The following is a 115,343-nucleotide window of genomic DNA, read 5'->3' as shown; positions in this document are numbered from 1 at the left end:
GGGTTCGCGAGTCAGGCTATCTTCAACCCGAATAATACGAATGGCTTGTCCGAACACAGAAATGACCTTCAGTAGGAGCAACCCAATAAAAAAGAGTTTTTTCATCACTTGTAAAATTTGACTACAAGTTTCGGAAAGAATTATGAAGAGAATTTGAAGAAGAATCTAAATGCTTGATTTGTATAAATTTAGAGCTGGAATAGCAAGAGATTTACGCTTTTTGCTGTACTAACCTTACCCGAAATTCATGTACGCTCTTATCAGTATCATAAGAATACGTTAGTGATAAGCCGTAGCGGTCACAGATTTGTTTCACCAATGCCAGACCTAACCCTGTCGAATCGGAGCGGGCGGGGTCTTTTACGAAGCGGTTGAATAACTGATTAGTAGCAAAAGGAAGCGGTGCGCCGGGGTTCCGAATAGCCAGTGAATCTGTTGTCAATTCGATACGGACACACGCAGTACCCTGTCCATGCTGGACACTTCCATGCTGGACACTTCCATGCAGAGCATTTCTATGCCGGGCAACTCCATGCCGGACCGCATTTTTTAGCAAATTGGTTAACAACGCACCCGCTAATTGCCGGTTCATACTCAACTGGATATTTGGGGAAATTGCCCGTTCAACAGGCATATTCTTATGCTGAAAAAACGGCTCGTATTCATCCGTATACTGATTTAGCAACTCACTTAAATTCAAAACTTCATCGTTGGTGAATTGGTTGTTTTCTACTTGCGTGAGCAACAGGAGCGAACGATTCAACTGACTCAGCCGGCTAAGCGCATCGGTAGCCCGTTGCAAATGCGCATAGTCGCTTTCGGTTAGATGTTCCGACTGCAGCAGGAAATCTAACTCTACCGACGCAACGGCCAGGGGCGTTTGTAATTCGTGTGATGCATTTTCGGTAAACTGTTTTTGTAATGAAAACTGGCGTCGTAATTTTTGGGTCAATTCACCCAATGACCGACTAAGCAAACCGAATTCCCGAATGCGGCTTTCCGGAAAAATCGGTTCTGTTCCCGTATCGATTCGGACGCTTCCAAGCTGGTCGATGGTTGCGTAGAATGGTCGCCATAATTGGCGGGCTAATCCAAGTCCGACCGTCACCGACAAGCCCATCAGGATTAGAAAGCCGATAATGACACCAGCTGACATTTCGCGGGCCAATTCATTAAATTCATAATACGGCTGCTGAACCGTGACCAGATATAGCTGCCCATTGGCCGACACTGTTTCCTGCAACTGCCGTATGGGTATTGGTTTGTTGCCATCCAGCGAATCCAGGATGGTTATATCTGCAAATGTGGGTTGTACTGTTGTTGTTACGCGGTCAATGCGTGGGTTGTTGTCCCAATCATATATTTTAACAAATGGTTGTTGACGAAGTTTTACTCCAGTCTGTTTCACCTGACTCGTCAGAATTTCATCAACCTCATGCCTGATTTTCCGGTGAATGAGCGTGTAAAACCCCACGGCTCCTACCAGCGCAATAGCTAAGGCCGTGAGTAGTAGGTAGCGGGCTGTTTGACTAAGCAGGCTCATGGCAGACGGGTCGAAAAAATATAGCCTGCGCCGTAACGAGTCTGGATGTAGTCGGGACAACCCGCCAGAATAAGTTTACGACGTAGATTTTTGACGTGGGTGTACAAAAACTCGTGCGAGTCTGCCGCATCCATCGCATCGCCCCAAACGTGTTCGGCAATGGCCGATTTTGAGAGTAGACGGTCGGCGTTCGTGATTAAGAATAGGAGCAATTCATATTCTTTACCCGTCAATTTAATGTCAGTGTCGCGGACGCTCACGCGTTGTTGGTCAGGCCAGAGAGTAAGGTCGCCCGCCTTGATTTGTGCCTGCCCACCAAACAGCCGCCGACGTAAAACCGACCGCAGTCGGGCGTTGAGTTCGGGCAGGTGAAAGGGTTTGGTTAGGTAGTCATCGGCTCCGGCATCGAGCCCAGTCAGTTTGTCGATCAAAGCATCTTTTGCCGTCACGACAATAATACCGACCGTTGACTGGCGGCTTTTCAGCGCACGTACCAAATCGAGACCATTGCCATCGGGCAGCATCAGGTCTATAACCAAACAATCATAATCATAATCGTGTGCTTTTTCGGCTCCCTGACGATAGGTGTTGGCCGTTGTAACCGCGTAGCCTTCCCCCTCCAGGTACTGCTTTACTGCTGTTTGTAGCGCTGGCTCGTCTTCAATTAAGAGGATTTTCATACCAAGTAGACTATACCGTTCAGGTAAATGCAGAAAAAAAAGGCCAGTTGAAAAACTGGCCTAACACTATACCTACTGACTCCACTCGGTTGGTGTCCGATCCCAACGATGACCTGTCAATTCGCGCAGCAACTCTGGCGATAGTTCGCCTTTGTCGCTAACGGCGGTGTTGGCTTCCACATTACGAATCTGGCGCATACCCGGAATAGTCGTATGAACATCGGGATTGCTGAGAATAAATCGTAACGCCATTTCAGGCATGGTCATACCCGCCGGAATAAGGGGCCGGAGCGCATCGGCATGATCTACGCTGCTATTAAGATTTTCGGGAACAAAATACGTTGACCGCCAGTCGCTGGCCGGAAAAGTCGTCTCTTTCGTAAAGGTACCGGTGAGAGTGCCCTCGTCGAACGGCACGCGGGCAATAACACCGAGGTTTAGTTCACGGCAGAGCGGAAACAGGTTGTCTTCGGGATTCTGGTCGAAGATGTTATAAATGACCTGTACCGCATCGATCAGGCCCGTGCGAAGTGTATTTAAGCTATTGTCCGGTTCCCAACGGTTGACCGAAAGCCCCCACGCCCGAACCTTGCCTTGTTGCGTTAGTTTGGTAACGGCCTCCTGCCATTCGTCCTGGTCCGCCCAGGCATCTTCCCAGACGTGAAACTGTTGTAAGTCAATAGTTTCGACACCAAGATTTTTCAGGCTTTTTTCAGTGTATTCAATAATGTAATCGGCTGGAAACACATCTGCCAGTTTGGATTCCGGCTTTGAAGGCCACTGACGATTTTTTGGCGGAATCTTGGTAGCCGCATACAATTGCTTATCGGTGTTATTTTTTAGCAACTGATTCAGGATTTCTTCACTAACGCCATCGGCATATGCCCAGGCCGTATCAAAAAAATTGCAGCCTAATTCAACGGAGCGTTGGAGGGCGCGTAAGACTTCCTGTTTATCGGAGCCAGTCCAGCCAGCGAGGCCCCACATGCCATAGCCAACTTCAGAAACTTGCCAGCCCGTACGGCCGAATGTGCGGTAATTCATGAGATAGGGTTTATTATTTGTAGCTTGACAAAGTAAACGGTTGTATAAACATCAAACAACGAACCGCCTTGTCGACCCGGTATAAACCACAAACTAAGTTTTAGATATGCTTGTTCGTATTGTCCGTATGACGTTTCTGGAAGATAAACTTTCTGACTTTCATGCCATTTTTAATGACTCAAAACACCATATCCGTGCCTTTTCCGGAAATAATCATCTTGAACTCCTGAGCGATCCCGACCAACCCAATGTGCGTATGACTTATAGTTTGTGGGATTCTGCAAACGCGCTAGAAGCGTACCGGCAAAGCGACTTATTTCGGACAACTTGGGCCGCTACAAAAAGCCTATTTGCCGAGCGGGCCGTGGCCTTCTCAGGAGAAAAACTGGAGGAGGTTGACCCGGATAAACTATGAGTAAAATCACCTAGATTTTGCCTTCTTCACGGTGGAAAACTACTTGCGGCACAACCACCATGAAGAGTCTGCTTTCTATTATTTGGTTGACTACCTGTCTGCTACTATGGCTGACTACGGGAATGTTTGCCCAAACCACCATTACACTTACTGGTTATGTAACCGATGCCGCAACAGGTAAGCCGATGCCGTTTGCCAATGTGTATCTGAACGGTAGCACACGCGGCACGGTCACAAATGAGCAGGGCCATTATTCACTGGCGGGTGTTCCGCTCGGTACGATTGATGTAGTAGCTTCATTTGTTGGCTACCAACCCCAACGGCATACACTGCGGGTCGATAATAGCCAGGGTAGTCGGGCTAATTTTCGGCTGAAACCGAGCGATCAAACACTGGCCGCCGTGATAGTTCGGGGAAACCCCAAAAAGTGGCAGCAACACCTCAAGCAATTTAAACGGCAATTACTTGGTGAACCGTTTGGTGGACAATGCCAGATTATGAATCCCGATGTCCTCAGCTTTCATGAGGAAAATGGCCATCTGAATGCTACGGCTAGCGAGCCGCTAGTTATAGAAAATCAGGCATTAGGCTACCGACTCTGGTATGATATGCTGTATTTTGATGGGACCTTTCAAAAAGTGTATTACGCTGGTTCGACTCGTTTCGAGGAACTGAAAGTAGCTGATGAGCGACAGGCCAGCCGCTTCCGGCGCAATCGGATGACAGCCTACAAAGGGTCGACCCGGCATTTGATGGCGAGCTTAGTTGATAGCACCTATGAACAGGAAGGGTTTCTGGTGTATCAGGAAAATATGGCCGTGCCGATTGCCCGAACAAGAGAAAATCGGACAACTTTATCTGGCTCGATTAAGGGGCATTTGCAGCCATTATCAATAAAGCAGTTAATTCAGCCGGGGCGTTTAGCGTTTGAACGAAAGTTGGTATCAGACCGCCAATTAGTGGTTTTCTATACGAATGCCACATCGTCATACTCTCCGTATCTCGATGCCCGCTATGCCTATTCGCAAATTAAGCTGCCTACCGGACATCTGCAACTAACGGTGGATGGGATAATTACCCTGCCGGAAGGTATGGAAATCCAGGGGTCGCTGGCTGACGACCGCTTGTCAACCATGCTGCCCGACGACTGGCAACCCAATGGAGACAAGGGTGATTCTGTCAGCACCAGCGCACCCGTAATAGTCCAGGGAAAACTGATGCCGCCTGATGCCCGAATGGGACGAATCGCAACAGCGTTCAACGAGCGGTTTCAGGCACTGGCACCCGTTCTGTTTGTGCATACCGACAAACCTTTATACGCCACTGGCGACCGGATGTGGTTAAGTGCGTATCTGCTCGATGCGGCTACTAACCGCCGACCGCTGGGTGAAACAGCCATTCATGTAGACTTGCTAACGACCTCGGGGCGACTTGTGCAACACCAGTGGCTGCGTGTAATGGATGGGCGTGCCACCGGAAACTTTCGCCTTTCAGACACTCTTGTGTCGGGAACGTATCGGTTGAGGGCTTATACGGATGAAGACGATGGGCAGCGCCGACCGGCTTTTGATAGATCGATTGCTATTTACAACATACTTCAGGGTACTACGCCAAAAACATCGGATACGACCCAGAAAGTAATGGATATACAACTGTTGCCCGAAGGTGGGCGTTGGTTAGTGGGATTGCCAGCGCGGTTGGGAATTAAAATTGTTGGGCCTGATGCACATGGTGTGTTAGTGGCGGGCCAAATTGTGAATGATGAGGGGACGAAGATTAGTGAGTTTACTACGAATGCGATGGGCATTGGCAGCGTTGTTATGACACCTCTGGCTGGTCGGAAATACTACGCCGAAACACTTCACGACAACCAACGTCAATTGGTGCCGTTACCTCCCGCCGACCCGGAAGGATTTAGGCTGGCGGTTGATGCGGTTAGTGATAGCAGCCGACTGACGCTCATAATTGCCGGCACAAATCGGCCAGCAAAAGATTCTGCTTATGTACTGATTCAGCAGCAGGGTCGATTGGTCGATCAGCGAAAAATACTGTTAGAAAATGGGGGCGCTCGCATAAGTCTGCCAATTACTGCTCTGCCAGCGGGTTTAAATCAAATCACTCTTTATGACGCTACAGCGCACCCTCAGGCTGAACGATTGGTGTTTTTGCCGGAGCAAGTGCCACCTATACGGGTAATACTGGGTCTTAATAAATCACGCTATCAACCCCGCGAAAAAGCAATTCTTAGTATCAACCTGAATGATGACGGGCAGCCGGTTGTCGCAGCGTTGTCGGCTTCCATCACCGATATTGGGCAGGTGCCTGACGATACGGCTGCCGCTACAATTCGTGCGCATCTGCTGCTAACCGGTGAGTTGCGCGGGCGGGTGGAGCGGCCTAATTTTTATGTTCAAAATAACTCCCTCGTAACACGCCGGGCAGTAGATGATTTATTGTTAACGCAGGGTTGGCGACGGGTGAGTGGCACCGCGGCTACCGAACTACTTGGGGGCGTATCACTGATGGGTCGGGTACTGAACGCAAAGAATCAGCCGATGGCCGGGGCACAAGTCGTGGTAGCCTCTACAGTGCCCGAACAGTCGTTCGTACGGTCGGCGGGGACCGATGAACGAGGGCGGTTTCGGTTGGCGGGTTTCGCCATTGCTGATACCCTGAAATTAATGACGCAAATTACGGATCGTCAAATGAAAAACATCCCGGCCAAAGAGGCTCATTTGGTACTGGAAGGGCCGGAAACCGCGTGGGAGACGGATACACTACACGTACTTCCAAATTGGGAATCACTGCGAGTGCAACTGGAAGCCGCCCGAACGCGCCAGGAAGGTGACGCAGATTTATACCGTGATAAAACAGCTAAGCTGTTGAAGGAGGTAACCGTTCGGGCGCGAAAACTGGAAGAACGACCTGACGATATTCGGCGATCGAGTTTGCACAGTGGAGCCGATGCTACGCTTGTATTCGATGATAAATCTCCCCGATTTGCTAATCTCTACGAAATGATTCGGGGTAAAGTGGCGGGGGTAAGTGTCACTCAGTCGGTGTCTGGTGGGTATCAAGTTGTTATTCGTGGTATAGGTAGCTTACTTATTAATCCACAACCGTTGTTTTTGATGGATGGTATGTCGATTCAGGATAATGATGGAATGGCATTGCTGAACTTTAATCCCGGCGATATTGATCGGATTGAAGTTCTGAAAAATTCCTCAACGGCTGGTATTTATGGTATGCGCGCAGGAAATGGGGTTATTGCTTTTTATTCCAAACGCTTCCGTCCGGAGCAGCTTTCAACTGGCGAAAAAGTGGGTATGACCTCTATGCAGGTTATTGGATACCCATCTATACAGCGCGAATTTTATGTGCCGCGCTATGAAAGTGCTTCGGCAGAACGACCCAGTGAAGCGCAGCCGGATTCATCGGGCCGTGTTGATCGGCGGGATGTATTATACTGGAAACCTCTTGTTCAAACAGACAGCCAGGGTCATAGCCAATTAGTCTTCCCATTGTCGGACGTTGTCAGAACGTTGCGCGTAATAGTGCAGGGCGTTTCTGCTGATGGTCGGCCTGTAGTTGGTGTAGAATTTATTCGCGTGCAGTAGTAGTACGCATTTATTTGCCCCAGTCAGGAGTAGGCGTACTGGCAACAAAAAGCTCGTCGATATAATAATCCCGGCGAGTGCGTTTATCACAAACATCCCCGCCAATCGGGTAGCGGCAAGTCGCATATACAGATACATTGTCTGGGTTCATCAGACTGACAAACGCTCCGTTTGGAAACTTATCTGTTTTATGCGTACGACCCAAAAGGCAATGGCCTAGTTCATGAAAAACCAAACATTCGCGCTCGTATTGACTAGCCTGCTGCCAGCAGAATGAATCGGTACTTAATGTAATATGGGGCGTTTTTCCACTTTGCAGTAGACATTGCCCACAAACATCCTCGCTTTGTGTAGCCCCGTAGGTAACGACCAGATTCGCCGTCGAAACGGTACTATTGTGTTTCTTAGCCTCATCCCGAAATGACTGGACGTAAGGTTCTGCTTCTGCTGGTACGCTATACTGGATCGGTTCAGGTTGCGAACTGGACTGGCAGCCTGTCAATCCGGTTAAAATCAACAACGTCAATAGCGAAAACGGGCGCATGAAGATCGGCTTAAGGATACCTTAAAGCTAATACGTCGGGCGGGTGTTTGCAAGCCTTAAACGGATTGCGTATTTGGTTCGGTTCGCTGACCCCATGCCAACCACGCCACTACGGCCAGGCAAGCCCCAAACCACCCAAATGGTAACCGTAAATCAACTAATGACAGGATGCCAAAGACTAGCGTGGTAACAAAACTGGCCAGTCCCTGCAAAGCCTGATTGATGCCAAATACTTCGCCCCGGTCTTCATCTGTTGTTCGTTGGGCTATCAAACCTTCGATGAGCCCCTGAATGAGCGAAAAAGTCAGGCAATCAATTGTGATCAGGATATACAACCACATCATCGACGATCCTACCAACCCGTAGCCGCCCAAAATCGGGACACCTAGTAACGCAAACCAGAAAATAGCCCGGCGCTGGTTGATTCGGTCAGCAATATAGGTGTAGAACACGTAGCTGATAACGACGCTTAACGCCCCAAAATACATGAAGAAATATGAAATAGCTTTCGCGTCCATTTGCAACGCACCGAAGCTGACGAATGTGACGAAGTAGAAATAATAGCCAGTACTTAGCGTCAGAGCCAACTGCATTAGTACCAACTCTTTCAGCCCCCGGTACTGCTGATTTTTGGCTAACAAGCGCGTCCAAAGTGTGTGCACATTGAGCGATTGTGCCAGTTCAGTTCCCAACACAGCGACATCCACCGACGCATTAGCCAGGGCGGGTGGGCTTGGGTGTGTCTCGCGCAGTGTCCAACTCAAGATCATGTTCAGACCCGATAGCGTAACGGCCATCATTGCCACTACTTTTGCCTGATTGCCCTGCACTATGTCGAATGTAGTCAGCAGTAAACCCGACGCAGCCGGCCCGATCACGAACCCGAGCGAAATGATTGCACCTTCAATACCGAGGTTTTTAAATAGCTGCTCTTTGGGCGAAATATCGGTGATGGCTGACCGGACGGTTGCATACATGCCGTTCGTTGTTCCGTCGCTGATTCGGTTAGCAAAGTAATAGCCGACACGCACGGGCAGTAGCAGGCAATCAGCTAGAAACGTACCGATTGCTGAGACGATGAAAATTGGTCGGCGTCCGTAACTGTCGGAGAGTTTGCCTAGCAGCGGAGCAGAAAAAAGTTGCACACCTAAAAAAAGAGCTGTGCCAACGGCGAGCCATAGTTGAGGACGCTGTAGCCCTTTAACAAATTCCGGCAGAATTGGCCCGACCGCTGAACCAACAATAACGTCGATGAAAATGATGGCATAAATCTGAGTCAGACGATAATCGCGAACGCGTTTTGGCATGTGTGACGTGGTTCTGGCACTAAGCTGGAGTTCTGCGCCATTCCCATAGACAGAATGTGTAAAAGTCTTGGTTTATTTCGCCAAAATCATTTTTAGTTGAGAGAGAATAAATTGGGAAACGCTCTTAAACAAATGAACAGTACACAGGCTTGTAAGTTCAATAAAGTATCTGTTTACTGAACGTTATGAAGAGCACGAATCACGTAATTTTGATTACAGGTGGCGCTACGGGTATCGGCCTGGCCCTTGCTGAAGCATTTCTCCGGGAGAACAATACAGTAATTATTTGTGGTCGTCGCGAAGACAGACTGGCCGAGGCAAAAGCCAAATTTCCCAATTTACATACACGCGTTTGTGACGTTAGTCAGGCGCAGGACCGGGAGGAATTAAGTAGTTGGCTCAACGAAGAATTTCCCAATCTGAACATTCTGATAAATAATGCTGGTATTCAGCAAATGCTGTCATTTGCGGGCGAGCCGATTGCTCTGGCCGACATCGAACGTGAACTGACTACGAACGTAACCGCACCAATTCACCTGACAACGTTGTTGTTACCTCTTCTTCGGCAGCAATCCGAAGCGGCTATTCTGAATGTTTCTTCCGGGTTGGCGTTTACTCCGCTGGCGGCTGTACCGGTTTATTGCGCGACCAAAGCTGCGTTGCATTCGTTTACTTTATCGTTGCGGTATCAGCTACGCGATACGTCCGTAAACGTATTTGAGATTGTACCACCAATTGTCAACACCGAACTGGGTGGCAGCGGACGCGATGAACGTGGCCAGCAGGATCGTGGCATTCCGCCAGTTGATGTAGCCGATGCTACGCTGGCAGGTCTGCAAGCCGACCAATTCGAAATTCTAATCGGTATGGCGCAGAATCTGTATAACCAGCGGGAGAAGTTATTTCCAATGTTGAACCGCTAGAGAGCCAGTACGTAAAACTGACAAAGAAAGGTGTCCCCAAATTCCTGAATTTCGTGTTGATATGTTGGCTGAAAATTGTGTCGTTCATAAAACTGCATAAGCTTGGGCTTGGTAGCGTCGGTTTCGAGCTGCAATAAGTTAATACCCCGTTTCAAACACTTGTTTCGGCAGAAATCAACGATGGACGCGAATAAGTTCTGCCCGTTGAACGGTCGTCGGATGGCCAGTTTATGAATAAACCCTGATGTATTAGCCGGAACGTCGGGCCAGTAAAGCGGGTCTTCCCATTGAAGAATGAAAACCGCAGCCGGTTCAGGTGCCGTTCCATCGCCACGGTTGGCATACATCACGTAGAGATTATTAGTCGTAAACTCATTCAGCAGATTTTCGAGCGTGAGCGAATCTACTTTCCAGAGTTCACGGTCGTTATCCACGAGCCATTGGCCCACCTCGTGTAGTATGTCAAGGGCTACGTCTGGCTGGTCGTTTCGGAAAGAAAAAGTCATAGGGTAGGTTGTTTCCCGTAAGCTATGCATATAGTTAACTCCTTCGGGGTTTTAGGTGAATAAATAGTTCGAGTTAACTACCATGTCTGCCTAATAAATCTTTGTATTTATCATTGAACGTTACTTTTCGATGGTGTTTTTTTTGTCTTTAAATGGCGCTCTTAAGAGAACTCAACTTATGGCTTACCCAAACCAGACCCGTCATTTACCACCTTGCTCAACGCTGAAACGCCATTTTCATCGAACGCTTCAATGGCAAAATAGTATGGTACACCAACGTTTAATGCCCGGAGTTCAAAGGTATTAGGCTCATCGTTCCAGAACTGATACGTTTGATAAAGTTTATCCGGTGCAATGCCCCATCGTATATTATAGCCTACGGCACCCGGCACTTTACTCCACGAGAGATCGGCATTACGCTGATCTTTTTGTCGTTTTGCCGTCAGCATTGCGGGGGTGACCGGAACGTTGCCCAGCCCATTACCAAACACCCGAAAGGCGTTGATTGCCAGATGTGAACCGGCTACATAAACGTGTTCATATCGTACATAACGTGCGCGAATAGGCTTGCCGTCTTTCCGAGAATTCAACTCTACATAAGCGCAGGCCCGGTCGCGCTTGGGTTCTTTTCGGTCTGACGTTTCGGTTAAATCAGATACAATCTCCCACTTTTTACGATCAGTCGAGGTTAAGATTTTGAACTGGGTGTAAACAGTCGAATCAGAGTCGTAAATGGTTTGCTTATAGTCGATGTAATCTATTTGCACCGCGCGGATTTCGCGTTCGGCTCCCAGATCCAGGGTCAATGTTTCGCCGGGTTTGTTTTGCTTGGCCACCCAAAATGTGCGCGGGTTTTCGTCGGTTGTTTTATCCGCCGACAGCGAATCGACTCCAGAAGCTCTGAACGTAGATGATGCCACGACGGGTTTGCGGTAGGAGAGAAGCATCCAGCCAGTAAATAACGCATCGCGATTTTGCCCGGATGGGGTAGTCCATGACTTTGTTGGCAAGTAGTGCGGAAAATCGCCGAATCGGGTATTGACAAACATCTGGTTGTCTTTATCGAAACCCGCCGGGTTCATCACAATCCGACGTTCCATACCCCAGTTGTGGCCAATCCAGGTCGTGCCGGTGTTCCAGTAGTTACCAAAATTGTCCTGAAATGTATTGCCGTGACCACAGCCCGTTGCAAACCCGCCCGGCTTGTAGGCTATGGGGTTGTAAGGCGCATATTCGAAGGGTCCCAATGGGTCTTTGCCGACGTAGGTGCCGTTGCCATAAACATTGTATTCGGTGCCGGGTGCGCCGTATTGCAGGTAATAGTTGCCGTTGTATTTGGTCATCCACGCACCCTCAGTAAACGGTTTGAACGGGTCTGAGTGGTTCGGGCCAAAACGTTCCCAACCGTGTTTGTATGGGTCGAGCCAAAGCATGGCTTTGTAAGCTTCGGCAGGCTTTTGGCCTGCGTACGTCAAATTACGGCCCTTATCCAGTTCCGCCCCGAAAATTGGGTATACGTTCGACGAACCCCAATACATGTACCACTTGTCGGTATCATCGTCATGGAACAGAGCCGGGTCCCACGGGCCAATATCTTTGGGTAAGCGAGGCAGCCAACGGTTGAGAAATTTCAACTTTCCTTTGTCTGGTTCCGTCGAATAAAAAATAGGCCGTTGCTCAAACGTGGACTGGAACAGATACAGGGTGTCTCGTACAGACAGAGCTGCCGGAGCGCACATATCTTCCATCGGCCACTTATCAGGCACAATGTATTTCCAGTTAACCATGTCTTTTGAGTGCCACCATCCACCCTGAATTGTGACGAATAAATAGTACTCTCCTTTGTGGTTGATTATAACCGGATCAGCCCCGGAACGGTACGAGATTTTTTCATTCAGTTGCTCGAAATTATACCGATAACTGATATCCATCGGATTGCAGTACGTTCTTTGTTGAGCTTGAGCTATAGCCCCAACCGAACAGATTGTCAGAAGAAATAGAGTGAGAAACTGCACAGAACGTCAAGGTTTAGGTAGGGTAATTAACATTTGGACTCAGTCACAAGTTAAGCACCTATGACTGATATAAACAAGACGATTCTGCAATCATTGGGTAGTGGTTTAGTTGGTGCGTGTGCGCTGACAGTTCTTCACGAAACGGCCCGCCAGTTTATCCCCGATGCACCCCGTGCTGACATTCTGGGTATGAGGGCCATTAAGAAAGTCATGGAAAGTGCCGACCAGGAACCACCCGCCGACGACGAACTGCACGGATGGGCGTTAGGGGGTGATGTGGTGTCGAATGCGCTCTATTATAGCCTGATTGGTCTTGCCAAGCCCGAAAATGCCGTACTAACTGGTGCTGCATTAGGGCTTGCTGCGGGCGTTGGCGCGGTAGCGTTGCCTGGGCCAATGGGTTTAGGAACGGCCCCCAGTAGTCGCACAACAGCCACGGCAGCTATGACTATCGGTTGGTATCTGGTTGGTGGATTGGCCACGGCTGGCGTCTACGCGTTGCTCAAGCGCCGGTGACAGACACAATCCAGCAACTTAGTCTATTTTTACAGGCTCACGGTCACTCCTCCGCTCGCAACATTCAGCCTTTGGGAGCAGGTATGTTCTCGCAAGCATATCGATTTAAGACTGATAACGGACTATTCGTATTGCGAATTGGCGTCACACGCGAAGCGTTCGAAAAAGATCAACTAGCTTATGAGCGTTTGGGCCATGTTGTACCCATTCCGAAGGTATTGGCAATTGGATTGTACGACGACACATATTTTTATTGTATATCAGCCTGGCTCCCAGGACACATATTGACGGATTTTGACAAGGGTGGGACTGAAAAATTCCTGCCTTCTTTGTTTAACAATCTTCTGACCATAAGCCGTGTTCCTGTACCTTCCGAAACGGGTTTCGGGATACTAAACAGCAAAGGAAAAGCGCGGAGCCGGTACGATACGTGGGCTAATTTTATTGGGGCTATCGACGATTTCCCGTTAACGTTTACCCCTCGCGGTGATGAAGTCTATAAATCGTGGGATGAGTTAGTTGCTACCACGTTTTTAGATGCCGCTGTCGTGCGGGATGCCCGCCAGCACCTGACTGATTTGCTGCCGTTGTTACCGACTGATCGGCACTACGTACACGGGGATTTTGGCTTTGAGAACGCTCTCGCCGATGGGAATCATTTAACGGCCATTTTAGATTGGGCTGAACTCCGCTGTGGCGATTGGCTGTACGACCTCACCTACATTGTTTATCATAACAATCTGGGCGTCGACTACGTTGGAGCCTTCCGTCAGTGGGCAGCTGAAAACGATTTATTTATTGCGAATCTGACTGAGCGAATACACGCTTATTACCTACACATTTTTCTGGGGAATATTTTTCTGGAAGCCAACAGGAATCAGCGCGGCTGGTATGACGAAGATATTGATCGGTATAAACAGTTAAGTCAATAGGCTGGCTGGTAAGAAACGAACGGCTAAATCGTCGGTAACTAATTCCCCATTTAGCCTAGCACCCGCTTTCCCTCCGTTCGCCACCGCAATTGATACCTGCCGAAATAAAAGGCTGTTGTCTCCCGCAGCATACACGCCCGGCACATTGGTTTGCCCAAATTCGGTGGCAGTAATCAATCCTGTTTCAGCCATATCGCAGCCTAATTGCATGGCTAAATCTGAGTGTTGCCGAAAGGCAACGCGGCTATAAAGCGCATCTAATTCGTGGGCTGAACTATCCGTAAATCGCAGGGTTTTCAACTGGCCTTGCTCATGCTCAATGGCCGTCAATTCAGTTTCGATAATCGGTACGCTGAGCTGGTCGATGAGTTGCCGCTGGTCTGGGGTGAGTGTTGCGAATCCATTTGTAAACAGCGTCAGGTTAGTACTCCAATGCTGAATAAGGCGTACCATTTCGTAAGCCACTTCGCCATTAGCCAGAATGCCAAGCCGCTGACCATGAACTTCGTAGCCGTGACAGTATGGACAATGCAATACCGACTGTCCCCAACATTCGGCAAAACCGCTGATTGGCGGCATCAGGTCTTCAACTCCCGTTGCTAACAACAACTTTCGTGAATTAAACTGTTGGCAAGAGGCTGTTTCAACTGCGAACCCAAAAGGCTCGGAATGTACTTTTGTGGCAAAATCAGTCAGGAATGAAACAGTTGGGTACCGAAGTACCTGCTCTTGTGCGATGGCGGCAATCTGCACTGGTGTTTCGCCATCGCGGGTCAGAAAATTGTGTGAATGGGGTGTCTGACGATTGCAGGGTTTACCGCTGTCAATGATGAGCACATTTCGCAAGGAGCGACCCAAAGCCATAGCTGCACTTAATCCGGCATAACTACCGCCTACAATGATTACATCGAATAAATTGTCCTTCTCCATACTAGCTCGTTATTTTGGACAAAGGTAAATCTTTCGCCCATATATGCAACAATGTTGCATATATGGGCGAAAGAAAGTAATGTTTTATCTGGTCTACATGATTGCTACAACTCCCTCACCACCATATTACGCTGTCATTTTTACCTCTGTCCGCACCGATATTGATGATGGCTACGGCGATATGGCCTTGCGTATGGTCGAACTGGCCCACGAACAACCGGGTTTTCTTGGTGTCGAATCAGCCCGAAATGAACAGACCGATGGCGCGCTTGGCATTACTGTATCTTATTGGGAAAGTTTAGAATCGATTCGGGCGTGGAGACAACAGGCCGAACACCAAATTGCTCAGCAAACTGGACGTGAACGCTGGTATGAAACCTACAAAACCCGTATCTGCAAAGTAGAACGAGATTATGGATTTGAGCAATAGCTCAGCTCTTTACCCGATCCAAGACATGCCTCAATGTGAGGCTATTTTCTCTTCCAGAAAACCAATAAGCGCGTCTTCAAAGGGCGCTATAGCTTTGTAATCAAGCATTTCTCGGGGTGTTGTGCGTAGTGTGCCGAGCATTCGTTGAGCTTTGCTAGTATTGGTTGCTTCGCTAGCCAGCGTATTTTGATAGGTATGAATTCCGAACAGAATAGCTCCCGATCGTGGTAGTCGCGTAAACGTTTGGCGTTCGATTCGGATAAAAATCTGATCGCCGATCGTAGCAGGGGTGAGCGTGGGAGCCAGTTGGGCCAAGTCGTCGTTGTAGCCCGCTGAGTATTGAGTAGATAAGTCTAACTGATTGGTAATCTTAAAGTTCCAACTTGCCCGCCAGATCGGTCGGTGCGCCGGAATACGTTCCAGAAGTTTGTGAGCTGCCTGCATGGTGGGCTGAACCATTGCCGGTGCTGGCCGGTGAATGCCCATAAACGTCTTACCGAACTTATCATCCAAACACCAGCCGTTGGGAAAGCAAAGTTGACCTGCTACGAGCGTGGCCGTTCCGTCGGCACTCAGAATGACCAAATCTTCCTGCACTTGTCGCCCAACCCAATCAAGCGGAGCGAGTGGAAGCGTAACTGCGTCGCCAAATGTGAACTGTTGTTCTTCTGCCAACTGATGGTTTTGCCAGTGCCATTTGTCGCCAGATTTGGTGAGCGAAAAATAGTTTGGGTAGCGTTCGGCGGCTTCCGTCAGCAAGCGTCCCAGTACATCCCACTGGGCCAGTTCAGTATCCGGCTGGGCCTGAAAATAATAACGATGATCGCGTGATAACAACTCTCGTTTGTGAGCAATTTCATGGCCATAGTCTCCGTCTACCTCAACCAGCGATTCGTGCGCCTGGAGCGGGGCCGTACCCATACGATGGTCAAATTCGTTGCCGAAAGGGAAGTAAGGAAGCATAACGTCAGCAGGTTGTCGATGACTACTAAAATAGCCACTTCCTTCCCTTTTTCATCATGTGGAATGGATTATGGTGGTATTGTGCAGTTTATTATCTAAAAATCACTAAAGTCGGTAGTGAAAACAGATCAACCCATTTGCATATTATCGTGTCGGTTCGAAAACTCGACTCCAGTATAATGTGCGAATGGGTTGACAGAGAGTTTGATTAATTAATTGGCTGCTTTGTCAGCCAGATTACCAATGCTTTATCGATAACAGGGGCCACCGCATCTAAATGCCTTTCATACTGTAGAGAACCCGCGACATTACTTTGCCCCTTTGTCAACAGATTTCTGCTCCGCAATCATCTTCCGATCCAACTTCGGTTTCTAGCGTGGCATGACTGATTTTACGGTGTTCGAGTCGGTGGCGTGCGTCGGCCTTGAGCGTGCTGACGGCGGCAGGAGAAAGGTTTGGGGACAGTACAAGGTGGGCAGTAAGTGCGTTTTCTGATGTGCTCATGGCCCACACGTGTACATGATGTACATCCTGCACGCCAGTTACAGCCTTCAGGTCAGTTAGCACGCTGTTGAGGTCGATACCCGCCGGAACGCCATCCATGGAAAGTCGCAGACTGTCATTTAGCAATTGCCACGTTGAACCCAGAATTACTGCTGCTACAACCAACCCGATAACTGGATCGAGCCAGACCCAGCCGGTATAACTAATAACGATACCGGCTATCACCACGCCGAGCGATACCAGCGCATCGGCGGCAAGGTGCAGGTAGGCCCCTTTGATATTAAGATCGTGGTCTTTATCCCGGAAAAACAGCAGGGCCGATGCCGCATTGATTAGTATACCTAAGCCAGCAACCCACGCTACCGGGAGACCTGCAACGGGTTCGGGATGTCGAAATCGCTGGATACTTTCCCATAAAATAGCCCCAATCGTCACTAACAAAATGACGGCATTGGTGAGTGATGCCAGCACAGTACTTTTCCGATAACCATACGTAAAACTTGGCGTTTGGCGAACCCGGGCCAGCCGGAATGCCAGTAGCGAAAGTAGCAAACCGGCTACGTCGCTGAGGTTGTGGCCAGCATCGGCAATGAGAGCCAGGGAGTTATAATAAAATCCCATGCCAAACTCTACGGCAACGTAAGCTGCATTCAGGATTGCCCCTATAATTAATGCCCGATTGACAGATGTCAGGACGGTAGGCCCGTGGTGATGCCCATGTTCTTCACTATGTTCGTGATGGTCGTGCGCCATTCTTATAATGTCAGTTTAATTCCTCCGTTGATGATTCGGCCATCGGTGGGGGCATAAATGTCTGTAACGAATGTGGGCTGGGCACTAGTCCCCCTTACTAATGGCTCGAAACGAGACTGCCGGACATCAAGAAAATTCTCGAAGTTAATGAAAATACAGCCTTTCATACGGTTCCCCGCCAGCCACCGGCCAAAACTCTATTTTCGTTCAATCATGTAGCTCATTGTCCAGTAAGCAGGTGTCGTGGTGCCATTCGTGCGTTGTTGCAATCCCGGATAAAATGCGTCAAAATCAGTTTTCAATTTATCGGTTTTGTAGAGAGTTGTAAAGTAAAGCCGATGTTTAGCCATAAGGGAATCACGACCGTTAGGTTGTCGTATTGCCGCTTGGTATCAATGAACGAATAGCCCAGAAACGTATGGAAGTCGTGATATACTAACCGATTATTCGTTTCAAAACCTCGCGTAAATAGGTGACCATTAGCCGTTCGGAAATTGTAGCCGTCCGATTGGTTTGTAAGCACTGTCAGTTGGTTTAGTTGCGTATAGAAAAACAACTGATTCACGGCCAGCGTTGTTGCGTTTCCTAACTGAGTTCTGTAATTAATGTCTACGTTAAGGCCAATCGACGATTCAGTTTGGTCATTGCGTGTCGAGCATAAATTTACCCCCGAAACGATAATCGCTTGGCATCCTCGGTGAAGATCGTCGGGGTAGAGAATGCAACAGGTAGTCAAAAATGTAAACGGAAGCCCATCTGGGCTTTTATTCATTTATTCCTTGTTTTTACCGGTTTAACCCAGTTAGTTTGTCCCAACGTTCTTTGTTTTCCGTCAAACAAGCTACTGGTTTTCCTGAGAGGTTCAGGAAATGAAAAAGGAATCGTGTGAAAATCACGAGCAGACGTTGCTACTGTAAGTGACCATTTAAAAAGGGTTTGCCCTCGATGTCCATTGTTCCATAATCGGTTTACCGATGGGATGAGAAGGACGGCAAATACCGTCACAAGCCAGGAGACTTACCTTTAGCTTTGCTGATTACGCCCACACGCGATTGGGTTTCATCAAGATTGACCTCCTCTTCTTTAATTTTCTGCTTCTCTCCGAGGCCGGGAGTGGTGTGTCGTGTTGGTTAAACTCCTGATAATAGGGTGGGCGTATGGAGTTCGGCATCGAACGCGATCAATCATTTTTATTAATTAATCAACATGATCGCACACAATCTCGGCTATCCACGAATCGGTAGCCACCGCGAACTCAAACGGGCCTCTGAACAGTTCTGGGCCAACAAAATTACCCGTCAGCAACTTCAGGAAGTTGGTCGGCGTATCCGGCAGGACAACTGGCTGACGCAGCAGCAGGCTGGCATTTCGCTTGTTCCCTGCAACGACTTTTCGCTCTACGATCAGGTGCTGGACATGTCCCTGACCGTTGGCGCGATTCCGAAACGGTTTTTGCCATTGCTCGGTCAACCAAACGTGGACCATCCAGACCACTTGACGCTGTATTTCGCCATGGCGCGGGGTTACCAGCAGGATGGACTGGACCTGACCGCGATGGAGATGACCAAATGGTTTGACACGAATTATCACTACATCGTTCCTGAATTTTCGGCAGATCAATCGTTTACGCTTCTCTCCGAAAAAGTTTTCACCGAATTTGACGAAGCGAAGCAAACACTCAATACGATCCCGAAACCCGTATTATTGGGGCCGGTATCGTATTTATTGCTGGGTAAGGAGAAGGAAACTGGCTTCGACCGCCTGGATTTGCTCGACCGCTTACTGCCGATTTATGAACAAGTGCTAACCCGCCTGCAAGCGCAGGGAGCCGAATGGATTCAACTCGATGAACCATGCCTGTCGCTGGATCTGACCGACCAACAACGGGAAGCTTTTGCCACGACTTACACGCGACTTCGCCACCAGTTTCCAACGCTTAAATTACTACTGGCTTCGTACTTTGAGTGTTATGGAGCCAACCTGAATCTGGCTATTCAGTTACCGGTCGATGCGCTTCATCTCGATCTGGTACGTTGTCCCAGTCAGTTAGACGATATCCTGCAAACTGATTTTGTTAATCAGAAAACGCACCTATCGCTGGGCGTAGTTGATGGACGGAATATATGGATTAATGACCTGGAAAAGTCACGGGCTACGATTCGGCGGGCGATACAAGCAATAGGGCAGGAGCGCATTCTTATTGCTCCATCCTGCTCATTGATGCACGTTCCCTGTGATCTGAACTCCGAAACCAATGAACAGAATCTAACGCCTGAAATTAAACAATGGCTGGTATTTGCCCGTCAAAAGCTGGACGAAGTAGCCGCATTGGTAGCGCTGATTCACCAACCAGACAACCCTCGTGTGGCTGAAGTGTTAGCCGCTAATCAGGCTGCATTGATCGCTCGTCAACAATCGACGCTTATTAACCGACCAACTGTGAAGGAACGTCTGAGTCGATTGACTGAGCAGGATGCCCAACGTCAGGGGTCATTTGTCCAACGTCAATCGTTGCAGCATGAGCGATTGCAATTACCTTTGTTTCCCACCACAACGATTGGCTCGTTTCCGCAGACGGATGCTGTGCGGTCTAATCGGGCTAAATTTAAAAAAGGCGAGCAAACACTTGACCAGTACGAAGCGTTCATTCGGTTGGAAACCGAACAAGCCATTCGCTGGCAGGAGGAAGTTGGGCTGGATGTATTAGTTCATGGCGAGTTTGAACGAAACGATATGGTGGAATATTTCGGTGAATTACTCGACGGGTTTGCTTTCAGTGAAAATGGCTGGGTGCAGAGTTATGGCTCACGTTGTGTAAAACCTCCGATTATTTATGGGGATGTTCATAGACCCAAACCAATGACCGTGCGCTGGTCCAAGTTCGCTCAGTCGCTGACCAAAAAGCCTGTTAAAGGGATGCTTACCGGACCCGTTACAATTTTGCAATGGTCATTCGTGCGCGACGATCAGCCGCGCCGGAATACCTGTTTGCAAATTGCGCTGGCCATCCACGATGAAGTAATTGATCTGGAAACGGCTGGCATCGGTGTTATTCAGATTGATGAACCGGCTTTGCGGGAGGGTCTGCCGCTGCGTCGGGAAAATTGGAGCGATTATTTGAAGTGGGCTGTTATGGCATTTCGGGTGGCGGCTTCGGGGGCGCAGGACCATACCCAGATACACACGCATATGTGCTACGCGGAGTTTAATGATATTATTGGGGCCATTACCGATCTGGACGCTGATGTGATTACTATTGAAACGTCCCGGTCGCAGATGGAATTGCTGGATGCATTTGCACGTTTCGATTATCCAAACGAAATCGGACCGGGTGTCTATGATATACACAGCCCGCGCGTGCCAACGGTAGAGGAGATGGTTGAGCTACTTCAAAAGGCTGCAAATGTTTTGCCCACCCGTAATTTGTGGGTAAACCCAGACTGCGGATTGAAGACACGCCGGTGGCCGGAAACGACCGAAGCCCTAAAAAATATGGTGAAGGCTGCCCAAACCGCGCGCGAATTAGTTATTGAATCTGTATAAGTAACAACAACCTTCTGCTCTATAGGGCAGAAGGTACTACCTTCGTCATTATGAACTTCAGCGGACCTTACGACAAACAAATTGCTGCTCAATATCGGGGGGGGCTACTTACTCCATTATTGGCAGGATGGGAATTCAGACAAAAGCCAGCCCTGTTGGCAGGGCAAGCAGGGTGGCTTTCGTTGGCGAAAAACCAGGATTGGATATTAACAGCGCCAATCCGTCACGATTTGATGAGCGACAAATGGGTGATTGTCGTAACGGATTCTGATCAAGTTATTCAGTATGTTAACCCCCGATTCGAAGAAATGACGGGCTACACCCATCAGGAAGTGATAGGCCGTCGGCCAACTTTTTTACAAGGTGAGAGAACGTCTCTACTATCCCGTCAGCGTATTAAACAGGCCATTCAACAGCGCCGATCAGTGAGTGAGCGGCTATTGAATTATCGAAAAGATCAAACGCCCTATTGGTGTCAGATTGTGATTCGACCGATCGTTAACCGGCAGAAACAGGTAGTGAATTTTATCGCCTTCGAACAGGAGGTTCCATCGGATGAGTCTTACGTTGACCGCTAAACATGAGCACATTGCCTGTCCGCGTTGCCAGCGTTCTTTCGAGTGTCGGGTGGGGAGCATTAATCTGTGCCAGTGTCAGGCTGTTCAGTTGACCGAAAATCAGCAGAACTATGTCGGCTCTTTATACCAGGATTGCCTGTGCGCCAACTGTCTGCTGGAGCTACGAACGGAATTTAATCAGCTGACCCATCAGGAAATATAAATTAGATTAGTGCATGGCCATTGATGAAGACCTTTCTATAAACGACCGGATTGCTGCTGCTGAAACGCGAATTTTTAAAGCTGTATTTCCCAATACAACCAATCATTACGATACTCTTTTTGGGGGAACTGCCCTGCAACTGATGGACGAAGTCGCCTTCATTACTGCAACACGGTTCTCTCGTAAGCGGATGGTTACGGTATCTTCCGATAAGATCAACTTTACCAAGTCAATTCCGGCAGGAACCATCATTGAACTGGTCGGGCATGTGGAACACGTTGGGAATACCAGCATTCGAATCGCCGTCGAAATTTATGTAGAAGAGATGTATTCGATGGAGCGGCACCAGGCCATTCATGGTACGTTTACCTTCGTGGCTCTTGATGAAAACAAGAAACCAATTCGTATTTTATGAAATAAGTGATTCCGTCGAGCGGAAATGATGAATTATAAAGCCACTACTACTTTAAAAAAAGCAGATACCGACGGGCGAGTGCCCGAACATACGTTGGATCAGTATGTCCGCAGTGAGTTATCTCAACAATTAATTAACGCGCTTAAATCAACGCTATCAATCAATCGAAGCGATCGAATTAGCGAGTCAGACCATTTAATGAATCAGACGACGGTCGATTTCACAACCGAACTGGTTATTCTGAAACCTCTCCAGTGGCAGCAGCTTAAAGATTCATTGAGTGGATCGATTCAGTCGCTGGCTATCGACCGGCAGATGGCCATTCGGCAACTTATTGCAGACGTTGACACAACGCATTAAGTCTCTGGTTTGCCACCTTACAATTTCACTTGCACCGTTAGGTAAATACCCCGCCCATCAGAAGGTAGAATGCCCGGTCCCGGATAGCCTGTTGCCCGTCGCGTAAAGTAGGCTGTATTCGCTAGATTATTCAGACTGCCTTCCAGACGAAACCGGCTGAACTGATAGGACAAACTGGCATCCATGATGGCGTAGGCTGGAATTAGACCGATAACCGCCGAAACGCCCCCTTCGCGCGAATTGGTCGCGTCAGAAAACTGGTTGGATAGATACGTGTATTGAAACGAGGCTTTCAAATTTTTATAGCCCAATCGGACACCACTTTTTAGGTTTACATTTGGGACAAACTCAACCTGATTGCCCGTCACTCCGGCAATTTCGCTGGCTTTGTACGTAGAGTGAATTAGCGCTACATTGACAAATATAACCCCACTCAGATTGGGATTCAGCGGATTTGCTAACCGTAGAAAGTCGCCCTCAGCGTAGGACTCTAACCCCATAATAACGGCTTGACCAATGTTGCCGCGTCGCCGAAGAACCCGGTCGTTTGCGTCGTAGAATTGCACTTCGCCAATGCGGTTATTATAGTTCAGATAGAAAGCACTAACGTCGAAGTTGTAGAGCGTCGTTTGTGTACTGCGAACACCCAGATCAATGGAATACCCTTTTTCATCTTGCAGATTCGGATCAATTACCGATGATGGATTGGCAATTCGCATATCGCTAAATGTGATCGAACGGTAGTTCTGCGAAATGTTGCCATATACATCCAACTGCGCGGTTGGTTTGTAACTTATTCCCAATCCACCCAGCACAAATTGCCGTCCATTCGTGCGCAATTCATTCGTTCGGGTAGCATTGATGATATTCCCTGCTAAATCGCGTGTGATGGTGCCATAAAAACCGTTGGCCGTTGTGTGAATATACTCGAAGCGGACGCCGGGCGTAATTGATAATTTATCACCTACGTACAAAATATTTTCGGCAAAGAGGGACACATTTCGATTCGGAAACTGGTAGTCGGAGGCAATTGCCTGGTCGGTATCGACGAAGTTAAAATTGGCATCTTTACCCGTGCTCCCCAAACCTTGTATGCTATGGTTATAGCCGTGATAATAGCGGCCACCCACCAGCAAAACGGCCTGCTGCTTACCTACAGAATACCGTTTTAAATAACGAGCTTCTGCCCCGTAATTCTGAAAATCGCCTTTGATCAAATCTCGCTCGCTATTATCGTCAATGCTGGCCACACGGTTGGGGCGGAAACCAAGCGAATACCGATACGCATACAAGCCGAAAACCCGAAGATTAAACTCGTTATTGGCGTTGAATTTATGGTCGAAATGCAGGGCGGGCATGGTCCAGTTCACCTTAAACCAGTTCCGCTCCCGGTTGCTTTGTCGGGGATTTTCGGCAAACATGGCGTCGGTCAGGCCGCCCGGTTGCTGGGCCAGATAACTCATTTGGGTCATGTCGAAACCCAGCGTTGTATTCTCCGAAAAATGGTAATCAATATCGACGAAAGCGGTGTAATTGGTGAAGTGCGAATTAGGCCGCCAGCCATCGCCCTTTTTGTATTGAAAAAATGTGTAATAACTCAACTTGCCAACTGTACCACTAGCACTAACGAACGCATTGTAAAAGCCAAATGACCCGATGCTTTGCCGAGCGATCAGTTCAAACTTGCGGTTGGCTACTGGCTTTTTCATGACAAAATTGAGCAACCCGCCAAACTGCGTACCATACTGAAGTGAAGCCGCTCCTCGCACAATCTGAATCCGGCCAACAGCTTCTATCGGTGGCGTGTAATAACTCTCCGGGTAGCCTAACGCGTCGGCACTGATGTCGTAACCGTTCTGGCGCACGTTGAAATTAGAGCTTCGATTGGGGTCAAGGCCTCGCCCGCCAATGCTTAGTTGTAGACCTCCGCCTTCATTTTCCCATATGTTTAAGCCAGCAACACGCGCGTAAATCTGCCGGGCGTTATTAGTCGATAAGTTTGCTACCAGCTGATCGGGGATAATAACTTCTGATTTCTTGCCTTCATAAATTCCCATGCTTTCAACACCCCGCATACGGGTAAAGCCAAAGTCAGATTGCTTGTCGGTGACGGTTACTTCATCCAGCGTTTCGAGTCGGCTAACCAGTCGAATTAGTACGAATTGATCACGTCCGGCAATAGTTGTTGTTTGCTTTGCTGTTTTGAAATCGGGGCAACTGGTATGCAAAACGTATTGACCATTGGGCAGGTTCGTAAACATGAATTTACCTGCACTATCGGTGGTCGTACTACGTTTGCCATCGTTCAGATAGATTGTGCAGCCAAAAACCGCCGAACTGTCGTGGCGAGTCTGTACCGTTCCCGAAAGCTGGTGTTGGGCAGAAACAGCCGTTGCGAAAAAGAGAAGAAAACTAAAAACCGTAAATTTTGTCATTGAAGGAGGTGATCCACTCTTTATTTTTAAATGAGTCCTGCTCGTTAGCCAGATTTGTCTCGGGGTTAATCATTGGTTTTCCCAGGCGACCATTGAGGGCTACGTACGAGTCAACATATACCTCCGGTTTTTGGAAACCGTGTTGAGCGTAATAATCGCGTAGTAAATGCGCGTATTGCAGCAGCATATCTGGCTGGGTAGCCATCATTTTTTCCTGTAGGGGCGTCAGAAATTCGGTGTTGTTAACAATGGTTCGATGACCTGAATTGTCTTTAACTGTAAACTGAGCGTATCCCGCTTTCTCCATCAGCATTACCCGCCACGAAAACCGGTAGCCCTGTTCCGTCCAGAATAATTCGCCTGGATATAGCAGGTAACGGAGCGGGAACATCAACTGAATAGCGAAGAAAAACACAAGCAAGCCCCGTATGCTTTTCGCTATCACAGGGGTATAGATGTATGTTCTGTGGGCTAAAAGAAAAGAAGTTGGTAAGAAGCAAAGCTTGCCTAATCTCCGGATGAGGGTTAGATGAAAGTGAGCTGAGAAAAAAATCAGCGCGGTCACAATCATAATGTACGGAAACATGCCGATTGGAAACAGAAAGGCCGTTAACCCATGAAACACGACCACAGCGGCATACGCCCAGGGACGCGTTTGGCGATTCCAGAGTAGAAAGGGAATACTCAGATCATATAAACAGCCAAACCAACTAAAGGCGATCGGTATCCAGGGATAGTTGAATAAAAAACCAACCACAGGAAGGTCGTTATGCGCTGGTAGCCAGATGCGTAGGGGTAGAGCATTCAGTAGCCAGTCACTGTTCAGCTTGGCTAAACCCGCGAAAAAGTACAGTAAGCCCACAAACAACTTCATCGAATCGATACACCAGGCCGGAATCTGGTCGGCTAATAACCTCCGATTTCGGTACGCATCTACCGAAAAATAGACATGGGCAGGTAGGAAAACCAGCAGGAAACAAACCATACTCGTGAAATAGTAGTGGTTGAGATACGTGCTTTTGTCAATCAGTTCGATGTACGTGAAACTCAGAAATAAGCTCACAATGGCGGCCCGGTAAAACAATCCCACCGCCACGAATAGCGCCGATAGACCACAAACGGCGAACAGGACGTAGGTGTAAATGCCTAACGGCTTCACAAATTCGAAGCCGTAGAACGGAAAAAAATAGCGCGGTTTAATATACAAGTCCGCAATCCAGCCCTTACTCCAAAAACGGACAATGCTCCCGAAGAGCATTAGTCCAAACAGAAGTCTGAAAACGGCCAGCGGAGCCGCAGAAGTAGTTTCGCGAAAATAATTCCGCATAGAATCAAGGTCCGGCTAGTCGCCGTCGTTGTCGGTATAGGTGATCGTGATGCTCATAGCCGTAGTCATGTCAACCTTGAGCATCCTCACGGCTTTCTGCATTTGAGTGTACACCAGCACAACAGCCGCATCGTTGGTTTTTATTTCGTCAGACAGATTGGGCTTTAGTGTAGTAAGTTGCTGATTGACTGCATCAAACTGCTTATTGATAATATCGACCAGCGACGTTCCCGTACTGCTATCTTTGGCACCAAGCGAATTGAGGTACGTTTTCAGGCTCGGTCCTTCCAGGCCGGTTTTTACGCTCTTTCCGTTAAAGAGATCAATTGACGCCTGATGCGCTGTTTTGGCCAACGTCAACGATATGTCCTTTTTGTAATACCCTTCAATTTTGTCGGGGGCGACTGTGCCGTTACTCATGGCTCCCGACGGAATACCGAATTTCCCCGACCGGATGTAGCGTTCATAATTGAGTACGTAACCATTTACCAGTTTCGACGTTGAACAGCCTGCATTTAACGCTGTGCAATTGACGAATGTGTCTCTGTAACCACCTGTAGTCCACGCCGTATACACCGTCGTAAACTGCGTATTCATTTGGGTAGTCAGCCGTTTCAGGTAAGCAATGCGTTTGGGGGCATCAGCCGCCGTTGTGTAGCGGGCTACAATAGCGTCGTCGGTTGCATCAAGGCCATTAATGAGATAATCCAACGCCGGGAAACCCTGTTTAGGATACGAGGCTGGCAAGTCAAATGCTCCCGAACCAGCCGTAATGTAATCCTCAATTCCAGTAGTGTTGGTTGGGTATATATTGAAAAAGTTGCGGAGTGTATACTGCTCCGCAGGGCCCACATCGAACAGTTCGACTTTCTGCCATTCTGTATAAGCGTCAACCCAGGCTTGCCGAAAATCAGTTAATGATGCTTTATCAGGTTTAGCTGTAAACGCATCCGATTTGGTTAGCATCAGGTCAAGTTTTGTCTTGAAATTCGCGTAGCTGGGCAGGATGATATTGTCCGCGATATTTGTCAGCATTGCTTTACGATCACTGCTCGCCTGATCGACTGGGTTGGTTGGCGTCGTTGGCGTTGGTGTGTCAGAACTACTTCCCGAGCATGCCCATAGTGCGCTCATAAACGCACACATAAACCCGATTTGTTTCCACCTATTTTTTATCATGACGTAAAAAAGGGACAGAGCGATACTCGTTGTACCGCTCTGTAATGAGTAAATAATGAGGCATTAAGCCAGCTTAAAGCACATTGAATTTCGTTTTGATGGCCGCCGAAGCTGCATCAATTTTGGCATTGGTCAGGCCCCAGAAACCATTTGGCGCTCCAATCAGGCCAGTAAGAATAGCATCCGAAAACGCAGCATCTGCTTTGTTCAGCGTAGCATAACGCAGGCTATATATAAAGCCCAGCCCTTCGCCCATTGCATGGGCGCGAGCCGCATCTGTAGTGCCGGTTTTCCATTTGCTCAGGTACCCTAATGCAGCACCAGAAATAGCTTTTTCCATGGCCAAATGAATGAAAGCGGCCTGTTCTTTCAGAACCTTCGTGTCGTTATTAACGATAGCCGCTCGACCTTTTAGCAATGCCGAGTGAATCTTCGGGAAATCAGTGATATTGTATTCCCAAAGGTAGGAACCGATAAAACTTTCACCTGATGAGGTAGCTGTAGCTTTACTACCGTAAATCGTGTTTGCCGTAAGGATACCGTAGATTTCATCCCAATTTTGTTCTAACTGCGTGTATTTTTTGCCAGCAACCAGTGTCGTGTTGTCCAGCGAAAAATTCTTGTCACTTAGCAGAACGTTGCCGATATAATCGACTTGAAAAGCGCCGATCAATCCTTTTTGAATGATTTGTCCCCACTCAATTCCTTGTGCATCAACGAGGTAAGTTCCTAGTTTGCCCGCTTTTCCTTCCGAAGCCGTAGCCGTTACCGATTGGCTGGCCGTCGCAATTTTAGGAAAACCTTCCTCAACTCGTAGCCGTTCTTTCTCGGCATCAGCCGCTGGTAACGACGATGCTGTTACATTACGCAACTGCACCCCCGAGGTATTTAAGGCTGTATTAGCCGTACCCGAAAATGGGCTACCTGTATTCGAAAACATGTTTTTCAACACGGTGGCATCCAGCGTAGCGCCAGTGCCAACTGCTGTGCCATTGTACGTGTTGATGGCTCGGAATATCAAAAGGCGGTTAGCACCGGTGGTCAGGTCCACAGTTTTAGCCCCGGTCTCATCTACGAAAAAATTCGCGTACGTAGTGGTGTCAGTTAGTTTTGTATACTCAACGGACTTGCGAAGTTGCGGGGTAACCGTAGTCGGATTTTCGTCGTCTTTACAAGCTGACAAACTAGCAACAAGCAGTACAACAGGGATAAATCGATAGAGTGAAGTAGGTCTTAGCATTATGTATTTTTCTACTATGGAATGTTTCGACAAAAGTAGAAGGTATTTAGACTAATTATAAGTAGGTATTAAAAATAAATTTAAAAATTTATGTAAGTACATACTGTTAAACGAGTTGTCCTTATTGAGTCTATCAATAAACTTGTCATGAATAGTAGGAAAAACAGTTAAATTTTGATTAATTAAATAATAAGTAAGTAAATTATGCTCAGTAAGAGAATATATTTGGCTCAATCTTAACCGAGTTTATACTAGTGATTCAATTTCTTTTAGTCGTATAGATACAAAGCTGCCGAACGGAGAAAAACGTTACTTAAATAGTAAGGTTGGCTTTGCTCATCGGCTCATTATAATACGCCGTAGTCAGTCGGCGAGTCAATTAAATTCTTTAGTGCACTTCACCTCTAACGTTTATTCGTCATGGCTTTTCACTCGCCTGCGGACTTTGGGCATTCGGATGCCCCAACTGTTTGGGTCGTTGACGACGACGAAGACGACCGGCTTTTTATTTGTTCTGCTTTTGAGCATACACAACGGCCCATCAACGTACTGACGCTTACCGATGGTGACCAGCTTTTACCGAAGCTAGCGACCTGTACGCACTTGCCCCAATTGATTTTGCTCGATATTAATATGACTCGCCAAAACGGGTTCGAGACACTTCGGCAACTCCGTAACACACCTACGTTTGCCCATTTGCCCGTTGTAATGCTGACTACTTCGTCGGATACATTCGATATCCAGCGTAGTTTAGCACTGGGGGCTAATCAGTTTATGACGAAGCCTGCCAGCTACAATCAGCTGTTGACCCTGGTTGACGATTTAACCAAACAATGGGAACTGGCCTAAACAGCCTAAGGATAGTATTCTATTCCTACTTAGCTAACTTTCCTGGCATATTCTGAACCAACTCCCCCTGGTATCCGATTCTAAATGTATGTCTTCATCACTACGTTTAGAATTGAGTACGCACATCAATGATGATCGTCCGGTATTTGTGTCGGGCAATTTTTGTGACTGGCTTCCCGATTTAGATTTTTTTCGAATGCAGTCCATTGGGCCGGGCCAGTTTGTGTATGAGTTCCCTGATGATATAGACCTACCCACTACACTAGAGTATAAATACACGCGAGGTGGGTGGGATCATGTCGAGTTGGATGCATCGGGCGCGAGCGTTACCAATCGGACTATATCGCGTTCTGTGAATTCAAAACAGGAATATGTACCCCACTGGCGGTGGTTTGGTATGCCGTTCAACCCTGAGTTTCTGCCCAAAATAGAACTACTTGGCGATACATTTACGGCACCGAAACTCGGCCAGACACGCCGGGTTCATGTGCTGCTTCCCCACGATTATGCTGATTCGGGGAAACACTATCCTGTTCTGTATTTACACGACGGTCAGAATCTGTTTGGTGGGGGCGCTGGGTACGGAAGTTGGGAAGTCGATCAGAAAATGGCTTTGCTGGCTGCCCGAAATCATCACGAAGTAATTTTGGTTTCAATTGACCATGGCCACGACGACAGAATTCAGGAATTTACGTTTCACCGCACGCGGGCTGGCGCTGGAAAAGGACAGTACTATTTAGACTTTATTCGGCGCACAGTAAAGCCCCTCGTTGACCAAACGTTTCGAACGCTATCCGATGCCGCTCATACGGGCATTGGCGGGAGTTCATTGGGCGGCCTGATTAGTATTTATGCCGGACTCATGCACCCTGATGTGTTCGGGCGACTGATGGTATTTTCTCCCTCGCTCTGGATTTCGCCTAAAATTTATTTTGATGCCATTCGATTTCGGGCCCCGGTGCCCATAAAAATATATGCTTACGGTGGCGAACAGGAATCGAAGTATATGGTGCCTAATATCCAACGCTTTAATGAAGCATTAGTCCGCCAGCAGTACGGGGGAAATGCAATCGATATTCACCTGTCGGTTGACCCAACGGGTACGCATCAGGAAGCTCACTGGAGTCGCGAATTTCCAAAAGCAGTAGAATGGTTATTTTATTAATAAAGCAACATGACTATTACCCTAAATACCCAATCACCCGTTATCGGCGATCTAGTTATTCCAATAGTGCAAACGGTTACGCTGGCCGATCAATTGACCAGCCTAACCCAGCAATTGGGTTTATCCGACGAAGTGCTGCAACGCGATTTTAAAGCTGAGGCTAAAGAAGTGCTTGCTGTCTATGGCCCGAACGGACAAAAAACGTACTTACTGGGTTTGGGGACTGATCCGCAGGAAATGGACTGGCTGCGGTCTTTCCGAAAATTCTTCTTTGACCATAAGACTAAATTGCCAGCGCAACTCGGTATTGAGTTGTCTGCGTTTAACGGGGCTATAATCGAAGGGGTTGTGCTGGGTGTTCGCGGAGGTGGCTACGACCTGAAACTCTATCAGACGGATAAGGCCGATGGTCCGGTTTTCTTTTCTGATGCCGGAGAGCTAACCCTCTACGTAACGGCTGAGCAACAGACAACCGCGCAGGAAGCGTTGACGCGTGCTGAAGCCATTGCCCAAACCCAACGGCAAATGCTGGATTTGATGAACGCGCCCGCCAACTATAAAAATCCACAAACCCTGGCCGACTGGACCATGGCATCAGGAAGTCAGTATAGGTATGCGGTAACAGTACTAGACAAAGCTGAATTGGAACGCCAAAAGTTGGGTGCCTTACTAAGTGTTAGCCAGGGTAGCGATGTGCCGCCTGTACTGATTATTGCCGAGTATAAACCCGAAGGTGTTCCCAACCCCCGGAAAGTAGGCTTGGTAGGAAAAGGCGTCACGTTCGATACGGGTGGCGTTTCCATTAAGACGTCGGCCAGTATGCACCTTATGAAAAGTGACATGGGCGGGGCAGCAGCCGTACTCGGAACCGTAGAAGTGGCGGCTAAACTGAAACTGCCGATTCATGTGATTGGTATTGTTCCGGCAACAGAAAACTCGACTGATGGCCGCTCGACAAAGCCCGGCGATGTCGTTACAGCCTACTCTGGCAAAACCATCGAAGTCATTGATACTGACGCCGAAGGACGTGTAATTCTGGCCGACGGTCTGGGCTATATGATGCGCAATTTCCAACCCGATGTGTTGATTGACCTGGCCACCCTGACAGGAAACGTTATTGCGGCTTTAGGGTATCATGCGGCTGGAATGTTCACCCAAAATGATACATTAGCTGCTCAACTTACCGAAGCCGCCAACCAGACAGGCGAGCAACTGTGGCGACTACCGCTTTGGGACGTTTACCAGGAAGACATAAAATCGGATGTGGCCGACCTGAAAAATTACAGTGGTAAACCCATTGCCGGAGCTATCAGTGCGGCTAAGTTTCTGGAGGTGTTTTCTGAAAAACACCCCGCCTGGGCGCACCTGGATATTGCAGGGATGGCGTTTGCCGATACAGAATTTGGTTCGCAAAAAAACGCAACCGGATTTGGGATTCGCTTGTTGATAGCCTACTTACAGTTGCTTCTTGCAGAAAATAAGTAAGAAAAATTCGTTGTTTGGTCATTTGGCCGTATCTTTTTTGGCAAAATATTATCGCAGCTTATGAGCCAATTGTCTTTTCTGTGCATTGCCACCTTCTTAAAGGGGCAGGATTTCATGCGGACCTGCAAAGAGTTGGGTAACACAGTTTATCTATTGACCGATCAGAAACTTGCCAACGAAGCATGGCCCCGAGAGTCGATCGACGAGATGTTTTTTCTGCCCTCGCCCAGCAACGCCCCCGACGATCTGGCGCAAATGGTGCTGGGGCTGGCTCATGCCATGCGCTCCCGCCAAATTGACCGGGTGGTAGCTTTAGATGACTTCGATGTTGAGAAAGGAGCCTTAATTCGGGAGACGTTCCGCATTGATGGAATGGGCCAAACGACCTCCCGCTATTTCCGCGATAAACTGGCCATGCGAACGCGGGCTTTTGCCGCTGGCATTCGTGTTCCGGCATTTTGTTCGCTTTTTCACGATCAAACCGTCACGGCATTTTTGCAAACTACGGAGGCTCCCTGGCTTATCAAACCACGTTCGGAGGCATCGGCGACTGGCATCCGCAAAGTGCATACTTTAGACGAAGCGTGGTCGGCTGTTCATTTGCTGGGCAACAACCGGCACAACTACCTCATCGAAGAATTTAAGCCGGGGAAGGTCTATCATGTCGATTCCCTATCAGTTGACGGCAAAGCCGTTTTCACGCGGGTAAGTCAATATCTGGCTACCCCGATGGAAGTAGCCCATGGGGGCGGGGTATTTCGCACAGGAACGCTCCCCCTCCATACACCCGAAACCGATGCCCTCTGCCAGATTAACGATCAGGTGATGGCCGCTTTCGGAATGCGATACAGTGCGTCGCATTCCGAATACATTCGGGGTGATCACGATGGTGAACTGTATTTTCTGGAAACAGCCTCACGCGTGGGCGGTGCACATATTGCTGAGATGGTTGAAGCTGCGTCGGGTGTGAATCTTTGGAGTGAGTGGGCCAAACTTGAAACCGCCGTTGCCCGTAAAGAACATTACGTGCCGCCTGTTGACGGAGGTAGTCATGCCGGACTTATTGTATCGCTGGCCCGGCAACAATGGCCCGACCTATCCGTATTTACCGAACCGGAAATTTTCTGGCGTATGAACCGTGAATACCACGTCGGGCTAATTATTCAGTCCAACGACCGAGTCCGTATCAGAACCCTGCTGGATGACTACATGCACCGGATTTATGAAGAGTTCCACGCATCGGCCCCACTACCCGACAAACCAACAAGTTGACGCCTGGTCAATCTCTCAACGTATCTTTCTTCGTTTTACCAACGGGTATACCCACACCAAATGCCCTTGGGTCGCTGGGGGGTGACGTTTTTCGCTTTTTGTTGCTCTGAGCAGGCGGCATAGGATTCGTTGGCATCTGTGCCGTCATTCCAGGACCGGAAGTGGGGGTATCGACCCCCGGAATAGAAACCTGTTTTTGAACGGGTTCCTGAGTTGTCTTTGACGAATCGGCCTGACTCTGACCGAAACACGTTGAACTAAATAAACTAATAGCGAAACACACGAAGAGAGGACGCATAGGAAAAGATAGTTTGTTGAGTACTATATCAACCCGCATTCATGCGTAAGGTTTCAAGTTAGTTTTACAACTCATCAACGCGCACAAGTTGGTAGGCTTTTTGGTGGAGTTCGGTTAGTAGCTCGTCCAGGTGGTTGTAAAGTTTATCCGTACGGCTAGATGCTGTACCGATGTGCATCAGCAAAATAAATCCGTTTAGTCCAGCCTGTTTCCGCTGTTCATATGTGCGGATGGATTGCAGAATAGTGGCACTGCTGCGGTAGTTCCTCTCTTGAGGAGTGGTATAGTCGGCATGACTCAACAGGCCGGGGGTATAATTGATAAGTTGTATTCCTTCGGCCTTTGTCCAAACGGCAATGCTGTCATTGTACCATTCGTAAGGTGGCAAAAATACTTTTTTCGTATTTTTAAGCGTACTGAATCTAGCTAAAGCTGCGTAGTTAGCGCGTAAATCGTCTACAAATTGTTTGTGACTAACGAGTAAACTGTCGCGGTTGGTCCAGTCGCAATACAACAAATGCTGATCGGAGTGTGGGCCGAGGAAATGCCCATCCTGATTTAGTTGTTTGACCAGCAAGGCAACTGTTGGGTTTCGTAAAAAACGCCCGGTCAGAAAAAACGAAGCCCGGACATTATGCTTTCGCAACGTTCGGGTGATAGTTGAGCCACCATCGGCAAACTCATCGCCGGTAAATACCAGCGCCAGTCGTCGAACAGTGGTGTCTCCCCTAATTTTTGCTCCACTAAAATAAGTTGATTTAGGGTCGATGGATGTTACCCGGGTTAATTTCTTGACTGGCTGTTTACCCTTCTGCTGCCCACCAGTACGTCGGACAGGTGTAAGTTTCTCCGTATGTTTAGCCGCCAGTAAATAAATGAGAGATGCCGTCCCATCCATTGTTGGTTCGTTGGTGCTAAAGTCCCCATAATCATCATGATATACGGCTACTTTGCTTTGGAAAGGCGCATATTCATCAGCCTCGTGGAGAGTTATACCAAGCAGATTTCCATAAATACTACCCCGCACTGGCCCATCGACTAGCCCGCCATCAATCGGATAGTTGTTCAGGATCGTAAACGACGAGTGTGGATCAATGGGTGTATCGGCATTGGCGGGGAGGCCATAGACAAAACTCGTTCCCCAGGGATTACAGCCAAATAACCAGTCAAAGTTAGCCTGTTCGAGCGCCGTAAATTGTTTGTCGCCAGTGAGTTGCCGGTACCAGAAGCACTGTGTGGCAAAGGAAGTGGTGAGATTATTGCTGCACCAGATAAAGGGTACACCTCGATAAAACGCATTTTGTCGCGCCCGTTTCCAAATAATGTCAATTCCCGATTTATAAAAATCAGTGACGGTTTTTCTGTTGCGGGTAAGTAAGCGTTTTGCCAGTTCAACATGACCGACATTCACAAATGGATACCATTGATAATGCCGCGCTGTATCGTTCAGAATCCAAGGCGTTATCGGTTCCCGACGGGCAAATTCCAACGCTGTATTCTGCCACTTAGTCGCTTGTACACCGGTTGCTCCTGTGGCGTTGAGTTGCTCAATAGTGGCCAATTCCATGTCATCGGTGTAATTGTCTTCTTCGTAGAAATAAGGCGCCCGGCCTGGCGCCGTCTGACTATTGCCGGGTTTTTCCAGCCCAAGTTTATACGCCGATTGCGACCGTTGCCAAAGCTTGTTTGCATACGTAGGTTGACTTTTACGGATCATTTGGTAACCCAGCGCCAACGCACTGCTAACTTTACCGGCTGTGGAGGCCACACCCGTTGCCCGATTTTTGTATTTAAACAGGCCCTGTGGCTTTCCGGTAGCAAAGTAAACGGGCCGCTCAAACCCTTTCCCGTAAAAGGCATCCTCCTTCGGCAAACGGAAACCAACATGGTCGCGGTCATCGGCGAGCTGATTGAATAGCCAATCGTCAGTAGGGTGCATTTTTAATAGCCAGTCAAGACCCCAGTGGGCTTCGTCAAGCACGTCGGGTTGACCATTGGCACCATCCAGTCCATTGGCTTGATGAGTATCACCAAAGGCCGTTGGGAAATCGCGCAGGGCAGCCAGCAGATGATAAGTGGCATTGGCAGAGGTGGTTACATATTGTAAATAGTCGGTGGCATCGTGCCAGCCGCCCGATACGTTTATATGCGTACTGTCGGGCATAGGGCCATACATAGTGTAGCCGTCATGAGTATGGCAGGAGTCTTTTAAAAACGGATTATAGCCGCTGCGCTGCTGGCGCATATAACGCAGACAAAAGTCAGCCTTACCGCTATAAACGTCTTCGCCAATGCGAAAACTGGGCGAACGGGTTCCATCATCGGTCTGCAAATGATAATGACCTGATTTTCGAAAGACCGAGAAATCGAGCCGGTACGTTTGCTTGAACGGACCATATTCGCCAAATGCCAGGCCAACCGATAGGTTCTGAATTTCCTGATTTGTCTGCTCATCGATGAGTTGAAACCTGGTCACTGGTTGGTCACTCATACTTCCCCAAACGGCTATCTTGGGGCTATCTGGCCGGTAGCCAAGCAGGTTAATCCGTATGACGGCGGGTTCCTCTTTGTGAACGACAAGAGCCACTAAACTGAATGCTACTACCAGCACCAAGCTCAAGAACACTGTATTAAAGCGTTTTTTGTCGGACATAACTCGCTATATTTTTTTCAATAATCCCATCATCATTTCCTCAAAATAAGCCCCATTATACGGCCCGAACCAGTTCATATCACGGGTTTCGGCAGTCGATCGGTTATAATATTTGTCGGGTGTTACATAACCAATGTACCCGCCATCGAAGCTGGTAATGATTACGTTAACGCCTTTTTGAGCGGCTAGCGGTTTGAAATCGGCAACTAACTCGCCGGAGAAGTCGCAGGGTGTGCCAAGCAGCACTGTTTTACCCACTCGCAGGGCTTTCAAATCTGAAGGGTAATCACCATAAACGGCGTAAAAGAACCAGGGCCGCACGCGCCAGTTGCCAATAACACGGGGGTGGGGTTCGCGCAGGTCAAGTGGCAGCGTGAGTATAGAAAGAGTGCTGTCGGGCTTCGTCTGTATTTGTGGAACAGTGCGTTCGATGCGCAGGGCTAAATCACCCGCGTAATTTCGAACTTCCTGAAAATCTGTTTTACCCCGCGCCTGCGGCCCTGTGCTACCAACGGCACCTGCCATAAACACGGCAAAGTCAGCCGATTTTTTTTCCAGCCGGTCTACCAGCGAACCCGGATAATCGCGGCTGAGATAATTCCATTTGTCGTCGTCAAAAAGTGTCGGATGACCCGCAAAGGTGCAAAGTAGGGCTGATTCGCCGGTTGATTTTTTCAACTTTAATAGCCGAATCATGCCGTCGAGTGGGCCTGTTGGACCAGAGGAACTGATACGATTATAGATGAGGTCACTGGCGTCGATCTGGCCAAAACCAACCTGCACAGGAGCCATGTTGCCCTGAGCAGCCCGAATCGCATTGAGCACACCGTCGGTAATGCGGGTTATAATTTTCTCATCATAGCCGCCCGCAATCAGTTGGCCCACTATGCCCGGTGCCCAACCGCCTACGCTATTGTGCGAGTGAATGGCACCCATATAGACATTCTCCCACCGTAATCCGACTTCGGGCAACCGTTTTTTGAGAGCTTCTACAACAGTTGGGGGTGTAATAAGCACGTCAAGTCCCACCATAGCGACTTTTGTGCCGCCATTATCAAGTACGATAGCCCTAGCAAAAATCGAATCGCTGATAATATGCCAGTGCTTGCCGCGCCGGGCACCATAGCCACCCGTTGGTGTAGAGTAAGGGGGCGTAATAGTTGCTTTTGCCCAACCCGCCCGAATCGGAAACTTTGCCGCCGGAGAGGAAGTGAGTTGTGCCAATCGCTGCCTGGTGTGGGCATAATAAGGCATTTGCTGGTACGGCGTATCATCGACCGGAGCTAAACTAATTGCCAGAAATAGAAGAATAAAAACAATAAATCCCAGTAGGACTTTCAGGAAAATACGGAGGAATTTCATACGGCTTGCAGCCAGTGTTAACGAATTTGTCTGCAAGCAACGAAAAAACAAACGGATGGGAAAGCAATACGAAAACAAAAAAAGGCACCGGAGAAAATCCCCGATGCCTTCCGTCACCCTACCGGTTTCCCGGCCTCCCTATATATGATTTTTTGTTATAAGAACGGGGCTGCAGCGGCCAAAACCTGAGCTTTGGTCAATGGTTCGTCAAAGGCTCCCCGGAAATTATCATCTGTTATGCCTGTCACGTTTGGCAGCGTTTTTAGATTAACGCCCCCCTGGGTAAATGTAGTCTGTGTTGGATCAGAAACCCATCCTTTCATACCCAGCATCCGACGAACTTCCGATGCGTGTCGGGCTTCGACAGAGTGAATTTGCAGGGCGACCTGCAAAATACCTTTGTCGTTAATTAAGTTACCCGCCTGACCTTTGTATGCTTGAACCCCTGTATCTTCTAAAGCACGGGCTGTAGCCAGAAATGCTGCATAACTCGTAAATGTCCCGGCTGGGTATTTGAATGTTGGTTTGGCTATTGCAGCCGCGCCTAATGCTCCTTTTAAAAGGGCAACGTGTGCCGTTTCGTGTTTGCTGATTTGATTGATAACCGCCAAGTCAGAAGCTGGTACTAATCCTGCTGTGCCAAGACCTGTGCGGTAAAATTCGTCCTCAAGGTATTCGAGCGTGAGAGCAAAGTTTGCCACATCAATAGCCGCCTGCGATGGTGCGGTGGTCGTTTGGGCAAGTGCTTTGTTAAGGCTGGCTGCAACAAGGGTTGGAATGCCTGCTGCTATCAGCTTTGAACTAAATTTGAGGAGATTCCGACGTGAATAGAAGCTGAAACGCTCACTAATTTCGGGATCAGCCTGTTCAATTTCAGATATTAATTTAAATAGATTCATGGCGTTGTATCAGGTTTACATGGGGAGGTTAGTGGCCGTAATCTGCGTTTTCACGTACTTCTGCGCGATAGGCAGCACAACTGCTGGTTTATTGGCAGCATCGAGTCCAGTTGTAGGTGCAACCACATCGTCACCGGCGAAGTCCGCCGATTTTGGATTCAGCAAGTCGCGGATAGCGGCTGCATGGCGGGCTTCCACCGACACAATCTTACCAGCCAGTGCCAAATAATTAACATCCGTAATAAGTGGTCCTGCTCCGTTGTAAGCCGATACGCCCAGATCTTCAAAGGCTTTAGCTGTTCCTAATACGCTACCCCGATCGCTGAATGTAATACCACTAAAATTTGGTGTTAGTGCGCCAATGGCGTTTGTTCCTAAAGCTGCTTTGAAAAACTCGCGGTGAATAATTTCGTGATCGCGGATATCGGTCAGCAGTGTTTTTTCTGCATCCGTCATGCCGTTGTATGGTGTGGCAATTACCTGCGTATAAAAAGCTGCTTCTAACTGTTCCAACGCATAGGCATAGTTAAGAATGCCGAAATCGCCCGTGCCTAAGTCGACAGGGGCCATCACTGTTGTTGGGTTTTCTTCTCCTTCTTTGCAGGATGCCAAAAGGGCGCCACCTGCGGCAAAAGCGCCTGCGTAGCGCAGAAACAACCGGCGGCCTACCATCACCGGCTCCAATTGGCCTGGCAACATGGTCAGGCCCGATTCATTCTGTTGCTTGCTCATAACGAGTTTAATTAAGTGTGTCAATATAACCGCAATTTTGCCAGACGGTTTAACACACTTACGGCAACTTTTCGGACTTGGATTTATTTTCCCCCCAGAAATAGGTAAACGGGTTACTGAAAGAAGGTGATTACGGCTATAAATTCAGCCCCAAATAAGTTCGTTACCCTTTCGTATGGTAGATAGATATACTACCTGTCCTTCTAATGGCATAACTGTATAAAGATGAAGCAGCTGGAGCAAAATAAGCAGAATGCTACTGATTTTTTATGACAGTCAATCAATGCAAACCGGCTGAAGCTATTACACACTATGTCGGCGACGAATACATTTAGCACAATCCGGCGGTAGGTGATAGCAAGGAAGGGTGTATCGCCTATTTTGACCGTATGACGAAGACGTATTCCGGTAAACGCGTGGAGGTGAAACGAGCAGTTGCGGAAGGAAATCTGGTTGTTCTCCACTGCTTTCAGCAATGGTCTATGGTAGATGGGTTGGGCCTTGAAGACTGGGCCGGTATCGATACTTTTCGTTTCGACGATACGGCCAAAATCGTTGAACACTGGAATGTCTTGCAGCTTATTCCGCTAATATCGACTAATGTCAATTCTATATTTTAATGAAAACTAGTCAATTAAGTATCCTACTGTTTTTCGTGTCCATAGCGTCAGCTCTAGCTCAGAAAGAGCTGCATGTTGCATCGCCCAACGGACGAATTATTTTCTCGTTTAACCTGACTAAAAATGCCCCAACCTACCGTGTCACGTTCGACAAAAAGACGCTCATTGATAAGTCGGAATTAAGTTTAGTGTTTCAGGGAACAGGGGTATTTGGGCCAAATCTTTTCCAGAATACGCCAACGATTCGGCTAATTGATGAAACCTACGAACTGGTGGTTGGCAAGGTTAAGACGGCCAGAAATTATTGCCGTGAGGCAGTTATTCCATTGAGCGAGAAGGTTGCCAGTAAGCGGCAGATTAACTTGATTGTCCACGTATTTGATGACGGCGTAGCGTTTCGCTACGAATTTCCGAAGCAGCAAAATTGGGCGTCCTACACACTGACGGACGAAAATACAACCTTCCGGCTGATGCAGAACCCCACCGTTCGTGCGTTGTTTCTGCCCAACTATACGAGTTCGCACGAAGGTTTATACACGACTATCCCACTTGGCAGTATTAAGAATGATACGTTAATGGACATGCCAGCGCTGTTTGAATTTCCTGATAAAACCTATCTGGCCATCACCGAAGCGGCTTTAAACGATTATGCCGGGATGTATTTGACAAAGAGAAATGGACGTTCCGGTACGCCCGGCGTTTCAGTTTTAACCAGTCAGCTTTCGCCCCTGCCGAACCAACCCAGCCGAGCCGCCGGGTCGGAAAAAGTAAAAGCCGTTTTGCCGCACAAAACGCCCTGGCGGGTAATGCTCATTGGAGACCGGGTTGGCACATTGATTGAATCGAACATGCTCACAAGCCTGAATGAACCCTGCAAAATCCCGGACGTATCGTGGTTGAAACCGGGCAAAACCACCTTCCCCTGGTGGAACGGCAATATAACACCAGACACGACATTTGCACCGGGCAATAATTTTGAGACGCAGAAGTACTACATTGATTTCTGTGCTGCCAACCACATAGAGTATCATTCGGTCGTTGAGTATGGCTTGCATGAATGGTATGTGAATGATGGAGCCGGATTTGTGCCGGGGCCGAATGTCAATGCGGCTAAGGCAGTGCCCGGTCTGGATATGCAGCAGGTTTGCGACTATGCCAAACAACGGGGTGTAGGCATCCGGGTTTGGGTGTTTTGGTCTGCGCTCTATCCGAAGTTGGAAGAAGTTTTTACGCAGTATGAAAAGTGGGGGCTCAGTGGCTTGATGGTGGATTTTATGGATCGCGACGATCAGGAAATGGTCAATATTCAAACTGAAATTCTGCGCTCGGCAGCTCGCCACAAGTTGCATATTCAGTTTCACGGTGCCTACAAACCAACAGGAATGCACCGCACTTATCCAAATGAGTTGACCCGCGAGGCAACCCTCAATTATGAAACAGCCAAATGGAGTGGCTTAGCCACGCCCGACCACGACCTTTCGTTCCCGTTTACGCGGTTGCTTGCCGGGCCGATGGATATGCATCTTGGCGGTTTCCGGGCGGTGCCCAATAGCCAGTATAAAATTCAGTACACCCGGCCACTCATGCACGGCACCCGCTGTCACCACATGGCTATGTATGTGGTGCTCGAAAGTTATTTGGGTATGATTGCCGATTATCCTGATGCGTACAAAGGCCAGCCGGGTTTCGATTTTCTGGCGCAGGTACCAACAATCTGGGATGAGGTTCGCGTCCTGAACGCCGACGTTAATCAATACATTACGCTTGCCCGAAGAAAAGGCACCGATTGGTTTATTGGCAGTATCACGAACTCGACAGCGCGGGACATACCGGTTAAGTTTGATTTTCTGCCGGATGGTAAATACTCTGCCGAACTCTATTCTGATGCGCCCGACGTTGCCCAGAATCCTAACCATCTGACGCAGCAAACCCGCACGATTAGCCGTACCGACGTGCTGACGATAAAACTGGCCTCGGGTGGAGGTCAGGTGATGCGGCTGCGAAAACTATGAATCGTCAAACATTTATTTTCTTAGTTGAAACAAACATTGTCACGTTCTGTGAGGCAATGGTTCCGGCATTTTGGAGAGAGTTGTAACAATAGCGGCTCGCGTATAATTATTCAAACAGGATCAGTCTATTCAATAATATTCCCTCCTTTTTAGACTTTTAGGACAATCACTTTGACGCTTATCTACTTAATGTAAGATGCTTAATCAAGTTTCGATATTTTGTAGACTAACGTTATGTTTAAAGACCGCCGGTTGCTGTTGATTTTTGCTATTGCCGTGATTGATGTTGTTGTTGCCGGTGCTCTGGGTGCTTTACTGATTAAATTCGTGGCAGATTTGCCCGCTAAAGCTATATGGCTTACTGGTGGAACTGCCCTGATGTTAGCTGTTCAATTAGCCTTTTCGCCCGCTGTTGGTCTTCTATCCGACAAAGTTGGCCGCCGGCCAGTCGCTATTGCCGCTACCATTGTTTCGCTGTTGTCGTCATTCCTTTTGCTGCCGGTGCAAGCTTGGGGCTACGTGGCTAACCGAGTTTCTAAAGGGGGGACAAATGGCCTCTACGCCGTTTTGCGTTCGTCTATGGCCGATATAACGCAGGGGGAAGATCTCGTTAAATATTCAGGCATGCTAAGCTTCATCGTCGGGGGCGGAGCCTTTATTGGTCCCATGTTCGGTGCTCTATTGTTGCTAAGCCTGAACGAAGCCCGCCATGATGCCCTTCCACTGATTATTATGATTCTTAGTTTGGGCGGTCTGAATATCGTGCTGGCTCTTTTTTTTAAGGAAACGAATGATAAGCCGAGAGAAAAAGTCGAGTTTAAGGAGCTGCGAGATAAAGCCCTTAGCTCGTTGAAAATCAAAACAATATGGGATCAGTTGTCCGAGTCTGATAAAAAGGTTCCGGGTATCAAACCGATCTTTATCCTGAACATGCTGGCGACGCTTGGATTCGGTTACTATGCTTTTTTTGTAGCATTTCTAACTCAGAGCGATCTGGGAATGGAACCGTTAGATACGGCCTACTTCTTCCTCTATTTTGGTGGGTTAGCCTTCCTCGCCAACATTGTGTTTTTCCGGTATATCGTTAGTCATGTTAATAAACGAAAAACCATTATTGGCATCATCCTTCTCAGCATTGTCTTGCAGACAGGTTACTGTTTTTCGGAGTCATCGGTAACGCTGCTGTATGTGGTGGCGGGTATTGACGCACTTACCGTCTCGCTGATTGGCGGGCTAATCGGGGGTATTCTGTCTGAGGTGACGCAGGATGGGGGTGGCCAGGGCGAAGTGTTCGGTAATATTCAGGCGCTGGGTGGGCTGGCTAGTTTCGTGACGGCCCTAGTCAACAGTCTGCTGTCGGGCGTGAGTATGAAAGCGCCTTTTATTTTTTGTGCCCTGTCGTCAGTTGTCGTTGTATGGTGGACACTGCGCCTGCCGGAAGAAGCCAGGAAATATACCGATAAAACTGTGATGCAACGAAAGGAGGAAGAACAACCGGAAGCCAAACCTGCCAGCGCCTGACGACACGATGATGTTGTTGGCGTGGGCATCCCGGTAACTAGCCAAACAAACCTCGTTGTTGGCCGGTTACTAACTAACTCAACATAAAATAACATGAATCGAACATACTTAAATGCCTTCCAGATAGGTATCGTTGCGGGCATGCGTGCCATGTCGGCACCCGCATTTGTTAGCCACAAATTGTCGCACATGACGCCCGGTCCCCTATCGGATTCACCTCTTCATTTCTTGACCTCTACCAAAACTGCAACTACGCTGGCTGTATTGGCTGGTGGAGAACTGGTTGGTGATAAGTTACCCAGTAGCCCGGATCGTACTAAATTTCCACAAATGTTGGGCCGCATTGTATCGGGTGCATTATCTGGAGCCGCCTTAACCGAAGCCGATGATGAGCCGGTTGCTTCGGGGGCTGTTTTAGGCGCATTGGGTGCCGTTGTCGGCACATTTGCCTTTTTTCACCTGCGCCACTGGCTGACCCACGAAAAAGGCTTGCCCGATCCGCTGGTAGCCGTTGCCGAAGATGCGCTGACGATGGGTGCGGGATGGCTTACCGTCAACGAAAGTGCATCGCTTCGTAACGCATTCTAACATATTTTAGTGAAATAGGTAACAGAAAAGGCGCACTTCAGAGTGCGCCTTTTCTGTTGAAATTGCTCAGAAGTGGGCTTCCTCTAGTATCTTTGCCGTCCCGGAATTACTTTCATCAACTGCTTCCTGATTAACTTGCGCGAATAGAGTAATCACCTTACTGATGGGACACTCTTTTGCTGGTACGCCAGCGCGCGCATTCACCTTTTCGATTTGTAGTAATGCAGGTTCTTAAATTTGGCGGCACCTCGGTTGGGTCCGTAGAAAGTATAAAGCAGGTTATCCAAATCATTGAAAACCATCGCCAAAAGGGCGATCAGATAGCAGTTGTATTTTCGGCGATGGGTGGCATTACCAACCAACTCATCGAAATCGGACGCATGGCTACAAGCGGGGAAACCGATTATATGGAACTGGTTCGACGGATTGAAGATCGACACTTCAACGTCGTGAAGGCACTAATTCCGGTGAAAGAACAGAGCAAAGTGTTTGCAAATGTGCGGGGAATTATCAATGAGCTGGAAGACCTGTTGCGTGGTGTGTCACTTATTCGGGAGCTGACGCTCCGCACCCACGATCTTATTACTAGTTTCGGCGAACGCCTTTCCACAACGATTCTTACCGAATGCGTAAAAAGCCGGGGTATTCCCGCGCAGTTCTGCGATGCTCGTAAGATCATCAAAACCGATACACAATTCGGCCAAGCCGAGGTAAACTATACGCTAACAAATCAACTAATTCAGGATTATTTCGCCAAGACAACAGATCTCCAGATGGTTACGGGCTTTATTGGCTCAACTGAGAAAAACGAAACGACAACCCTTGGCCGGGGCGGTTCAGATTATACCGCGTCGATTTTGGGTGCGGCTCTGAATGCTGAAATCATTGATATCTGGACTGACGTTGATGGCATGATGACCGCCGATCCGCGCAAGGTGCCCAATGCGTTCAATATCCCGACAATTACCTACGCCGAAGCGATGGAATTGTCACATTTTGGGGCGAAAGTGATTTACCCACCGAGTCTGCAACCGGCTTTTGCCCGCAACATTCCCGTTCGCGTGCTGAATACGTTTAATCCAACGCACGAGGGCACGGTGGTGAGCCGAACCGCCGAACGGCGACAGTACACCATTACGGGTATTTCGAGCATCGACGACATCGCGCTTGTGAACGTGCAGGGCTCCGGCATGATTGGCGTGGCCGGGGTATCTGCCAAATTATTTGGCGTGCTGGCGGCTCACAAAATCAGCGTGATTCTGATTTCGCAGGCATCGTCGGAGCACTCGATTTGCTTTGCCATCGACCCGCGCGGAGCCGAAAATGTCAAGACAATCCTGGATGCCGAATTTGCCATCGAAATCTCGCACGGTCACATTGACAACATTGCCATTGAGCGCGATTTGTCGGTCATTGCCACGGTGGGCGAGGGGATGAAGAAAAGCTCTGGTATTGCCGGGAAACTGTTTTCGGTACTGGGTAAAAACGGGGTCAATATTGTAGCGGTGGCGCAGGGGTCGTCGGAAATTAATATCTCGGTGGTTATTAACAAAAATAATCTCTCAAAAGCCCTTAACTCGCTGCATAACATCTTCTTTCAGTCCGAAGCGAGGGTGTTGAATTTGTATCTGGTCGGCACGGGATTGATCGGAAAAACGCTTCTAAAACAGATTTTCGACCAATCGGAATATTTACGGTTAGAAAAGTTATTGAAGGTTTGCGTAGTGGGAATGACGAATACCAAGAAGATGCTGCTCGATTCAAAAGGTGTCTCGCTGGACGATTGGCGGGAGCGGCTTCTGACCGAAGGCGTCACGACGTCGTTGCCAGCGTTTGTTGAAAAAATTAAGGATTACAACCTGCCTAACTCGGTATTCATCGACTGCACATCAGACAAAGATATTGTACAGTTTTACGAGTCGTTGTTAGATGCTAATATCTCGGTTGTAACGCCCAATAAAGTAGCCAATTCCGGTCCGTATGCCGAATACCGACGGTTGCAGCGCACCGCCCTAAACCGGGGTGTCAAGTTCCTGTATGAAACCAACGTGGGAGCCGGTCTGCCGATTATCAACACGGTGCAGGGACTAATGACCTCCGGCGATCGCTTCCTGAAAATCGAAGCGATTTTATCGGGTACGTTGTCGTTCATTTTCAATACGTTTCGCCCTGGCACTTCCTTCGCCGATGTGGTGCGGGAAGCCAAAGAAAAAGGGTATACTGAACCCGATCCCCGCGACGATTTGAGCGGTCAGGACGTAGCTCGGAAAATATTGATTCTAGCGCGCGAAGCTGGTTTTCCGCTCGAACCAGAAGACGTAACAATCAATAATCTTCTGCCACAATCGTGCCTGGATGCACCCACAATTCCGGCCTTTTTCGAGGAATTGGAAAACAATAATGCCTACTTCGAAAACCTACTTAGTACAGCCGAAGCGAATGGCGAAAAACTACGGTTTGTGGCCAGTTTTGAGAATAACAAAGCCACAATCGGCTTGCGTCCGGTGAGTGCGGAGCATCCTTTCTATCAGCTAACCGGAGCCGATAATATCGTCTCATTTACGACAGAACGGTATAAGGATCGGCCACTAGTTATCAAAGGACCCGGTGCGGGTGCTGAAGTGACGGCATCGGGTGTGTTTGCCGACGTGGTTAGCATCGGGAGTTATTTAGCGTAGCCCATAAATTGGACATAGCTATCCTACTAAATCAACCATAAAACACCAAAAAATCGTAAATTCGTAAACGATAATTTGCCATTTCCTGTGCTACCTGATTCCCAACAACAACCCCTTATTGACTGTATTCGCGACATCGGTCACCCCGAAGCAGTTCGGCGATTCTTTGGGTTATTGAAGGAGCTAATCGACATTGTTAACCTGCCTAATGGGGATGCTCGGCTGGCGTTTACGGTACGACAGGAGAAAGTTACTATCATCGCAAATATTAATTTCTTTCAGGCTCTTCGTATCCAGAAACCGCGTCGGGGCGAAGTCGAATATCACCTGACTGTCAAGAAATCCTGCCACGACCGGCTGAAAATTAATGAAGAATTAGCGTTTGAGCCATTGACTGAAAAGTCCGATTATCTGGCGGTCATCATTGGGCAGTCGAACGTTCATTTGATGTATCAACCCACCTTACGAACCTGTTGGGAAGATTGCCTACTTGAGCTTGTTGAGAGTAACAAACGAGGTCCACACTCTGCCAAGCATAATGCTGATGTGTACCGGGCCGCTGAAGATGAAGCCTTTCAGAGTGACATTATTCGGCTCGCCGACGATCCAACCCTAGCGGATCGTGTTTTGAACGGGTATAGTGTCGAGGAGCCGGAAGCTGAGTATGAAGTTGAACCGGAACAGCCCAATCAACCGCATAACTTGGTCTTATTCGGCCCACCGGGTACGGGCAAAACATTTGCCTTACAGCCATATTTAGCTAACAAAAATTCAAGCCTGATTACGTTTCATCCGTCGTACAGTTACGAAGAGTTTGTGGAGGGTATTCGGCCAGAAATTAGCAACGGGCAGATTAGTTACAAAATTCGCAAGGGTATTTTCCATAAAGCCTGCTCGTCGGCCATTCAGCAAGCGGGTTATGGCACGCTGGCCGATTGCCTGAACGACACACCCGAAAACCGTAGCCGGAAGTTGAAAAAGGCACCCGCCTGTTATCTGCTGATCGACGAAATTAACCGGGCCAATGTCGCCAGCGTATTCGGCGATCTGATTACACTGCTTGAACCCGATAAACGGCTTGGTGCGGAGAATGAACTCTGGCTGACGTTGCCCTATTCGCAGGAACGGTTTGGGGTTCCGTTAAATCTGTTTGTGGTCGCTACGATGAACACCACCGACCGGTCGATTGCGCTGTTGGACATTGCATTGCGACGCCGGTTTTCGTTTCGCGAGATGTTGCCCGATCCAACAATCTTAGGTGTAGTTGACGGTGTAGAGTTGGGGTCGTTGCTGCGAACAATGAACGAACGCATTGAATATCTGCTCGACCGCGACCACCAGATTGGTCACGCTTATCTGACCAATGTCGATACTCACGCTAAGCTTTGTGCTGCTTTCCGCGACCGGATTATACCCTTATTGCAAGAGTATTTTTTTAATGATTGGGCTAAAATCCAGCTAATTTTAGGCGACAATTCAGCTTGGGGAAAAGACCCTGATCTGCGCTTAGTTCGGATTAAAAAGAAATATACATCCGCAGCCGCCAGTAAATTATTTGGCGAAATGCCTGACTCGATAGATGAGGTCGTGACTTATGAAATTAATCCGAGTCTACAACAAAGCGACTATGAGCAGATACCTGCCGACGCATTTGTGAAGATTTATCAGAAGTAGTAAGTAATGCGGATGGAAATCCGCTTTTCGTCAAGAACTCTTGATGGTGTCCGGTTCTCAAGCCTGGCATACTCATATCATTAATAGTGTCGCGTTTGAGAACTCGACACCACTATAAGAAGCAATGAAAGCGCTCGTTCTCACTGAATACAATCATTTCGACCTGCAAGACGTGCCCAAGCCGACGATTCGGCCTAACGAGGTATTAGTGCGGGTGCAAGCTGTAGGCATTTGCGGCTCCGACGTTCACGGTATGGATGGCAGTAGCGGTCGGCGTATTCCGCCCATCGTGATGGGCCATGAAGCCAGCGGGATTATCGCCGAAGTGGGAAGCGACGTGCGCGGCTGGGCGACCGGCGACCGCGTTACCTTCGACTCAACGGTTTATATACTAGACGATTGGTACAGCCGCCGGGGACAATATAACCTCAGTGACGGTCGGGAAGTCGTTGGTGTATCCACCCCCGATTTCAAGCGTCAGGGAGCGTTTGCGGAGTTCGTAGCTGTGCCACAACATATTCTTTATGCTATTCCCGCCAATGTAAGTTTTACGCAGGCGGCTCTGGTCGAACCGGTAGCTGTGGCTCTTCATGCGGTTAGTCTGACGCCTATTCAAGTCAATGATTCGGCGGTGGTCGTCGGTTCAGGGATGATTGGCCTTTTCGTCATTCAGGTGTTGAAACTGGCTGGCTGCGGGACGATCATTGCCATTGATCTGGACGACGATCGGCTTGCCCTGGCCAAAAAACTTGGCGCAACACACACAATTAATGCCGGAGTGCCGGACAATCAACAGATCGACCTGGCAAAGCAAGTGCAGGACCTTACCCACGGACGTGGAGCCGATGTTTCGTTTGAGGTAGTGGGCGCTGGCCCAACCGTCAAAATGGCTATCGACTGCGTTCGGAAAGGGGCAACTGTGACGTTGGTAGGCAACCTCGCTCAAACGGTTGAGATACCGTTGCAGGCGGTTGTAACGCGGCAATTACGGTTACAGGGTTCCTGTGCCATCAACGGAGAATACGAAGCCGCATTAGCCCTGATTTCGTCAGGCCGCATGAACGTCGAAGCTATTCTAAGCGCCGAGGTGCCGCTCGCAGAAGGGGCTGACTGGTTTAAGCGGTTGTATGATAAAGAAAAGGGGTTAATTAAGGTGGTGTTGAAACCATAATTATTGCTTAGCCGACCAGTCTATTATAGCCGGGTACAAATCAGCAACGGTTTGGCCCGGTTTTCTATTTTTATACAACTGTAACAATTCCTGATCGAACTCTTTAAATCGGCGAAACCCTCGATTGTCAACCATCCCCTTTTCAATATTGGCCCTAAGTATTTCAGCGATTTTCTTCTCGAACAGGTCATAATAAAGCAGTGTCACGAGCGCATAGTTCATGTATTCTTCAAAACAGGAAAGATCATTACTGTAATTAGCCGCCGGTTTATTGGGAATTGTCCAATTCGCCAAGTTTTTGAAGGCTATTGCAATTCCTTGAGTATGTTTTTCTGCTTCAGGATTAAGGTAGCTATGATTTAATTCGGTGAACGCGATTGTCATACGTTGGCCTTTTGTTATGTCAAGAGGTTGCTTTTTAGAGGTCGTATTAATGAATGGGAAGTTGATATGCATTTGAGCTTCCGTGAAGCCATTGTCCTCGAATTGATTAGCCGATTGATTCCAGCCGACCAATGGCGAAAACAAGACTTTTACAGCCGAGTAATGAGTTGTTGGAAACTGTTTCTCCAACCATGCTTTCATCGTTGCTACGTCCACATTTCGGCGAAAATCCTCAACCAGACTTTTATAATACGGTGTATTCTTTTTGTAGAAAGATCGGAAGTTAGACTGTTTGGTAAATTGTTCCAGCAGTGGAATATAGGGCGTTAATTGATTCGTTTCGCCCCAACTAACCCGGTCATAAATCCCGCCGTTCACAATTTTATCACCCTCAAACGTGTAAGCATAACTGTCCATTTTCAGATTTGGATAGTTGTCTTCTGACTTACTTAGTAGCGAGTCAATAGTACGAACCGCCAGGTGTTTTTTGTAGGGAAGAAAATGACTCATAACCGCTGGGTAATAATCCGTTTCTTTATAAATAGCGGGTGTTTTTCCGTAGTTGGTCAGCGCAAAAATGACGTTGACCAATTCATACACTTCCGGCACTTCGATACTGGTTTTACCTTTGTTTGCTTTCTTGTAGGCATCGTTGAAAATAGCTGCCTTAACTAGCTTACGGCTGGTAAAAAAACAGGTTACGGTATCACTTTGGGCTTCGCGAATGATCTGGCATATTGTCGTAGTACCATACTGGAGCGTCATCGAAATGGAATCTTTTTCTGATACAAGCGTGAACGGTAATACTTCCTGTTCCAGGCCGAAGCTATAAGAAAAAGAAGTAGGTAAACTGTTCACACCATTGAAATTGCCACGTTCGTTGCCGATATACATCACTAGTCGATTACTCGTTGTCCGGATAGTTGGAATCGGGTTAGACTGCGCTAATGCATTACTAATTGACGAGAAAATCAGTAGAAGAGTGAGAGTTATCTTCATTTAAATAAGAACGTTGGAATGCCCTGCATTTTAATAAATAAAGCTCGTATTGCCGAAAAAACTTATGTCTATTCCCTCACGCATCGCCAGAGTATGAAGCCGCGCTAGCCCTGATTTCGTCGGGCTGCATGAACGTTGAAGCCATTTTAAGCGCCGAGGTGCCGCTCGCAGAAGGGCTAATATATGATAAAGAAAAGGGGTTAATTAAGGTCGTGTTGAAGCCATAATTATTGCTACTGAGCTGGGGTGTATTGAGTAATCCGATCTCCAGCTTGTAACTCCAATAAATTGTCTTTCAGGAAAGTAATCGTAGTCTTTGTAACAGAAGCACATAACACTAACGGGCAAGGTATAAATTCACTATACTGAATTAGTACTCCGTTTCGCTCAAATTGGCTGCCAGAGCAGCAGGGTGTTGACGTAACGAGGCCATTTCTGCGGTAAATGAGAGTTCCGTCTGGTTGATATTCTGTATCGTAGTAAGCATCTGTATCATACATGGACCAGACTGGATTATTCACATTACGGCTTTGCAATATTTGCCACCGTTTGTAGAGCAAGTCAGATGGGCCAATAGAATCGTCGCTCTTGCAGGCGCTGGATAGGACAGCAAGTAAGCCCGAAAGAATAAGCAGATTTTTCATATTAAGGATAAGGCTGATAGACGGTTATTGCGTAGACTTGATCGATAACCAATTTGTTCGTCGTTAACTCGTCAATTCGCCAGACACTCTCCGGGGTAATGCAGCTGACCTGGGCACATATGCCATTTGGCGTCCGTTCTGGAAAAGGAATAGAGTCTACATCCGCAAGATCTAATGTATTGCCTTTACGCTTAAACCGGGCAGGAGAACAACAAGGGTCATATTTTCCATCGTCGCCGTATAAGATTGTGCCGTTTAATTGAAACGTTACAATAGTCCATTCGTTGGTCGGCGAAACCGACACCGTCTGACCATTTTTATAGCGTACCTCAGTCATACCCCATTTCCGGTACAACAGATCGCTGGAAATGGGAGTCGCGTTGTCTCGTTGACAGCCTACTACAACCACACTCAGCGTTAGTAACCCGTATAGTAAGCCTTTCATAATTTCGTCAGGTTTTGAGTAGAAGAGCCTGTTCTAACGCATTTCGTTGGAATACATGTAACATTATGCCCAATCCCCTTCGTATTGCCATTATTGGTCCTGGCAAAGTGGCCCACTTGCACGCCCAAGCCGTTCTACAAACGCCAGATACCAAATTAGTTGCCGTTTATGGCCGGACGAGTCAGAAAGCTGAAGATTTCGCCAATAAGTATGGCATCCGGGCATATACTGATGTGAACGAAATGGTAGGTAGTGAAAACGTCGATCTCTGCCTTGTCTGTACCTCGCACCCGGCTCACCGCGAGCCGACGGTAGCGGCCCTCAATGCGGGTTCACACGTGTTGGTTGAAAAACCACTGGCTTCATCCCTCGACGATTGTGATGCCATGATCGAAGCGGCCAAACAGAATAACCGCTATCTCGGTGTAATCAGCCAACGGCGGTTTTACGAACCTAGCCAGCGTATCCGGCAGGCCATCGATTCGGGGAAGATCGGGAAACCTGTGCTTGGCACCATTCAGATGCTGGGATGGCGCAACGAAGCGTACTACCAAAGTGATTCCTGGCGTGGAACCTGGGCCGACGAAGGCGGGGGTGTATTAGTCAATCAGTCACCCCATCAGTTGGATTTACTGCTCTGGTATATGGGTGAAATTGACGAAGTATTTGGGGTTTGGCGCAATTTGAACCACCCGTATATTGAAGTGGATGACACCGCGCTGGCCATCGTAAAATTCAAAAACGGCGGCTTGGGAAACATCATCGTGAGCAATTCGCAGAAGCCGGGAATCTTTGGGAAGGTTCACGTTCACGGTCAGAATGGGGCATCGGTAGGTGTTCAGACCGATGGCGGGGCGTTGTTCATTGCGGGGATGTCAACGATCACAGACCCACCCGTCAATGATCTCTGGACGGTGCCCGGTGAAGAAAATCTTCTGGCTCAGTTCATTACTGAAGACACTGCTTTCTTTAATACAATCGACGCGACGGTCTATTATTTTGGGCTGCAAATCGCCGAATTTCGCGATGCTGTTCGGGAAGGCCGCCCACCTATTGTAACCGGCGAAGACGGTCGTAAAGTCGTGGCTTTGTTTCAGGCCATTTACGAATCGACCCGCACTGGTTTGCCGGTGAAGATGTAAAAAAGTAAAGAGGGTAAGTACGTACTTACCCTCTCTATTAAGTTGTTAATCAGCAAGGAATTAGTTTGTTGGATCGGCTGGCGTACTGGTATTGTTATTACGTTCGGTCAGGGGATACGGGAAAAAATTCCGGTTCCGTTCTGCGTTGGCTGCTCCCGGACCGGGCCGATTAAATCGGCGGCTGTCTTCAAGCCGGAAACCCTGATACGCCAGTTCAATTTGACGATTCCGATAAATCTCTGTCAGAATGGCGTCGGCTGTTTGTGGCCCGGTATAAGCAGGAAGCCCTGCGCCAAAACCGAACGCATCCGTAGCGGTTGTTTTGGTCAGCACCTTATTTAACGCCGTTACAGCACCCGCCAGATCTCCTTTGCGAGCAGATGCTTCGGCCTGAATCAGCATGATTTCACCCGGTAGGTAAACTGGTACAGCCGCGTTGTTGGCCGTGTAGAAAGCCGTTGCAATTACAGGAGCTACGGCTGTATTAGAACTAACTTTCGTTAAAAAGGCGATCCGTTTGTCAGTGGCATCGGGAGTCAGCGTACCCGTCAAGCCGAGGCTTGCATTGGTTGGCTGAAACACGTTCAGGTTGCCAAAGGTGTATTCAAATAGCGGATTACGCGTATTATCGTCAAAGTTATAGACCGATTTTTTCGTCAGATCGACTTTGGCAGCAGCGGCAAGCGCCTTATCGTAATCACCCGAAAACAGTGCGTAACGGGCAATCAGGGCCTGAATAGTATTCGCAAGATCAATTCCCGTTACAACCTTACCCGTAAAGTCGGCTGATGCGGGCGTTGTGGCTACCTGTGTGGCGGCTGCTTCAAGCGTAGTAATAGCTTCCTTGAACACTTGTACTCGTGGTACAAACGGTACATTATTTCCCGTCGTAATAGGCGACTGCTCAAAAAACAGACCCAATGTACCCAGTGATAATGCCCGGAATATAGACGCGTAAGCGACAATCCCGCTTTTCGTACCGGCATCGCTCACTACGCCCGTATTGGCTAAAATCAGTTCGGCGTTTGACCGGACTAAGTGGCTCTGTGTCCAGAGGTTGCGCACAACGCTGTTGATATTGCTAACGTTACTTGCACCCAGGGCAAGGTTGGCTTCGTCTGCATTGCCTACGTTCAATACAAACTCTTCGCGTGTTGTCAGGCCCCCGCCCGCCGTGCTGGCATAAAGCACGCTTAATGCACCACCAGTCGTGTAGCGGTATTGCAGCCCGTTGCAGAGCGTCATCAACCCATCGGGCGAACTAACCGCCTGCGACTGACTGATGGTACTTGGATTCAGATATTCCTTGGTGCTGCAAGCCAACTGCGTCAGGAGCATGCCTGCCAGAAGGATAGATATATAAAGTTTTTTCATGATTAAAATGTCGCCGATAGTTTAAGTTGATACGTACGTGGAATGGGGACGTTTCCGAAATCGACAGCCCGTAACAGGTCGTTGTTGCCACCTGCATTTGTTTCGGGATCGAAGCCCGTGTACTTATCCCATGAATACAGATTGCGACCCACTATCGCCACGTTTAAACGGCTGATGCTTTTGACCAGCGTAGGCAGCGTATAGCTGATCGATACTTCACGCAGCTTGGTGTACGAACCCTTATCAACGCGGAATTCCTGGGTGTTGTAAATGCCGAAAATGTAGCCGCGCGGTAGTTCACCTCTCAGTTCTTTTTCTGCGTAGTCACCTAAACCTACGCCTTGGCGCGTCCGTTTGTCAGCGTTGAAGACATCAACTCCCTGCACGGCATCTAGCAGGATATGTAGATTTAGTTTTTTGTACGACAGATTGGTACTAAATGAACCGGTCCATTTTGGGTTTGGATTGCCGATAATAACGTTGGCCGTCGGCTTGCTAACGTCTAACGTGCCGTCAGAATTACGGGATGGCACGTAATCAATAGCGCCATTCGCTTGTCCTGTAGCCCGCTCCGATTGAGGGAAGCCTGACGGTGAAAGTAGCAGCGAACCATCCGTATTGCGAGCATACGCACTACCGTAGAAAACTCCAACTGGCTGACCAACAATTAGGTTGGCCGGAGCACCCGACGCCGACGCTGCATCGGGGTTAATGATTGGCTGGCCGCCCAAGTCCAATATTTTGTTCCGGTTGTTGTTGTAGATGAGCGTAACATCCCAGTTCAGGTTTTTGGTTTTGATCGGCGTTACGTCCAGAACAACTTCAAATCCTTTGTTTTCCATCGACCCTACGTTATTCACGATACTCGTGCCGCCCGTGGTTGGAGCCAACGTCCGGTTTACAACCAGGTTGTTGATCTTCTGGTGATAAGCGGTTATGCCTAACCCAATCCGGCCATTGAAGAACGATAGATCGGCACCACCTTCGAGTTCGGCCATGCGTTCAGGGCGCACGTCGGGGTTAGCCAATTGCGTACCGGGTGTCACGGTATTTTTGCCAAGAAAACCCACCGGACTAAACTGGTAGAAACGCGCGTACGAACCAATACCCGACAGGTTACCCGCTTCGCCGTAACTAGCTCGTAGTTTCAGGCTGTTGAAAACGTTGCCAGACGACATGTTTTTCCAGAAATCAAGATCCGACACGATAAACGAACCGCTTACTTTGGGGTAATACTGGTTGGTCTGACTTGGCGAAAACTTCGACGACTGATCGCGCCGGACGGCCCCGGTAATGAACGCCAGATTCCGGTAGCCCAGCGTAGCCTGCGCAAATAGGCCGCTCAAACTGTATCGATCCAAATCGTAACGTACCTGATACGTCGTATTGCTGGCTCCGCTAACGGTTTCGATAAATGGCGACAGGTTTTGTCCACTATTAACCGAGTAATCGGATTGGAAATACTGATAGCTGTATCCAACAGCCGCATTCAATTTGAACTTGTCGTTGAACTGCCGCTCGTATTGCGCGTTCAGATCGTTATTGAATTGCAGCACCTGATTGGTGGCGGTGGCAGCAAACCCACCCGGATAACGAGCGGCTGGCAGACCGGCAATGGCTTGGTACGGGTACGGTCGAATGTAGTTTTTGCCGAACTGCGAATAAGCATCTATTCCCGCTATATAATCAACCGTTAGTCCTTTGAACGGCGTTATATTCAATTGGAAGCTGCTGATGGTGCGGCTCACCGACTGCGAAAACTTCATGTCTTCAATTGTAGACAGTGGGTTCACACGCGTTGGTTCAACGGCTTGCAGATTCCCGGCGGCATCGCGCTTCGTAATGTCGTAAATGTTGTTAGTGATGTTAACGGAGTTGATGGGGCTGTAGAATACATTACCGTTCGCTTTCTCATTAGAAAAGCTGTTGGCGTAACTCAATCCTATCGATACTTTGGCCCAGTTAGTTAACCGCTGATCGACGCGGGCGCGAAGGTTATACCGCGTAAAGTCAGTTCCTTTAATAATACCCTCATTTTTCAGATACCCGAACGAGACGTAGTACTGCGTGTTGTCGCGTCCACCCGAAACAGACAAATTATTATCGGTGCCGTAGCCCGTCCGAAAAATTTGATCGAAGTAGTTGTACCGCTGAACATCGACCAAATTGGTGGCTAACAGTGTATTCGCGCCATCGCGGTAAATACTCGTTGTTGTTGTACCAGGATTAGCCGCAATCTGAGCCGCCGAAATGCCCCCAATGGGATAAAGTCGCAGGGCCGCAAAGCCGAATTGCTTGCCGTAGGTATTGATGGGCACGCTTTTTCGCAGTTCATTGATATTGAAAGAGGTCGAGAACGTCACCTGCGCTTTACCACTCTGTCCACGCTTTGTTGTGATGATTACAACGCCGTTGGCCGCCCGCGAACCGTATTGAGCAGCCGCAGCCGCGCCATTTATTACGTTTAGTGTGGCAATATCGTCGGGGTTAATATCTGATAGACGATTCTGGCCGACGTTGGCATTCCCCACATCATTCGACAAGGCAATCTGCGAAACGTTGGTACTGGCATTGCTCACAATCACGCCATCAACTACATAAAGCGGGTCTGAAGAGCCAACCAATGACTTTATGCCGCGTAGCCGAATGCTGATGCCCCCTGCCGGATCGCCGGAGTTCTGGGTAATTTGTGCACCAGGTACCTTGCCCTGCAACGAATTGATAAGATTCGCTGAGCCCGTTTGTTGCAAATCGGAGGATTTAATGGTGCTGATGGCATTGCCCAATTCACGCTTGGGAGCCGACAATGTTGATCCAGTTACAACGACTTCGTCGAGGTTTGTCGTCGCGGCCACTAGTTCAGCATTTACCGTAATTTGGTCGGCATTGCCCAGCGTAGTATTTTGACGGACTGTTTCGTAACCGATAGCCGTAAACGCTAGCGTTATAGGTCCCGGCTTAATCGTTACGGGAAACGTGTAGTCGCCGTTCGCATCAGTTGTTGTGCCAAGCGTTGTGCCAACAATAACCACTGTAGTGCCGGGGAGGGCTAATTTATCCGCGTCTGTAACGTGGCCCTTGATCGTGAAGCGAGCACTCTGCGCAAACACGTTTGTGCAAAGTAATAAAGGTAGCCAAAGCATCCAGATGAGGTGAATACGTCGGCTAACAAGTATGTACCTGTTGTCCATAGGTTAGTAGTAAAAGGGGTAGATGATTAGAAAATAACGATAATTTAATGTGAAATATAAGTATAAAAGCGTGTCTAGTCCATCTGGTAGACCTTATTAAGGTATAAAAAACAAAATGCCATTTTTTAGTAAATTTGAATCTTCGATAAGTCCCATATACTTCATGATCAATCGCAACTTATTTGGATGGCTGTTTATTACTGCCCTCCTGTTTGCTCAGGTGGCAACTGCACAACCGGCCAATTCACAAGCTAAACAACGGTATGCTACCCTCCAGCAAGCCTTGTCTTCTGGCGGTCAACTGGCGGGTGCGCCGGGGCCACGCAGTGTTAACTGGACAGAGGGCGGCACTAAGTTTTCATTTACAGATGGTCAGGGTATCATCAAGACGTTGTCGCCGAAAGACCAGAAAGAGGAAGTCGTTTTCGACGGTAGCCAACTAAAGTTTCCCGGTACAGACAAACCTTTTGCTTACGGCTCGTTTCAATGGTCGAAAGATTCAAAGAATATCCTGTTTCAAGCTAACTTTCGACCCGTGTACCGGCGGTCGGGCGTGTCCGATTATTACGTTTATGCCGTGGCCGATAAGAGTCTGAAACTGGTAGCCAAAGATGCGCAGACGGCTGAACTGGCACCCGACGGAAGCAAAGTCGGCTATGAGCGGGGTGGTAATCTCTTCGTGTTCGACTTTTCGACACAAAAAGAAGCGCAACTTACCAATGATGCTAAAGTAGCTTTCGTGAACGGTCGTTTCGGGTGGGTGTATGAAGAAGAATTTGGTCTGGCACAAGCGTGGGAATGGTCGCCTGATAGTAAATTCATTGCCTTCTGGCAGTCCGACGAGCGCCAGGTACCGATCTACAAACTGACGGATTATAAGGGCTTCGACGAAAAATTTGATTCGCTGCCTTACCCGCGTGTGGGCGACCAGAATCCAACGGTGCGCATTGGTGTCATTGAATTGGCTAACAAAGCCAATCCAGCCCAGGCAACGAAGTGGATGAACGTTGAACTTGGTGATGGCTACATTCCGCGCATCTACTGGACATCGCAGGAAGGCCAACTCGCATTGATGCATCTGAACCGCAAACAAAATCACCTGCGTCTCTTTATGGCGAATGTGCGTACTGGTGATGCCCGTCAGATTATGGAAGAGAAATCGAACACCTGGGTTGATATCTTCGATTTCTTCGCGGGAATTAATCACCTGATTTACTTCCCGGCAGGTGTTCAGGAGTTTTATTGGGTGTCCGACCGCGACGGTTTTGCGCATCTGTATCGCTACGATTATTCGGGGAAACTGCTCAGTGCGGTTACAAGCGGCAAGTGGGAGGTAACGTACGTTCATCATATTGATCCGAAGGCGAAGAAGGTCTACTTTACATCGACCGAGGCATCGCCATTGGAACGGCAGTTGTTCGTGGCCGACGTAGATGGGAAAAACAAACGCCGGTTAACATCCGTACCGGGTCGGCACGCGGTCAATTTCTCGCCCAATGGGCAGTATTTTATTGACAAATATTCGAATGTTTCAACCCCTACGCAGGTAGAGCTGCGTGATACCAAAGGTCAGCTTATCAAGGCGTTGGAAACGAATAAGAACGTGGCGACCTATATGGCCAGTCATACGTATTCGCCCAAAGAACTTGTCAACTTTACAACCTCCGACGGTCAGCAAATAGACATTTCAATTATAAAACCGATTGACTTTGATCCTACGAAAAAATATCCTGTTATGCTGGATGTTTATGGCGGACCGGGTGCGCAATCGGTTTATAATGAGTTCGCTACCACGGGTTGGCATCAGTGGCTGGCGCAAACGGGCTACATTGTGGTTGGGGTAAACAACCGGGGTAGCGGGGGATATGGCCGCGATTTTGAGAAAGTCGTTTACGAAAAGCTGGGTAAGTATGAGAGTCTGGATTTTGCCGAAAGTGCAGCTTATCTGGCGAAACAACCGTGGGTAGACGGCACCCGAATGGCTATTCGGGGCCACAGTTATGGTGGTTATACCAGTAGCTTCACCATGCTGACGCACCCCGGCGTGTTTAAAGTGTCTCTTGTGGGAGCACCCGTAACCGACTGGCGGCTTTACGACTCTATTTACACCGAACGATACATGGGTTTACTGCCCGAAAACGAAGAAAAGTATAAGATCAGCGCCGTTTCGCCCTATGCCAAAAACCTGGTTGGCAAGATGTTCATCGCTCACTCGACAATGGACGAAAATGTACATGTGCGTAACACGTTCCAACTTATGAACGCGCTGGAAGATGCGGGTAAAGATGCCGACCTGCGTATTTATCCGCCCGGTGCGCATGGCGTGGCTTATAGTTCAGGCACGCAATTATTGCTATATCAGCAGTACACGACCTACCTGGAAACGTACCTGAAAGGTGGAACGATAGCAAACTAAGAAGAGGTATTAAAAAATGTGCGGTCAGGTTCTCAAACCTGACCGCACATTTTTTACCGTAGTGCCCGTCGAATAACGTCTTCAACGCTTAACGTTGGATCTGCTTTCAGGGCATCATCTACACTTTTCTCCGCCGTTGGTTTTGGTAATCCCAGCGCAATCAGTGCCGCCATCGATTCCTCCCGAATCGGATTAGCAGCTGGTTGCTGGCGGTAACTTGGGCCGTCGGGTACAACGCCCGACCGTTTCATTTTGTCCCGCAATTCGAGAATGATACGCTGTGCTGTTTTGGCACCAATACCTTTAATGGCTTGCACCGCCCGGACATTTTCTCCCAGAATCGCCAGCCGTAAGTCGCCCGGCTGCATCGCCGACAGCATGCCCAAAGCCGTGTTCGGGCCAACACCTGATACACCAATCAAGTCTAAAAATAAACTCTTCTCATCTGCGTTGGCAAACCCATAAAGGGCTTGTAAATCTTCACGGAAAAGGTGGTGAATAAACAGTTTAATCCGGTCGCCCCCGCCGGGCAGCACCGTATAAGTATGAAGAGAGATATGAATGGAATAGCCCACTCCATGTACGTCAATAATGACATAAGCGGGTTCTTTATAGGACAGAATTCCGTCTAAATAAGCAATCATTCGTTGGTTGGAAAGGCTTGTTTTTTAGGTAGTTATGATAATGTAAAGATACGAAAAACCCACGACTTTTTGGGTAAAACGTCGTGGGTTGAATGGACTAGATATAAACCTAGCCAACTATTAGTTTCTGACCGGCCCGCAGCGAATTGCTTCGGATATGGTTCAATTTCTTGAGTCGGTCAATGGTTAAACCGTCATAGCGTTGAGCGATGTTCCAGAGCGTATCACCATCCTGTACGCGGTGATAACGCGGCTTGTAACGGGTTGCTTTTGCGACCACTTCTGCTTTCTTGCGACCTTTAGCTGTGCCTTGATCAGCCAGTCGCTCGGCGCGTGTTTCAGCAACTTCTTTGAGAATGACTAACTTCTGCCCACGTTGGATAGTCGTTGACCGAAGGTGATTCCATCGTTTCAGGTCGTACAGGTCAACATTATACCGCTCGGCAATGTCGCCTAGATTATCACCCTTTTTAACTACATAAGTCTGTTTCCGGGGCTTGCGCAATACGACCGTTTCAATATCTTCTTCTGGTGTATCGGCTGATTCAGCTACGGCGAGTTGAGCCGCTAGTTTCGCTGGTTTCTCTCCATTTTTACCCATCGCAGCAACCACTTCTCCAACGGGTGTGTCGTCGAGGCTCATACGAGCCAACGGATTACGGCCCAATGCGGTCCAGGCTCCCATCGAGTCGTTACCGTAACGGACATTTTCGGCAGTAGCCAGCAGGATATGCTCCATAACACCCGGTCTTTGGCTTGCTGAATCCAGAATAGCCCGCCGACGACTTGCGAAATAAGCGTATTGCTGCCGAGGTACCCTTAGCGGATAGCGATTTGTATAGTCAGGCAGAATGGTGGTTGTAATGGCCGGGTTCATCTTCTGCAAATCGACCAATGCCATGGTACTGTGCCTGGCAAATGTCTCAAGATTTAAATAGCCGCTAATCTGAATGGTGTCATGCGGAATGGGATACTCATAATTTTCGGCAACGATACCATGCTCGTTAGCATAGTGCATCAGATACGTGAACGCTACAAACTGAGGCACGTAACCCCGAGTTTCTTTGGGTAAAGCATCGTAAATTGTGTAGAATGAATCACCCCCCGACCGGCGCATAGCCCGTTTAACGGCACCCGGTCCGCAATTATAAGCGGCCAGTGTTAGCTCCCAATCACCAAAGATTGCATACAGATCGCGGAGATATTTGCAAGCGGCTTCGGTCGCTTTAACCGGGTCCATCCGCTCATCAATGTAATCGTCCTGATATAATTTCAGATCTCGGCCAGTGCCCGGCATAATTTGCCAGAGGCCCCCTGCTCCAGCATGGGAGACGGCTCTTGGAGTCAACGAAGATTCAACAATGGAGAGAAATTTTAACTCATCGGGTAAGCCATATTCCGCTAGCATTCGCTCGTAAAGCGGGAAAAAGAGCGGCATACGCTCCAACATAGTCTTTGTCGTGCTGGCCTTGCGGAAGGTGAAGTAGTCCACATAGGCTTGCACCGCTTTATGATAATTCAGTGGAATGGATTTCTGCAACTTTGCCAATCGCTCTCGCAACAAACTGTCAGGCACCGTTGGCACAATCGCAATAGTGTCTTTCCTGACGATTGTACTGTCTAAGTGAAACGTAGTCTCGGCATGGGCTATAGTCATTAGTCCCAGTGCCATACTCAACAGCCCTACTTTTATCAGGCTACGGTTCAGGTAGTTCATATAGGTTTCGTTACATTTTATAGTACGGCTGAAAAGCCGCTTTCGTCAACTAAAGATTGGCGACTTTCCAGCCGCATTACAAACTTTTTGCCAGTGCTACCAACGCACCCTCCGCAAAGGGTGGGCCCATCAATTGTAACCCAATAGGCAATCCCGTATCATCGGTGCCATTGGGAACAGATATAGCTGGATAACCAACCACATTAGCCTGCACCGTAAAAATGTCGGCCAGATACATCTGCAATGGATTATCCTCCGCACTCCGGCCAGTTTTTTCGCCTAAACGAAACGCTGATGTTGGCGTAGTAGGCGACAATAAAAAGTCATACTGCTCAAACAGACGTTCGGTTTCCTGACGAATCAACCGCCGAACCTGCTGGGCTTTTGTATAATAAGCATCGTAATAACTGGCACTCAAGACAAACGTACCGAGTAAAATACGCTTACGTACTTCCGCGCCAAATCCTTCTGTACGGCTTTTTTTGTACAACGACAAAAGATCCATCACTGATGCGTCCGTTGAAACACTTCTATACCCGTAGCGTACGCCGTCAAAGCGCGACAGGTTCGATGATGCTTCGGCAGTAGTTAAGATATAATAGGTGGGAAGCAGGTATTTAAGAAGCGATATATCGACGGGGTCTACTGTATGACCGGCATTTTTCAACGCGTCGATCTTAGTCTGGGTCGCTTCGCGAACGCTCTGGTCTACGCCCGCACTCTCAACGCCATCGCGCAAATAGGCAATGCGGAGTGGACGATTGGGTAGGGTTGTTTGTGTATAAGAAGAAACGGGCTGGCTTGATACGGTGCTGTCGAACTCGTCGGGACCAGCCATAATCTCAAGAAGCAGGGCCGCATCGTGAACAGTATTGGCAATTGGTCCGATACAATCGAAGGAAGAGGCATAGGCAATTAAACCCCAACGGCTAATGCGTCCGTAGGTTGGTTTTAGACCCACAATGCCACAGAAAGCGGCTGGCTGCCGAACAGAGCCACCCGTATCAGAACCGATGCTGGCTAAACAAAGACCCGCCTGAACAGCCACAGCCGACCCACCACTCGACCCGCCCGGTACGCGACTTGTGTCGTCGGCATTAAGAACAGGGCCAAATGCCGAATTTTCATTCGACGAGCCCATGGCAAACTCATCACAGTTTTGCCGGCCAATAATAATAACGTCTTCGTCGAGCAACCGTTGGACCGCCGTTGCTGTAAACTGTGCTGTAAAGTTGCCCAGAATCTTACTGCCCGCCCGAACCCCATGTCCGGCATAGCTTAGCACATCTTTTATGCCAATAACCATGCCCGCTAAGCGGCCAGCCGTACCGGAGGCTATCTTTTGGTCGATAATGTCAGCCTGCTGCCGGGCTTCGCTGGCATAAACCTCCGTAAAAGCGTTGAGGTGATTGTACTCATCAATGCGAGTAAGGTATTGCTCCACCAGCTTTCGGCAGGTGAGCGAACCGGTTTTGAGATCGGCCTGAACGGAGAGAAAGCTACGGTATAATGTCAAAACAAAGGACAGTTTTTGTTATTTCGGTAGTCCGGCTGGCCGGAGCCATGACAAAATGAGAAACAGACCATTAAGCGGCTCCAGATCGAAGCAGCTTAATGGTCTGTCTATAAAAAAAACTGGATTATTTCTCTGACTCTTTCAGACCATCTTCGATATTTTCGCGAACGTCTTTAGTGGCATCTTTAAATTCTTTGATACCTTTTCCTAAGCCTTTTGCCAGCTCTGGGATTTTCTTGGCGCCGAACAGAAGGAGCAGCGCCAGAAAAATGAATATCATTTCCTGACCGCCCAAACCCATAAATGCTAAAATGCTTGCCGAAATCATGTTTCCTGGGATTTGAATGTATGCAAAATTAACAAAACTCTTTCGTACAATCTATTAAAACTCGGTGAAACTTACGCAACAACGGGTAGTTTGGTTTCAAGTGTCAGGCTTAATGTTTTAGGCTTACTGGGTAAAAAGATGAATTTGGCCTTAAAACTAACCTCAACGACTATACTATATCCATCAAATCTTAATAGTCTTAACCGATTTGGATGCCGTTGCGCCCAAACCGGCTGTCGTTTGTTCCCACTGACGGAACTTCTCAATGTCATCGCTAATGGCGCTAAACAGCCAAAACATCAGCGCAATGTCATCCGTTAAACCCACAATTGGCAGAAAATCAGGTAAGATGTCAATTGGGGAGACAAAATAAATCAGCACCGCAATAACCCGAATTAGGGTTTTCCACGGCAGCTGGCGGTATTCGCCCGATGCATAGGCTTTTAATAGACGGGTAACAACGCCTAACTGTTCCCGAAAGGCCGCAATGTTATTACCAGATAAGCCACCACTTTTTGCTAATGCTTCCCGAATTAACTCAAAGAGACTGCGGGAGTTACGCGCATATCGAACAGCCCCTATATTCGCTCGTTTAAAGAAAATGGAGGCTAAAATCCGTGAAATAAGACTTTTGTTTGCCATTGTTTTTACTGTCATTCTTACCGGTAGCCAAGTAACAAAGCAACTAATGCCGATTGTCTACCAAAAAAATCATTGATTAATTTATAAACGGCGTAACCGACTATAAGTTTTATTCTGAACGTTTTGGTTTGTCTTGAACCTGAAACGTACTTTTGCGCTCACTTGTTAACCCTTTAATTTCGAATACCGTATGAAAGTTACCGTAGTAGGTGCGGGGGCTGTTGGAGCCACCTGCGCTGATAACATCGTCCGCCGGGAACTCGCCCATGAAGTCGTACTATTGGACATCAAAGAAGGCATCAGCGAAGGAAAATCTCTTGATATGCTTCAGGCGTCAACATTGCTTGACTGCGACATAAAGCTGATAGGTTCTACAAATGATTACGAAAAAACGGCTGGTTCGGATGTGGTTGTAATCACATCGGGTTTGCCGCGCAAGCCGGGCATGACCCGCGAAGACCTCATTGGTATCAATGCGGGTATTGTGAAGGGTGTAACCGAAAATATATTGAAATACTCGCCCGATGCGATTTTCATTATTATCTCGAACCCGATGGATACCATGACTTACCTCGCGCTCAAGGCGTCGGGCTTGCCAAAAAATCGGGTCATTGGATTAGGTGGTGCACTGGACTCTGCCCGCTTCAAAACGTATTTGTCGTTAGCCATGAATTGCTCGCCTAACGATATTCAGGCTTCAGTAATTGGCGGTCACGGCGATACCACCATGATTCCGCTGACGCGTTTGGCTACTAAAGCCGGTGTTCCGGTAAGCCACTTTTTAGATGACGAAACCCTGAAAAAAGTAGCCGCTGACACAATGGTGGGTGGTGCTACGCTGACGGGCCTGATTGGTACATCGGCCTGGTATGCGCCGGGTGCAGCTGGTGCCTATATGGTTGAGAGTATCTTGCGCGATCAAAAACGCGTGATTCCATCCTGTGTGTTGCTGGAAGGTGAATACGGTCAGTCAGATATTTGTCTCGGTGTGCCGGTCGTTTTAGGACGTAACGGCTGGGAGGAAATCATCGACTATAAACTGACCGACGAAGAACAGGCTGCTTTCAGTAAATCGGCTGACGCGGTTCGGAATATGAATGGCGTACTGAGCACCCTTAATATTGGTGTGTAGATAATAGACTTTCAGTAAAACAAAAAACCGGTCGTTCTGACCGGTTTTTTGTTTTACTGAAAGTCAGAAAGACATTAATGCCTTTATATAATAACTTACTGGCTTGCTAATACTCTTCCTTGTAAAGTGAGTTGGATGACGCTGAAAAAAGCTCTCGGGCAAAAAAAAGTCCGGTTTGTCTTTCCTCAATGATCAGATTTGCTTTGGCGAAAGTATAGTAACAAAAAATAAATCCTTACGTTACCTCTGAAAACACTAACTGCCATGAAAAACATACTATTGCTTGTCGGTATATCGGTACTGTTTTTACTAGTTAACTCATGCCAGCAAGTATCAGCACCGACGCCTGTAATAGACCCCGATCCAGTTCTAAACGTCCCTTTTTTCAATCAGTATAAAACAGAGTTTCGTGGATATCAAACCAGTAAACTTCTTGACTTTTGGTACAAGGGTAGAAGTAAAGAGTCAGTAGAATTTGCGGCTATTAATGACCAGAAAACATACCAGACCTTTTTTGACCAAACATCCGATAGTGGTCTAGTCGTTATTGATTTTAACCGGTATACATTACTTGTTGGCAATCGTGGAAACTACGGTACATTTATGAGTGATGGACCTGCCAATATAAAAAGTGTTGAGCAAGATTTGCAGCCAAACACCAACGGCGAATGGCAATATATTGTAACAGTTAGTGCTAAAAATAAAGGGAGTGAATGGTTTGGCTTTAGTGCGCTCGTACCCCGTATTGAAAAACCTGAAACGGTTAAATTAACGATGAAATATAAGTACGATTAAGAGGATAAAATTTGTGAGAAAATGCAGACCTGTTTATGTATTTTTCTCCTCAAAATACCAGATTATCAATTAGCCTGACTTTTCCTAAGTGGGCCGCCACACAAATAGCCGTTTGGCCTGGAGCCAGCACTTCGTTCGCCAGTTGTAGAGTGTCTGCATTAACAACGTCGACGTACTCTAACCGAAAATAGGGATTGCTACTGAAAAAACCCGTTATAGCCGCTTTTGCCTGGCTCGTACTGTGCCCTTCACTTATCAATTCGTGAGCGAGTGTCAACGATCGAAACAATGCTGGAGCCTGCCCACGCTCGGTAGGAGTTAGATTACGATTTCGCGACGACATGGCCAGCCCATCGCTCTCGCGAACGGTTGGGCAACGAATGAGTTCGACTGAAAAACTTAAGTCGCGTATGAGCCGCCGGATTACTGCTACTTGCTGCAAATCCTTCTGACCGAAGTAGGCCCGGTCAGCTTGTACGATGTTAAATAATTTGGCTACCACAATACCAACACCATTGAAATGTCCGGGCCGGAAGGCACCTTCCATCATGGTTTCCAACTCGCCAAAATTCAGCCGTAATGTGGGTGCTTCAGGATATATTTCTGACACTGAGGGAGTAAAAACCACATCGCAGCCAGCTTCTTCGAGCTTCTGACAATCTTCTTCCAGCGTGCGCGGATACCGGGCCAGGTCGTCGGAATTAGTAAACTGGGTTGGGTTGACGAAAATACTGCTCACGACCACGTCATTTTCGCGACGGGCCGTTTCGATAAGTGTTATATGGCCCTCGTGCAACGCACCCATTGTTGGCACAAAGCCAATGGTTTGTTGAGAACGAATTGAATTCAGGTATTGGTGAAGTGCAGAAATGGTGTCGAAACGATGCATAGCAGGAAAATCCTTTTTGGGCTGCAATAATACGGGAACCATATCTTTTTTGGACAAAATGTATTGAAATATGGGAAAAATTTGTATAATTTTGCAAGTTTTTTTGTTCACAGACAACACACGCTTCCCTTACTTATGAGCAAACTTCGCATCCTTTACGTTGCCAGCGAAATTAATCCTTTCCTGAAAACGTCTGACGTCGCTGATTTCGTCCGCAAATTGCCGCAGGCCATGCAGGAGCGTGGGATGGAAATCAGAATTCTGGTGCCTCGCTTTGGACTTATCAACGAGCGCAAGAACCGGTTGCACGAAGTGGTACGGTTGTCAGGTATTAATATTGCTGTAGGTGATGATGAAAAGCCACTGATTATTAAAGTTGCTTCGATTCCAACGGCTAAATTGCAGGTGTACTTTATTGATAATGAAGACTACTTTCAGCGTAAATATGTTTTCCACGACAAAGAAAACCGATTCTACGACGATAATGACGAGCGAGCTATTTTCTTCTGCAAAGGTGTTTTGGAAACGGTTAAGAAACTAGGCTGGGCACCCGACATCGTCCATTGCAATGACTGGATGACGGCTCTGATTCCCTTGTATCTCAAAACCACCTATAAAAACGACCCAATGTTCAAGGACACTAAGTCTGTTTTTACCGTCTATAATAACTCATTCGAACACCGCTTTGAAGGTGACATCATCGAAAAAGCTCGTATGATGGACATTGACGATGAGATGCTGGCTGAGTTGAAAACGGCTGATTTTGAAGGGTTTATTCGTATTGGTTCTACCTATGCCGACGCTGTTGTTCGGGCAGAAGAAGAGTCGAGCGAAAGTCTCAACGCCATCTTAACGGACTTTCCTGAACATAAATTTGAAACTGTCGAAGACGAAGACGTAACTGACCGATACTTTAACCTTTACACGCAACTGGCAGGATAGTTCATGTACATTGCCGGTCTATGCGTATGAAACGTATAACGAAGGCGTTAAATTTTCAAGTGGGTCAAACAAATGACTCGACAAAAAGCCGGACACCTCCGGCTTTTTGTCTTTATTGTACGCTGGAATTAGTTTGTATTCTTATCCTTCCCAACCAATAAACGCGCCGGTGGCCCGGTGTTGACTGATTATGTGCGGTATTGTAGCTTATGTGGGGCACCGTGAAGCGTGTCCATTGGTATTAAAAGGGTTGAAGCGTCTCGAATACCGAGGCTACGATAGCGCAGGTGTGGCCCTAATGAACGGTAATCATCTGGAGGTTTACAAGAAAAAGGGCAAAGTTGTAGCCCTGGAGCAGGAACTGGCTGGTAAAGAACTTCATTCCACCATCGGCATGGGTCATACCCGTTGGGCTACCCATGGCGAACCTAACGATATAAATGCCCACCCGCACTACTCTTTCCATCGGAAGTTAGCCATCATTCATAACGGTATTATCGAGAACTACGCGGCCATCAAGCAGGCATTACTCAAAAAAGGCCACACCTTCACCAGTGAAACCGATACCGAAGTATTAGGCCAATTTATTGAAGACATCTGGGAAAATAACGGTGGTTCGCTCGAAGAAGCCGTGCGGCTGGCCCTGCAAGAGGTTGTGGGTGCTTACGCCATCGTAATTATGAACGAAACGGACCCCACTCAACTCATAGCCGCCCGTAAAGGCTCACCGTTAGCCATTGGGGTTGGGGAGAACGAGTTTTTTCTGGCGTCGGATGCCACGCCAATTGTGGAATACACCAAAGACGTCATTTACCTCAACGACTACGAAGTCGCTGTTATAAAAAACGGCGTATTGACCGTTGTAACGCTCGACAATGCCACCACAACGCCTTACGTCCATAAAGTGGAGCTAGAGTTGGAAGCCATCGAAAAAGGCGGCTTCGATCATTTTATGCTCAAGGAAATTTTTGAGCAACCCCGATCAATTGGCGACTCTATGCGGGGCCGCGTCAAGGCTGACGAGGGTACATTGCAACTTGGCGGTTTAAGTGATTACATGGATAAATTGGCAAAATCGAAGCGGATCGTCATTATTGGTTGTGGTACATCCTGGCACGCGGGTTTGGTGGCTGAGTATATTTTTGAAGAATTGGCTCGGATTCCCGTCGAAGTTGAATACGCATCCGAATTTAGGTACCGCAACCCAATCATAAAGGAAGGTGATATTGTCATTGCCATTTCTCAATCGGGCGAAACCGCCGATACGCTGGCCGCTATCGAACTGGCCAAGTCGAAAGGAGCCTTGATTTTTGGTGTCTGCAATGTCGTTGGTTCATCGATCGCACGGGCAACCCACGCGGGTGCCTTTACCCACGCTGGACCCGAGATTGGAGTAGCCAGTACGAAAGCCTTCACCGCTCAGGTGACAGTGCTAACGTTGATAGCCTTGGCTGCTGCCAAACGCAAAGGCACTATTTCGGACTCGCTGTTCCGGCAACTACTGGTCGAACTGGAGAGTATTCCGGCCAAAGTTGAAAAGGTCCTTCAAGCCGCCGATAAGATCAAAGAAATCGCTTACATCTTTACCTACGCCCGTAACTTCATTTACCTTGGCCGGGGGCTAAACTTTCCTGTAGCGCTGGAAGGTGCCTTAAAGTTGAAGGAAATTAGCTATATCCACGCTGAAGGTTATCCAGCCGCCGAGATGAAACACGGTCCCATTGCTCTGATTGATGAAGATATGCCGGTAGTGGTCATTGCAACGAAAGATAACTCCTACGAAAAAGTTGTCTCGAATATCCAGGAAGTAAAGGCCCGCAAAGGCCGCGTTATTGCCATCACGACTGAGGGAGATACGTATCTACCCGGCATAGTAGATTTCACAATCGAAATTCCGAAGGTCCACGATATTCTCATGCCGCTGGTATCGGTGGTGCCACTGCAACTTTTGGCCTATGATATTGCTGTAATGCGCGGCCGCAACGTTGACCAGCCCCGCAATTTAGCCAAATCGGTGACGGTGGAGTAGGGGATAAGTGATTACCGGGTAAGTAAACTAAGAATGTGAAACTGTAAGCAAAGCGCACGTTCAAGTATTGTATTGTGGCAGGCTTATCTGGACCAGGGTATGCAAACAAAACAGCCACTTATAGTTTTTGCGCTATAAGTGGCTGATTGTCAAGTGACCCCGGACAGGTTCGAACTGTCGACCCATTGATTAAGAGTCAATTGCTCTACCAGCTGAGCTACGGAGTCGATCAAAGGTTACTGGTAAACTACCAAATCTTAAAATAGGTGCCTTTATTAACGGTCAATTAGACTTTTTTTATTGTTCGCTTAAAACCTACGTGAATGCCAACAATGCATCAATCCTAATCGCCGGCTGAATTGTGGCTCCAACCTAGACAATTGCAGGGCTAATTCAGCGGTCAACAACTACGCTTTATTTGTTATTGCCTTAGTAGAGGCAAGCTTTTTTTTCTTCGTAGACGTTGGGGCTGTTGCGTTAGTCTGCGTCATTGTGATAGGGTCCCAATGCACCACCTTTTGTTCGAAGTAGCTTTCATTGCAGGCTAACACCGGAGCCGCAGCCCGGAAACCAAATACCGGATCTTCAAGAGTTCCCTGACTTCCTTTGCGAACGTTGTCGAAAAAATCGGCAAAGTGTTGAGCAGATGGATCATCATTCTTAGGTGCTTCAAATCTTACCTCTTTCACAGGTTCGGATGTGCGGGTATCGGCTGGATATTGCGCGTCATACTTCTTCACAAACTCCTGCTGCACAGGTTCTGTAAACGTAAAGAAGCTGTCATAACCCCCATAACCGGGCGCAACCGGAAGTTTCTTTTTGGTCATGATGAGGTTGTTTTCCGAAAACTCAATTTGCCCTTCATTGCCAATGATTCGTGTTACGTCATTGATCTTCCCTGCGTTGGCAAAGTTGACACGAAGAACCATCTGGAAGGCCTCGTGCTGATCGGTTTTGGGATAGTCCATGATGCACGCCATGAGATCAGGAACGTCGCGGCCATCTTTCCAATAGGCCAGATTTCCCGAAGAAAAGATGCGTGTTGGCCCCAACGTGTTGGTTACGAAGTGAACACCCGTGATAAGGTGGATAAATAAATCGCCTGCTACGCCCGTACCGTAGTCTTTATAATTACGCCACCGGAAAAACCGTTTTTCATCGAATGGTCGCTTAGGCGCATCGCCTAAGAAACGATCCCAATCTACTGTTTGGGTTGACGCATCAGTTGGAATCGAATAATTCCAGGCCCCAATAGCGTTGAAACGGTCGTTGTTAGATTCGATGTAATTGATTTGCCCAATGTCACCAGCTTCGATAAGACGCTTAGCCTCTTTAAACGCTGCACTGCTGATGCGCTGACTTCCGACCTGCATGGTCTTTCCCGATTTTTTCCAGGCATCAATCACGGCTTTACCTTCGTTCAGGTGCTGAACCATTGGCTTCTCACAATAGACGTTTTTGCCGGCTTTCAATGCAGCAATCGTGATGTGGTCATGCCAATGGTCGGGTGTGACTACAAGAACTGCATCAACGTCGGGGCGGGCCAGAATTTCGCGATAATCCCGGGTGGTAAACAAATCTTTGTCTTTGCCATAGGCTGATTTGGCATGTTCGAGCCGCCCGCTGTATAAATCGGCACAGCCAACCAGCTCTACATCGGGGTTACGCAAAGCAGACTGCGTGTCGAAATTGCCCTGAATTCCCATACCGATGGTAGCAAACCGAATTTTATCGTTCGGACTGATCTTCATCAAGTTTGGGATGTAGGCAGGCGCACCGAATGGCTTGGCAATACCCTCGGTAGCGACTAACGCTGAAGCCGCCGATAAGCTTTTTATGAATGTTCGTCTATTGGATTGCATAAAGAATGAGTGTTGCTAATATATCTGGTAAAGCGAGTTTAGCCTAAGATTTACCCGACTACAGGGCCGTATTATACACCTCTCTTATTTACTTACTCTGGTCTATTGATGAATACGAGTAGTTCCCGGCAGTGATAAAACAAAATACTGAAACATGTTGATACGATACTGACACAAACTACCAGAAACGTAAATCATGGCAGAGAAATCACTTAAGGAAGTTGCCGCTAAAATGAAGCAACTAGACATCGCAATGCTTACTACCCAGACAGGGAAAGGCCAATTGACCAGCCGACCTATGAGTAATAATGGGGATGTAGAATACAACGGGAATTCTTATTATTTTACCTTCGAAGGCGCACGGACAGTGAAGGATATTGATGAGAATGCACACGTTAATTTGAGTTTTGAAGGACCCAAAAAACTGTATATTTCTATTAATGGAAAAGCAGCATTGATTCGGGATAAAGCCAAAATGAAAGAACACTGGGTTAAAGATTTAGAGGTGTGGTTTGAAAATGGGTTGGATACGCCCGGAGTCGTTATGATTCACGTTAAGGCGGAGCGGATTAAATATTGGCAGGGAGAAGATGAAGGCGAAGTGAAAATTTAATGAACAGGCTGTATACGCCCTAAAGCCGTGAACGTTGTGAAGCTACAAGGCCTGACACAACGTTCACGGCTTATTCATGGTGGGTATGTTTATGACGGTTGGTAGTTAGAATTCTAAGATTTGACAGACGACTTAACCGTGTTTTTTAGTCTACTAAAGGTGTAATTACCAAAAACAAACATAGTAAACTGCCGATATTCCGGCTTTTACAGGCATATACTCTGTTCGTTACGATAAGCCAAATGAAATCAGTCTCCCGTCGCAGTTTTTTGCAGTCGTCTACTATGTTGGCAAGTAGTGCCGTATTAACACCGTACCTATCGATACCGAAAGTAACTCAAAAATCATTGCGGCTGGGCGGGCCCATTTTTCTGAAGAGTGATGACTCTGAAGTATTGGCGCGTGAGCATCGACGGTTGCGATATAGTGCCGCCTATGTTCCCACCGTTGACCTAAATGATACGGGTAAAATTGAGGCCATTCAAAAAGCGTTTGCGGCTCAGAATGTGATTATTGCCGAAGTCGGTGCGTGGGTTAATATGCTGGATCAGGATGCCGAAAAGCGTCGAAAAAATTTGGCGTATGTAACAGAGCGACTGGCTTTAGCGGAGGCCGTTGGCGCGCGGGTTTGTGTGAATATTGGGGGTTCGTACAATCCCATCCATTGGGATGGTCCCGATGCGCGAGACATAAGCAAAGAGTACTTCGACGCGACTGTCGAAAACTGCCGTAACGTGATTGATGCGGTAAAACCTAAACGGACTAAATTCGCCCTCGAAATGATGGGCTGGAGTTTACCCGACGGGCCTGATTCATACCTAAAATTTATAAAAGCAATCGACCGCCCCGCCTTTGGTGCCCATGTGGACGTTGCCAACATTATTAACAGCCCGGCGCGTTACTATACGAATACGGCTTTGATCAATGAGACTTTTCGAAAATTAGGCCGTTGGATTTTGTCGGCTCATGCCAAAGATATTGCGCCAAAAGATGGGCATTTTATGGAGACAATGCCGGGTCGGGGTAATCTCGACTACGCTACCTACCTTCGTAATGTTACATCATTGCCGCAGGAAGTCCCGTTGATGCTTGAGCATTTACGCACCTCGGAAGAATATGATGAGGCTCGGCAGTTTGTTATTAAAAAAGCGACAGAAATTCAGATTTCATTGGCGTAAAATCCTGATTTTATGGGAAAGCATGCAACGTTTTTGACGAATATCCATCGGTATAAGTAACAAATAACAAATCCCAACGACTCATGACACTCAAAACCTTATTTTTATCGATTGCCGTCATTACGGCCTTTGTATCAGTAGCTAAAGCGCAAACCTCGTCGAGCGATTCACTGACAACTATTGTAGGAAAATGGTCGGGTACGTTTGAGGGCGCATCGTCCGGAAAATTCGAACTTGTTGTTAATCAGGATAGCAACCATAAACTCATAGGGCAGATTATTATGCTGCCGGGTGATGGTAGTCGGTTACCAATCGACTTGCAAACGATTGTCTGGCAAAAAGGAAAACTAAGTGCAACGTATAAGGACCCAGCAGATGGTGATGATGATGTAAGCTTTACCGGCGATTATACCAGTTCTGCCTTAAAAGGAACGTGGAAATCAGATGGTGGGCAGGCATCCGGAACCTGGCAGGTAACTCGACAATGAATCTAAATAATAAACCCCATGCTAACCAGCATGGGGTTTATTACTTTCTGAGAGAAAATTAAGCAGACAAACTACACCACTTTACTCAATAAATGAGGACGTTCGGCGGCTACTTTAAGAATGAGTTCGCCAAAGAGTGTATTGGCCCATGCAAACCATTTACGTGTGAATTTAGCCGGGTCATCCTGATTAAATGACTCATGCATGAAGCCCGTTCCGGCATGGGTTTTCTTTAACTGACGAAGCTGTGCCAAAATCTCCTGATCGTCGGTGGAGGTGAGCGCGCGCATCGTCAAACTCATCGTCCAGATGTTGTTGATCAATGTGTGCGGGCTGCCAATTCCTTCGGCGGCTTTGCCTTTGAAAAAATAGGGGTTGTCCGGGCTGAGTACAAACCGTCTGGTGTTTCGATAAATCGGGTCGCTTACCGAGCAGGCACCCAGATAGGGTAGAGCCAGCAGATTGGGTACGTTGGCATCGTCCTGAAGTAGATAATTGCCGTATCCATCTACTTCCAATGCGTAGATTTTGCCGTATTTGGGGTGGTTGTAGATGGCATGTTGTTTTAAGGCCCGCTCTACTTCGTCGGCCAGTGCCCGGCAATCGTTAGCGAGGGCGGGGGTAGGCTGAATCCGGTCAATCATCGTTGCCAGTTGCCGGAATGAGACTACTGCAAACCAGTTTGACGGTATGTAGAAGGGGTACACTGTAGCATCGTCGGATGGCCGGAAAATGCTATGTATCAGTCCGATTGGCCGAGTTGGATTGCCATAGCCATCACCGGGAACGGTATCTGTTGACCAGGAGGTTTCGCGACTGAAATGATAAGGTCCCCGGCTGGTTTTTCGTTGCTGCTCCCGGCAGGTTTGTAGAACCAGTTGCATAGCCTGTAGCCAGTCGGCATCAAATGGGCTGGTATCGCCCGTTGTTTGCCAGTAGTGATAGGCCAGCCGGATAGGGTAGCAGAGCGAATCGAGTTCCCATTTGCGCTCGTGGAGACCCGGTTTCATAGTCGTAACATCCTTTTTCCACTCGCCTTCTTTGGTTGCATCTGCATAAAACGCGTTTGCATACGGGTCCCGGCGAATGCATTTAGTCTGCCGCCGAATCACACCCGAAATTAGTTGCCGTAGTTGCTGGTCCTGCTTAATCAGGGGCAAATACGGCCACACCTGCGCTGTACTGTCCCGCAGCCACATAGCGTCGATGTCGCCCGTAATAACAAACGTATCGGGTTTATCGCTACCAGAAATGATTTGAACTGTGGTATCGAGGGTATTGGGGAAGCAGTTTTCGAAGAGCCAGGCTAGTTCCGAGTCCCGGATGGTTTTGTGCATCCGCTCGATAGTCTGCTCAACAGCCGAACTGGTAAAGTTTCGCTTTGCGGCTGCCGTCCGGACAACGGGAAATGCTGATGTGGGAGTTGCCAATACAGACTGTCCAAGCAGTATTCCAGCACTTGCTCCGGCTGATTGTTGAATGAAATGACGACGATTCATATACTGAAAAATGACGAATTATAAATGAGGACGGGGCCGCCCATGCGGTGATAGTTTATGAAATCCTAATCCCTTATTGATCATTGCTTTTTGTCAAGATGTTTGCGCCTAGCTCAATTCGGTCCGCTTGCAATGAACCTAGATGAACTAACGGGTAAACTGGTGTACCCGTTAGGCACAAATGCCGTAAATGCACGGTTGGTTAAAGAGACAAGACGGAATACAGACATACCAAAAAGAGTTTAAGATAAGGCGGTTCGGAAGTACGTGAAAAAGCGGAGTTTTCGCAACTTCTCCAAGGGGAGTAGTGGGTAGTTTATATGAAACTAGGACTTATAAGCTATCTAGTTGGATAAACTGGACAATCAGTACTGGAAAACAGCAAATCGGTTTCACTAAATCGACTACTCAAATTTTTTTATCATGATTTGGTCACTGCCATCTATTAATTATACGTTCCGTTTGCTGGGGACAGCAGGAGTCACTATTGGGCTGTATGCCTGCATGAATACGCAGAAAAACACCACGCAAACTACCGTCGTGTCAACGGCTTCATCTGCGGTTTCACCAACATCAGCACTCGCTGCGTCAACCAGCACCAACTCATCCCAGTCCGTTCAGGCAGGGCCGGGTCGTATACTGGTTTTTTCGAAAACAAAAGGCTGGAAACACACCTCGATTCCGTTTGGAAATGTGGCCATTCAAAAGCTTGGCCGAGAAAATAATTTCAGGGTTGATACCACCAAAAATGCCGATTATTTCAACGACGATAGTCTGCGCCATTATCAGGCGGTTGTCTTTTTGAGTACAACGGGTAACATACTGAACCAGCAACAACAGGCGGCTTTTGAACGCTATATTCAGGCGGGCGGAGGCTATATGGGCATTCATGCAGCCGCTGATACGGAATACGACTGGCCCTGGTATAACAAATTGGTGGGTGCCTATTTTGCCAGTCACCCCAGCCAATCCAATGTGCGTAAAGCTACCGTTGATGTAACAAACAAAAATCATCCCTCTACCGCTCACCTGCCCGACCATTGGGAACGTACCGACGAATGGTATAATTACCGCTCGTTCTACTCCGACCTGACTGTACTAGCTAACTTGGATGAAAACACCTATGATGGCGGTATAAATGGGAGCAATCACCCTATTGCCTGGTACCATGAGTTTGATGGTGGTCGTGCGTATTATACGGGCGGAGGCCACGAAGATGCCAGTTTCAGCGAACCGCTGTTTGTGCAGCATTTATTAGGTGCGCTTAACTGGGTGAGGGGTAGCAATAAATCGCTCGATTATAGTAAGTCGTATGCTGTTGTGATGCCCGAAGAGAATCGGTTTGTGAAGACAGTTTTGGTTAATGATTTGAACGAACCGATGGAGCTAGCCGTGGCCGAAGATGGGCGTGGCTCTAGAGTGTTCTTTACGGAACGAAGCGGTAATTTGACCGTTTACAACACCCGGACGAGCGACTATAAAGTTATCCACAAATTTCCGGTGACGACGAAGCAAGGCTTTGGCCTTCAAGGTATAACGGTTGATCCTAACTTCGCGACCAATCATTTTTTATACGTTTATTACTCGCCCACTGTCGAGAAAGATCCCACGTACAATCTCTCGCGTTTTGTTGTCAACGACGATAATACGCTCGACCTGGCTTCTGAAAAAATAGTCCTGAAAATTCCGGGTGAGTTTGAAGCCAGTGCACACCATGGTGGATCATTAGCCTGGGACAAAGACGGAAATTTGTTTCTCTCGACAGGCGATAATACCAACCCTTTTCCTTCCAATGGCTATTCGCCAATAGACGAACGGCCCGACCACCTGACGCTGGATGCGCAACGCTCAGCCGCTAATACCAATGATTTACGGGGTAAAATTTTACGTATTCACCCTCAGCCGGATGGTACATACACGGTTCCGGACGGTAATCTATTCCCGAAAGGTACCGCCCAAACCCGCCCGGAGATTTATACGATGGGCTTGCGCAATCCGTACCGAATTGCCGTTAACCCGAAATCATCGGTGTTATATTGGGGTGAAATTGGACCGGATGCCGGAAAAGACAGCACTATAGGGCCAAGGGGTTATGACGAGTTTAATCAGGCTAAAAAACCGGGTAATTTTGGCTGGCCTTATTTTATCGGGAACAGCCAGCCATACCCCGATCTGGACTATGCGACCAATGTGGCTGGTCCAAAATTTGACCCGAAAGCACCCGTTAATAATTCGGTCAATAATACCGGACTGAAAAATTTGCCCCCCACTAATTCAGCTATGATCTGGTATCCATATGCGGCTTCCAAAGACTTCCCCGAATTAGGATTAGGCGGACGGAGTGCCATGGCGGGTGAATTTTATAGACATGATAAAAACTCGACGTCGAAGAATAAATTTCCCGACTATTACGATGGGGCTCTGTTTATTTTTGACTGGATGCGAAATTGGGTATTAGCTGTCCGTGTCGATAAAGATGATAACTATATTCGTAATGAGCCATTTATGGCGGCAAATGGCGATTTCCGGCGACCAATTGACCTGGCTTTTAGCAAAGACGGGGTGATGTACATGCTGGAATATGGGTCTGTATATGGCGCTGATAACGACGATGCCCGCTTAGTGAAAATTGAATACAATACGGGTAACCGGGCACCCATTGCCCGTGCCGGTGTTGTTGACTCTGCCGCTGTAGCCGAACGCAACGTCCGCGCTTTCCTGACATCCGATGGACGCAATGCACCCGTAATTCGCGAGGCCATCGGGCAGGCACCTCTGCGCGTGAAGTTTAGCGGACGAGGCACCGACTTAGACGATGATGACAAATTAACGTATCAATGGCTGTTTGACGGGAAAACGGTTGGTGCTACTCAACCCAACGGGACGTATACCTACACGCAACCGGGCGTGTATAATGCCATCCTGAAAGTGACCGATCAGACGGGGTTGGTGGGCATGGATACCATTGCTGTGAAAGTTGGTAATGCTAAACCAGAGGTGGCAATTGTGAGCTCAGATAATAAATCATTCTTCTGGGAAAATAAACCGTTTACGTATGCAGTGAAAGTGACCGATAAAGAGGACACGAAAATTGATCCTAAGCGCATCAAGGTTTATTACGAATACAGTGCACAACCGAATGGTGCACCAACGGCTGCTCCGAAGCAAGGTCATCAGGAGTTGGCTCAACTTGGTAGTGGTTCGCTGGGGAAAAACCTGATCGCCAGCAGCGATTGTAAGGCGTGTCATACGATCGACAAACCATCGGTAGGGCCAACGTTTCTGGCTGTTGCCGACCGTTATAAAGGGCAGACCGGAAGCGTAGATAAACTGGCGAAGAAGATTATTGAGGGGGGCGGTGGAAACTGGAGTAAAGATCACCTGATGAGTGCCCACCCACAAATTCCGGCGCAGGATGCACAGGAAATGGTAAAATACATCTTCTCGTTGACGGATGCGCGGAATCAAAAATCAGTGCCACTGCAAGGTACGCTCGCACTAAATGAACATAAGCCCGAAGAGGCACGGGGGCAATATAGTCTACTGGCAACATATACCGACCGGGGTGGAAAGGTTGTTGGGCCGCTTACCAGCACAGATGTTGTTACGCTGCGTAATGCCAAAATCAAAACCTTGAATGCCGATGCTTATGTCGGGTTTCCACGGTTTGGCAGTCGCCTGTCTGCCGGTAATCACAAGGCTTATGTAATGTTGAAAGACATCGATATGACTACTATTAAGTCACTGACGTACGATTATTCGTCGGTCAATAAAGATGGCGAGATTGAGGTTCGGCTCGATTCCTATGCCGGGCCGGTAGTAAGCCGCGCGCCCTACAAAGCCACCGGCGACTGGAAAACGAATAACCAGGTGACTGGTACGTTCGATAAGCCATTCACGGGTAAGCACGACGTATATGTAATCGTTGTCAAGCGCGATAAGCCTAATGACAACATCATACAACTAAACAGCATTCAGTTTAATCAGTAATTTAATGATGTGCTAGTTTGGTTGCGCGGTCGGTTTTATAAAACCGACCGCGCAACCAAACTAATTTCACCCTGCCCAATTCTCCCGGTCCAAGCTCCGATACTGAATAGCTTCGGCGAGGTGTTCAATGCGAATTTCGTCAGTACCGGATAAGTCAGCAATAGTGCGGGAAACTTTCAGAATGCGGTCGTAGGCGCGTGCCGATAATCCCAAGCGCTCCATCGCTGTTTTAAGCAGAGCCCGGCCCGCGTCGCTGATAACACAAATCTCTTTCACCATCTGCGACGGCATCATCGCATTGGAATAAACGCCCGGATGGTCAGTAAATCGTACCGTTTGACTATCCCGCGCACGCATCACCCGTGTGCGAATTGTTTCACTTGTTTCGGCTGGGCGGTTACCTGTCATCTGGTCAAACGAGACGGGAGTTACTTCTACATGCAAATCGATTCGGTCGAGCAGCGGCCCGCTAATTTTGGCTAGGTATCGCTGCACCACGCCCGGCCCGCAAACACATTCCTTTTCAGGATGGTTATAATAACCGCAGGGACAGGGATTCATGCTGGCAATGAGCATAAAACTAGCCGGAAATTCTACCGCCCATTTCGCCCGCGAGATGCTTACTTTACGATCTTCGAGCGGCTGGCGCATGACTTCCAAAGCCGAGCGTTTGAATTCTGGCAGTTCGTCCAGAAACAACACGCCATTGTGTGCCAACGAAATTTCGCCCGGTTGTGGAAAACTCCCTCCACCAACCAGAGCCGCATCCGAAATGGTATGATGCGGTGACCGATACGGACGGGTTGCAATCAGGGTAGCGCGGGTGCCAAGTTTACCCGCCACCGAATGGATTTTTGTTGTTTCCAACGCTTCCTGCAATGTCAATGGTGGAAGAATACTGGGTAAACGTTTAGCCAGCATCGTTTTTCCCGCGCCCGGTGGGCCAATCATAATCACATTGTGGCCTCCAGCGGCTGCAATCTCCAACGCCCGCTTAATATTCTCCTGACCCTGTACGTGCGAAAAATCGGCATCGTAAGCATTAATCTGGCTCATGAACAAATCGCGCGTATCGGTCTCTAAGGGAGCAATCTCTCGTTTGCCCTCAAAAAACTCAATCGCTTCCTGAATTGTCGATACACCGATAACATCCAGCTGATTCACAATCGACGCTTCCAAGGTGTTTTCGACGGGCAACACAAAGCCTTTATAACCTCGTTTTCGGGCTTCAATAGCAATGGGCAACACACCTTTAATGGGTCGTAGAGTGCCGTCAAGGGCTAATTCACCCATGATAACATAATCTTCGATATTACGAGTGGTCGTAATTTGTTCAGAAGCTTGCAGCACGCACAGTGCAATGGGCAAATCATAAGCCGAACCTTCTTTACGAATGTCGGCAGGGGCCAAATTAACCACAACTTTTTGTCGTGGCATTCGGTAACCGAAAAATTTCAACGAGGCTTCAACGCGCTGTTCGCTCTCTTTAACGGCACTATCGGGCAAGCCGACCAAGTGAAAATGTAAACCCTGCGCAACAACAACTTCAATGGTAATCAGACTGGCATTAACGCCATACACGGCTGCGCCGAAAGTTTTGGCTAACATAAGGATGTTATAAGTAAACAGTTACGGCAGATGTGTATCAAAAATACGAGGTAGTTAGATGATAAAAAAATGCTACACACTTTTAGTATATTGACTGAGCCAGACTGCTGACTCTCACGTATTTCAACGCATCCCGCTTTAATGAAAACACGAAAGGGGCCTCAGTCGGCTTCATTGGATGACAATATTTATGTAATTAAATCTTCTCAGCAATTCTGAGTTTCGCACTTCGGGCACGGGGGTTGCGGGCTGTTTCTTCGGGCGTGGCTTCGATAGGTTTTCGAGTCATGGCTTGTAGCGGTTTGATGTCATTCCCGAATAAATCTTTTTCAACTTCACCTTGAAATTTCCCTTTGTTGATGAAGTTTTTCACCAATCGGTCTTCGAGCGAATGGTAAGACATAACAACCAATCGTCCGCCCGGTTTTAAGATGTCCGGCACCTGTTCCAAAAACTCTTCCAAGGCCTGTAGTTCTTCGTTTACTTCGATCCGTAGTGCCTGAAAGACCTGTGCAAAATATTTGTTTTCTTTGCCGCGCGGAACGTAGCGTTGCAGGGCGGCTTTGAGGTCATTTACCGTTTTAATTGGTCGGTTTGAGCGAGCCGACACGATAGCTGCGGCTGCCGTTCTTGCATTCGTAATTTCGCCGTACATACCCAAAATCCGGTGCAAGTCAGCTTCCGAATATTCGTTGATAACCTGACGGGCAGTTCGGTCCGCCTGCTGATTCATACGCATGTCGAGATCAGCATCGAAACGGGTCGAAAATCCCCGTTCGGGCGTGTCAATCTGGTGCGACGAGATACCCAAATCGGCCAGAATACCATCAACCTGTTCAGCTTTATAAAGCCGAAGGTATCGTTTGATGTTTCGGAAGTTGGAGGCAACAAACGTCAGCCTCGGATCGGCTAGGGCTTGAGCATTAACACGGGCGTCGGCATCCTGGTCAAAGCCGAAAAGCCGCCCACCTTCCAGCTGATTCAGGATTTCACGACTGTGCCCGCCCCCGCCAAAGGTAATGTCAACGTAGGTGCCACCGGGTTGCAAATCTAGCCCATCAATACAGGCTTGTAATAAAACTGGTTCGTGGTAATTGGCCATTCAGAAACTAACCGTCTTAGGTAGTCGTTATTTCGGACATTGAAGCTCAACTGCTGGACATTAAAAGTACGTTTCACTGCGCACTGTATATTTGTCTACTAGCTACAACCTGTATCCTGAATTTATCAAAAAAGATGAAAAAACTCCTTCCCATCGCAGCTATCACCCTGCTTTTACTGCCATCGGCCTGCTCCGGTCAATCAACCCCGGCAACGGTTAAACCCGGTACGTACCGGGCTGTCCTGAAAACCCGAGGTGGCGAATTGCCGTTCGGATTAGACATTCAACCAACAGCAGGCAAGGCAAACACATATACTGTCTTTGCCTTAAACGGCAATGAACGGCTGCCGATGGACCCCGCCACTGTACAGGATGATTCACTCCACATTCCGATAGCTCTGTTTGAGTCAGAATTAGTTGCAAAGATAGACGGTAATGTGCTACGGGGTGTATGGCGTCGGCGTCGAACAGCACAACAGTCGCAAACCTTGCCATTTGAAGCCCAGCATGGACTGAATTATCGGTTTACTCCCGATGGAAAACCCGTTACGACCAACCTAACCGGCAAGTGGGCAACTGACTTTGGTAGCAAGAGTGGAAAGGTAGACACCGTTAATGCAGTGGGCGTGTTCGATCAGAAAGGCAATCATCTGACGGGCACATTCCTGACACCTACCGGCGATTACCGCTATCTTGATGGAAACGTAGTTGGCGATAGTTTGTTTCTTTCCTGCTTCGACGGTTCACACGTATATCTCTTTAAAGCCAAACATGATCCCGCTACCAAAACGCTCATGGGTGGTCAGTGGGCAGGTGTTTCCGGCTACGAATCGTGGGTAGCACACTTTGACCCGAAGGCCGAATTGCCTGATCCGGCCAAACTTACTTACCTGAAAAGCAGTGCAAAAACACTTAATTTCTCGTTTCCTGAACCAAATGGTAAAACGGTTTCGATGAGCGATCCACGATTTAAAAATAAGGTGACAATCGTGCAGATTCTGGGTTCGTGGTGCCCTAACTGCATGGATGAGACTAATTTCCTGAGTCCCTGGTATAAGCGCAATAAAAAGCGTGGTATTGAATTGGTAGGGCTGGCTTTTGAACGGTCTCCGGAAATGGCCGAATCGGGTCCGAAGATTGACCGGATGAAGGAACGATTCAAGATTGATTATCCCGTTGCGCTAGCGGGTACAAATGATAAAGCGCAGGCTTCTAAAGCGTTACCTGACTTAAATGCGGTTGTGGCCTTTCCAACGACCATTTTTATCGACAAAAAAGGGCAGGTACGGCATATCCATACCGGTTTCTCTGGTCCTGGTACGGGAAAATATTACGATCAATACGTTGAGGAATTCAATCGGCTGATAGATAAGTTATTAGCTGAGTAGTCTGAACCAGGTATTTAACGTGATTGACAAGATGCAATGATTTATTTCTTTGAGAATCTTATCAATTATGTTGAATACTTTGTCTATGTAATTAGTATGCATGCATACTGTTTTCAAAAAAAATGGTAGATTTACGTTCAGAAGTTGGATAGCATGATACCTACTATGAAAAAAGAGAAGACGGTTGATTTTCATATAAAATGGGGTTGGCATGCTATTTCACGCATGTACAACGCCTATGCATCTCGTTTCGGCATTACGACGGCGATTGGCTACGTACTGCTGAATATTGACCTGGATGAGGGTACGCCTGCTACCAAAATTGGCCCTTTGTTGGGTATGGAGCCGCGCTCACTAGTTCGGATGTTAAAGAGCCTGGAAGAGCGCCGACTAATTCGGCGTGAAGTGGACGGAAATGATAAACGATTTGTGAGAATTTACCTCACCGATGAGGGAAAAGCAAAACGAGAGATGGCTCGCGATGGTGTTATTCAATTTAATAACATGGTTCGTGAGCGAATTCCACTCGATAAGTTGGTTATCTTTTTTGAGGTGATGAAAGACCTCAACCGGATGGTCGAAGAAGAAAATATCCGAATAAAAGCGGATGAACCGGAAGAATTGCCCTTAGATTAAGATAGAAATTACCTCCTGGCTACTAGACCTACATTCTCATTCTCCCTAAGTAAATCCAACGTATGGAAGCAACCTTAGAAAAACCTAAATCGCAAACTAAGAACCGTACCATTCGGCGTGTAGCCGTGCTGGGATCAGGCATTATGGGGTCGCGCATTGCCGCGCACTTCGCTAATATTGGTGCCGATGTTTTGCTGTTAGACATTGTTCCGAAGGAGCCGTCTGTGACTGAACAGGCCAAAGGTTTAACAACGGCGAACCCGGCTGTACGAAACCGTATTGTCAATGAAGCGTTTCAGACAATGCTGAAAGCTAGTCCGGCGTCGTTGTATAGTCCCAAATTTGCCGAGCGTGTCAAGTTGGGCAATTTTGACGATAACCTGAAAGAGATTGCTACTTACGACTGGGTAATTGAGGTTGTGGTAGAGCGGTTAGATGTCAAACGGTCGGTTTATGAGCGTGTGGAGCAATTCAGAAAACCCGGAACGCTCATTACGTCGAACACATCGGGTATTCCAATGCACCTGTTGGCTGAAGGCCGGAGTGAGGATTTTAAACGTAATTTTTGCGGAACGCACTTCTTTAATCCACCGCGTTATCTGCGTTTGCTCGAAATTATACCCGGTCCTGACACTGATCCTGCCGTTGTCAATTTCCTGATGAATTACGGGGATTTGTACCTCGGCAAAACGACTGTGTTATGCAAAGACACGCCCGGTTTTATTGCGAACCGGCTTGGTATTCAATCGCTGATTCAGACTATTCGCGTGGCCGAAGAACTGGGTCTGACGGTTGAGGAAGTGGATAAACTTACTGGGCCGGTCGTCGGGCGACCAAAGTCTGGTACGTTCCGGTTGTCGGATGTGGTGGGCCTAGATACGACGGTCAACGTAGCGGGCAATCTGGTCAAAATGGAGCACGATGAGTCGCGGGCGAGTTTTGAGCTACCTGCTTCAATGCAGAAACTGATGGAAAATAAGTGGCTCGGCGATAAAACAGGCCAGGGCTACTACAAGAAAACGAAAGACGAAAAAGGGCAGACCCAAATTCTGGCCCTCGATTTGAAAACGTTTGATTATAAGTTATCACAGAAGGTAAAATTTGCGACGCTGGAGAGTACAAAAGCTATTGATAACCTCAAGAAACGCTTCTCGGTATTAGTTGCCGGTAAAGACAAAGCGGGTGAGTTTTACCGCAAAACCTTTGCTGATGGTTTCCAGTATGCTACCCACCGAATCCCCGAAATTTCGGATGAACTGTACCGCATCGACGCGGCCATTACGGCTGGGTTTGGCTGGCAGTTGGGTCTGTTCGAAACCTGGGATGCCATTGGCGTTAAGCCGGGTCTAGACATGATTGAAGCGCAGGGTCAGAAACCCGCTCAATGGGTGTATGATATGCTCGATGCTGGCTTCGATTCCTTTTATAAAGTTGAAGGGGGTAAGCGAAAGTATTACGATATCCCGACCAAAAGTTATAAGGCGATTCCGGGCGTTGAAGAGTTTACCATTCTGGAAAACCTTCGTGGCGACGGACCGGGTAATAAAATTGTCTGGAAAAATGCTGATGCCAATATTTATGATCTTGGTGACGGCATTCTGAATGTTGAATTTAGGAGTAAGATGAACACCTTTGGACAGGGGGTATCGGAAGCTCTAAACAAGGGTATCTCGCTGGCTGAAAAGGATTTCAGGGGTCTGGTTGTTGGCAATGATTCGACCGAAGCGTTTTCGGCCGGGGCAAATTTAGCTACGCTGTTCATGTTTGCTGTTGAGCAAGAGTTCGACGAAGTAAACCTGATGATTGCTCAGTTTCAGAAACTCATCGCGCGTCTTCGCTTCTCATCTATCCCGGTGGTAGTGGCTCCGCATACCCTCACACTTGGGGGCGGCTGCGAAGCCGTACTGCACGCTGATCGGGCGGTGGCCCACGCCGAAAGCTACATCGGTTTAGTGGAAGTAGGTGTTGGTTTAATTCCGGCTGGTGGTGGTACCAAGGAAATGGCGGCTCGTGCATTGGATCTTTACCAAACCGGCGACCCAGAGTTGAATATTCTGCAAAATGTGTTCATGAATATCGCTACGGCGAAGGTTTCGACCTCAGCGCAGGAAGCCCGCGAAATGAACTATCTCCGCTCAACCGATCAGATTGTGCTTAACCGAAGCCGTCTACTGGCTGAAGCCAAGCAGGCGGCTATTGAGCTGGCCGACAATGGGTATACACAACCCAAACCGCGTACTGATATTAAGGTACAGGGCAAAACCGGAATAGCGTTGTTCAAAGCAGGGTTAGCTGCCATGCGAATGGGCCGTTATATTTCGGACCATGATATGAAAATTGCTGACAAGCTGGCCTACGTTATATGCGGGGGTGATTTGAGCGCACCGCAAGTTGTATCGGAGCAGTACTTACTCGACTTAGAACGGGAAGCGTTTTTGTCGCTTACGGGCGAGAAGAAAACCCTGGAACGGATTCAAAGCCTATTGACGGGTGGTAAACCGTTGAGAAATTAATGGTTTTCCCCTTAAATTAACAGACCATCAATAGGTATATCATCCCCGCAAATTCCATATTTGCGGGGATATTTTTTTGCAGGTTTTCGCTATTAACTCTTTTCAATCATGACGCTGACACTGAAAATTCTCAATACCGCGCTTATCCTTTTCGCCGTATATATGGGGTTCAGGCAAGGGTGGGCCATGCTCACTGGAAAATCCGAAATGGCCGACATATTCAGCAAGTGGAACATTGGTAGAACAGGTCTGTCAATTTTAGGTTTTTCTACCATGCTTGGGGCCGTGTTGGTTTTGATTCCGCAAACATTCGTGTGGGGAAACTATATTATGGCGGCTGGTATTTTAGTAATTATTGCTTTCCATCTGCATGATAAGAATTTGAAAGGCGTTGCCATCGAGCTACCTTTTTTCCTGCTTTCGCTACTAATTATCTACTTACAGCATCCGTTGGCGAATCAACGCTAGAGTTGAAAACGAAAGAACAGCTACCTGAGCATATTGAAGAAGGTACTATCGTGTGAATCAAAACAGACAGTATAACTTACACACTGGCCTTAAGATTCTTGCTTTAGTCCGACAGTATTACACGTATCAGTAGTACAGATACGGTGAGTTAGTGCAAATTTTGACTCCGCTTTGTCTATTTATATTGAAACTACCTTGGTGATTTCATCCAGGACGATTTTCTCATTTCTACTAATAAATGATCCGCTCACGACCAATTTACCGAAATATGGCGCACGGATAGACGTATTTCGATGAAAATAAGTAAACAAAAATATGTAAAATATATATCTAATTCCACTCGACTATTGGTACAGGTCTGTAAATAAACCTTTAGTTATCTTATCCTGTCGCCTATCTATCCGTTGAAAATTTAATTAAACGGACCCGTTATTATTCCCTTAGTAAGCCCTGTAAATACACGTTAGTTTACTTTTTTATCAACACATAGATAATATTAGTTGTATAAATATACATATAGGTGACAATAGTAATGCATTAAGTCAATACACATAAGAATAATGATGCTATTTAAGATTATCGGATGAAATAAGTGGCTTTGTATCAAATTTTATGCCACTTAATATATTTCCACTAATTGAATGAAACCGAAGAGATGATGATTTACGTAACTTGTAGACAGAAATGTGCCTAACCTAGGTTATAAAATCAACCCATAAAAGTAATGATAGTTGTTCCTTTAAGTGACGAAGAGATGATTCGTCAGTATTTACCAAGTCAACCCGCCCAGTGTTTTGAGACTCTTTACAACCGTTATGTTAACAAAGTCTACCGACGTTGTTTATCCATGACCAGAGATCCACTGAAGGCCGAGGATTTTACCCACGACATTTTTCTGAAGGTTTTCCATAAACTGGATGCTTTTCAGGAGCGGTCAAGTTTTTCTACGTGGCTCTATTCCATTGCTTATAACTACTGTTCTGACCAGATTCGATTGGCAAGACGGCTTCAGGTTACGGGCATTGACGAAAGTGTCAAGTACGACATAGCCGAAGTGAAAGAAGGACACCTACATGAAGAAACACTTCATTTGGTTAGTAAGGCCATGGAAACACTTTCTGTTGGTGAACAAACCTTGTTGCGGCTCAAGTATGAAGATGGAATGAGCATTGCTGACATTGCAGGGATCAGCCAGTTGAAAGAGAGTACAGTGAAAATGCGACTTAAACGAAGCCGAGACAAAATTTATCGACTCTATGGAAAGATGTATACAGCGTAAATGCCTTCTTTAATGATCACACGAAGCTGAATAATAGTGTTAAAGGAAAACTACTTATTTGCTATAATAGTATGAAAGTCCTGGCTAATAACTTAGTCAGGACTTTTTGTATTGATAGCGCAGAGAGCCTGTGTTTTCGAGTCTGACGGTGCTACTTCTTCGAAAATTGTGATTTCACAAACTTGGTCATTTTGTAAAGCTAATAAACTGGTCCAGTGCTGTCGGATTACGGAGTGTGTCCTTGCTGGTGGCCAGGGACGCGTTCATTCCTGATAAAATTTTCTTGACCGGCGTTTCAAGTTTCTTGCCATTTATCGTGTACGGAACTTCAGTTATTGTGTATATCGCGTCTGGTACATGCCGTGGGCTAAACTGGTTTCGGAGTGCCTGTTTTATATGGATAATTAATTCATCGGTAAGCGAAAATCCGTCATGCAAGACCACAAATAAGGGCATAAAATACTGTCCGCCGGGTTGCTCCAGGCCTACTACCAAACTATCAGCAATTTCGGGCAGGCTTTCAACCGCACTATAAATTTCGCTGGTGCCAATACGAATGCCATCGCGGTTAAGAGTTGCATCGGAGCGGCCATAAATAATAATGCTGTTACGTTCGGTAATGCGGATATAATCGCCGTGCCACCAGATACCGGGGTACTCCTCAAAGTAACTTTTGCGGTAAAGGTCATCATTACGGTCATTCCAGAAGTAAATAGGCATCGACGGCATCGGCTCTAAAATAACCATTTCGCCCAACTCACCCCGGACGGGTCTGGCGTTCTCATCGAAGGCTTCAACTTTACAACCTAGCAATCGACACTGAATTTCACCTTCATACACCGGCAAAAATGGATTGCCTCCAACAAAGCCGCTACAAACGTCAGTACCACCACTAAACGAAATTAACCAAACTTTCGACTTTACCGATTCATAAATCCACCGGAATCCCTCTGGTGGCAGGGGCGACCCTGTTGAGCCAATTGTTCGTAGATAGGGTAGTTTTTGGGTATCAATGGGCCTCAGTCCCGCACGAAAGCAAGCTAAGTAAAAGGCCGCTCCACTGCCAAAATGAGTAATACGGGCATCGTCTGCCAGTTTCCAAAGCCTGTTTTGGTTGGGGTAACCGGCTGCGCCTTCATAAAGGACGAGGGTAGCGCCAACGAGCATTGAGCCAATCGCAAAATTCCACATCATCCAGCCCGTAGTGGAGTACCAAAAGTATCGTTCGCCAATGCGTACATCCTGGTGCAGGGCAAGAACCTTCAAATGCTCAAGCAAACAACCACCTACGCTGTGCGTAATCGCTTTAGGCCTTCCTGTCGTTCCTGATGAGTATAATATCCAAATTGGATGATCAAACGGTACCGGCTCAAACGTTAAGCCATCGGGCGCCGGCGTTTCCAGTACCTCATCCCAGAGCGTTGTGCCGTCTGCCTGGCTATCTTCGTTTAAGTACGGCACCCAAATTACTTGCTGAAGCGTTGGTAAATTGGTGCGTAGTTCACGAATAGCTTTGCTTTTGTCTATTGGCTTACCGTTATACGTGTACCCATCCGCTACAATCAGGACTTTCGGCTCAATTTGCTGGAATCGGTCTACCACGCTGGAGGTGCCGAAATCGGGTGAACAACTCGACCAAACAGCACCAATGGCATTGGTTGCCAGAAAAGCTATGACTGCTTCAGGACAATTGGGAAGCACCGCTACCACCCGGTCACCAATGCCCACTCGTTGCTGGCGTAAATACATTGCCATCGCTGCTACCTGTTGCTCCAGCGCATCCCACGATAGGCTTGCTATGGCTGGCTGTTGTTCAGAGGCAAATAGAATAGCAGGCCGTTGAGTGCTGCGATGGCGAAAAATATGCTCGGCATAATTAAGTGTTGTCTCTGAAAACCAGCTTACGCCAATCATATCCTGGCGGTTCGGCCTGAAAATTACCTGATGATAGGGCGTATGACTCTGAACATCGAAAAAGTGCCAGATACTTTCCCAGAAATCTTCGAGGTCCGTTACCGACCAATCCCACAAATCGTCATAGTCTCGGAAATACAAGCCTTTCTTTACGAACAGCCAGTCCATATATCGCTTCAAAAGTGACTGCTCAATGGCGGTTTTGTCAGGAGTATAGAGCGGTATTAATGTCGGTTGGGGCATAGATATAGTCGTCAGTATAAAGAAAGTTATCAGTACATCATATGTTGGCCCTGGCCGATGATCGTACCGGTGGCTCGGTATTGACTAACGACTAATGGTTGCTACGGATTGTTTTTATGATAAAAAGCGTTTCAATAAAACAGGTATAGTTGGGTTGTCTTTAAAAGCCTTAACTTTGTAGCCCATTTTGTATTTTTTATAACAGGTAAGCTGATAATCAGCCAGATTTTCCAATAAAAAGTCTGATTTACTGTATTTTTCCATGAGTCAAGATTCAGAGAAGAACGACCGGGAAGCCGGACAGAGCCGTGATGGTGATCGTCGTTCATTCGGCCGTCGGGATGACGCCCGCACCAGTGGACCTACAGGACCACGTACTAACCGGGATGGTGATCGTCCCCGTTTTAGCCGGGACAATGACCGGCCCAAATTTAACCGGCCCGCCGATGGTGACCGCCCCCGTTTTAGCCGCGATGGCCGAACTGGCGGACCAGGTGGTGCCGCTCCCCGAGGTGGGGATTCCCGAGATTCGGGAGCACCTAACCGTCCCTTCCGACCAGCCGGAGCCGGACCACGAGATACTACTAACCGTGCTGGCGGCCCAACTGGAAAGCCGCGTTTTGAACGTGACCAGAAAGACCGACCCTCATTTAATCGGGATGGTGATCGTCCCCGTTTCAGTCGGGACAATGACCGGCCCAAATTTAACCGACCCGCTGATGGTGACCGTCCCCGTTTTAGCCGTGATGACCGACCTAGCGGACCAGGAAGTTCAACTTCCCGGGATTCAACGTCCCGTCCATCAGGACCACCACGCACTAGTCGGGATAACCGCTCGGAGCGTCCAGACCAGCGTCGTCGGGATACAGACTCACCACGTTTTACGAATGATCGGAACCGAAGCGCTGACCGTCCTGGCAGTGATCGTCCTAAACGCGAAGATCGCCCTAATGAGGAACGGCCTCGTTTTACCCGGAGCGAAGTTATGCGTGGTAGTAACCGGAATAATGACTCAAGGAATAGTGGAGCGTCGCGTTTTCCGGGCGACCGGAAGCGTACTGGTGGCTCCGCCAGACCTGATAAGCCAGCTTTTAAGCGAGTAGGTGGATTTGATCGGGCAGCCGACGAACGAAACAACGGTCGCTCTTCTGGCAGCGATGACAGACGTAGTGATGTAGAATCACGCTTTACGGGCCAGCAACGAAAAGAGTCCGGCAATCGGCGCACTGGCGATTTTACGAAAGCACCAGACTATAATCTGGAACAAACGCGGGCTAATGACTCGTTCAAACGAGGTCGTAGTGACGATCAGCGCAGCGATGCAGAAAAGGGAAAACGGTCGTCAGATAATGACCGTACCGACGGACCACGTACTGATGGACAGCGTAATGCCGGACCGGAAACAACTCGTTTGAATCGCTACATTGCCAATTCGGGTGTTTGCTCGCGCCGGGAAGCTGACGAACTTATTGCTCGCGGTGATATTTCGGTGAATGGTAAGGTCGTAATCGAGATGGGTTACAAAGTAAAAGAAGGCGATACCGTTAAATATGGCACTAAAGCCCTGAGTCCAGAGCGATTTGTGTATGTATTACTAAATAAACCGAAAGACTACATTACGACTACCGAGGACCCTAATGAGCGCAAAACCGTAATGGAGTTAGTGGCTGATGCGGGCAATTTCCGGATGTATCCGGTAGGACGACTGGACCGTAACACGACCGGTTTACTGTTGTTGACAAATGATGGCGAATTAGCTGATAAGCTAACGCATCCGTCGAACAACATTCGTAAAATATATCAGGTTGAATTGGACAAACCAATCACCGACGAACATTTTGAGGCCATCAAAAAGGGTATTGAGCTTGAAGATGGGCCTATCAAACCAGATGCGATTAGTATCGTTACGCCCGATGCGTATGTGATTGGAGTTGAAATTCACTCCGGTCGTAACCGCATCGTTCGTCGAATATTTGAGAATTTCGGGTATGAAGTAAGTAAACTTGACCGTACTACGTATGCTGGTTTGACCAAAAAAGAATTACCACGCGGAAAATGGCGCTTCCTTGATCCAAAAGAGGTTGTGAAATTGAAGTATTTGAATTCGTAGAACTGTCAAAATTCTGACAACCTTTTAAAGAGTGAGAGAGTGGAAAACTGGTGAAAACCATTTTCATTCTTTCACTCTTTTTCACTTATGAATCATCTCTTCCCTTACATTGAACGGACGTTGCTGCACCCCGGCGTAACCATAGGTGAGCAATACGAAGCGCTCGATGAAGTAACGCAACTGGGAATGGCAGGTCTGACTGTTGCTCCGTTTTGGGTGAAGAAGTTTCGGCGTGAAATGGGCGATACTCACCCAGCGACACTTTCGACAGTAATCGGGTTTCCGTTTGGCTACCAGCGCACAGAAGCCAAGCAAACCGAAATCGAATGGGCACTAAAAGACGGGGCCAGCGAAATTGAAGTCGTTCTAAATACATCAGCCCTATTCTCATCTACCTCTGTCTGGTTGAAGATAGAACTGGCTAAGTTGGTTGCACTAGTCCACGCACAAGAAAAGTTTTTTACTGTTATTCTGGAATCGGGTCTGCTCGATCAGGATCAGTTACTGAAGATGATTAGACTGGCCGCTGATACCGGGGCTGATTTTATTAAAAATTCTACTGGGTTTCCCGTAGGCCAGAATGTGTATCGCTACACACATGAATCAGCTTTAGCTTTTCGTTTGGCAGTTCCGAAGTCGGTAGGGGTTAAGTTGATTGTCGATGGCGCCACTGAACAGCAGATGGAGGAATTAGTTGCCGCTGGAGTTGATCGGCTGGCGATAGGCCACCAGCTTAAGTAATTTACGGTCGTAGCTTGGTGAAAAGAAGGGATTTTGTAGTTTTGGGCTATATCTACTCTTCACACATGCGCAACTGGCTACCTTTCTTACTAACGCTTTTCTATTTGCCTTTATTAGCCCAATCTACTGTTTATCAGGGATTTGAAGCAGATAGTGCCGCCGAACCCCGCGGTGGTATGCTCTTCTTAAATTCGTTTATTCAGATCAATCTTCGCAAACCCATACTGGCTGAAGCAAAAGGCGTTGGTGGACTTGTTGTCGTGAGTGCGATTGTGGAAACTGACGGCCATGTATCCGATGTAAACGTTATAAAAAGCCTTCGCCCCGACTGCGACCGTGAAGCTGTACGGGTGTTTAGCTTATATAACGCCTGGAAACCAGCTCAAAAGGACGAAAAAGTTATTCGTCAACGGGTAAGCATTCCAGTTACATTCAAACCAAATGCGCCATTCATATATACTGGCGGAGCAAGAATCAATTTTTTCGACACTGAGAGTAAGCCTATTGCCGATAGTACTAAGGCTACTTACAGGCAAGTTACTCCGCTAGATACCAATGGACTACCAGCGGGAGATATTGTTCTTTACAAACTCAAAGGAACAGATTGGAAGGAGGATGTTCGTTTACAATTTGTCCGTAAAATAAATGCTTATCGAAATTCTGCAGGACAATCAGTTCATCTTATCGGCCACCAAAATAGTGACCAAGAATGGGAGGGACAGCTGGTTGCCCTGAACGAGTTGGGCGGGCGCATTCATGAGGAATATTATCAAAATGGCAAAAAGATTGGACCTCAACTTTCCTATTATGAAAATGGCTCTATTGCCGAAAAAACAGACGATTACGACGAGAAATCAGTCCTAACATCATGGCATCCAAATGGCCAAATTAAGCAAATCCGAATCATCACTAAATACAAGGCACTATCTCCGGGAAGTCCGGAACAAGTCATGGCATTTTGGGATAAGATGGGTAACCAGTCTATTAAAGATGGCAACGGGCGAGCTATTTATCAGACGAAAGCAATATCGCATGGCGACACGGCAAGTAAAACTCAACTTGTTGAACAAGGGCTTTACAAAGATGGCCTTAAGGAGGGTATTTGGATAGGCCGCTATGACGATGGCTCCTATTTTTATGAAGAACAGTATGATAAGGGTGTTTGCAAGAATGGTAAAGCTAAAAGTGTAGGAGGTGATACGCTGCGCTATCTAGATGCTGGACGACCACCAGAATTTCCAGGTGGTATGCAGGCATTAGGGCAGTTCTTAAGTAGTAATCTTCGTTATCCGGTAGAGGCACAGAAAGCTGGCGTGCAAGGTAAAGTATTCGTCAGTTTTGTGGTCTGTACCGATGGTACCTTATGCGATTATGAAGTATTAAAAGGTGTCCACCCAACCGTCGATCAGGAAGCGTTACGGGTTATTAAGGCCATGAGTGGCCGTTGGAAACCAGGGGTTCAACGGGGCGAAAAAGTTCGGGTGAAGTATAATCTGCCGATTAATTTTACCCTTAATTGATGCCTATACAAGATGAAACCGATTGAAACCCATAGATACATGTGTAAATTTGCCGGATAACCTCTGTGCCAATGTCGCTTAAGCAAGTTCCCCTTCATCATATTCATCAGCAGTTAGGTGCGAAGATCGTACCGTTTGCGGGTTTCGAAATGCCCGTTCGCTACTCATCCGATCTCGACGAACACAATACCGTTCGTAACGTCGTTGGTATTTTCGATGTCTCGCACATGGGCGAATTTATCCTCAAAGGTGAGGGTGCTCTGGACTTAATTCAGCGTGTATCGGCCAATGATGCCAGCGTTCTGTTTGATGGTAAAGTACAATATAGCTACCTGCCTAATGGTCGGGGTGGTATTGTCGATGACCTGTTGGTGTATCGGATTAGCTCTCTGGAATATATGCTCGTCGTTAACGCGTCGAACATTGAGAAAGACTGGAACTGGATTAGCCAATATGCAGGAGATTATGCATTGACGATGGTGAACGTATCCGACGATATGTGCCTGTTTGCCGTACAGGGGCCGTTGGCTGCTAAAGCGTTGCAGTCGCTTACGGAGGCTGATCTCGACTCAATGGAATATTATACCTTCGAGAAAACCGACTTTGCCGGGTATGCCAACGTGATTGTATCGGCAACAGGTTATACGGGCGCGGGCGGTTTCGAAATTTACGTGTCGAACCACCAGGCCGAAGGTGTCTGGAACGCTATTGTAGAAGCCGGGGCACCATATGGTATCAAACCGATTGGCTTGGGCGCTCGGGATACGTTACGCTTGGAAATGGGTTATAATCTTTACGGTAACGATATCACTGACGAAACTTCGCCTATTGAAGCGGGCTTGGGTTGGGTTACAAAATTTACCCACGATTTCATTGATGCCGATGTACTGAAAGCACAAAAAGAGAAAGGTGTTCCGCGTAAACTAGTTGGCTTCGAATTACTCGACCGGGGCGTTCCACGCGGACATTATGAACTTACCGATGCCGACGGTAACCAAATTGGCGACGTTACATCCGGTACACAATCGCCTACACTTGGCAAAGGTGTTGGTTTAGGTTACGTTCAAACGGCGTTTAGCAAGCCGGGATCAGAAATTTTTGTGAAAGTGCGTGATCGGTTGCTGAAGGCACAAGTTGTTAAACTCCCTTTCGTGAAAAAATAGCGGTATTGGTGGTGTCGGCTGCCGCAACGGCGGACCGCTCAAAACGACATATTTTATAGTTAGGGTATCGGTTTCGAGCGGTTTGCCGTTGTGGAGACCGACACCACATCCAATCAAAATGAAACAAATTGATGTTTGCTTAACGCCCGATTTGCTCCACTTGCACAATGTTGAAAATACAATTGTGGTTGTGGCTGATGTATTCCGGGCGACTTCGTGTATGGTGACCGCCTTTGCCTATGGCGTAAATAGCATTATTCCCGTTGCTACGATTGAGGAGTGCCGAATGTGGCAGGAGCGAGGTTATCTGGCCGCTGCCGAACGGAATGCCAAAAAGGTTGACGGATTCGAGTTAGATAACTCGCCGTTTACCTATATGGACGAACGGATTCGGGGGGCTAACGTGGCCATGACGACCACCAATGGAACACTAGCCATCACTAAGTCGCGGTCGGCGGTGAAAGTGCTGGTAGGCTCGTTTCTGAATTTAGATGCTATTGTGCGGTATTTAAAGACAGATGGATACGATGTTATGGTGCTATGCGCCGGGTGGAAAGGCAGGGTCAATCTGGAAGATACACTCTTCGCCGGTGCCTTGGTAGACCGTCTGAAAGACACGTACGCAATGGCCGAAGATAGTGCTATTATGGCGTGGCGGCTCTATTGCCAGGGGAAAGATAATTTGCCGAGCTACTTGTCTAATTCCTCCCATATTGGACGACTTCAGCGGCTGGGTATTCAGAAGGACATCACCTATTGTCTACAACATGATCTCTACGATGTTGTTCCGGTACTAAGGGGAAATGCACTGGTAAGTATGCAGGTATAAAAATGGTCTGGAAAACACGTCCAGACCATTTCTATTTTAATCAGGCAATAGATTGATCCGCGTGCAGATACGTCAGTAAGCTCTGCATAGTGGTTAGTTTTTCGTAGTCTTCATCGGGAATGCGAATCCCAAATTCCTTTTCAAGTTGCATAACCAGATCAACGGTATCGAGACTGTCCATTCCTAAATCGCGCGAGAAATGTGTCTGTTCCGTAATCGCTGATTCCGGTATGCCAAATTCTTTCAGGATCTCGATAATTCGCTCTTTCATATCTATGCTCTTTGGGTTAGTAACCTACCATACGCTTATAGAAGCCTTTTTGGTGCAGTTTAGTATATACGTCGCATCATGTTTAACGATATTTAATTTTAAAACAAGGTTTCGCCCAATAGCCTTCTCAAGTCTAACTGATTAAGCATTAGCTGATACTGGAAATTTAACCGACCGAGTTCCGCTTCTTCTACACCCGTTTCGGCACTTTGCAGTTCAACATTTGTGATAACGCCATTGCGCAATCGGGCGTTGGCAATCTGAAGTGCTTTCTGAGACTGCTCCACTTGGGTTTCAAGGTTAGCCAGTCGAGTCTGATTACTACGGATATCAGCGTTAAGCTGGGCAATACTTTGCCGAACCTGCGCACTCGCATTCTCAACGGCGTAACGACTGGCGTTCAGGTTCAATTGAGCGACCTGATTTTGCAACCGATATCGTTTGCCGGCATAAATTGGCGCTATAAAATTGATACCCGCAGCGGTGTTCCCCCGAAGTTGTTCAACCTGGAGCGGATAACCGTTTTTAAAGCCTGCTGAACCACTGAATGAAAGGCTGGGTTGGCCTGCCCGATTATTGACTAATATATCCGTTTCGGCAGCTCGGGCCTGATCCTGCGCCAGTAATACAGCTTTGTTACCGGCAACCGCCGTCTGCAATTGACCACTTACGTCAAACAACGATACGGGTGCCGATTGAACGCCAAGCTGAAACTGGTCGATAGCCCGGCTTATTTCGGGTTGAGGATTCCCCGTCAGATATGTCAGGACAGCTAACTGCCGCTCTAACAGGTTCTGAATTTCAACTCTTCGATTTTGGGCTACTTTCACCCGTACAGACTCCGTTAATACATCGTATTGAAGCGCATCACCGTTCTGTAATCGATTGGCCAACAGCCGAACATTCGCACCTGCCGTTCTAATAACCGAGTCTTGTACAATTAAGCTTCGTTGTAAAAAACCGACTCCATAATAGGCCGCTGCTACCTGATAAGCCAGCGATTGCTGAGTCAGTTCGAAATTTCGGCGTAATATCTGCACATTGTCCGTCGCCTGTCGAATGGCGGCATCAGTACGACCAAAGTCATAAATCGTTTGCCCAATCGATACATTCGCGTTTATATTATTATTAGGAGCCAGTTTAGCTACTACATCCTGTCCGTTGATTGGAAGTGTAAACTGCGGAACGGGCGTTATATAGGTGTAATTGCCGTTCAGGTTCACACTTGGGCGCATCGCCGTTCGGGCAATATCTACCCGCACTTCACCGGCCTGAATTTGTTGTTGCTGCTGTTTCAGGGTGGGATAATTCGTATTCGCCTGTTGGACCAATGCCCGTAGGTCGTCAGACACTTGCATCGGCTGATTCTGGGCATAAACTGCCCCAACCGCGAGCAGCATGGATATGGTAAGAAGTTTCGGTTTCATAAGAAATTTGTTTTATTCAACTGCTGCCAACCCTACAGGACCTTTACTAAGTTACAGTCAAAGTCCGGCAACGGTCAATCGTCTGTAGAAGCTGGAGGTTGTTCAACTAGTGTTTAGTGAGCTGCATCGGCAACGGCTTTTGCTGTTGCTGCATCCATCTTTTTGCTTTTAAGTAAGAATATCAGCGGGAATGAGAAAACGAAAAACAAGCCCGCCAACTTAAATGTATCCAGGTAGGAGAGCATTAAGGCCTGCCTCGAAATAATCAGATCCATATTTTTGTAAGCTCCTGTCACGGCATCAAAAGCGTTCATGCCTCTGGCCACAAGTCCCTGCGTCATGGCATTCAGTCGTTCGGTGGTAAGCATATCGCCCGGTTGCAGATTCGATACCAGATCGCCCCGGTGAACGGCCATGCGTTGGGTAACGTACGTGTTTGTGATGGCTACCCCGAAGGCTCCGCCCACTTGCCGCATCATATTTACGATAGCAATACCAGTAGGTAATTGCTGGGGTGAGAGCGTCGCAACCGACTGATTAATGAGTGGTACGTTGACGAAGGCCAGACCAATGCCCCTAATCATCAAAGCGTAAATAAAGTAGTTGTCCGAAGTCTCAATATTATAGGTAGACATTATGAAGCAGAACGTAGCGAAGGCAACATAACCCACCACAACATTTAATCTTGGTGACACCCCTTTAGCCAGCAAGCGGCCCACCAGGGCGAACATTGGCAATGTAAGCAGACCACCCGGAATGAGCAGTTTACCCGTTTGCGTAGCCGTCAACCCCACAATACGCTGGGCAAATAAGGGATACAGTAAGACCGATGTAAATAAGCCATAACCCACAATTACCATCAAAAGGGATCCAACTGCGAGGTTTCGATTCTTTAGCGTACGTAGGTCTACAACGGGTTCTTTGGTACCCCGCAACTCCCACCAGATAAAAGCCGGAATGGCAATTACAGCTAAAACCGTCAGCCACTGAATGATGCGGTCATCGAACCAGTCATCGGCTTCACCCCGTTCCAGCACATACTGCAAACTACCGATGCCGACGGCCAATAAGAGAATCCCCAACTGGTCAATTTGAATGGCACTGCGGTTAATATTCAGCTCATCTGCTTTCTTGTCGATATAGGCCGAACTCAGCATAACAGCTGCAATACCAATCGGGACGTTGATGTAAAACATCCAGCTCCAGTGGTAATTATCAATGATATAACCGCCGAGCGTTGGGCCAAGTGTTGGACCCAGCACAATACCCATTCCGAATAAGGCAGATGCAACAGGCCGCTGTGAAGGAGGAAACGCGTCATACATCAGTCCCTGCGAGGTGGACAGTAAGGCACCACCGCCAATACCCTGCAAGAATCGAAATGCAACCAATGTCCATAAATTATCAGCGAAACCACAGCCATAAGAAGCTAGCGTAAACAGAATGATGGACCCGATATAGTAATTTTTCCGACCGAAATACCGTTGCAGAAATCCGGTCATTGGAATGACAATGACGTTGGCAATGGCATAGGCCGTTACTACCCACGATACGTCTTCGACGGTGACACCAAGGTTCCCGGCAATGTCGGTTAGGCCGACGTTTACGATGGAGGTATCGATTAATTCAATAATGGCCGCCGAGATAGCTGTAACGACGATAATCCATTTCTTAAAGCCCGTTGGCAAAGTCGGTTGTGCCGGAAGGGCCAATGTTTGAGTTGCCATAATTAATAGATAAAGTCCCTAATTTGCTACCCGCACCTCAGCATCTACGCTCAAGCCAGCCCGCAATTGATTTTTGTATTTCTCCGGATTGAGGATTTCAATCTTTACAGGTACGCGCTGGGTGATTTTTACAAAGTTGCCCGATGCATTATCCGCAGGTAATAAGGCAAATCGCGCCCCTGTAGCATCTGACAACGATGCTACGCGCCCCTTAATGTCGACGTCAGGATAAGCATCTAACTTAATATCAACAGTCTGACCGAGTTGCATCTTCTCCAACTGAGTCTCCTTAAAGTTGGCGACAACCCAAAATGTCGAGTCAGCTACAATGGTGAACAAATTCTGACCGGGCTGTACGTACTGACCGACAACTACATTCTTACGGCCAATTTTACCCGCAATCGGGGCGGCAAGGCGGGCGTAACCTACGCGTAGTTTGGCATTGTCAATAGCTGCCTGCTTCACCTTTAGTACCGCCTGAATTTTTTGAATGTTAGCTTTCGCCCGAACAATACCAGCCTGTGCCACACCCTCTGAGGTTTTAGCCAGATTAATCTGCTCCACATTTGAATTGTACTGCCCAGCCTGCACATCCACATTATTTTGCGAATCGTCCAATTGCTTTTTGGTTAGCGACTGTTCTTTGTAGAGATTTTGATCGCGTTGTAAATCCTGCCGGGCTTTATCGCGCCGGACGGCCTGCACCTGAGCGGTTGACTGGGCAACGCGGGCGTTCTGCGCCACGTTACGAACAGTAGCCAGGGCTGTTTGCAGATCTGCATGTGCCGTTGCAAGATCAGCCAGTGATTGCTGATAATCGGCTTCGACCTGAGCCAGTGCCACATCATATTCTTGCGGGTCAATGGTAACTAGTGGTTGACCTCGTTTCACGATTGCATAATCATCGACGTTAACCGACGTTATATAACCAGCTACACGGGCTAGTACCGGAGCGGAGTTGCCTTCGATCTGAGCATTATCTGTTGTCTCATATTGTTGGCTGTGTACAAAAGCTTTGTAGCCAAAGTAACCACCAACTAATACAACAAGGGCGATAATAATGCGGGGTAGATACGTCTTAATTCCGCTTTTCTCTTCTGTGGGTGTAATTTCTGTTAAGGTTGCCATTTTTTTTTCAGTGGAGTTCTGTACGTAGCTTACTGTGAGGTAAGAACTAAATTAATAGTCAACTTGTTTGACTATTACAGCGCAAAAGTAAACCAAGTTGACTACAAAGTCAAGTAGGTTGACTATATTTGTACAATCTTTTGGCCTAATTCGTTTCATCATTTTTTACTTTGCCTCTATGTTCGTGGAAACAGATAAAAATTCCTTTGATTTTGACCAGTTTCGCACTGTCCGGGAGCGATCTGTGGGGCATTTATTCTGGCGTCTTAAACGGTATACGGGCAATTTCATTGAACCGCGTCTACATGCGCTGGGCTATGCTGATTTTAAGATGAGTTATTTGATGTTCTTGTCAAACATTGAAGAGGATGGTATTACCAACAACGAACTAGCGAAACGTGCCTGCGTAACTAAGCAGATGATGAGCAAAATTGTTGGGTTGCTGGAGAACGAGGGCTATATCTACACGCAGAAAAATCCGAGTGATTCGCGCTCCAGTATCATTTTTCTTAACGAGCGGGGTAAACAGCTATTTGTAACGCTCAAGGTGTGTATGCAGGAAGTTCGTGACAAATTCGACCATATTGTTGGTCAGGAACGAATGGAGCAGGTCATTGGTACGATGGTTGACTTGGTTAATACATTGGAAAATGAGGATGAGTAAACCCGAAGACCTGACTTTTCGGTTATTCGTAGACAAGTAACCGAAACCTCATGCTCTAATGGCTTTCTCATCTATAAATCCCTACTCGCAAAAACACCTCAAAACCTACCGTGCCGATGGCCACGTTGCTATCGAACGAAAGCTTAAACAAGCCGACCGGGCATTTGCCGACTGGTCGGCTTTGTCGATTCGGGAGCGCACGGATTATTTGCGCAAGGTTGGTCAGTATTTGTTCGCCAGCAAGCAACGCTACGCCGGGCTGATGACCGCTGAGATGGGTAAGACCCTGCGGGAAGCTGTTGCTGAAGTAGAAAAATGTGCAGCATCCTGCATCTTCTACGCCGACCATGCTGAAGCGTTTCTAGCTGATCAATCTGTAGAGACGGAGGCCCAAAAAAGTTTCGTTACGTATCAGCCGTTGGGTGCAGTGCTGGCCATTATGCCCTGGAATTTTCCGTTCTGGCAGGTTATGCGCTTTGCCATTCCCGGCCTGATTGCGGGCAACGTCGGTTTGCTCAAACACGCCCCTAAAGTGTTTGGCTGTTCGTTGGCTATTGAAGAAATATTTCAGACATGCGGTTTACCAACAGGCGTTTTTCAATCGCTTCTGGTTGATGTGCCTGTTGTCGAAAATCTGTTAAAAGACAAACGTGTGAAGGCTGTTACGCTTACCGGAAGCGGGCGGGCAGGATCGTCGGTGGCTAGCCTTGCTGGACGTGAAATTAAGAAATCGGTTTTGGAATTGGGTGGGTCTGACGCGTTGATCGTGCTGGCTGATGCCGATTTAGATAAAGCCGCCGAGGTTGCTATTAAATCCCGGATGCAGAACGCTGGACAAAGCTGCATAGCTGCCAAGCGGTTCATTATTGAAAAATCGGTAAAGAAGCAGTTTACGGAGCGGGTTATACACCAGATAAACCAAATCAAACAGGGCGACCCTACGGACGATGCCACAACAATGGGACCTATGGCCCGGCTCGACCTTGCTGATGCCATTGACCGGCAATGTCGCGATACACTGGCCAAAGGGGCCAAACTGTTAGTTGGTGGCCACGGTTCGGCGTTCCGACGGGATGGGTGTAATGTGCAGCCGATGCTCTTGGATAAAGTCAAACCGGGTATGGCCGCCTTTGACGAAGAAACCTTTGGTCCATTGGCCGTTCTTATCGACGCCAAAGATGAGGCTGATGCAATTCGATTGGCGAATCAATCTGATTTTGGTCTTGGCTCAGCCATCTGGACGCAGGATTTGGATAGAGCCGACCGCCTGGCACGACAAATTCAGGCTGGTTCCGTATTCGTGAATGGGCTAATGCGCTCCGATGCACGAATACCATTCGGGGGCATCAAAACCTCCGGCTTCGGTCGGGAATTGTCCGAAGTAGGCATGAAAGAGTTTATGAATGCGAAAACTATATGGGTGGAGAAGACCTGAATTAGTCATTAACCTGCTCCGATTTTTTCTCTTTCCGGGCATTCAGATAGCCTTTGATAACAGTGAAGGTTGTAATCGCCAAGAAGAACAGGATAACGTACTGGACGTAGTTCACAATCCAGGGAAACCGTTCGCCGAAGAAGAAGCCGCCACCTACTAGTGTCAGTACCCAAATAGCTCCGCCGATAATATTGTAACTCATAAAAAACTGGAATGGCATATGAATTAGGCCAGCCAGAAGCGGAGCAAAGGTGCGAACAATGGGTAAGAATCTGGAAATAATCAGGGCGCTATTGCCATATTTAACAAATGCGTCTCGTGTATTATCGATGTATTTCTGCTTGAAAAATAGTGAATCAGACCGATTTTTGATTTTCCCGCCAAAGTAATAGCCCGTCAGGTAACCGACTAGTGACCCTAGCACCGCTGCTCCAAAAATGCAGGTCAGCAATAGCCATAGTGGTACGTTTAGTAGCTTTATTCCGGCAAATACACCCGATAAAAACAGCAGATAATCGCCCGGTAGGAAAAACCCGAAGAAAAAGCCGTTTTCGATAAAAACAATGAGTGTGATCAACACTAATCCACCTGTTCGGATAATCTCTTCTGAGTTAAGCAGGTAGTGGAAAAAGTTAATAATCTGGTCCATAATTATAGTAACGCGGGTGGAACCCGCTGGTTGGGGACTGTTCGCGGAACGGTGTTTTTACAACGTTCCGCGAACAGTCTCGCTGATTGACTCCGGTAGGCGCTGATTTCCACTGGCCAGCCCGGTGGTACGCCAGCTTGGTCGGGTTACATGAACTCTGCTAGCTCAAGCCACCGTTCTGATTTTTCAGCGATGGTTTGGTCAATTAGTTTAATTTCCTTCGCCCAAGCCACTAATTGCTCATGCGATCCGCCCGTATTGAGCAGAATCACTACGTTACCTTTGTGTTGCTCCAACGACTCAATTTCTTTTTCGAGCGTTTCGTACTCCCGGATTTCCTTAAACGATAGTTTCTTTTTTGTACCGTTCACATCGTCTTTGTCCGGTGCTGAAGAAACATCTGGCGAGGACAGTTGGTTTTTGGCCGCGGCTAAATTGGCTTTCTCATTTCGCGAACTGATCTTAGGTTGAGAATCGCGCCAGTCACGATAGTCGGTGTAGTTGCCTGGAAAATCTCTCACTTTTCCTTCACCTTCCAAGACGAAAACATGCTCAACAAGTCGATCCATGAAGTATCGATCATGGGTTACAATGAGTACACAGCCCGGAAAGTTGAGCAGAAAATCTTCTAGCACGTTCAACGTCGTAATGTCGAGATCGTTCGTCGGTTCGTCCAGAATCAGGAAATTTGGATTTTGAACCAGCACCAGTAACAACTGCAACCGTCGCTTTTCGCCACCGCTCAATTTAGCAACAAAATCGTACTGCTTGGAACGGTCGAATAGAAATCGGCTCAATAGCTGAGTTGCCGTAATAGTGTCGCCGTTGGCTAACTTCATCACTTCGGCCACATCCTGCACAACGTCGATTACGCGCTGGTTTTCGGGTAAATCGAGTTCAGTTTGAGTGTAGTAGCCAAATTTAACCGTGCCGCCCGTTGATATTTTTCCCGAATCGGGGCGTAGCTGACCGGTCAGCATATTCATCAGCGTGGTTTTACCCATGCCGTTTTTGCCAATCAGCCCCACGCGGTCGGGTCGTTGAAAGGTGTAGCTGAAATGATCGAGCAACACTTTATTGCCGAAACTCTTGCTTAGATTTTCGACTTCCAGAATTTTACTGCCCAGCCGGGCCATGCGAAGGTTCAGATCTAAGTCGCCGTCGCTCTTTTTACCACTTGTTTTTTCTTTCAGGTCCTCAAACGCGTCAATTCTGTATTGTGCCTTTGTACCCCGTGCTTTGGGTTGCCGACGCATCCAGTCCAGTTCGCGCCGGAATGTGTTACGATCCTTAGTTAACTCCGATGCGGCAGCCGTTTCACGTTCATCTTTTTTCTCCAGAAAGTACGCGTAGTTGCCTTTGTAGGTGTAAAGCTGCCCATTGTCCATTTCGGCAATCTGGTTGCATACCCGGTCCAGAAAATACCGGTCGTGAGAAACCATCAGCAACGTACCATTATTCGTAGTTAGGAAGCTTTCGAGGTACTCAATAGCTTCCAAGTCGAGATGGTTAGTTGGCTCATCCAAAATTAACAAGTCGGGATTCTGAATAAGTACCCGCGCCAGTGAGACCCGTTTACGCTGTCCACCCGATAGCGACCCAACAAGTTGCTCCACATCCTGAATACCCAGTTCTCCTAAAATCTGCCGGATTTGGGCTTCGTAATCCCAGGCTTCAAGTTTTTCCATGTCTGACATGGCTTGTTCGAGACCCGCATGATCTTCGTGGGCGAGGGCGTGTTCATACGCGCGCACAGCGTCGAGTTGGGCGCTTTCACCCGCCAGCACCACCTCCATTACGGTTAAGGCGTTGTTGAGATCGGGTTGCTGATCGAGATAACCGACCGTGATGTCTTTACGCTGACTGACAAGGCCCGCATCGGGGACCATTGCACCGGCCAGAATTGACAGCAATGTAGTTTTGCCGGAACCATTGGCACCAACAATAGCGATTTTGTCACCCCGGCTTATTCCAAACGTCAGGTTTTGAAACAGGGTGCGGTCGCCGTATGTTTTTTTTAAATTTTCAGCTGATAAATAATTCATTCGTTAATCTTGTATCGAACTGAAGGGAAAAGGCTACTCTGTTTATCGGTTTAATCCGTTCAACTGATGTGCCCGTCCGGTCGCGTTCTCATTTATTTCTACAAAGGTACAACAAAGGAAATCGTTCGTACTTTTACCTGTCAATCAGTACGGCCCCTTTTCCTATATAATCAACGATGCAGCTGAAATATCTCTTATCGACCATAGCCCTGATAGCTGGAGTTGTGGTTAGTACGACCGCTCAAACCACAACCAATTTTAAATCATACACACAAGCCATTCCGGGTAGTAACCAGACGTATGCACTGGTAAGCATTCCGGGCGGGTCGTATCTAATGGGTAGCCCGGCTACTGAAAAAGGACGGACACCCGATGAAGGGCCTCAACATAAGGTTCAGATCGAGCCCTTTTACATGGGCAAATACGAGGTAACGTGGGATCTCTACGACCTTTTTGCCTTTACGAATATGGAAAAGGAAATGGCGGTAAAGTATACAGAATCTGACGCAAATTTAACAAAAACTGATGCCACTACACGACCCAGCCCACCGTATGTGGATATGTCGTTTGGAATGGGTCGGGCGGGTTATCCAGCCATAAACATGACCCAATATGCAGCCATTAAATTTTGTGCCTGGCTCTATGCCAAAACGGGCGTGTTCTACCGGTTGCCAACCGAAGCCGAATGGGAATATGCCTGCCGCGCGAATACAGTTACACCTTATTCGTTTGGCAGTGATGTTAAAAAGTTAAGCGAGTATGCCGTGTTTACGGGCAATAGCGACGGTGGCTACAAAAAAGTAGGAACGAAAAAGCCAAACGCTTTTGATTTATACGATATGCACGGTAACGTGATGGAATGGACTAAGGATCAATATGTTGCTGATTATTATAAACAGGTAGCCAGCGGGAAAGCTAAAGAACCCTATGCTCCAACGACTACGCTTTATCCCAACTCTGTACGGGGGGGCTCCTGGGATGATGATGCTACGGTTCTTCGATCAGCCGCCCGAACACCCTCGGCCCCGGCCTGGAAAGTGCTTGATCCGCAAAGTCCTAAATCGGATTGGTGGCTGACGTCAGCCTCCTTTGTGGGTTTTCGAATTGTCCGACCTGCTAAAACCCCCACCGACGAAGAAATCAACGCCTATTACGGTATTAAACCAATTAAGGATTATTAATAATGACGTAGGCTACAGGGTACTCAATTGACATCCTAATTACAGTGTATGATTTTTCTTCTCCTTGGCGCGAACCTCGGCGACCGTGTCCAGACATTGCGCCGAGCCACTGACCTAGTTGCGGTACGCGTCGGGACGGTAGTTCACCAGTCAAGTTTGTACGAAACCGCACCTTGGGGCCTTACGGATCAACCAACTTATTTAAATCAGGTATTGGCGGTTGAGACAAGTTTGGAGCCAGAAGATGTGTTAAGTCGAACACAGACTATCGAGCAGGAACTGGGGCGCATTCGGCTCGAAAAGTGGGGGGCACGAATTATTGATATTGACATTTTGTACTACGACCAGCGGGTTCTACAAACCGATACGTTGACTATTCCGCACCCGTTTCTACACCAGCGACGTTTTACACTCGTGCCACTTGCCGAGATTGCACCGAATTTCTTACACCCAATTTTGCAGAGAACTTCATTGGAGTTGCTAGAGGAATGTAGCGATAGGAGTGAGGTGACGCTGGCCTTTGTCCAACCTGCTAGCGAGTGAGTGAAGGTCAACTTAGTAATACACCAGCAGGTATACCTAATTCCTTATGAAAGAATTTGGCCATTTCGAGCGTTAGCGGTTTATGTCGATTCAAGACGGCAGATACATAGCTTTTGCTACCCACTTTGCCCACAAAATCCTTATTCCTATAGCCTTTCTCTTCCATTTTCAGTCGAATGGCCTCGATTGGATCTGGGATCGGAATTGGATAATTTTTGTCTTCAAAGGACTTGATAAGTAGCAACGCTACCTGCAATGTTTCACCATCTGGACTATCAGGTAGCGTTTTTCGGTCGAACTGCTCGTCAATCCATTCCATCATGATATCGTATTCCTGTTCGGTTTTAAGCGGCTTTAGTTTCATGGTTATTGATATTGTATGGTCGTAACATCGATTTTATTGTACTCAGCATGGGTGCCAAACCATTTGACTTGTATTGTTTTATAATCAAATACTACTCGCACTACTAACCGATATTTGTTACCCATTATATTGAAAACAGCCCGGTCGTCGGCGACAATACTTACTGAGCCATAGACTGCCTTTAACTCATTGAAATTAGCAAATTCGCGTTCCTGCCATTCTGCATACCATTGCTTTAGGGCAGTTGCTGCTAAGGGATACTGGTTACAGTAGGTCAATAAAGTACGTCTTGCTATAATGTTGAACATGTGTCCACTAATGAAAGTTTACTCATAGTAAACAAAGGTATGTGCTTTTAATTATAATACTGGCAAAGAATCGTATTCTATCTGATATCATATATTTTTATTTCCCCAAAAACTTCGCCCCTCCACTGAAAACCTACTACCTTTGCGGTCAGTTTGTTATCATTTTCTCAAAACATCACTGATTATGTCTGCCACGCTTGACACCGTGAGTTTGTTAGCCGACCGCATCAACGCGCTGGAGGAGTCGTCCACGCTGGCGATGACTAAAAAAGCCCGTGAGTTGGCCGCCCTAGGTCACAAAGTAATTAGCCTGAGCGTTGGAGAGCCGGATTTTAAAACACCTGCACACATCTGCGAAGCTGCCAAAAAAGCCATTGATGATGGTTTTCATGGTTACTCGCCCGTTGCCGGTTATCCCGACCTCCGCAAAGCCATCGCTGATAAGTTTAAGCGCGATAATAATATTGATTGGAAACCCGAAAATATCGTCGTTTCAACCGGTGCCAAACACTCGTTGGCCAATGTCATTCAGGTGCTGGTAAATCCAGGTGACGAAGTAATCATTTTCTCGCCGTACTGGGTTAGTTACTCCGAAATGGTAAAACTAGCCGAAGGGAAAGCTGTAGTGGTTGATGGGAGCTTTGAAAATAATTTTAAAGTGACGCCAGAACAATTTGAAGCCGCTATTACAGACCGGACTAAAATTGTGATGTACGCATCGCCTAATAATCCAACGGGTTCTATCTACTCCGAAGCTGAGCTTCGCGCTATTGCTGATGTAGTGGCACGGCATGAAAACGTTCACGTGCTAGCCGACGAGATTTATGAATATATTAATTTCACAACCGAGGGCCATTTCAGCATGGGGTCAATTCCTGAAGTTGCTGAACGCGTGATTACTGTTAATGGTGTTGCCAAAGGCTATGCTATGACGGGCTGGCGCATTGGCTATATCGGTGCGGCAAAATGGATTGCTGATGGAGTTGAAAAATTGCAGGGACAAGTTACATCTGGTACAAACTCTATTGCCCAGAAAGCTACTGTTGCTGCGTTGAACGGAACGCTGGAACCATCAAAAGAGATGGCTAGAGCCTACCACCGTCGGCGTGATTTAGTGGTAAAACTGCTTAAAGACGTGCCACATTTTCGCACGAACATACCTGAAGGAGCCTTCTACGCTTTTCCCGATATCAGCTATTACTACGGCAAATCGGACGGAACGACAACTATCGAAAACTCCGACGACTTTGCGTCTTGGCTACTAAATACTACGTACGTGGCCACCGTTGCTGGTTCGGGCTTCGGTGCTCCTGATTGCTTACGTATATCGACAGCCGCATCCGACGAGTCGCTTGTTGAAGCTATACAGCGGATTAAAGATGCCGTAGCGACGTTGAAATAAAAATGAGGATATAAAAAGGGGCGGTCCAAAATTTTGGACCGCCCCTTTTTATATCCTCCCGCCTGTAATATGAAGCTATGTACGTACCCTGCTTCGATATATGGGAGAAAAAAGCACGGCAAATGATGTTAGTACTGGCTAAGCACTTAGGTAGGAATAGCGAAACACGATTCCATTATCAGTACTGTGACGTATAAACTAAATAGATATAGATTACTTCAAACCAATATTTATATAGCAGAAATACAGGGATAGCGATAATTTAGAGGTGTATTTGAGGGAATATCAGATAGAAATCCTATCTTAGATGTACTAGCCCTTGACTTCTCTTCATACATCAACTTTTTGGCACAATAATTGACCAATGGCTAAATGGTTCTCAGAGTGACAACGGTTTTACTTGTTTTGGACAAAGAGTTATATATTCGTCATTAAACTTTTTCAATACTACCTTGTTATTGTATTAAGGCAAGGTTAACTTTGAATATGAATAGAAAAACCATTTGAACTTTTCCTAAAAAAGTAGTCTCTTTTAAATAACCGTAAACTTATTTTTAAAGTTATTCCTTAAACTGATGAGAAATTTTCGTTTGTACATGGTTTTTCAGTGGGTCTTTTTTCTTCCCATTATTCTGCCGTTATGTATAATCTTCGGAGCTTTACGCGGGATTATCCAGATGGTTGAACGAGTGATGGAGCAGATTATTTCGGATATATCGCCTTCGGAGTCAAACACGGCTTCTACCTTGCCCGAGCACCAATAGTTACGACGGTTAATCTAACAATATAAAAGGGCCACATTTTCTGATTTCCAGAAAATGTGGCCCTTGGCGTTGGCATTAGACGCAAGCTTGATCTTACTCAAACGTAAAGTCCATATTCTTATCCTTATAGACGTCGTTGTCCAGTTCCAAGAATTCTTCCCAGAAAGGATCGCTGGGCAAACCCGCTTTGCAGATAATTGGTTGGTCTAGTGCCCCAACTTGTTTGACGGGATGAATAAAATACAACCGACGAGCATGCAGATATATCTTCTTGTCGGCAACGGCCCGGTCATATCCGTACTTGATGTCTCCCCGAATTGGACAACCTATATGGGCTAACTGAGACCGAATTTGGTGAGGACGACCTGTAATTGGGTTTACTTCTATCAGGTAATGCTCATTGATTTTACCGAGTACTTTATACGAGAGTTCCGCTTTCTGCGAGTTAGGCGCTTCGTAGTCATAGACAGTTACCTGATTTTTTTGCTCGTCCTTTATAATCCAGTTTATGAGTTTATCCGCATCTTGGGGGGGCTTCCGCCGAACAACTGCCCAATAAGTTTTCTGTACCTGCCGCTTCCGAAAAATTTCGTTCATGCGTTCCAGCGCTTTCGACGTACGGGCAAACACGACCAGGCCACTTACGGGCCGGTCGAGCCGGTGAACGAGTCCTAAAAATACCTCTCCTGGTTTGTTGTACTTTTCTTTGACGTAATCTTTCAAAACATCCAGTAATGTAATATCGCCCGTGCGGTCACCTTGTACCAGAATGCCCGGTTCTTTATTAACAATAAGTAGGTGGTTATCTTCGTAAATAACCTGAAATGGTTTCTTTTTCATTATTCATCAATCTTTGTGTGGTGCTGGATTCTTCAACCCGACACCATGAGGGTTTAAACCCTCGTTAATCGAATAGACGGGGTTTTGAACCCTCGCTTGTCTGGTTCTTCAACCTGACATCACACGGCAGTAAGTCATCTGTATGAAATACAGACTCCCCGTGCGGAACGTTATTCATTTCTATTCTAACTCAATACGCTTCTTTCTCGTTCGGGAAGTCCCTGATTTTCACGTCGTCCACGTAATGGGCAATGGCTTCCGTCATAATCTTGTGCAGATCGGCGTACCGGCGCAAAAAGCGCGGTTTAAATTCATTTGTGATCCCTAGCAGATCATGAATAACCAGAATTTGACCATCGGCGTCGGGACCAGCACCAATACCAATCGTTGGAATTACCAGACTTTCTGATACTGTTTTGGTTAGTGCAGCCGGAATTTTTTCGAGTACTATCCCGAAACAGCCGATACTTTCAAGCATGTGGGCATCGTCAATCAACTTCTGCGCTTCTGCCTCTTCCTTTGCCCGCACAGCATACGTTCCAAACTTATAAATGGACTGGGGTGTCAAGCCCAGATGGCCCATCACGGGCACACCTGCGCTTAAAATACGCATGATTGATTCTTTGATTTCCAGACCGCCTTCCATCTTCACGGCATGGGCACCCGATTCTTTCATAATCCGAATAGCGGACCGCAGAGCTTCTGTTGAATTCCCCTGGTAAGAGCCAAATGGCAAATCGACGACCACTAACGCCCGTTTAACGCCCCGTACGACTGAACTGGCATGATAGATCATTTGATCAAGCGTGATGGGTAGGGTCGTTTCGTGACCCGCCATAACGTTTGAAGCCGAATCACCCACCAAAATCAACTCGACACCGGCAGCATCGACAACTTGCGCCATCGAGTAGTCGTATGCTGTTAAGGCCGAGATTTTCTCGCCCTTATTTTTTAGCTCCTGAATAGTATGCGTCGTAACGCGTTTGATATCGGAATTGTGAACAGACATAAGGATTTACAAATACGATGTACAAATTACAATGTAGTACTACGCAGTTGGGCCGTCGTCAGTCGTACAATGCAACTCGTAAATCAGGTTATCTTGGCGTTAGCCACGATTCGGGGTTAAGTTTGGTGAACTCCTTCCAGATTTGGAACTGGATCTCTGACACACCATTCTTATCGGTTGCCACTGTGCCAATAGATTCGCGGGCTTTCACACGTTGTCCAACCCGGACCGATACGCTACGTAGCTTGGCGTAAACTGTGAAATAATCACCGTGTTGAATGGCTACGACGTTGTTCATTCCGGGCATATTGGCTACATCTTGAACAATGCCGTCATACACTGTTCGAACGCCTTCACCGGCATTTGTCTGAATATCGACGCCTTGATTTTCAACAAATATTCCTCTTAGAACAGGGTGAGGTTTCCGGCCAAAGTGATCGGAAATGAACCCCCTTGTAACGGGCCAGGGCAGGTGAGCCCGTGAAGATGTAAATGACGAAGCCAAAGCAGCTTCTTCGTCATTTAGGTTATTATTCCGCCGGTCATCAAGTTTTTTAGGCGCTGGTTCGGGCGGATCAGCGTCGCGTTCGGCAGGGCGCTCAACCTTAGCGACATCAGCGGGAGCCGGTTTCTCTCCGGCTTTTTCGGCAGCCGCTATGGCATCAGCCGCCCGTTTGCGTTCGGCTGCTTTGCGGGCTACCTCTAGTCTGGCAATTCGATTACGCTCCGTGCGTTCGCGGGCTTCTCGTTCAGCACGTTCTCTTGCTTCACGCAGAACCAGCCGTTTAATCATCGCTTCCAGTTGTTCAACGGCTCGACGACTCTCGGCCATTTCTGTCTTAAGTTCGCTTTCTTTCTGACTTAACTCTTTGACTACCTGATTTTTAGCAGTCTTTAGTGTTTCAAGACTTTTGGTCTCGCTTACTTTTGCGCCAATTGTATTCTTTTGCTCTTGACGTTTGCGCTGAGTAGCATGCTGCTTTCCCTGCAACATTGTTTTAACGTTATTCATTTGCCGTACCTGACTCTGCCGAGCGTCAGAATATTGACGCAAATATCGGTAACGGGCAACGAGCTGATTGAAGTTATCGGCTGCAAACAAAAACCCCAATGGATTTACCTGTTGACGCCGTTTGTCGGCTGCGTACACCATTGAGCCATATTCAGACCGGAGCTTATTGAGATCCTTTGTAAGCGTAGTACTTGCCTGCCGAAGTTCAGTGATCTCGGATTCGGTTAGCTGAAGGTCTTTGTTAAGCAGGCCAATTTGCTGCGACTGTGTCTGAATCTGTTGGTCAAGTGCTTTCAATTGCCCTAAGCCAGCTTGCTTCTC

98 protein-coding genes, 1 tRNA gene and 1 riboswitch (2 of these 100 cut by a window edge) are annotated in these 115,343 nt (G+C 47.6%); of the genes, 48 read left to right on the top strand and 51 right to left on the bottom strand.

From position 1 onward, the window contains the following. The 4 genes from ACFS25_RS18960 to ACFS25_RS18945 form a co-directional block, all read right to left on the bottom strand. Positions 1–105, bottom strand: the beginning of a protein-coding gene (locus tag ACFS25_RS18960) for a TonB-dependent receptor (protein WP_381504138.1). Its footprint begins 2,100 nt before the window's first position; only the first 105 of its 2,205 coding nucleotides appear in the window; it begins with the start codon at positions 103–105; its stop codon lies off the left edge, out of view. A gap of 106 nt (positions 106–211) precedes the next feature. Then, complete coding sequence (locus ACFS25_RS18955; protein WP_381504136.1) at positions 212–1,543, bottom strand: sensor histidine kinase; 1,332 nt, start codon at positions 1,541–1,543, stop codon at positions 212–214. Next, complete coding sequence (locus ACFS25_RS18950) at positions 1,540–2,223, bottom strand: response regulator transcription factor (RefSeq protein ID WP_381504134.1); 684 nt, start codon at positions 2,221–2,223, stop codon at positions 1,540–1,542. Before ACFS25_RS18950 ends, ACFS25_RS18955 begins: the two co-directional genes overlap by 4 nt. A 72-nt stretch (positions 2,224–2,295) precedes the next feature. Then, positions 2,296–3,267, bottom strand: coding sequence for an aldo/keto reductase (locus tag ACFS25_RS18945; protein WP_381504132.1), 972 nt, complete (start codon positions 3,265–3,267; stop codon positions 2,296–2,298). 106 nt (positions 3,268–3,373) lie between these two features. On the opposite strand from ACFS25_RS18945, the gene ACFS25_RS18940 reads away from it, so the two are divergent. Together ACFS25_RS18940 and ACFS25_RS18935 are read left to right on the top strand one after the other, a co-directional pair. Continuing rightward, entirely contained in the window at positions 3,374–3,682 is a 309-nt protein-coding gene (locus tag ACFS25_RS18940; RefSeq protein WP_381504130.1) for a putative quinol monooxygenase, read from the top strand. A 59-nt stretch (positions 3,683–3,741) separates the two neighbouring features. Continuing rightward, a complete protein-coding gene (locus tag ACFS25_RS18935) occupies positions 3,742–7,299 on the top strand; it encodes a carboxypeptidase regulatory-like domain-containing protein (RefSeq protein ID WP_381504128.1) in 3,558 nt (1,185 codons plus the stop codon). 10 nt (positions 7,300–7,309) lie between these two features. Here ACFS25_RS18935 and ACFS25_RS18930 read toward each other — a convergent pair whose 3' ends face one another. Continuing rightward, positions 7,310–7,843 (bottom strand): hypothetical protein, encoded by a 534-nt coding sequence (locus ACFS25_RS18930; protein ID WP_381504126.1) that lies wholly within the window; start codon positions 7,841–7,843, stop codon positions 7,310–7,312. 56 nt (positions 7,844–7,899) lie between these two features. Continuing rightward, the gene (locus ACFS25_RS18925) at positions 7,900–9,150 is read right to left on the bottom strand and encodes an MFS transporter (protein WP_381504124.1); all 1,251 of its coding nucleotides are present in this window, start codon (positions 9,148–9,150) and stop codon (positions 7,900–7,902) included. Between the two features lie 185 nt (positions 9,151–9,335). On the opposite strand from ACFS25_RS18925, the gene ACFS25_RS18920 reads away from it, so the two are divergent. Then, the gene (locus tag ACFS25_RS18920; protein WP_381504123.1) at positions 9,336–10,073 is read left to right on the top strand and encodes an SDR family oxidoreductase; all 738 of its coding nucleotides are present in this window, start codon (positions 9,336–9,338) and stop codon (positions 10,071–10,073) included. Here ACFS25_RS18920 and ACFS25_RS18915 read toward each other — a convergent pair. Continuing rightward, positions 10,070–10,579 carry a GNAT family N-acetyltransferase gene (locus ACFS25_RS18915; RefSeq protein WP_381504121.1) on the bottom strand — a complete coding sequence of 170 codons (510 nt, stop codon included), beginning with the start codon at positions 10,577–10,579 and terminating at the stop codon, positions 10,070–10,072. The two genes, ACFS25_RS18920 and ACFS25_RS18915, sit on opposite strands and share 4 nt — an antisense overlap. Positions 10,580–10,755: 176 nt before the next feature. Next, on the bottom strand, positions 10,756–12,594 hold the full coding sequence (locus ACFS25_RS18910) for a family 43 glycosylhydrolase (RefSeq protein ID WP_381504119.1): 1,839 nt from the start codon (positions 12,592–12,594) through the stop codon (positions 10,756–10,758). A 60-nt stretch (positions 12,595–12,654) separates the two neighbouring features. Between ACFS25_RS18910 and ACFS25_RS18905 the strand changes: the two genes are divergently transcribed. Both ACFS25_RS18905 and ACFS25_RS18900 read left to right on the top strand, forming a co-directional pair. After that, on the top strand, positions 12,655–13,110 hold the full coding sequence (locus ACFS25_RS18905; RefSeq protein WP_381504117.1) for a hypothetical protein: 456 nt from the start codon (positions 12,655–12,657) through the stop codon (positions 13,108–13,110). Further along, positions 13,107–14,042 carry a phosphotransferase family protein gene (locus ACFS25_RS18900; protein ID WP_381504115.1) on the top strand — a complete coding sequence of 312 codons (936 nt, stop codon included), beginning with the start codon at positions 13,107–13,109 and terminating at the stop codon, positions 14,040–14,042. Before ACFS25_RS18905 ends, ACFS25_RS18900 begins: the two co-directional genes overlap by 4 nt. Here the strand turns inward: ACFS25_RS18900 and ACFS25_RS18895 are convergent. Further along, entirely contained in the window at positions 14,031–14,972 is a 942-nt protein-coding gene (locus ACFS25_RS18895; RefSeq protein ID WP_381504114.1) for an NAD(P)/FAD-dependent oxidoreductase, read from the bottom strand. The two genes, ACFS25_RS18900 and ACFS25_RS18895, sit on opposite strands and share 12 nt — an antisense overlap. A gap of 43 nt (positions 14,973–15,015) precedes the next feature. On the opposite strand from ACFS25_RS18895, the gene ACFS25_RS18890 reads away from it, so the two are divergent. After that, entirely contained in the window at positions 15,016–15,402 is a 387-nt protein-coding gene (locus ACFS25_RS18890) for an antibiotic biosynthesis monooxygenase family protein (protein ID WP_456243001.1), read from the top strand. Between the two features lie 30 nt (positions 15,403–15,432). Here the strand turns inward: ACFS25_RS18890 and ACFS25_RS18885 are convergent, their stop codons facing one another. The 4 genes from ACFS25_RS18885 to ACFS25_RS18870 form a co-directional block, all read right to left on the bottom strand. Continuing rightward, positions 15,433–16,365, bottom strand: a complete 933-nt coding sequence (locus tag ACFS25_RS18885) for a heme-dependent oxidative N-demethylase family protein (protein WP_381504112.1) — start codon at positions 16,363–16,365, stop codon at positions 15,433–15,435. A 324-nt stretch (positions 16,366–16,689) separates the two neighbouring features. Further along, positions 16,690–17,622 carry a cation diffusion facilitator family transporter gene (locus ACFS25_RS18880; RefSeq protein WP_381504110.1) on the bottom strand — a complete coding sequence of 311 codons (933 nt, stop codon included), beginning with the start codon at positions 17,620–17,622 and terminating at the stop codon, positions 16,690–16,692. Positions 17,623–17,624: 2 nt separating this feature from the next. Further along, positions 17,625–17,789 (bottom strand): hypothetical protein, encoded by a 165-nt coding sequence (locus tag ACFS25_RS18875; protein WP_381504108.1) that lies wholly within the window; start codon positions 17,787–17,789, stop codon positions 17,625–17,627. A gap of 131 nt (positions 17,790–17,920) precedes the next feature. Next, positions 17,921–18,394 carry a hypothetical protein gene (locus tag ACFS25_RS18870; RefSeq protein WP_381504106.1) on the bottom strand — a complete coding sequence of 158 codons (474 nt, stop codon included), beginning with the start codon at positions 18,392–18,394 and terminating at the stop codon, positions 17,921–17,923. A gap of 56 nt (positions 18,395–18,450) precedes the next feature. Continuing rightward, positions 18,451–18,661: riboswitch (cobalamin riboswitch) on the top strand. Positions 18,662–18,828: 167 nt separating this feature from the next. Between ACFS25_RS18870 and metE the strand changes: the two genes are divergently transcribed. From metE to ACFS25_RS18845, 5 genes are read left to right on the top strand one after another with little or no spacing between them, the layout of a single operon-like run. Continuing rightward, positions 18,829–21,165 (top strand): 5-methyltetrahydropteroyltriglutamate--homocysteine S-methyltransferase, encoded by a 2,337-nt coding sequence (metE, locus tag ACFS25_RS18865; RefSeq protein WP_381504105.1) that lies wholly within the window; start codon positions 18,829–18,831, stop codon positions 21,163–21,165. Between the two features lie 50 nt (positions 21,166–21,215). After that, positions 21,216–21,743 carry a PAS domain-containing protein gene (locus ACFS25_RS18860; RefSeq protein WP_381504104.1) on the top strand — a complete coding sequence of 176 codons (528 nt, stop codon included), beginning with the start codon at positions 21,216–21,218 and terminating at the stop codon, positions 21,741–21,743. Further along, positions 21,721–21,945 (top strand): cysteine-rich CWC family protein, encoded by a 225-nt coding sequence (locus tag ACFS25_RS18855; RefSeq protein ID WP_381504103.1) that lies wholly within the window; start codon positions 21,721–21,723, stop codon positions 21,943–21,945. Before ACFS25_RS18860 ends, ACFS25_RS18855 begins: the two co-directional genes overlap by 23 nt. A 13-nt stretch (positions 21,946–21,958) precedes the next feature. Beyond that, on the top strand, positions 21,959–22,360 hold the full coding sequence (locus ACFS25_RS18850; RefSeq protein WP_381504101.1) for an acyl-CoA thioesterase: 402 nt from the start codon (positions 21,959–21,961) through the stop codon (positions 22,358–22,360). 24 nt (positions 22,361–22,384) lie between these two features. Then, a complete protein-coding gene (locus tag ACFS25_RS18845; protein WP_381504100.1) occupies positions 22,385–22,720 on the top strand; it encodes a hypothetical protein in 336 nt (111 codons plus the stop codon). 17 nt (positions 22,721–22,737) lie between these two features. Here ACFS25_RS18845 and ACFS25_RS18840 read toward each other — a convergent pair whose 3' ends face one another. The 4 genes from ACFS25_RS18840 to ACFS25_RS18825 all read right to left on the bottom strand — a co-directional run bounded on the left by ACFS25_RS18840 (position 22,738) and on the right by ACFS25_RS18825 (position 28,901). After that, a complete protein-coding gene (locus ACFS25_RS18840; RefSeq protein WP_381504099.1) occupies positions 22,738–25,155 on the bottom strand; it encodes a TonB-dependent receptor domain-containing protein in 2,418 nt (805 codons plus the stop codon). Further along, complete coding sequence (locus ACFS25_RS18835; RefSeq protein WP_381504098.1) at positions 25,133–26,482, bottom strand: HTTM domain-containing protein; 1,350 nt, start codon at positions 26,480–26,482, stop codon at positions 25,133–25,135. The genes ACFS25_RS18840 and ACFS25_RS18835 overlap by 23 nt, the downstream gene beginning before the upstream one ends. A gap of 15 nt (positions 26,483–26,497) precedes the next feature. Continuing rightward, positions 26,498–27,661, bottom strand: a complete 1,164-nt coding sequence (locus ACFS25_RS18830) for an imelysin family protein (protein ID WP_381504097.1) — start codon at positions 27,659–27,661, stop codon at positions 26,498–26,500. A gap of 73 nt (positions 27,662–27,734) precedes the next feature. Beyond that, complete coding sequence (locus tag ACFS25_RS18825; protein ID WP_381504095.1) at positions 27,735–28,901, bottom strand: DUF4856 domain-containing protein; 1,167 nt, start codon at positions 28,899–28,901, stop codon at positions 27,735–27,737. A 420-nt stretch (positions 28,902–29,321) separates the two neighbouring features. On the opposite strand from ACFS25_RS18825, the gene ACFS25_RS18820 reads away from it, so the two are divergent. The 4 genes from ACFS25_RS18820 to ACFS25_RS18805 all read left to right on the top strand — a co-directional run bounded on the left by ACFS25_RS18820 (position 29,322) and on the right by ACFS25_RS18805 (position 33,672). After that, positions 29,322–29,750, top strand: a complete 429-nt coding sequence (locus ACFS25_RS18820) for a response regulator (RefSeq protein WP_381504094.1) — start codon at positions 29,322–29,324, stop codon at positions 29,748–29,750. A gap of 88 nt (positions 29,751–29,838) precedes the next feature. Continuing rightward, positions 29,839–30,915 carry an alpha/beta hydrolase gene (locus ACFS25_RS18815; protein ID WP_381504092.1) on the top strand — a complete coding sequence of 359 codons (1,077 nt, stop codon included), beginning with the start codon at positions 29,839–29,841 and terminating at the stop codon, positions 30,913–30,915. A gap of 9 nt (positions 30,916–30,924) precedes the next feature. Beyond that, entirely contained in the window at positions 30,925–32,400 is a 1,476-nt protein-coding gene (locus ACFS25_RS18810) for a leucyl aminopeptidase family protein (RefSeq protein ID WP_381504090.1), read from the top strand. A gap of 60 nt (positions 32,401–32,460) precedes the next feature. Next, on the top strand, positions 32,461–33,672 hold the full coding sequence (locus ACFS25_RS18805) for an ATP-grasp domain-containing protein (protein ID WP_381504088.1): 1,212 nt from the start codon (positions 32,461–32,463) through the stop codon (positions 33,670–33,672). A gap of 7 nt (positions 33,673–33,679) precedes the next feature. On the opposite strand, the gene ACFS25_RS18800 is transcribed toward ACFS25_RS18805, so the two are convergent. From ACFS25_RS18800 to ACFS25_RS18780, 5 genes are all read right to left on the bottom strand, one after another. Next, positions 33,680–33,970 (bottom strand): hypothetical protein, encoded by a 291-nt coding sequence (locus tag ACFS25_RS18800; protein WP_381504086.1) that lies wholly within the window; start codon positions 33,968–33,970, stop codon positions 33,680–33,682. Positions 33,971–34,034: 64 nt separating this feature from the next. Next, complete coding sequence (locus ACFS25_RS18795; RefSeq protein ID WP_381504084.1) at positions 34,035–36,623, bottom strand: glycoside hydrolase family 9 protein; 2,589 nt, start codon at positions 36,621–36,623, stop codon at positions 34,035–34,037. A 6-nt stretch (positions 36,624–36,629) separates the two neighbouring features. Further along, positions 36,630–37,985, bottom strand: a complete 1,356-nt coding sequence (locus tag ACFS25_RS18790) for a neutral/alkaline non-lysosomal ceramidase N-terminal domain-containing protein (RefSeq protein WP_381504083.1) — start codon at positions 37,983–37,985, stop codon at positions 36,630–36,632. A gap of 155 nt (positions 37,986–38,140) precedes the next feature. Next, positions 38,141–38,884, bottom strand: coding sequence for a ferritin-like domain-containing protein (locus tag ACFS25_RS18785; protein WP_381504081.1), 744 nt, complete (start codon positions 38,882–38,884; stop codon positions 38,141–38,143). Between the two features lie 15 nt (positions 38,885–38,899). Beyond that, positions 38,900–39,616, bottom strand: a complete 717-nt coding sequence (locus ACFS25_RS18780; protein WP_381504080.1) for a ferritin-like domain-containing protein — start codon at positions 39,614–39,616, stop codon at positions 38,900–38,902. Between the two features lie 389 nt (positions 39,617–40,005). Here ACFS25_RS18780 and ACFS25_RS18775 point away from each other — a divergent pair, with 389 nt between their 5' ends. From ACFS25_RS18775 to ACFS25_RS18745, 7 genes are all read left to right on the top strand, one after another. Then, positions 40,006–40,236 (top strand): nuclear transport factor 2 family protein, encoded by a 231-nt coding sequence (locus ACFS25_RS18775; protein ID WP_381504078.1) that lies wholly within the window; start codon positions 40,006–40,008, stop codon positions 40,234–40,236. Further along, positions 40,236–42,248: a glycoside hydrolase family 97 protein gene (locus ACFS25_RS18770; protein WP_381504076.1), complete on the top strand. Its 2,013-nt coding sequence runs from the start codon at positions 40,236–40,238 to the stop codon at positions 42,246–42,248. Before ACFS25_RS18775 ends, ACFS25_RS18770 begins: the two co-directional genes overlap by 1 nt. Before the next feature lie 234 nt (positions 42,249–42,482). Beyond that, on the top strand, positions 42,483–43,769 hold the full coding sequence (locus ACFS25_RS18765) for an MFS transporter (protein ID WP_381504074.1): 1,287 nt from the start codon (positions 42,483–42,485) through the stop codon (positions 43,767–43,769). 93 nt (positions 43,770–43,862) lie between these two features. Next, positions 43,863–44,357, top strand: coding sequence for a DUF4126 family protein (locus ACFS25_RS18760; RefSeq protein ID WP_381504072.1), 495 nt, complete (start codon positions 43,863–43,865; stop codon positions 44,355–44,357). Between the two features lie 221 nt (positions 44,358–44,578). Continuing rightward, positions 44,579–47,035, top strand: a complete 2,457-nt coding sequence (thrA, locus tag ACFS25_RS18755; protein ID WP_381504070.1) for a bifunctional aspartate kinase/homoserine dehydrogenase I — start codon at positions 44,579–44,581, stop codon at positions 47,033–47,035. Between the two features lie 87 nt (positions 47,036–47,122). Further along, positions 47,123–48,709: an McrB family protein gene (locus tag ACFS25_RS18750; RefSeq protein ID WP_381504068.1), complete on the top strand. Its 1,587-nt coding sequence runs from the start codon at positions 47,123–47,125 to the stop codon at positions 48,707–48,709. Between the two features lie 124 nt (positions 48,710–48,833). After that, a complete protein-coding gene (locus ACFS25_RS18745; protein WP_381504066.1) occupies positions 48,834–49,880 on the top strand; it encodes a galactitol-1-phosphate 5-dehydrogenase in 1,047 nt (348 codons plus the stop codon). On the opposite strand, the gene ACFS25_RS18740 is transcribed toward ACFS25_RS18745, so the two are convergent. The 3 genes from ACFS25_RS18740 to ACFS25_RS18730 all read right to left on the bottom strand — a co-directional run bounded on the left by ACFS25_RS18740 (position 49,881) and on the right by ACFS25_RS18730 (position 52,352). Next, positions 49,881–51,263, bottom strand: a complete 1,383-nt coding sequence (locus tag ACFS25_RS18740) for a DUF4932 domain-containing protein (RefSeq protein ID WP_381504064.1) — start codon at positions 51,261–51,263, stop codon at positions 49,881–49,883. 233 nt (positions 51,264–51,496) lie between these two features. Then, complete coding sequence (locus ACFS25_RS18735) at positions 51,497–51,907, bottom strand: hypothetical protein (RefSeq protein ID WP_381504062.1); 411 nt, start codon at positions 51,905–51,907, stop codon at positions 51,497–51,499. A 1-nt stretch (position 51,908) separates the two neighbouring features. Beyond that, the gene (locus ACFS25_RS18730) at positions 51,909–52,352 is read right to left on the bottom strand and encodes a hypothetical protein (protein ID WP_381504060.1); all 444 of its coding nucleotides are present in this window, start codon (positions 52,350–52,352) and stop codon (positions 51,909–51,911) included. Positions 52,353–52,417: 65 nt separating this feature from the next. Between ACFS25_RS18730 and ACFS25_RS18725 the strand changes: the two genes are divergently transcribed. Next, positions 52,418–53,494 (top strand): Gfo/Idh/MocA family protein, encoded by a 1,077-nt coding sequence (locus ACFS25_RS18725; RefSeq protein WP_381504058.1) that lies wholly within the window; start codon positions 52,418–52,420, stop codon positions 53,492–53,494. Between the two features lie 60 nt (positions 53,495–53,554). Here the strand turns inward: ACFS25_RS18725 and ACFS25_RS18720 are convergent, their stop codons facing one another. Next, positions 53,555–54,868, bottom strand: a complete 1,314-nt coding sequence (locus ACFS25_RS18720) for a RagB/SusD family nutrient uptake outer membrane protein (RefSeq protein ID WP_381504056.1) — start codon at positions 54,866–54,868, stop codon at positions 53,555–53,557. A gap of 2 nt (positions 54,869–54,870) precedes the next feature. Continuing rightward, entirely contained in the window at positions 54,871–58,011 is a 3,141-nt protein-coding gene (locus ACFS25_RS18715; protein ID WP_381504584.1) for a SusC/RagA family TonB-linked outer membrane protein, read from the bottom strand. A gap of 211 nt (positions 58,012–58,222) precedes the next feature. Here ACFS25_RS18715 and ACFS25_RS18710 point away from each other — a divergent pair, with 211 nt between their 5' ends. Beyond that, positions 58,223–60,475, top strand: a complete 2,253-nt coding sequence (locus ACFS25_RS18710; RefSeq protein WP_381504054.1) for a S9 family peptidase — start codon at positions 58,223–58,225, stop codon at positions 60,473–60,475. 53 nt (positions 60,476–60,528) lie between these two features. Here the strand turns inward: ACFS25_RS18710 and ruvA are convergent, their stop codons facing one another. The 5 genes from ruvA to ACFS25_RS18685 all read right to left on the bottom strand — a co-directional run bounded on the left by ruvA (position 60,529) and on the right by ACFS25_RS18685 (position 65,322). After that, entirely contained in the window at positions 60,529–61,119 is a 591-nt protein-coding gene (gene ruvA, locus ACFS25_RS18705; protein WP_381504053.1) for a Holliday junction branch migration protein RuvA, read from the bottom strand. Between the two features lie 109 nt (positions 61,120–61,228). Beyond that, on the bottom strand, positions 61,229–62,836 hold the full coding sequence (locus ACFS25_RS18700; RefSeq protein WP_381504050.1) for a lytic transglycosylase domain-containing protein: 1,608 nt from the start codon (positions 62,834–62,836) through the stop codon (positions 61,229–61,231). A gap of 76 nt (positions 62,837–62,912) precedes the next feature. Next, entirely contained in the window at positions 62,913–64,352 is a 1,440-nt protein-coding gene (gene gatA / locus ACFS25_RS18695) for an Asp-tRNA(Asn)/Glu-tRNA(Gln) amidotransferase subunit GatA (protein ID WP_381504047.1), read from the bottom strand. Between the two features lie 124 nt (positions 64,353–64,476). Beyond that, the gene (locus ACFS25_RS18690; RefSeq protein WP_381504046.1) at positions 64,477–64,680 is read right to left on the bottom strand and encodes a Sec-independent protein translocase subunit TatA/TatB; all 204 of its coding nucleotides are present in this window, start codon (positions 64,678–64,680) and stop codon (positions 64,477–64,479) included. Between the two features lie 183 nt (positions 64,681–64,863). Then, a complete protein-coding gene (locus ACFS25_RS18685) occupies positions 64,864–65,322 on the bottom strand; it encodes a YkvA family protein (protein ID WP_381504045.1) in 459 nt (152 codons plus the stop codon). Between the two features lie 190 nt (positions 65,323–65,512). On the opposite strand from ACFS25_RS18685, the gene mdh reads away from it, so the two are divergent. Together mdh and ACFS25_RS18675 are read left to right on the top strand one after the other, a co-directional pair. Next, positions 65,513–66,454 (top strand): malate dehydrogenase, encoded by a 942-nt coding sequence (mdh, locus tag ACFS25_RS18680; protein WP_381504042.1) that lies wholly within the window; start codon positions 65,513–65,515, stop codon positions 66,452–66,454. A 264-nt stretch (positions 66,455–66,718) separates the two neighbouring features. Then, positions 66,719–67,249 carry a hypothetical protein gene (locus ACFS25_RS18675; protein WP_381504040.1) on the top strand — a complete coding sequence of 177 codons (531 nt, stop codon included), beginning with the start codon at positions 66,719–66,721 and terminating at the stop codon, positions 67,247–67,249. Positions 67,250–67,298: 49 nt separating this feature from the next. Here ACFS25_RS18675 and panC read toward each other — a convergent pair whose 3' ends face one another. Continuing rightward, positions 67,299–68,138: a pantoate--beta-alanine ligase gene (gene panC / locus ACFS25_RS18670; protein WP_381504582.1), complete on the bottom strand. Its 840-nt coding sequence runs from the start codon at positions 68,136–68,138 to the stop codon at positions 67,299–67,301. 135 nt (positions 68,139–68,273) lie between these two features. Between panC and ACFS25_RS18665 the strand changes: the two genes are divergently transcribed. Beyond that, the gene (locus tag ACFS25_RS18665) at positions 68,274–69,080 is read left to right on the top strand and encodes a glycogen/starch synthase (RefSeq protein ID WP_381504038.1); all 807 of its coding nucleotides are present in this window, start codon (positions 68,274–68,276) and stop codon (positions 69,078–69,080) included. A gap of 190 nt (positions 69,081–69,270) precedes the next feature. Then, complete coding sequence (glmS, locus tag ACFS25_RS18660; protein ID WP_381504037.1) at positions 69,271–71,109, top strand: glutamine--fructose-6-phosphate transaminase (isomerizing); 1,839 nt, start codon at positions 69,271–69,273, stop codon at positions 71,107–71,109. A gap of 154 nt (positions 71,110–71,263) precedes the next feature. On the opposite strand, the gene ACFS25_RS18655 is transcribed toward glmS, so the two are convergent. Next, positions 71,264–71,336: transfer RNA gene (locus ACFS25_RS18655), tRNA-Lys, on the bottom strand. A 180-nt stretch (positions 71,337–71,516) separates the two neighbouring features. Beyond that, a complete protein-coding gene (locus tag ACFS25_RS18650; RefSeq protein ID WP_381504036.1) occupies positions 71,517–72,971 on the bottom strand; it encodes a Gfo/Idh/MocA family protein in 1,455 nt (484 codons plus the stop codon). A 196-nt stretch (positions 72,972–73,167) separates the two neighbouring features. Here ACFS25_RS18650 and ACFS25_RS18645 point away from each other — a divergent pair, with 196 nt between their 5' ends. The 3 genes from ACFS25_RS18645 (at position 73,168) to ACFS25_RS18635 (ending at position 75,250) form a co-directional block, all read left to right on the top strand. Next, the gene (locus tag ACFS25_RS18645) at positions 73,168–73,584 is read left to right on the top strand and encodes a pyridoxamine 5'-phosphate oxidase family protein (protein ID WP_381504034.1); all 417 of its coding nucleotides are present in this window, start codon (positions 73,168–73,170) and stop codon (positions 73,582–73,584) included. A 242-nt stretch (positions 73,585–73,826) separates the two neighbouring features. After that, complete coding sequence (locus tag ACFS25_RS18640) at positions 73,827–74,762, top strand: sugar phosphate isomerase/epimerase family protein (protein ID WP_381504032.1); 936 nt, start codon at positions 73,827–73,829, stop codon at positions 74,760–74,762. A gap of 83 nt (positions 74,763–74,845) precedes the next feature. Then, positions 74,846–75,250 carry a hypothetical protein gene (locus ACFS25_RS18635; protein ID WP_381504030.1) on the top strand — a complete coding sequence of 135 codons (405 nt, stop codon included), beginning with the start codon at positions 74,846–74,848 and terminating at the stop codon, positions 75,248–75,250. A 71-nt stretch (positions 75,251–75,321) separates the two neighbouring features. On the opposite strand, the gene ACFS25_RS18630 is transcribed toward ACFS25_RS18635, so the two are convergent. Further along, positions 75,322–76,749: a glycoside hydrolase family 125 protein gene (locus tag ACFS25_RS18630; protein ID WP_381504028.1), complete on the bottom strand. Its 1,428-nt coding sequence runs from the start codon at positions 76,747–76,749 to the stop codon at positions 75,322–75,324. A 423-nt stretch (positions 76,750–77,172) separates the two neighbouring features. On the opposite strand from ACFS25_RS18630, the gene ACFS25_RS18625 reads away from it, so the two are divergent. Beyond that, a complete protein-coding gene (locus tag ACFS25_RS18625) occupies positions 77,173–80,739 on the top strand; it encodes a ThuA domain-containing protein (RefSeq protein ID WP_381504026.1) in 3,567 nt (1,188 codons plus the stop codon). 66 nt (positions 80,740–80,805) lie between these two features. On the opposite strand, the gene ACFS25_RS18620 is transcribed toward ACFS25_RS18625, so the two are convergent. Both ACFS25_RS18620 and rsmH read right to left on the bottom strand, forming a co-directional pair. Continuing rightward, positions 80,806–82,347 carry a YifB family Mg chelatase-like AAA ATPase gene (locus tag ACFS25_RS18620; protein WP_381504024.1) on the bottom strand — a complete coding sequence of 514 codons (1,542 nt, stop codon included), beginning with the start codon at positions 82,345–82,347 and terminating at the stop codon, positions 80,806–80,808. Positions 82,348–82,543: 196 nt separating this feature from the next. Beyond that, the gene (rsmH, locus tag ACFS25_RS18615; protein ID WP_381504023.1) at positions 82,544–83,449 is read right to left on the bottom strand and encodes a 16S rRNA (cytosine(1402)-N(4))-methyltransferase RsmH; all 906 of its coding nucleotides are present in this window, start codon (positions 83,447–83,449) and stop codon (positions 82,544–82,546) included. Between the two features lie 134 nt (positions 83,450–83,583). Between rsmH and ACFS25_RS18610 the strand changes: the two genes are divergently transcribed. The 5 genes from ACFS25_RS18610 (at position 83,584) to ACFS25_RS18590 (ending at position 89,733) form a co-directional block, all read left to right on the top strand. Further along, positions 83,584–84,837, top strand: a complete 1,254-nt coding sequence (locus ACFS25_RS18610; protein WP_381504021.1) for a peroxiredoxin family protein — start codon at positions 83,584–83,586, stop codon at positions 84,835–84,837. Between the two features lie 165 nt (positions 84,838–85,002). Then, positions 85,003–85,473 carry a MarR family winged helix-turn-helix transcriptional regulator gene (locus ACFS25_RS18605; RefSeq protein ID WP_381504019.1) on the top strand — a complete coding sequence of 157 codons (471 nt, stop codon included), beginning with the start codon at positions 85,003–85,005 and terminating at the stop codon, positions 85,471–85,473. A gap of 62 nt (positions 85,474–85,535) precedes the next feature. After that, positions 85,536–87,986 (top strand): 3-hydroxyacyl-CoA dehydrogenase/enoyl-CoA hydratase family protein, encoded by a 2,451-nt coding sequence (locus tag ACFS25_RS18600; protein WP_381504017.1) that lies wholly within the window; start codon positions 85,536–85,538, stop codon positions 87,984–87,986. Between the two features lie 108 nt (positions 87,987–88,094). Beyond that, entirely contained in the window at positions 88,095–88,454 is a 360-nt protein-coding gene (locus ACFS25_RS18595; RefSeq protein WP_381504015.1) for a hypothetical protein, read from the top strand. Positions 88,455–89,178: 724 nt separating this feature from the next. Further along, on the top strand, positions 89,179–89,733 hold the full coding sequence (locus ACFS25_RS18590) for an RNA polymerase sigma factor (protein ID WP_381504014.1): 555 nt from the start codon (positions 89,179–89,181) through the stop codon (positions 89,731–89,733). A gap of 186 nt (positions 89,734–89,919) precedes the next feature. Here the strand turns inward: ACFS25_RS18590 and ACFS25_RS18585 are convergent, their stop codons facing one another. Both ACFS25_RS18585 and ACFS25_RS18580 read right to left on the bottom strand, forming a co-directional pair. Beyond that, positions 89,920–91,890 (bottom strand): acetoacetate--CoA ligase, encoded by a 1,971-nt coding sequence (locus ACFS25_RS18585; protein ID WP_381504013.1) that lies wholly within the window; start codon positions 91,888–91,890, stop codon positions 89,920–89,922. A 114-nt stretch (positions 91,891–92,004) separates the two neighbouring features. Continuing rightward, positions 92,005–92,154 carry a hypothetical protein gene (locus tag ACFS25_RS18580; protein ID WP_381504011.1) on the bottom strand — a complete coding sequence of 50 codons (150 nt, stop codon included), beginning with the start codon at positions 92,152–92,154 and terminating at the stop codon, positions 92,005–92,007. Here ACFS25_RS18580 and ACFS25_RS18575 point away from each other — a divergent pair. From ACFS25_RS18575 to ACFS25_RS18555, 5 genes are all read left to right on the top strand, one after another. Then, positions 92,153–94,000 carry a pseudouridine synthase gene (locus tag ACFS25_RS18575; protein ID WP_381504009.1) on the top strand — a complete coding sequence of 616 codons (1,848 nt, stop codon included), beginning with the start codon at positions 92,153–92,155 and terminating at the stop codon, positions 93,998–94,000. The two genes, ACFS25_RS18580 and ACFS25_RS18575, sit on opposite strands and share 2 nt — an antisense overlap. An 87-nt stretch (positions 94,001–94,087) precedes the next feature. Beyond that, positions 94,088–94,741 (top strand): deoxyribose-phosphate aldolase, encoded by a 654-nt coding sequence (locus ACFS25_RS18570; protein WP_381504008.1) that lies wholly within the window; start codon positions 94,088–94,090, stop codon positions 94,739–94,741. A gap of 65 nt (positions 94,742–94,806) precedes the next feature. Next, a complete protein-coding gene (locus ACFS25_RS18565; RefSeq protein ID WP_381504005.1) occupies positions 94,807–96,261 on the top strand; it encodes a TonB family protein in 1,455 nt (484 codons plus the stop codon). 71 nt (positions 96,262–96,332) lie between these two features. After that, positions 96,333–97,424 carry a glycine cleavage system aminomethyltransferase GcvT gene (gcvT, locus tag ACFS25_RS18560; protein WP_381504004.1) on the top strand — a complete coding sequence of 364 codons (1,092 nt, stop codon included), beginning with the start codon at positions 96,333–96,335 and terminating at the stop codon, positions 97,422–97,424. 118 nt (positions 97,425–97,542) lie between these two features. Further along, a complete protein-coding gene (locus ACFS25_RS18555; protein WP_381504002.1) occupies positions 97,543–98,253 on the top strand; it encodes a 2-phosphosulfolactate phosphatase in 711 nt (236 codons plus the stop codon). Positions 98,254–98,293: 40 nt separating this feature from the next. On the opposite strand, the gene acpP is transcribed toward ACFS25_RS18555, so the two are convergent. The 4 genes from acpP to ACFS25_RS18535 all read right to left on the bottom strand — a co-directional run bounded on the left by acpP (position 98,294) and on the right by ACFS25_RS18535 (position 102,806). Next, complete coding sequence (acpP, locus tag ACFS25_RS18550) at positions 98,294–98,524, bottom strand: acyl carrier protein (RefSeq protein ID WP_381504001.1); 231 nt, start codon at positions 98,522–98,524, stop codon at positions 98,294–98,296. 98 nt (positions 98,525–98,622) lie between these two features. Further along, positions 98,623–99,951 carry a TolC family protein gene (locus tag ACFS25_RS18545; RefSeq protein WP_381503999.1) on the bottom strand — a complete coding sequence of 443 codons (1,329 nt, stop codon included), beginning with the start codon at positions 99,949–99,951 and terminating at the stop codon, positions 98,623–98,625. A 113-nt stretch (positions 99,952–100,064) separates the two neighbouring features. After that, positions 100,065–101,678 (bottom strand): DHA2 family efflux MFS transporter permease subunit, encoded by a 1,614-nt coding sequence (locus tag ACFS25_RS18540; protein WP_381503997.1) that lies wholly within the window; start codon positions 101,676–101,678, stop codon positions 100,065–100,067. An 18-nt stretch (positions 101,679–101,696) separates the two neighbouring features. Next, entirely contained in the window at positions 101,697–102,806 is a 1,110-nt protein-coding gene (locus tag ACFS25_RS18535) for an HlyD family secretion protein (RefSeq protein ID WP_381503995.1), read from the bottom strand. Positions 102,807–102,984: 178 nt separating this feature from the next. On the opposite strand from ACFS25_RS18535, the gene ACFS25_RS18530 reads away from it, so the two are divergent. Then, positions 102,985–103,470 carry a MarR family winged helix-turn-helix transcriptional regulator gene (locus ACFS25_RS18530; RefSeq protein WP_381503993.1) on the top strand — a complete coding sequence of 162 codons (486 nt, stop codon included), beginning with the start codon at positions 102,985–102,987 and terminating at the stop codon, positions 103,468–103,470. Positions 103,471–103,528: 58 nt separating this feature from the next. Beyond that, positions 103,529–104,905, top strand: coding sequence for an NAD-dependent succinate-semialdehyde dehydrogenase (locus tag ACFS25_RS18525; protein ID WP_381503991.1), 1,377 nt, complete (start codon positions 103,529–103,531; stop codon positions 104,903–104,905). 1 nt (position 104,906) lies between these two features. Here ACFS25_RS18525 and ACFS25_RS18520 read toward each other — a convergent pair whose 3' ends face one another. Both ACFS25_RS18520 and ACFS25_RS18515 read right to left on the bottom strand, forming a co-directional pair. Beyond that, positions 104,907–105,554 (bottom strand): DedA family protein, encoded by a 648-nt coding sequence (locus ACFS25_RS18520; protein WP_381503989.1) that lies wholly within the window; start codon positions 105,552–105,554, stop codon positions 104,907–104,909. Between the two features lie 146 nt (positions 105,555–105,700). Beyond that, complete coding sequence (locus ACFS25_RS18515; protein ID WP_381503987.1) at positions 105,701–107,599, bottom strand: ABC-F family ATP-binding cassette domain-containing protein; 1,899 nt, start codon at positions 107,597–107,599, stop codon at positions 105,701–105,703. A 176-nt stretch (positions 107,600–107,775) separates the two neighbouring features. Between ACFS25_RS18515 and ACFS25_RS18510 the strand changes: the two genes are divergently transcribed. Then, entirely contained in the window at positions 107,776–108,780 is a 1,005-nt protein-coding gene (locus ACFS25_RS18510) for a formylglycine-generating enzyme family protein (protein ID WP_381503985.1), read from the top strand. Between the two features lie 48 nt (positions 108,781–108,828). Continuing rightward, the gene (folK, locus tag ACFS25_RS18505) at positions 108,829–109,323 is read left to right on the top strand and encodes a 2-amino-4-hydroxy-6-hydroxymethyldihydropteridine diphosphokinase (RefSeq protein WP_381503984.1); all 495 of its coding nucleotides are present in this window, start codon (positions 108,829–108,831) and stop codon (positions 109,321–109,323) included. A 7-nt stretch (positions 109,324–109,330) separates the two neighbouring features. Here folK and ACFS25_RS18500 read toward each other — a convergent pair whose 3' ends face one another. Further along, positions 109,331–109,687 carry a helix-turn-helix domain-containing protein gene (locus ACFS25_RS18500; RefSeq protein WP_381503982.1) on the bottom strand — a complete coding sequence of 119 codons (357 nt, stop codon included), beginning with the start codon at positions 109,685–109,687 and terminating at the stop codon, positions 109,331–109,333. Between the two features lie 2 nt (positions 109,688–109,689). After that, positions 109,690–109,995 (bottom strand): type II toxin-antitoxin system HigB family toxin, encoded by a 306-nt coding sequence (locus ACFS25_RS18495; protein WP_381503981.1) that lies wholly within the window; start codon positions 109,993–109,995, stop codon positions 109,690–109,692. Positions 109,996–110,179: 184 nt separating this feature from the next. On the opposite strand from ACFS25_RS18495, the gene ACFS25_RS18490 reads away from it, so the two are divergent. Together ACFS25_RS18490 and ACFS25_RS18485 are read left to right on the top strand one after the other, a co-directional pair. Next, positions 110,180–111,397, top strand: a complete 1,218-nt coding sequence (locus tag ACFS25_RS18490; RefSeq protein WP_381503979.1) for a pyridoxal phosphate-dependent aminotransferase — start codon at positions 110,180–110,182, stop codon at positions 111,395–111,397. 575 nt (positions 111,398–111,972) lie between these two features. Continuing rightward, positions 111,973–112,161 carry a hypothetical protein gene (locus tag ACFS25_RS18485; protein ID WP_381503977.1) on the top strand — a complete coding sequence of 63 codons (189 nt, stop codon included), beginning with the start codon at positions 111,973–111,975 and terminating at the stop codon, positions 112,159–112,161. Positions 112,162–112,254: 93 nt separating this feature from the next. Here ACFS25_RS18485 and ACFS25_RS18480 read toward each other — a convergent pair whose 3' ends face one another. From ACFS25_RS18480 to ACFS25_RS18470, 3 genes are all read right to left on the bottom strand, one after another. Further along, complete coding sequence (locus tag ACFS25_RS18480) at positions 112,255–113,001, bottom strand: RluA family pseudouridine synthase (RefSeq protein ID WP_381503974.1); 747 nt, start codon at positions 112,999–113,001, stop codon at positions 112,255–112,257. 190 nt (positions 113,002–113,191) lie between these two features. After that, on the bottom strand, positions 113,192–114,010 hold the full coding sequence (gene panB, locus ACFS25_RS18475) for a 3-methyl-2-oxobutanoate hydroxymethyltransferase (RefSeq protein WP_381503973.1): 819 nt from the start codon (positions 114,008–114,010) through the stop codon (positions 113,192–113,194). An 88-nt stretch (positions 114,011–114,098) separates the two neighbouring features. Then, a protein-coding gene (locus tag ACFS25_RS18470) for a murein hydrolase activator EnvC family protein (protein ID WP_381504580.1) crosses the window boundary here: on the bottom strand, positions 114,099–115,343 show its 3' portion. 150 nt of this gene lie beyond the right edge of the window; 1,245 of the gene's 1,395 nt are visible here — the last part of the coding sequence; its start codon lies off the right edge, out of view; its stop codon occupies positions 114,099–114,101.

This window comes from Spirosoma flavum (genome assembly GCF_042686045.1).
GTDB classification, from domain to species: domain Bacteria; phylum Bacteroidota; class Bacteroidia; order Cytophagales; family Spirosomataceae; genus Spirosoma; species Spirosoma flavum.
Note: the sequence above shows the minus strand (reverse complement) of the source record. Positions and strands in the feature narration are given on the sequence as shown.

Excerpts from the sequence above, each read along its gene's own strand:
- ACFS25_RS18915 (WP_381504121.1), bottom strand. The coding sequence starts at position 10,579 with ATGACTTTTTCTTTCCGAAACGACCAGCCAGACGTAGCCCTTGACATA.
- ACFS25_RS18735 (WP_381504062.1), bottom strand. The coding sequence starts at position 51,907 with ATGAAAAATCTGCTTATTCTTTCGGGCTTACTTGCTGTCCTATCCAGC.
- ACFS25_RS18765 (WP_381504074.1), top strand. The coding sequence starts at position 42,483 with ATGTTTAAAGACCGCCGGTTGCTGTTGATTTTTGCTATTGCCGTGATT.
- ACFS25_RS18955 (WP_381504136.1), bottom strand. The coding sequence starts at position 1,543 with ATGAGCCTGCTTAGTCAAACAGCCCGCTACCTACTACTCACGGCCTTA.
- ACFS25_RS18890 (WP_456243001.1), top strand. The coding sequence starts at position 15,016 with ATGCAACAATGTTGCATATATGGGCGAAAGAAAGTAATGTTTTATCTG.
- ACFS25_RS18935 (WP_381504128.1), top strand. The coding sequence starts at position 3,742 with ATGAAGAGTCTGCTTTCTATTATTTGGTTGACTACCTGTCTGCTACTA.
- ACFS25_RS18930 (WP_381504126.1), bottom strand. The coding sequence starts at position 7,843 with ATGCGCCCGTTTTCGCTATTGACGTTGTTGATTTTAACCGGATTGACA.
- ACFS25_RS18580 (WP_381504011.1), bottom strand. The coding sequence starts at position 92,154 with ATGGAAAAATACAGTAAATCAGACTTTTTATTGGAAAATCTGGCTGAT.
- ACFS25_RS18775 (WP_381504078.1), top strand. The coding sequence starts at position 40,006 with ATGACGAAGACGTATTCCGGTAAACGCGTGGAGGTGAAACGAGCAGTT.
- ACFS25_RS18875 (WP_381504108.1), bottom strand. The coding sequence starts at position 17,789 with ATGAAAGGCTGTATTTTCATTAACTTCGAGAATTTTCTTGATGTCCGG.
- ACFS25_RS18700 (WP_381504050.1), bottom strand. The coding sequence starts at position 62,836 with ATGAACTACCTGAACCGTAGCCTGATAAAAGTAGGGCTGTTGAGTATG.
- ACFS25_RS18675 (WP_381504040.1), top strand. The coding sequence starts at position 66,719 with ATGAAAAACATACTATTGCTTGTCGGTATATCGGTACTGTTTTTACTA.
- panB (WP_381503973.1), bottom strand. The coding sequence starts at position 114,010 with ATGTCTGTTCACAATTCCGATATCAAACGCGTTACGACGCATACTATT.
- ACFS25_RS18780 (WP_381504080.1), bottom strand. The coding sequence starts at position 39,616 with ATGAGCAAGCAACAGAATGAATCGGGCCTGACCATGTTGCCAGGCCAA.
- ACFS25_RS18950 (WP_381504134.1), bottom strand. The coding sequence starts at position 2,223 with ATGAAAATCCTCTTAATTGAAGACGAGCCAGCGCTACAAACAGCAGTA.
- ACFS25_RS18760 (WP_381504072.1), top strand. The coding sequence starts at position 43,863 with ATGAATCGAACATACTTAAATGCCTTCCAGATAGGTATCGTTGCGGGC.
- ACFS25_RS18535 (WP_381503995.1), bottom strand. The coding sequence starts at position 102,806 with ATGGCAACCTTAACAGAAATTACACCCACAGAAGAGAAAAGCGGAATT.
- panC (WP_381504582.1), bottom strand. The coding sequence starts at position 68,138 with ATGCATCGTTTCGACACCATTTCTGCACTTCACCAATACCTGAATTCA.
- ACFS25_RS18920 (WP_381504123.1), top strand. The coding sequence starts at position 9,336 with ATGAAGAGCACGAATCACGTAATTTTGATTACAGGTGGCGCTACGGGT.
- ACFS25_RS18770 (WP_381504076.1), top strand. The coding sequence starts at position 40,236 with ATGAAAACTAGTCAATTAAGTATCCTACTGTTTTTCGTGTCCATAGCG.
- ACFS25_RS18800 (WP_381504086.1), bottom strand. The coding sequence starts at position 33,970 with ATGCGTCCTCTCTTCGTGTGTTTCGCTATTAGTTTATTTAGTTCAACG.
- ACFS25_RS18850 (WP_381504101.1), top strand. The coding sequence starts at position 21,959 with ATGGCCATTGATGAAGACCTTTCTATAAACGACCGGATTGCTGCTGCT.
- ACFS25_RS18480 (WP_381503974.1), bottom strand. The coding sequence starts at position 113,001 with ATGAAAAAGAAACCATTTCAGGTTATTTACGAAGATAACCACCTACTT.
- ACFS25_RS18525 (WP_381503991.1), top strand. The coding sequence starts at position 103,529 with ATGGCTTTCTCATCTATAAATCCCTACTCGCAAAAACACCTCAAAACC.
- ACFS25_RS18665 (WP_381504038.1), top strand. The coding sequence starts at position 68,274 with ATGAGCAAACTTCGCATCCTTTACGTTGCCAGCGAAATTAATCCTTTC.
- ACFS25_RS18725 (WP_381504058.1), top strand. The coding sequence starts at position 52,418 with ATGCCCAATCCCCTTCGTATTGCCATTATTGGTCCTGGCAAAGTGGCC.
- glmS (WP_381504037.1), top strand. The coding sequence starts at position 69,271 with ATGTGCGGTATTGTAGCTTATGTGGGGCACCGTGAAGCGTGTCCATTG.
- ACFS25_RS18685 (WP_381504045.1), bottom strand. The coding sequence starts at position 65,322 with ATGGCAAACAAAAGTCTTATTTCACGGATTTTAGCCTCCATTTTCTTT.
- ACFS25_RS18645 (WP_381504034.1), top strand. The coding sequence starts at position 73,168 with ATGGCAGAGAAATCACTTAAGGAAGTTGCCGCTAAAATGAAGCAACTA.
- ACFS25_RS18825 (WP_381504095.1), bottom strand. The coding sequence starts at position 28,901 with ATGCTAAGACCTACTTCACTCTATCGATTTATCCCTGTTGTACTGCTT.
- ACFS25_RS18805 (WP_381504088.1), top strand. The coding sequence starts at position 32,461 with ATGAGCCAATTGTCTTTTCTGTGCATTGCCACCTTCTTAAAGGGGCAG.
- ACFS25_RS18715 (WP_381504584.1), bottom strand. The coding sequence starts at position 58,011 with ATGCTTTGGCTACCTTTATTACTTTGCACAAACGTGTTTGCGCAGAGT.
- ACFS25_RS18625 (WP_381504026.1), top strand. The coding sequence starts at position 77,173 with ATGATTTGGTCACTGCCATCTATTAATTATACGTTCCGTTTGCTGGGG.
- ACFS25_RS18745 (WP_381504066.1), top strand. The coding sequence starts at position 48,834 with ATGAAAGCGCTCGTTCTCACTGAATACAATCATTTCGACCTGCAAGAC.
- ACFS25_RS18945 (WP_381504132.1), bottom strand. The coding sequence starts at position 3,267 with ATGAATTACCGCACATTCGGCCGTACGGGCTGGCAAGTTTCTGAAGTT.
- thrA (WP_381504070.1), top strand. The coding sequence starts at position 44,579 with ATGCAGGTTCTTAAATTTGGCGGCACCTCGGTTGGGTCCGTAGAAAGT.
- ACFS25_RS18495 (WP_381503981.1), bottom strand. The coding sequence starts at position 109,995 with ATGTTCAACATTATAGCAAGACGTACTTTATTGACCTACTGTAACCAG.
- ACFS25_RS18565 (WP_381504005.1), top strand. The coding sequence starts at position 94,807 with ATGCGCAACTGGCTACCTTTCTTACTAACGCTTTTCTATTTGCCTTTA.
- ACFS25_RS18925 (WP_381504124.1), bottom strand. The coding sequence starts at position 9,150 with ATGCCAAAACGCGTTCGCGATTATCGTCTGACTCAGATTTATGCCATC.
- ACFS25_RS18835 (WP_381504098.1), bottom strand. The coding sequence starts at position 26,482 with ATGCGGAATTATTTTCGCGAAACTACTTCTGCGGCTCCGCTGGCCGTT.
- ACFS25_RS18635 (WP_381504030.1), top strand. The coding sequence starts at position 74,846 with ATGACACTCAAAACCTTATTTTTATCGATTGCCGTCATTACGGCCTTT.
- mdh (WP_381504042.1), top strand. The coding sequence starts at position 65,513 with ATGAAAGTTACCGTAGTAGGTGCGGGGGCTGTTGGAGCCACCTGCGCT.
- ACFS25_RS18595 (WP_381504015.1), top strand. The coding sequence starts at position 88,095 with ATGACGCTGACACTGAAAATTCTCAATACCGCGCTTATCCTTTTCGCC.
- ACFS25_RS18500 (WP_381503982.1), bottom strand. The coding sequence starts at position 109,687 with ATGAAACTAAAGCCGCTTAAAACCGAACAGGAATACGATATCATGATG.
- ruvA (WP_381504053.1), bottom strand. The coding sequence starts at position 61,119 with ATGATTGCTTATTTAGACGGAATTCTGTCCTATAAAGAACCCGCTTAT.
- ACFS25_RS18605 (WP_381504019.1), top strand. The coding sequence starts at position 85,003 with ATGAAAAAAGAGAAGACGGTTGATTTTCATATAAAATGGGGTTGGCAT.
- ACFS25_RS18940 (WP_381504130.1), top strand. The coding sequence starts at position 3,374 with ATGCTTGTTCGTATTGTCCGTATGACGTTTCTGGAAGATAAACTTTCT.
- ACFS25_RS18585 (WP_381504013.1), bottom strand. The coding sequence starts at position 91,890 with ATGCCCCAACCGACATTAATACCGCTCTATACTCCTGACAAAACCGCC.
- ACFS25_RS18515 (WP_381503987.1), bottom strand. The coding sequence starts at position 107,599 with ATGAATTATTTATCAGCTGAAAATTTAAAAAAAACATACGGCGACCGC.
- ACFS25_RS18880 (WP_381504110.1), bottom strand. The coding sequence starts at position 17,622 with ATGGCGCACGACCATCACGAACATAGTGAAGAACATGGGCATCACCAC.
- ACFS25_RS18530 (WP_381503993.1), top strand. The coding sequence starts at position 102,985 with ATGTTCGTGGAAACAGATAAAAATTCCTTTGATTTTGACCAGTTTCGC.
- ACFS25_RS18815 (WP_381504092.1), top strand. The coding sequence starts at position 29,839 with ATGTCTTCATCACTACGTTTAGAATTGAGTACGCACATCAATGATGAT.
- ACFS25_RS18540 (WP_381503997.1), bottom strand. The coding sequence starts at position 101,678 with ATGGCAACTCAAACATTGGCCCTTCCGGCACAACCGACTTTGCCAACG.
- ACFS25_RS18810 (WP_381504090.1), top strand. The coding sequence starts at position 30,925 with ATGACTATTACCCTAAATACCCAATCACCCGTTATCGGCGATCTAGTT.
- ACFS25_RS18520 (WP_381503989.1), bottom strand. The coding sequence starts at position 105,554 with ATGGACCAGATTATTAACTTTTTCCACTACCTGCTTAACTCAGAAGAG.
- rsmH (WP_381504023.1), bottom strand. The coding sequence starts at position 83,449 with ATGGCCAATTACCACGAACCAGTTTTATTACAAGCCTGTATTGATGGG.
- ACFS25_RS18590 (WP_381504014.1), top strand. The coding sequence starts at position 89,179 with ATGATAGTTGTTCCTTTAAGTGACGAAGAGATGATTCGTCAGTATTTA.
- metE (WP_381504105.1), top strand. The coding sequence starts at position 18,829 with ATGATCGCACACAATCTCGGCTATCCACGAATCGGTAGCCACCGCGAA.
- ACFS25_RS18860 (WP_381504104.1), top strand. The coding sequence starts at position 21,216 with ATGAACTTCAGCGGACCTTACGACAAACAAATTGCTGCTCAATATCGG.
- ACFS25_RS18795 (WP_381504084.1), bottom strand. The coding sequence starts at position 36,623 with ATGTCCGACAAAAAACGCTTTAATACAGTGTTCTTGAGCTTGGTGCTG.
- ACFS25_RS18740 (WP_381504064.1), bottom strand. The coding sequence starts at position 51,263 with ATGAAGATAACTCTCACTCTTCTACTGATTTTCTCGTCAATTAGTAAT.
- ACFS25_RS18895 (WP_381504114.1), bottom strand. The coding sequence starts at position 14,972 with ATGGAGAAGGACAATTTATTCGATGTAATCATTGTAGGCGGTAGTTAT.
- ACFS25_RS18490 (WP_381503979.1), top strand. The coding sequence starts at position 110,180 with ATGTCTGCCACGCTTGACACCGTGAGTTTGTTAGCCGACCGCATCAAC.
- ACFS25_RS18600 (WP_381504017.1), top strand. The coding sequence starts at position 85,536 with ATGGAAGCAACCTTAGAAAAACCTAAATCGCAAACTAAGAACCGTACC.
- ACFS25_RS18905 (WP_381504117.1), top strand. The coding sequence starts at position 12,655 with ATGACTGATATAAACAAGACGATTCTGCAATCATTGGGTAGTGGTTTA.
- ACFS25_RS18790 (WP_381504083.1), bottom strand. The coding sequence starts at position 37,985 with ATGAAATTCCTCCGTATTTTCCTGAAAGTCCTACTGGGATTTATTGTT.
- ACFS25_RS18785 (WP_381504081.1), bottom strand. The coding sequence starts at position 38,884 with ATGAATCTATTTAAATTAATATCTGAAATTGAACAGGCTGATCCCGAA.
- folK (WP_381503984.1), top strand. The coding sequence starts at position 108,829 with ATGATTTTTCTTCTCCTTGGCGCGAACCTCGGCGACCGTGTCCAGACA.
- ACFS25_RS18870 (WP_381504106.1), bottom strand. The coding sequence starts at position 18,394 with ATGAATAAAAGCCCAGATGGGCTTCCGTTTACATTTTTGACTACCTGT.
- ACFS25_RS18575 (WP_381504009.1), top strand. The coding sequence starts at position 92,153 with ATGAGTCAAGATTCAGAGAAGAACGACCGGGAAGCCGGACAGAGCCGT.
- ACFS25_RS18845 (WP_381504100.1), top strand. The coding sequence starts at position 22,385 with ATGATGAATTATAAAGCCACTACTACTTTAAAAAAAGCAGATACCGAC.
- ACFS25_RS18555 (WP_381504002.1), top strand. The coding sequence starts at position 97,543 with ATGAAACAAATTGATGTTTGCTTAACGCCCGATTTGCTCCACTTGCAC.
- ACFS25_RS18485 (WP_381503977.1), top strand. The coding sequence starts at position 111,973 with ATGAGAAATTTTCGTTTGTACATGGTTTTTCAGTGGGTCTTTTTTCTT.
- ACFS25_RS18545 (WP_381503999.1), bottom strand. The coding sequence starts at position 99,951 with ATGAAACCGAAACTTCTTACCATATCCATGCTGCTCGCGGTTGGGGCA.
- ACFS25_RS18630 (WP_381504028.1), bottom strand. The coding sequence starts at position 76,749 with ATGAATCGTCGTCATTTCATTCAACAATCAGCCGGAGCAAGTGCTGGA.
- ACFS25_RS18650 (WP_381504036.1), bottom strand. The coding sequence starts at position 72,971 with ATGCAATCCAATAGACGAACATTCATAAAAAGCTTATCGGCGGCTTCA.
- ACFS25_RS18610 (WP_381504021.1), top strand. The coding sequence starts at position 83,584 with ATGAAAAAACTCCTTCCCATCGCAGCTATCACCCTGCTTTTACTGCCA.
- ACFS25_RS18830 (WP_381504097.1), bottom strand. The coding sequence starts at position 27,661 with ATGATAAAAAATAGGTGGAAACAAATCGGGTTTATGTGTGCGTTTATG.
- ACFS25_RS18510 (WP_381503985.1), top strand. The coding sequence starts at position 107,776 with ATGCAGCTGAAATATCTCTTATCGACCATAGCCCTGATAGCTGGAGTT.
- ACFS25_RS18855 (WP_381504103.1), top strand. The coding sequence starts at position 21,721 with ATGAGTCTTACGTTGACCGCTAAACATGAGCACATTGCCTGTCCGCGT.
- ACFS25_RS18710 (WP_381504054.1), top strand. The coding sequence starts at position 58,223 with ATGATCAATCGCAACTTATTTGGATGGCTGTTTATTACTGCCCTCCTG.
- acpP (WP_381504001.1), bottom strand. The coding sequence starts at position 98,524 with ATGAAAGAGCGAATTATCGAGATCCTGAAAGAATTTGGCATACCGGAA.
- ACFS25_RS18730 (WP_381504060.1), bottom strand. The coding sequence starts at position 52,352 with ATGAAAGGCTTACTATACGGGTTACTAACGCTGAGTGTGGTTGTAGTA.
- gcvT (WP_381504004.1), top strand. The coding sequence starts at position 96,333 with ATGTCGCTTAAGCAAGTTCCCCTTCATCATATTCATCAGCAGTTAGGT.
- ACFS25_RS18620 (WP_381504024.1), bottom strand. The coding sequence starts at position 82,347 with ATGTTAGCCAAAACTTTCGGCGCAGCCGTGTATGGCGTTAATGCCAGT.
- ACFS25_RS18820 (WP_381504094.1), top strand. The coding sequence starts at position 29,322 with ATGGCTTTTCACTCGCCTGCGGACTTTGGGCATTCGGATGCCCCAACT.
- ACFS25_RS18720 (WP_381504056.1), bottom strand. The coding sequence starts at position 54,868 with ATGAAAAAACTTTATATATCTATCCTTCTGGCAGGCATGCTCCTGACG.
- ACFS25_RS18640 (WP_381504032.1), top strand. The coding sequence starts at position 73,827 with ATGAAATCAGTCTCCCGTCGCAGTTTTTTGCAGTCGTCTACTATGTTG.
- ACFS25_RS18885 (WP_381504112.1), bottom strand. The coding sequence starts at position 16,365 with ATGCTTCCTTACTTCCCTTTCGGCAACGAATTTGACCATCGTATGGGT.
- ACFS25_RS18690 (WP_381504046.1), bottom strand. The coding sequence starts at position 64,680 with ATGATTTCGGCAAGCATTTTAGCATTTATGGGTTTGGGCGGTCAGGAA.
- ACFS25_RS18570 (WP_381504008.1), top strand. The coding sequence starts at position 94,088 with ATGAATCATCTCTTCCCTTACATTGAACGGACGTTGCTGCACCCCGGC.
- ACFS25_RS18840 (WP_381504099.1), bottom strand. The coding sequence starts at position 25,155 with ATGACAAAATTTACGGTTTTTAGTTTTCTTCTCTTTTTCGCAACGGCT.